We start from the raw sequence: 112004 nt of genomic DNA, 5'->3' as shown, positions 1-112004 counted from the left end.
AGGTGGCGTCGGGCAGCATTTTCGCCCTCCTCGGCTCCAACGGAGCAGGCAAAACCACCATGGTGAAGATCTTGTCCACCCTGCTCAAAGCGGATGCCGGCACTGCCGCCGTCGAGGGTTTTGATGTTGCTACCGCGTCGCTCCAGGTACGGCAGTCCATCAGCCTGACCGGGCAGTTCGCGGCAGTGGACGAGGTGCTGTCCGGCAAGGAGAACCTGATTCTGGTGGCGAAACTGCGTCACCTAAAAAACGCGGCTCAGATCGCAGATGAGTTGCTGGCTCAGTTCAGCCTCACCGAAGCGGGGTCCCGCAAGGTGGCGACGTACTCCGGCGGCATGCGTCGCCGCCTGGATATCGCCATGAGCCTGATCGGGCAGCCGAAGGTGATCTTCCTGGACGAACCCACCACAGGCCTGGACCCCGAAGCCCGCCTCGAGGTCTGGCAGACCGTCAAGGATCTCGCCCGGAACGGCACAACAGTGCTGCTCACCACCCAATACCTCGACGAGGCCGAGCATCTCGCCGACCGGATCGCGATCCTGCACAAGGGCACGATCATCCAGAACGGCACGCTCGACGAGCTCAAGCGGCTGCTGCCGGCGGCCGAGGTCGAGTACGTCGAGAAGCAGCCCTCGCTCGAAGACGTCTTCCTGGCGCTCGTCGGCGAAACGGCTGAAGAGCAGAAAGAACAGGAGGCATCCCGATGAGCACCCACGTCCTTAGCGATACCAGCGTCCTCACCGGCCGCTCGCTGCGCCACATCCTGCGCAGCCCCGATACGATCATCACCACCGCGGTCACGCCGATCGCGCTGATGCTGTTGTTCGTTTATGTGCTTGGCGGTGCGATCAATACCGGATCCGACGAGTCGTACATCAACTACATGCTCCCCGGGATCCTGCTGATCACGATTGCCTCCGGCATCGCCTACACCGCCTACCGCCTGTTCCTGGACATGCAGGGCGGCATCTTCGAGCGCTTCCAGTCCATGCCGATCGCACGGTCGAGCGTGCTCTGGGCGCACGTGCTCACCTCGCTGGTGGCCAACCTCGTCTCGGTCGCGATCGTCGTCGGAGTGGCCCTCCTTATGGGCTTCCGCACCGGAGCATCCGTGGGCACCTGGCTTGCAATCGCCGGCATCCTGGTCCTGTTCACACTCGCCCTGACCTGGCTGGCCGTGATCGCAGGGCTCTCCGCGAAAACCGTCGACGGCGCCAGCGCGTTCAGCTACCCGCTGATCTTCCTGCCGTTCATCAGTTCGGCCTTCGTGCCGACTGCGACGATGCCGGGCCCTGTGGCCTGGTTCGCCGAGAACCAGCCAGTGACCTCGATCGTGAACTCCATTCGGGCGCTGTTCGCGCAACAGCCGGTGGGCAGCGACATTTGGATTGCGCTGGCCTGGTGCTTCGGCATCTTGGTTCTGGCGTTCGCCTTCGCAATGGTGGCTTACCGGCGGAAGATCGCCTAATCCCCCCGGCCTAAGCTCCCCTTTTCCACAGGGGAGCTTTCGCCGTGAGAGCCGATTAGCCATTAGTCAGACATTAGCTATAGCTTTATCGAAACAGATTTGTAACGGCCGTCACCATTTTGGTGGGCTCTTCGAAGGGTTCTTGAACTAATGTCCGACCAGACAACACAAGCGCAACTCCGCGCGTCCAGCAGGGACAGCGAGCCCCACCTGTCACGCTCGCTCAGCAACCGCCACATCCAGCTCCTGGCAATCGGCGGCGCCATCGGAACCGGACTCTTCATGGGCTCGGGCAAAACCATCTCAGTCGCCGGACCCTCCGTGATTTTCGTGTACATGATCATCGGCTTCATGCTGTTCTTCGTCATGCGCGCCATGGGCCAGCTCCTGTTGTCCAACCTGAACTACAAGTCCTTCAGCGACTTCGCCGGCGATCTCCTCGGCCCCTGGGCAGGCTTCTTCACCGGGTGGACCTACTGGTTCTGCTGGGTGGTCACAGGCGTGGCCGACGTCATCGCCATCGCCGGCTATGCCAATGAGCTGTGGCCAGGCGTTCAACTGTGGGTCCCGGGAATTGCGACCATCATCATCCTGCTTCTCCTGAACCTCCCCACCGTGAAGGCATTCGGCGAGACCGAGTTCTGGTTCGCGCTCATCAAGATCGTGGCCATTGTGGCGCTGATCGTCGTTGGCCTGGTCATGATCTTCACCGGCTTCCAGTCCAACGCCGGAACCGCAAGCTTCACCAACCTGTGGAGCCATGGCGGGTTCTTCCCCAAGGAATTCATGGGCTTCGTCGCCGGCTTCCAGATCGCTGTCTTCGCGTTTGTGGGCATCGAACTCGTGGGCACGGCAGCAGCCGAGACCAAAAACCCTGAGCACAACCTTCCCCGCGCCATCAACGCGATCCCCCTGCGCGTCATGCTGTTCTACGTAGGTGCGCTCATCATCCTCATGTCCGTCACCCCGTGGACCGAGTTCAAGGCAGGACACAGCCCGTTCATCGCCATGTTCTCCCTGGCAGGCCTCGGCATGGCGGCAACCGTGGTCAATCTCGTGGTGCTCTCCTCTGCCATGTCTTCAGCCAACTCGGGCATCTACTCGACGTCGCGCATGGTGTTCGGCCTGGCCAACGACGGCGACGCACCCAAGGTCTTCGGCCGGCTCTCCAGCCGCAAAGTACCCCGGAACGCACTGTTCCTGTCCTGCGTTCTGCTGCTGGCCGGCGTCGTACTTCTGTATGCGGGCAAGGACGTTGGCGCCGCGTTCGACATGGTGACCACCGTGTCCGCCGTCTGCTTCATGTTCGTCTGGTCGATCATCCTGGCCAGCTACCTCGTCTACCGCAAGCGCCGCCCGGAGCAGCACGCGGCGTCAACGTTCAAGATGCCTGGCGGCATCCCGATGGTGTGGGTTGTTTTCGCGTTCTTCGCGTTCCTGGTCTGGGCTCTCACCACGCAGCCGGACACTCTCACGGCCCTGCTGGTGACGCCTATCTGGTTCGCGATCCTCGGCATCGCCTATGCGGTCGTGCGTAAGTCGCCGCTGCACCAAGCCCGCGTGGCCGAATGGAAGGCGATGGCTGAAGCGGAAACCGCGGCAGCGACAAAGTAGCAGCGGCGCTCTGAGAGCGTCTATGGGGCTGTGCCCGCTTCGCGATGCCCACCACGCCGCAGCCCCATAGACGCTCTCTCGCTTGGCGATCAGTCTCACCCGCCTTCGCCGTCAACCATTTGTGCGAGAGGAACTAGGCTTCGGCTTTGCGGTCCTCTATCAGCTTCTGGATCGCGGGGAACAGCGGGTGTGACGGCGGAAGTTCGGTGATGCGCTCGACGGCGGCAGCTGCGTCCAGCTCGGAGAGCATGTTTGCGAGTTCCACGGCTTCGTCGTCGGATCCGTCGTCGAAACGAAGGGCAGCCGACATCGCCTCCAGCAACGCGACCGGTGTGACACCACGCTCGGCGAGCTCAGCCGCCGGGCCAACAAACCGCTCGTGCCGGCCAAGCTTCCGCAGCGGTGCCCGGCCGACGCGGACCACGGTATCGGGCAGGTACGGGTTGGTGAAGCGGGACAGGATCTTCTGCACGTACGCTTCCTGCTCGGCCTCCACGAATCCGTGTTTGGCCACCAGCAGTTCCTTTGTCTCTTCAAGAACAGCCCTGACCTTCGCCGCCACGGACGGATCGGCCATGGCATCGGAGATCTTCTCCAGGCCCGCCGCGTAGCCGAAATACGCAGCAGATGCATGCCCGGTGTTCACTGTGAACAGCTTCCGCTCGATGTACGGGCCAAGTTCGTCCACGAACGTCGCTCCAGGAATCGCGGGGACGTGGTCACCAAACGGTGTGCGGTCGATGACCCACTCGTAGAACGTCTCCACTGTGACATCCAGGCCTTGGCCCGGCGCCTGGTTCGGGACAATACGGTCCACTGCGGTGTTGGCGAACACAGCCACTGAGTCCAAATCGCCTGCGGAATCGTCCCAGGCCGCCCGGACTTCCACTTGCAGGAGGTGCGTGGCGTTGATGGCGTTCTCGCACGCCATCACCTGCAGGGGCGGCAACGATGGTTCCCGGGCTGCGAGTCCGCGCGCGATCACGGGTGCCACGAACTTCAGGATGTGTGGCCCCACCGCGGTGGTGACCACATCCGCCTTCGAGATTTCCTCAACAACGGCGGCTTCCTGCGTGCTCGAGTTCAGCGCACGGAACCCGTCTACGGTTTTGACCGCGGGGTTCTCGCCCACTTCATGGACCTCGTAGCTGCTCGCGGAGGCCAGCTGGCTGATCAGCGCGTCCGCAACATCGGCGAACACCACCTCATAGCCGGCTTCGTGCAGCAACAGCCCCACAAAGCCGCGTCCGATGTTGCCTGCACCAAAATGGACTGCCTTCACTATGCGTTGACCTTTCCGAACAGCTCCAGCACTTCCTCAACGGTGGTCGCTTCCTCCAACTGGGCCACCTGGGCCTTGTTGGTGAAGATCTTGGCGATCGAGGACAGGATGTGGAGGTGTTCATTGTTGAGTCCAGCGACGCCGACCACGAACTTCACTTGCTTGCCACCCCAGTCGATACCCTCGGGGTACCGAACGATGGAAACTGCGGAGTGCCGGATGTGCTCCTTGGCATCATTGGTGCCGTGCGGGATCGCCAGGAAGCTGCCCATGTACGTGGACACGGATTCCTCGCGTTCGTGCATGGCATGGACGTAGCTGACATCCACGGCACCCCGGTCAAGCAGGAGCTGCCCGGCTTCGTCGATCGCAGCATCACGGTCGTGCGCCGTTCCGTTCAGCACAACGCTTTCGGGGAGCAGGACTTCTTTACCCCCGACGGCGGCAGCGGGCTCAGCGGCATGCGCGCCGTGGGTGGCGGCTGCTGCTGCTTCTGCTGCGCCGGCTGGATGGGCAGCGGCCGGACCTTCGGTGTTGCTCGTCTTGACCAACTCCACGATTTCGTCGTACTTGGGACTGTTCATGAAGTTATCCACGGAATAGTGCACCGCGCTGGATGTCCTCGGCTGGGCGCGTTCCGTGAGGTCCTGGTGCGTGATCACAACATCGTACGTATCGCTCAGGTTGGCGATTGCGGAGTTGGTGACCTTGACGTCCGGGAAGCCGGCTGCCTTGATCTTGTTGCGCAGCACCGAGGCGCCCATCGCGCTGGAGCCCATGCCGGCGTCGCAGGCGAACACGATGTTCTGGACCGGCCGGGTGAGCACGGCTACATCTCCCCGCCCGCTCTCACCAACGAGCGCGGAGGAAACGGAGCTCTTCTTGCCCTTCATGGCTTCCATGCGGGACGTTGCGGCGGAGAGGTCATCCTCGCCCTTGTTCCTGGAGGTGCGAAGGATCAGTGAAGCAATCAGGAAGGAAACGGTTGTCGCCAGGAGTACGGCCAGAATCACGCCAACGTAGCTGTCACGCGACGTCTGGGCAATGACGGCGATGATGGAACCTGGCGCAGCGGGAGCTACGAGGCCGGAGTTGGTGATGGCCAGGGTTGCGATGCCGGTCATGCCGCCACCGATGGCAGCGAGGATCAGGATCGGCTTCATCAGTACGTACGGGAAGTAGATCTCGTGGATGCCACCGAAGAAGTGGATGATCGCTGCGCCCGGTGCCGAAGCTTTTGCTGCGCCGCGGCCGAAGAACATGTAGGCCAGCAGGATTCCCATGCCCGGGCCGGGGTTGGCTTCAAGCAGGAACAGGATGGACTTGCCCTGGTCCAGGGATTGCTGGATGCCCAAGGGGGTCAGGACACCATGGTTGATCGCATTGTTGAGGAAGAGAACCTTGGCGGGCTCAATGAAGATGCTGGTCAGCGGAAGCAGGCCATTGTTGACCAGGAACTGGACCACCTGACCGGCGCCATCGGTGAAAATCTTGACGAGCCACGAAAGTCCGTAGAAGCCACCCAAGGCCAGTGCTGCGCCCCAGATACCGGCGGAAAAGTTGTTCACCAACATCTCGAAGCCGGGACGGATCTTGCCATCCCAGAGGCGGTCGAGCTGCTTGATGGTCCAGCCGCCCAGCGGGCCCATAATCATGGCGCCAATGAACATCGGAGAGCTGGTACCCGCGATGACACCCATCGTGGCAATGGCACCCACTACGCCGCCGCGGACGTCGTAGACCATCCGGCCGCCGGTGTAGGCAATCAGCAGTGGCAACAGGTACTTGACCATGGGGCCAACGAGTCCGGGGTTGGTTACTCCCTCAGCGTTGGTCCCGAAACCGCCAAGTTCCGCGACTGGAATCCAGCCTTCTTTGATGAACAGGGCCGTGATGAGGCCCCAGGCGATGAAGGCGCCAATATTGGGCATGATCATGCCGGACAGGAATGTTCCGAACTTTTGGACGCCAACGCGCAGGCTGGTGCGGGGCTTCGCAACGGTCTCTGTTGCCATGTGAATTCCTAACGTGTGTCCCGCGGCGTCGCGGGGTCAGTCGATATAGATCGAGAGAGAACAGCCTTAGGAGCTGCTGGAAATGCGGTGAAGCCACTCAAGGAAGAGCTTCAATTCAGAGCTGGAAAGTTGGTCCGAATGCGAGGCCTGCAGTGCCGCATTCAGGGCGATTGCCGCAACAACCACGGAGGACTTACCGGAGTCCTCCGGTGCGGCGCCACGGGCGGTATCCGTGGAGACGGCGAAAATCATGGAATCCCGGGTCATCGTTGAGAGCTCGAGGTTCCTTTCTTCCACCGGTTCGGCGATGAGCATGAGCGTTACACCCACGTTGGCCGCGAGGATGCTTCGTGCCGCTTCGCGGGGCGGCACGTTGATCTGACCGGCGATGGCGGCCTTGTTCAGCATTTCTTCCAGAAGCGCTTCAGCATCGGCCACGATTGCTGGGCGGCTTTCCGGCCTGATATTGCCGAACATCACCAAATACAGGTGGGGTTGGCTCAGCCCGAACTGGACGTGGTTGTCCCACATCCGCCGGACATCTTCCAAGGGCTCCCCGGAAGGAGCAAAGTCCCTCTCCCCTGCCACGTACTCTTCAAAGCCGGCGGAAACGACGGCGTCGAACAGTCCTTCTTTGTCTCCAAAGTGGTGGTAGAGCGTTGGGGCCGTAACCCCGGCCAACGCTGTGATCTGGCGCGTAGAGACCGCTGACCCCTCCGAATTTGCCAACAATTCAGCAGCTGCACGGAGCAACCGAATTTTTGGCGGAAGCTGGTCATCGAAACTCATAACCGCTACCCTAGCACCTATAGCGTTGCTATATGAAGTGGCTCACAACAGAATTTTGTAGGCTAATTTCGCAGGCTCGTGGTGCCGTCGCCGGTGGGTCTGAACCAACACGCAGGAACAGAGGATTCAGTGCAGAATTTCCAAGGAGTAGGGGTAAGCCCTGGCCGCATCATTGGTTCCGTCCGCCAGATGCCCAAACCGGTGAGTGAACCGCCGTCGGGCGAGCGGCTGGCCGCAGACGTCAGTCCGGAGGACGCCGTCGCGGGCTTGAAAGCCGCAGCGCAAGCCGTCCACGACCAGCTCAAGGGGCGCGCGGATTCCGCCTCCGGCGACGGCAAGGCCGTCCTCGAGGCCACCGCGCTCATGGCCAAGGACACCATGCTCCTGAAGTCCGCGGCCAAGCTCATCAATGCGGGCTCGTCCGCGGAACGGGCCATCTGGGAAGCCGGTGCCTCCGTTTCGGAAATGCTGCACAACCTGGGCGGGTACATGGCCGAGCGCGCCACAGACGTGCTGGATGTGCGCGCCCGCATCGTCGCCGAACTGCGCGGCGTTCCCGCCCCAGGCATCCCTTCTTCGGAGACGCCCTTCATTTTGCTGGCCGAGGACCTCGCACCGGCGGATACGGCCACGCTGGATCCTTCCAAAGTGCTGGCACTGGTGACCTCTGGTGGCGGACCGCAGTCACACACCGCGATCATTGCGCGCTCGCTCGGACTGCCCGCCGTTGTTGCGGCCCACGGCGTTGATTCCATTGCTGATGGCACAGAGGTCTACGTGGACGGGGCAGCCGGCCTTGTGGCTGCCCCGCCGTCGGAAGAGCAGCGCGCTGCGGCGACCGCCTGGGCGGAAACCTCCGCAACGCTCGCCGCCTTTGACGGAAACGGCACGACGGCGGACGGCCACCTGATCCCGCTCCTCGCCAACGTGGGTGGAGCCAAGGATGCCGTGGCAGCAGCTGGCCTCGGCGCCCAGGGTGTTGGCCTGTTCCGCACCGAGTTCTGCTTCCTCGAGCGCGATACCGAGCCCTCCGTCGACGAACAAGCCGCCGCGTACAAGGCTGTGTTTGACGCGTTCCCCGGCAAGAAAGTAGTGCTGCGAACCCTCGACGCCGGCGCCGACAAGCCCCTCCCCTTCCTCACCGACGCCACCGAACCCAACCCCGCCCTTGGTGTTCGCGGCTACCGGACAGACTTCACCACGCCCGGTGTTTTGGAACGCCAACTGCAAGCCATTGCCCGGGCAGCTTCTGAATCCGAGGCCGACGTCTGGGTCATGGCCCCCATGATCTCCACGGCCGCCGAAGCCGGACGCTTCGCCTCATTGTGTGCTGCTGCCGGCATCCAAACGCCAGGTGTCATGGTCGAAGTTCCCTCGGCTGCTTTGACCGCCGCCTCCGTGCTTCGGGAGGTTGGCTTCGCTTCACTGGGCACCAACGACCTCACACAGTACGCCATGGCCGCCGACCGCCAACTCGGACCCCTGGCGGAACTGAACACTCCATGGCAGCCAGCTGTCCTGAGGCTGGTGCAGCTCACAGTGGAAGGTGCAGAGCAGGAAGCATCCGGCCGGGAAGGCAGCAGCAAACCCGTGGGCGTCTGCGGCGAGGCAGCCGCGGACCCTGCCCTCGCCGTCGTACTTACCGGACTCGGCGTCAGCACGCTGTCCATGACCGCGCGCTCGCTGGCCGCCGTCGGGACTGTCCTGAAGACCGTCACCCTGGAGCAGTCGCAGGAACTCGCCCGCCTGGCTCTCACTGCGCCCAGCGCCACCGAGGCCCGCGAGTGGGTCCGGGCCAAGCTCCCCGTACTCGAAGAGCTCGGCCTCTAACCCGTTTTTCGTCCACCCATAAAGGAGAAAACCATGCCAGAACGCACAGCCACCATCGCCAGCCGCTCCGGCCTGCACGCCCGGCCGGCCGCCCTGTTCGCCGAAGCGGCAGGTGAGCAGCCGGTGGAGGTCACCATTGCCATGCAAGGCGAACCCGCGGATGAAGCCCTCGACGCCGCCAGCATCCTCTCGCTCATGACGCTCGGCGCTGCTAAGGGCGACGTCGTCGTGCTGCGGGCGGAGGGCGACGGCGCCGACGCTGCCTTGGACGCGCTCGTGGCCTTGTTGGAGACGGATTTGGACGCGGAGTAGCCTTCGGTGCCCTGCGCCCGGCGCCCAATTCGATGGCTTGCTGCGTACAAGACGGTAGGAGTCGTCTGGTCTGCAGCGAGCCATCGAATCGGGCTCGACTAGCTACGGCAGCGCTGTCACCACCACGTCCTGGTAGGCGGCGCGGCCGTCGAACACGTTGACGCCAACCCTGCCGGAGGCCAGCGCAGAATCCATGACGTCGATCAGCTGGGCCCCCTCCACGGACACCGTGATCCGGTTGCCATTCACTGCGGCATCCAGTGAGTAGCTCACTCCATGGCTCAGGGCTGCGGGCGTGCTCGCAATGACGGTGAATACGCCACTGACCAGCTTGAACACACGCACCTCTCGCAGGTTCGGGTCCAGGTTCACGTAATAGGCACTGGATCCGTCGGCAGAGGATCTCAGCAACACCGAGCCTGCACCGCCGTACCCTTTCTCCGGCGCCAGGTCCCGGTTGAGGAGTTCGCCGTTGAACGGTTCGCCGCCGAACCGCACCGTTGCCTGCACCCTCACGTTGGTGAACGCGGCTGCGCTCATGGCCGTCGAATCTTTGTCGAACGTACCTGTCAGGCCTGCGCCTGTGCTCTCCCATTTGCCGCCCGGGACCACGACATACGCGCCCAGGTTGTGGCGTGCTGTCCCGCTGGTGGGAAGCAGAACGTCCGACGGCGGCGCGGTAGTCACGCGGGCCGTGTCGCTGAGTTGGTGTACTTTGACGGACACCAGCCGGGCGTTCCCTCCGATAGCGGTGAAGGACAGGCCTGTGGAGGAAGGGTCCGGGAAGATCAGGGACGTGATGGCAGCCGTGCCGTCACCGCCGAAGACTTCCACAGAGGACGCATCCACCAGCATCCGGAGCTTCACTCGACGCTCGGACCCCACCAGAGTGGAGCTCCATGGCGCCGAGGAATTGTCCGCCGGAGACCCGGCGAAGTACCTCGTGAAGTCCTCCCGTCCGGAGGTGCCACGGTCCACCGTCAAGGTTCCCGGGCCGGCGTCGTACTTCACCGTTGTTACTTGCGCGGATGTCTCTTGCGCGCCAGAGGTGCCGGCCCCTTTCCTCAGCCCGAACGCGAAGGAGCTGGCCCCGCCGATGGTGGGAATCCCGACCTCCGCCTCGAGCTCAAAGGACCTGCCGGACGTTCCCGCGAGCGCGTTCGCCGAGCTCGGCGTCACAGTGACATCGGAGGCCTGCCAGGTTGATGTCCGTAGAGACTCTCCCTCCTCAACGGGAGCCTGCGTCAGGCGGAGTCCGGCGCCGGCAACATCAACAAGCTTGAGCTCGCGCGGGATGCTGAGCTGGCCGTTCCAGCGGCCCGTTGGCGGGCTGAACGCGTAGTCCCAATTGCTCATCCACCCGATCATGATGCGCCTGCCATCGGGCGCGCCGAAGAAGCTCATCGCTGCGTAGTAGTCCCTGCCATGGTCAGCCTGCAAGACCTGGGAAGCGGGAGTGTCCGGCGTAAATGCGGTACCGTTCCACGTGCCCGTCACATATTGCGCGGCCGAACCGTTCGTGGCTCGGACCGCCCCAGTACTCCACCACAGCACCCAACGCTTCACCCCGGACTGTCCCTCCACAGGCATCTCGAAGAAGTCCGGGCATTCCCACACGCCCCCGCGGATCCAGTCGCCGTAGCCGAAGGTGCTCGCGAAGGTCCAGTGGATGAGGTCTGTGGAGGAGTAGAAGCGGATGTGGTCTCCGGCGGCCACCACCATGACCCATTTGCTGGACCCTGCATCCCAGGTGACCTTGGGGTCGCGGAAGTCCCAGCCGCCGTCGGGGCCGCCCGGGTTCTCCACAACCGGATCTGCCTGGACCGTCTGCCAGGTGCGGCCTTGGTCCTTGCTGTAGGCCGCACGGACGGACTGGTTTCCGTTCCAGGCGTCGTGATTGAAGCTGGTGTAGTAGGCAATGAGGCCGGAGCCGCCGTCGAAAAGACCACTCGAGTCAGAGGCATCCACCACGGCCGATCCGGACCACGACTCCCCCGCAGCCATGTGCGGGAGGGCGATGGGCAACTGCTTCCAGTGCATCAGATCCGAGCTGACGGCGTGCGCCCAGCGTCCGCGGTCCTGGTGGAACAGGTGGTACTCGCCCTCGAAGTACACCAGGCCATTGGGGTCCGAACTGCTGCCCGAATTCTGGCTGTAGTGGTAGCCCGGCTGGTAGAGCCCGTTCATGTACTGATCCACGCTGTCCGCGCGGACACTCTGGAACCAGGCCGTTCCGGTGGTCAACAGGGCGAACCCGTTGCCAGATGCCGCTGGCACAGAGCCACTTAGCACAGCTGTGCCATTAATCAGCACAGACGCTTCGCTGCCCTGGACAGTGAGCTGGACACGGTTGAGTTGGCCGTCTTGAAAACTTGTGGAGGGAAGGTTGCCGGAGTGCAGCAACGCCGAGGTGGTCCGGTTGTAGAGCTTCGCAGTTCCCGCCCCGGGGTCGATCCTCAGTTCCACGCCGCCGGTGCCGTCGGTACCGCTGCGGACCACCACTGAGGCGGTGGCGGGTGAGGTGACGGTCAGGTCCAAGGAGGCAACGACGTCGGACGTCACCGCCGGGACGTACCTCAGCGCGGTGCCACCCGCCGCGGAAGCCCGGAGGCCCTTGGCATCGGGCTCCCAGGAGCCTGCAGCCGAGCGCCAACCCTGCAACGAAGTCTCTAGTCCTCGAAGCGTCATGCTCTGGAACACCGCGGTGCCGTTGTAGGAGCCCAGCCCGACATGGCCGGAAGCATGGGCGGCATCCGTGGCCGTGATGGCCGGCATGGCGCCGTTCGGGTCCAGGAAATCGGTCTGCCAATAGACGGCCAGCTGGTTGCCGAGCGCCGTGACCCGCAGGCGGTACACCTTGTTGACGGTGATGGCTGTGCTGAACGTGCCGAGCGTGGCGTTGTCCGAGACCCGGTACAGTCGCAAGCGGCCTGCGTTGGGGTCGACCTCCGCGGCGTAACCGGACGTTCCGGACGCATTGGTTCGAAACAGTGCTGTGCCCACGCCGTATTGCGACGTGACCTGAACATCTGTGGAAAAGTCGACGTCTGTGGGCAACTGACCGGTGGCCACGGCTCGGATATTGGTGTTCGCAGGGGCAACACCGCGGAAACCTGTGGCCGAGGCCTGCCAGCCGTTCGCGGTGACTGCCCAGCCGCTGATGCTGGCGTCGATAGTCCGCACACCGGGCGTACCGAAAGACACCGATCCGTTGAACGCATGCAGGCCCACGCGGCCTGATTCGTAGCGATAGTCCGTGGCGTCAATCCTCTTGATGCCATCGATCGCAACATAGATCCGTGGTCCGTCCACATGGACATCCACCGTGTAGGCCTGCCCCGAATTCAGTGGCAGGGACACAGGCGTAACCACGTCCTGTCCGGTCGCGAGGTCGAACAACCTCACCCGGTCCAGGTTGGGGTCGATCGTAGCGGCGTAACCCGCGCCGGCGTCGGGAGTCGCTCGGAAGACGAGCGCCCCAACACCGTAGGGACTCCCGGCGTCGACCGTCACCGAAGCCGTGTAGCGGGCGGTTCCCGCCACGACCTGCTCGCTGACAGCCGCCGCATTTTGCCCGGAAGGCGCGACGGCGGCGTACCCGCCCTGCGCTGTCCGGGTCCACGAACCATTGACTCCGACGACGTCCGGAACGGGGCTCGTAGTGCTGTTGAGGGTGACGGGCGCGGGGTCGAGGGCCACCGCCGGAGCAGTGACCCCCGTCCCAGCCAGGCCAACACCAAGGACCGCGGCCGTGAGGCCGGCAACTATTCTCCGATGCATTCAGATCGCCTTTGATCTCAGGGGTGAGAGAGCGTTCGCCAAAACCGCCCATGATGTGAGAGAAGATCGGCGAAAAGCGCTCGGGATGTGAGAGAGGGATGGTTTGGGCGGCGGTGCTAGGGGAAGAGCGGGCGCGGACCTCCCCAGATGTCGGCCATGGTCCAGGCGTCGAAGGTCAGGACGCGGACGGTTCCCCCAGCCGCCGAGAGGGTCACGCGCTCCCCGCCAAGGGTTGGGTAAACCCTGGCCGTGAGCGGCTTGCCATTCGCGAAAATCTCGACGGCGGACCTGTCCACCAGGACACGAAGGCGCACGCGTCCGTCGGGCATCGGAACGGGGCCGGACTTGTCCTCCACATCCAGGGCCAGGCCAGCATCGGCTCGAGCCAGGCTGCTGCGGGTGCGGTCCAGTTTGAGCGTGCCGTTTTCGCCCTCAAGATCGCGGCTTAGTTGGACTACCGTCTCCTCAGCGCCATCCTCCGACCCCAACACGCCCAGCCGCAGCACCGCACCCGGTGCCAGCTGAACGTCCAACTCAAGGTCCAGCTGGTTCCCGGAAACTCCCGTCTCCAGGGGCTTGCCGGAGCCCACCAGGACTTGTCCCGGCACGCTGACGTGATCCCGGCGGAGCTTCTCCACTTCAGGGACAGGCGCAAAAGCCAGGGTTCCGTCGTTGGCCAGGGTGGTGACGCGCGGCAGGCTCATCACGCCAGACCATCCGGCCTCCACCATCGCGGCGTCGCTTCGTCCTTCCTGCATCCAGCCGAACATGATGCGCCGCCCGGACCCGTCCTCGAACGACTGCGGAGCGTAGAAGAACCGTCCGCCGTAGTCGAGCCGGTGCAGGGCTGCAGGCTGGAAGGAATCTCCCGAATAGCGACCGGTCCAATACAACGGGTGACGGGTCTCGCCGTCGTCCCACGCGGAGAAAACCAGCACATCAGGATCGGCGTCAGCAAAAAGCCCGGTGGTCGAACCCAACGAACCCCCACCCGCCCTGAACAGGTCCACGCATTCCCACATGGTTCCGGTCCAGTCAGTATCGGCTGGGTCTCCTTGGGATGCATCTCCAATGAACAGGGGCCCGATGTAGTCCCACGAACGCAGATCCGAGGACTCGTACAGGAACGCCGTGCCGCCGCGCCCACGAATGCCCGAGCCCACCAGTTGCCGCCACGTGGTTCCCTCGCGCCACACGCAGTGGTCCCTGTAAGCGGTGATGTCCACTCCCGCCGGAGGGGCCGCGATGACCGGGTTCTCGGGCACCTTGCTCCAACTCAGGAGATCGGCAGATCCCACGGCAACGCAGGGCAGTTCGCGCTCGCCGAGCCGGCCCGAATAGACCAAGGTGGGCGTACCGCCGTCGTTCACCAACACTCCTGACCAGCAGCCGTCGGCGTCCGGACCCGCCGACGGCTCCAAGGCCACCGGCTGGTCCGTCCAGGTGACGAGGTCCGTGCTGGTGGCATGGCCCCACTGGATGCGGTGGTGGAAGGCGCCCTCCGGGTTGTACTGGTAGAAGAGGTGGTAGGTGCCGTTCCACTGGCTCACGCCGTTGGGATCGTTGAGCCAGCCCGCTGGGGAAACGAAGTGGAAGCGGGGTCGGAGGGGGTCGGACTCGGCGCGGGCAACCAGCTCGTCCCGGGGCACGGTGGCGAGCGGGTGGGTCAGTTCAGTCATGCGGAAGCCTTCTTGTCAGTCTTTTCGGTCGCCACGGGTTCGGTAGCCACGGGTTCAGTCGCCAGCGCGTGTCCGCCGGCTCCAGCCCGCGGCCGGTAGAGGTGGCAGCGCACCCAGTGGCGGTTCGCGGGATCGCCCACTTGATGGCGCACAGGTTCGGTGGCGGAGCAGGCCTGGTGGGGATCGCCGTCGAAAGCGCAGCCCGTGGAGGCCATGACGGCCTGCCGCAGTTCAGCGCGGCGGACGGGATCGTAGGAGCCTGCGCGGGCCGGGTCCGGAACGGCAGAAACCAACAGTTGTGTGTAGGGGTGGGCGGGGTTTGCCAGCAGGTCAAGGGACTCCCCTTCCTCCACGAGCTCACCGGCAAACATCACCGCTGTCCGGTCTGCCAGGTAGCGTGCCGAGGCGAGGTCGTGGGTGATGTAGAGCATGGAGATGCCTTGCTCGTCGCGGAGTTTGCGCATCAGATTCAGCACGCCGATCCGCACTGACACATCCAACATGGAGGTGGGTTCATCAGCCAGGATGACCTGTGGCTCCACGGCGAGGGCACGGGCGATCGCGACGCGCTGCCGCTGCCCGCCGGAAAGTTCATGCGGGTAGGAGTTGAGCATGTCCGCCTGCAGGCCCACGGTGGTCATGAGTTCCTCAAGGCGGCGCTGGGTCTGGGACTCCGAACCGCCCTTCCCGTGGATGGCCAACGACCTCCGCAGGAAATGCTCAATCCTGTGGGCCGGATTCAGCGAGCCGAACGGATCCTGGAAGACCATCTGCAGCTGTGATCGGAAGGCACGGGACGCTTGGAACCGGTCGCGTTTAAGGACGTCGACGCCGTCAACCAGGATGGCGCCGGAGCTCGGCTTTTCGAGCCGGGCAACACAGCGGGCCAGGGTGCTCTTGCCAGAGCCGGACTCCCCCACGAGTGCCACGATTTCGCCGCGGCCAATGGTGAGGTCCACGCCGTGCAGGGCCCGGACGGATTGGCGGGAGAACAGGCCGCCGATGGGGAATGATTTGCCCAGACCGCGGACTTCGAGGGCAGGTGTTTCGGAAGCAGCGACTTGGCGGGCCGAACCTTCGATCGCAGGGGACAGTGCAGAGTGGCTCATGGTGCGACTCCTTCCAGAACAAGTGCTTCAGTGTCGGCACCAAACGGTGCCACGAGGTGCCCGGGCGCCACTTCGGTGAGGTCCGGGATGTTCCGGAACTTCACGCCGTCGGGCAGTCCCGTGAGCGGAACGCGGGGACCAGTGAGCGGCGGGAACGCACCCATGAGCGCCTGCGTATAGGGGTGACGCGGGTTGGCGTAGACGTCCTGCGCCTTGGCGGTTTCGACGATCCGGCCGCCGTACATGACGGCCATGCGGTGCGAGAGCTCCACCATGAGGGACATGTCGTGGGTAATGAAGAGGACGGAGAACCCCAGTTCGCGCTGGAGTTCCTTGATCTGCGCCATGATTTCCTGCTGCACCACCACATCCAGTGCAGTAGTTGGTTCGTCCAGGATCAGCAGCGACGGCTTCAGTGCTACGGCCATGGCAATCACTGCGCGCTGCCGCATGCCACCCGAGAGCTGGTGGGGGTAGGACTTCAGTCGCGCGGGGTCGATCCTCACGAGCTCCAGCAACTCGCCCGCACGGCGGAGCGATTCCTTGCGCGAGTAGCCGGCGTGCGTGGTGAAGATGTCCACGATCTGCTCGCCGATGGTCAGCACCGGATTCAGCGAGTTCATGGCCGACTGAAACACCATGGCCACGTCCTGCCAACGGAAGCGCCGCAGTTCCTCCGGGCTCATGGCCAGGACGTCCTTGCCGCCGAAGCGGATGCTGCCGCCGGCGATCTTGGCCGGGTCCTTCAGGAGCCGCATGATCGAGTTGGCAATCGTCGACTTCCCACAACCCGATTCACCAGCCAGCCCGAACACCTCACCGGTGCCGATACTGAAGGAAACGTGGTCGACGGCGGTGGTTGAGCGGGTATCGCCCACGTACTTTACGGTGAGGTTCCTGACGTCCAGGACGGGCTCGTGGGAGCCGAAGGAGACTTGGGAGACAGTCACTTGGCGGCGCTCCTTTCGGTGGTTGCAGGTGTCTTGATTTTCCGCAGCCGCGGATTGGTAACCTCGTCCACGGCGTAATTGATGAGTGCCAGCGCGAAGGCGACCAAAGCGATGCAGACACCGGAGGGCACGAACACCCACCAGCTACCGGTCAGCAGGGCGCCTTCATTGCCGGCCCAGAAGAGGTTGTTGCCCCACGAGACCGTACTGACGTCGCCCAGGCCCAGGAACTCCAGGCCAGCCTGGGCTCCGATGCCATAAATGACGCAAGCCAGCAGCGTGCCCATGACGATCGAGGCCATGTTCGGCAGGATCTCGCGGAACATGATCCGGCCCGCCCGTTCACCGGACACCACGGCAGCGGCCACGAAGTCCTTGGAACGGATGGACAGGGCCTGCGAGCGCAGCACACGTGCCGAACCGGCCCACCCCGTGACCACGAGGACCAGGATCACTGTGCCAAGGCCCGGTGGCAGGAACGCGGCCAGGATGACCAGGAGCGGCAGGCCGGGAAGGAGCAGGAAGACGTTGGTCGCCAAGGAGAGGGCTTCGTCGATGAACTTGCCGAAGTACGCCGAGGCCAGGCCCACGAGGATGCCAACGAATGTGGACGCGAAGCCTACGGTCAGCCCTACGAACAAGGAACTCCTCGAGCCGTGGACGGTCAGCGCGAGCACGTCCTGTCCCTTGGCGGTGGTGCCCAGCCAATGCTCGGGAGAGGGTTCCAGCGAGGCCATCCCGGTGATGCGCGACGGGTCGCCGGGGAACAGCACGGGCGCCAGCAGCGCGAGGGCGATGAACACGAACATCACGGCCATGCCCAGCATGGCTTTCTTATTGGTGAGGAGCCCGTGGACGAAGCTGCGGTTTGGCTTGCGGACAGCCGGGGTTGGAGTTGGCTGCTTCAGGAGTGCGGTTGTCATGATCAGTCCTCTAGTTGCTGCGCACGCGCGGGTCGAGGCGGACGTAGAGGATGTCCACCAGGAAGTTCGCCAGCAGCACGGCGGCGGTAATGGTCAGGAACAGGCCCTGCATGAGGGGGTAGTCCAGGCCTTGGACGGCGTTGAGGAGTTGGTATCCGACGCCGGGGTACGCGAACACCACCTCGGTGAGCAACGCACCGCCCACCACGAAACCCAGTCCCATGCCGAAGCTCGTGACCGAGGGCAGCATCGCGTTCCGGGCTGCGTAGCGGAGCATGATGCGGCCCGGCTTAAGACCCTTGGCCTCGGCCATGGTGATGTAGTCCTCGGAGTTCGTGGCGATCATGGTGTTCCGCATGCCCAACATCCAGCCACCAATGGAAACCAGCACGATCGTCAGCGCCGGCAGCACCAGGTGCGCACCGACGTCGCCGATGAACTCCCACGTAAACCCGGGCTCCAAACCATCCGTGAACGCGTGGCGGATCGGGAACCAACCCAGCACCACGCCAAACAGGTACAGCGCACCCATCGCAAGCCAGAAGTACGGGAACGAGCCGATGAACACGAGCACCGGCGGCAGTGCCGAGTCGATCGCGCCACCCCGCCGCCAAGCGGCCAGGATGCCCAGCAGGTTACCCACGACGGCGGCAATCACCAGGGCGGTTCCGCCCAGCAGGAGGGTCCAGCCGATCTGCGAGGAGATAACCTCAGTGACCGGTGTTGGGAAACGGGAGATGGAAACGCCCATCTGGCCCGTGAATATGTTGTGCATGTAGTCGACGTATTGCTCCCAAATGGGCCGATCGTCCACGCCAAGAAGCTTGCGCAGGGCCTCGATCTGTTCGGGCTGCATTCTGTCCTGGGAGCGGGCAAACATGCGGGAGACGGGGTCGCCGGGCATGAAGCGCGGGAGCAGGAAATTCAGGGTGATGGATGCCCAGAAGGCGATCAGGTAGAAACCCAGGCGGCGCAGGATAAAGCGCACGGTTTCCCTCCATTCGGGAATTACGGAAAGTTTGGGGCACGCCCGGCGGCCGGTCCGTGGGACGGCGGCCGCCGGACGGCGGTGGGGACTACTTACGCGGTTCCAGCGTGGTCAGCACCAGGACTGTGGTGGGTGACCGTACCGAGAGGGTTGCGTACGGGTTGCCCTCGGTGGGCCAGCCGGTGAAGCGGGTGTCATTGAAGGCACCCCATTCCGGGCCGGAGAACAGCGGCACCAGCGGTGCGACGTCGTTGTACTCTTGCTGGAGCTTGTTGGCGATGTCCTTCTGCTTGGACTCGTCGGACTCTGCTGCAAATTCAGCCAGCAGGGCATCAGCCTTGGTGTCACCGAAGCGGTGGTAGTTGTCGAACGTCTTGGTTCCTACCGGCTTCACTGTTGCCGTGCCCATGGAGGTGTTGAAGTACTTGTACGGGCTGGGGTCGTTGGCGCTCCACACGATGCCGGAATCGAAGTCGCCCGTCTCGTAACCCGCAACCACTGCCGCCCAGTCCGGGGAGTCAACCTTTGCCGTGACGCCAACCTCGGCGAGGTTCTGCGAGATCACGTTGGCCACGGACAGCCAGTCGGAGGACGAGGCGCCCACGGAGATCTTGAACTCGAACGGCGAACCGTCCTTCAGTTTGCGCTTGCCATCAGCACCCTTGGCGTACCCGGCCTTGTCCAGCAGCTCGTTGGCTTTCTGCACATCCAGCTTGGTCCAGGTGCAGTTGTCCTTGACCTCGGAGTTCTTCCACTTTTCGTAGTTGCCGGAGAGGCCAGTGCAGTCGGCCGGCTTGGCGTAGCCGCTCATACCGATCTTGGTGACTTGCTCGCGGTCAACGGCCATGCTCAGGGCCTTGCGGACGTCAACATCATTGAAGGGAGCCTTGGCGGTGTTGAGCTGCCAGTTGATCATGGCGCCGGTTGCCGGGAACCAGTACTGGCGGTGTTCCTTGTCCTTGGAAACAAACGTCTTTTCGATGTTCGGGATGTACTGCGGGGCCCAGTCCACGTCCCCGTTCGCAGCGGCGAGGTTGGCGCCGTCGTTCCCTGCAAAAGCGAGCATCTTGATGCCGGCGATCTTCTGCTTTTCCGGCTGCCAGTAGTTGGGGTTCTTCTTCAGTACGAAGGACTGGGCCTGGAAGCTGTCCACCTCGGTGTACGGTCCGGTGCCCACGGGCTTGGCGTTGGGGTCCTTCTCCGGGTCGGCCAGCGCGGACCAAATGTGCTTGGGCAGGATGCTGAGCTGTCCGACGTCGTAAAGGGCGGGCGACCATGGCTTGTTGAAGTTGAACGTGACCTTGTTGGTTCCCTCGGCTGTCACGGTGTCCAGGTACTCGTAGCCACCCTTGATCTTCTTCTGAAGGCCGAACGTGTAAGCGACGTCGTCAGCGACGAAGGGCTGGCCGTCGGACCACTTCACGCCGTCACGCAGCGTGAAGGTGATCGATTTGCCGTCGTCGGCTGCCTTCCACTCTGTCGCGAGCCACGGCACCGTGTCTCCCTTGGCCGGGTTGAAGATCAGCAAGGACTCGTAGATGGATTGCTGGACCATCGGGTTGACGGTGGGCGCGAACGGGTTGAAGTTCTGCACGAACGTGCCCATGTCCTCACGCGGGATGGTGAGGAACGCGCTCGCGTTTGCTGCGGCGTCTGTGCCGGCGGTCTTGTTGACGGTGGCGGCACAGCCGGTCAGCAGCATCGCGCCCACCGCCAGTCCGGCCGCCGTGATGCGGGCAGACCTCAGGAATCGGGGTTGTGTCATGATGGTTATCTCTTTCCTATCTTCATCGTCCAAGGTGAAGGGGTGGGTAAGGGGTTTGCTCTTCGAGGTTGATTTCGCGGTCAGACCGAAGAGCGTTCTAGCAGCGGACAGTCGACCAATTGCTGGTCGGCAATGATCGGCTGTCCTGCTGTAAGAGCGGCGAGCGTCTGGACTCCCAGGGCTCCCATTTTTTGGAACGGCAAGGCAACGGTGGTCAGCTTTGGCCTCAGGTAGGCCGCAATGAGCTCCTGGTTGTCGAAGCCGATCACAGCGATGTCTCCGGGGATGGTCAGGCCCCGTTCTTTGATGGCGTCGTAGGCGCCCATCGCCATGCGGTCGTTGAGGCAGAACAGCGCGGTTGGCCTGTCCTTTTCCGGATAGCGGTCCAGGATTTGGCAGGCGGCGTCGTAGCCGCCGTCGGCCGTTGCGTATCCGGACACCACCAGTTCCGGGTCCAGCTCAAGTCCTGCGACGGCCAGTGCTTCGCGGGCACCTTCCAATCGCCCAACTGCTGCGGGAATGACCGGGTCAAGGTTGATGATTCCGATCCGGGTGTGGCCGGCTTGAAGCAAGCGCTCGACGGCTACCCTGCCACCCGCACGCTCGTCAGGAACGATCGAGGGCAGCTTTCCGTCCGCGTCGAAGCAGTTGATCAGCACGGTTGGTACTTCATTGGCACTCTGCGGAACGTGCACGCCCCGGTGAAAAGTGGCTGCGTAGAGAAGTCCTTCCACTCGTTGCTCCAGCAGCTTTTCAATGGCGGCATCTTCCAAGCCCTGGTTGGGTCCTACGGCATCGGCCTGGTCGGAGGGCGCGATGAGCAGGAACCGGCGATCAATCCATGCCTGGTCCTGGGCTCCTTTGATGATGTCGACGGCGAACGGTGCCGTCACGATCTCGGTGACGATCCCGTACCAATCACTGCGCTGGGATGCCAGCGCACGTGCTCCGGCGTTCGGGCGGTAGCCCAGTGCCTGCACGGCATCGTTGATACGGGTGCGGGTTTCCTCGGAGATGCTGGCATTTTCGCGGTTGCTCAGCACGAACGAGACTGCGGTCCGGGAGACGCCGGCATGCTTGGCGACGTCATTCATGGTGACTCCCCGCTGCCGCACAGCCGCGGCTTTGTTGGGGGTGGTGCTTTTCGCCATTGAATGCTCCGGGTCCTGGTTCTGATGCCTGTTGGAAATACGGATATTGGTAACGCGCGTTACTTGGAACGTGTGATTTAGGTTACGCGCGTTACTTGCTTCCTGTCAACGGATTTCTTTTTGCGCCACCTCCGCCCGATTCGACGACTCGCTGCGCAGAAGACGACTCCTACCGTCTTGCACGCAGCGAAGCATCGAATCGGGCCAGCTCCCTCGTCCAGCGCAGCCACCAGCCTGTCCCGCGCATTCACAAAGCCGGCACCGCGCTAGGCTTCTGCCATGGCATTGATAGCTCCCCGCGTTACAGCTGGCCTCCCGGCCGACGACGCCCGGAACCTGGCACGCTCCCTCCAGGACAGCAACGACATCACCGTGTTCGTCGATGGCACGGTCCACCGCCTCCCCGACCAGGCGAGGGACGCCGTCGTCGATCTTCTTGCGAGGCTGGGCCGCGGCGAAACCGTCACGGTCAGCAGCGTGGAGGAAATGCTCACGACGTCCCAGGCCGCGGAGCTGGCAGGCATCTCACACACTTACCTGCGCAATATGACCGACCGCGGTGAAATCCCCGTTGAGTACCGCGGCACGCACCGGCGAATCCGCCAGGCTGCGATCATGGAGTGGCTTGAAACCCAGAAGCGCAAGCAGGCCGAGACCTCCGTGGGAGATAAAGGCGAAGACAACGGCCGGGATGACGCCGGAAATGACGCACGCAGCGACTAAAAGCGTCGGAGTGATAAGGATCAAGCAACGATCCCAGCCAACGGGCCAGCACCTGATTACCCCGGGGTTACGCTTGTTTGGTGGGCAATTTCAAAGGGTGGCATATCGTGGCCGGGGTGGCCGCAATGGCCCTTGCCGCACCCTTGGGATCGGCCATGGGATTGAACTTCGTAGCCACCTTCATGTTTGCGTGCGTCGCGTTTGTCGCGGTCGCCATGTGGACAGAATCCAAGATCGCCCGACGCCGGGACGCGGCTGACGCTGCCGCCGCCCCCGACGCTTCGCGCGCCGCCGGCGACCCCGCCGAATCGGACGACGCCACACGGGATTAGCATGCGGGCGGGTCGAACAGCCCCAAACCCGAACCAGGGCTGTTTCAATAGCGGTATGGCTTCGACTTCCCGCTCCGTCGTTTGGCCCGCCGTGCACGATGAACGTCGTGCGCTGATCCACGATCTGGAACCGCTCCCCGAGCCACTCTGGGAGACGCCTTCACTTTGCCCGGGCTGGGACATCCATGACGTACTGGCGCACGTTGTGGACAGCGCAAAGACCACCCGTTTGGGCTTCCTCAAGCGAATGATTGAAGCCCGCTTCGACTTCGACCGCGACAACGCCGTGGGGGTGGAACGCGAAAAGGCCAAGGATCCCGGCGGCACACTGACGGCGCTACGCGCTGTAGTGTCCCGGACATCGGGACCACCGGCGGGGATTGCCACACGATTGGTGGAAGCGTTCGTCCATGGCGAAGACATCCGGCGCCCCCTTGGAATGACGCGCAACTATCCGGCCGGGCCGGTCGCGTTGGCTCTTGCCTACCAGGTCAAGACAACAACAAGGATCGGCGGCGGCAAGGAGATAGCCGCGGGCTGGCGACTGGTTGCCACGGACACCGACTTCCAGCACGGCGACGGCCCGGAGGTTCAAGGACCGGCCATTTCCCTGCTTCTCGCTGTTTCCGGACGGCCAGTGTCTGAGGACGAGCTAACCGGCCCCGGGGCTCCGGTATTCCTGGAACAGGCCCGGCCTTGACGGGGCGCCGAGGCAACAGGAGCACGTTACTGTCTGCCGACGTCGAGGCTTGCGGTCTAGGTGGTCGGATTCTCTGGACGGAGGGATCGCCTCCTCCGGGGACGCACGGGAGCGCGCAGCCCGCTTACATCCTTATCCACGGCATCGGCGTCTCACACCGCTACCTTGCGCGCCTTCACGGCGTCCTGGCAGGGGGCGCGCCCACCTACTCGCTGGACCTTCCCGGTTTTGCGGGTACTCCCAAGCCCGGGCGGCAACTATCCGTGGAAGATTACGGCGCGTTCATCGCAGAAGCACTGAAGGCCTGCGGCATCGAGTCGTACATCCTGGTAGGACACTCGATGGGCGTGCAGTTCGCCATTGAAGCGGCCCTCCATGCGCCTGAACGCGCCTTGCATCTTGTCCTCATGGGTCCCGTGGTTGACTCACGCCACAAGAACGTGGGGCGGCAGTCGCTGGCCCTGTTCCTGGATGGCCTTCTCCGCGAAAGCCCATCGTCCAACTGGATCGTGATCACTGACTATCTGCAATGCGGGCCCCGCTGGTACCTCACGGAGCTGCCCGTAATGATGAAGTACCCGACCGAAAAGCAGTTGGCTAAAATCCGGACTCCGGTGCTGGTGCTTCGAGGGAGCCGCGATCATGTGGCCGGGCCGGAGTGGGCGCTTAAGCTCTCCCGCGCGGTGCCCCAAGGGCGCCTCGTTGAAATCCCCGGAGTTGGACACGTCGCCCAGCACATGCGGCCGAAAGCTGTTGCGGACGCCATCATGAGCTTCGTCGCTGCCACCTCCCGCCAGAGTTAGGCACTGATGCAAGCACTCATGCACGACGGCGTAACCCGGCGTGGGTGCCCCTTGTTGGGTTTGCGACCTGGAGACTAGGCTGGCCGGGCAAGCACAAAAGTAAGTTTGCTTAGGAAGGGTGACCATGACCAGCTATGACCCTGAGGACGATCCCCGGACCTTCGGAGTTTCCGGCGACGCCGAGCCAGCCGACACGACAGGCGACACCGCTGGCGTCACTGCCGGCGACACCGACGATGTCCACACGGATCCCGACATGCGCCAGGACGAGGACGACGATCCCGCAGCTTCCGCCAACCCCGATCCCCTGGACGGCAACGTCACGGGACTCGAGCCTGGAGGCGGCGTACCTCCGGGCGAAACCCCACCCGCGGAGGGCAGCATGAGCAGCGACCAGGGACACGAAGAGTAGCTCGTCCCCAAGCCGCTGTCCTGTCGCTGCCCAGCAACGTATTAGCGGCCCAGCAACGTACTAGCGGCCCAGCAACGTATTAGCGGGGGCAACTCCGGTTACGGCAGCCTCAGTATCTCCCCGAGGTCATAATCAGCTGGCTCCTCCAGCTGGGAATACGTACAGCTCTCCGGAGTCCGGTCCGGCCGCCATCGACGAAACTGGGTGGTGTGCCGGAACCGGTCGCCTTCCATGTAGTCATACGCAACCTCGATGACGAGCTCGGGCCGAAGGGGAACAAAGGAGAAGTCCTTGCCGCCGCTCCACCGGCTTTGCGCGCCCGGCATCCGGGAACCAGTAGCGGCGGCATCTCCTTGGTCGGCCCACTGACCCCAAGGATGTTCGCTGAACTCCGTCTGGTATGGCTCAAGTTCAGCCACCAGGCTTTCGCGCTTGGCCATGGGAAATGAAGCCACCACCCCAACGTGCTGCAGCTGGCCGGCGTCGTTATACAGCCCAAGCAGCATCGACCCGACAACCTTTCCCGTTTTATGCCAGCGGAATCCGGCCACCACGCAGTCCGCGGTCCGTTCATGCTTGGTTTTGAACATGACGCGCTTATTCGGTTGGTATGTCTCCTCGAGCGGTTTGGAAAGTATGCCGTCAAGCCCGGCGCCTTCGAGCTGCACGAACCACTCCTGTGCTTGGTCAAGTTCCGTCACCGCCGGTGTTACGTAAACGGGCGCCTCAGCCTTGGACAGTGCCCGCTCCAAAGCTGCTCGACGCTCGGAAAACGGCTTGTCCATGAGGTTCTCGTCTCCCAGCGCGAGGATGTCGAATCCGATGAAGGAGGACGGGGTGCTCCCGGCCAGCATCCGCACACGGCTGTCGGCGGGATGGATGCGCTGCTGAAGGCCCTCGAAGTCGAGCCTGTTCCCAGCTATGAGGACAATCTCGCCGTCGATCACGCATTTGTCCGGGAGATTCTTCCGAAGGGCTTCCACCAGCTCAGGGAAATACCGTGTCATAGGACGTTCGTTTCGGCTACCCAGGATGATCTCATCACCATCTTTGAAAACGATGGTCCTGAACCCGTCCCACTTTGGCTCAAAATGACCCACATCAGGGATCGAAGGAACAGACTTGGCAAGCATGGGCGAAATGGGCGGCATCACTGGGAGGTCCATACGACTATGTTCTACCTGCCGCCCGCGGCGGAAGCTAGTCTTGGGCCATGGATATCTTGGCCGTACTAGTGGCAGTGCTGGCAGCACCTGCCCTCATTGCGGCCCTTTGGTTCTGGGTCTTGCGCCAGAACAGCAAGGGTAAAGTCCGGCGCGGCGCCACGGGTGGGATGCTTGGTGTGGCCGACGAAATTTTCCGACCCGAGACCCATTACGCACACCAAGTCCAAAGGATCCAGTACGAGCTGCCAGCCCCGGCTCCGGCCCCGGAGCCTAAGTCCTAACGGGCCTTCGAGCCGGAAGGCGTCCCGCCCGTTACATTAATGTGACTTTGCTATGCCGCTCATGTACCGTCGAAGAGCGACCCTCATCTCCGCTGGGCCGCTTCCGGGTTGACGCCGAGCTCTGCCGCAAACCGGAATCCGCCAGACCCGCGGCAGAGACGGGGGACCCAGAGTTCCCGGGCCTGATTTTCCCTAGGCCCTTGGGGTGAAGCCGCCATGTGCGGCCGGACGGCCTCGTCCGAACCCGACAGCTAACCTCGCAGGCGTTGAGAGGCAACCACCATGTCCCCAACCATGGATCAGCCGCGCCGCGCCCAAATAGCGCGCGAGCGTACCCAGCCAACCGGACGCCGTCGGGCCCAACCCAGCGGATCCTCCACCAGCACGCCGGAAGCAGAAGCAGGTTTAGCAGGCACGACGCCGGAACCCGCCACTGCTTCTATTCCCGCCTCTGCTTCCAATCCCCAAACTGCGGCACCCATTACGCGCGCGGCCGCTCGGGCGGCAGAGCGTGAACGGGCAGCCCAGGCAGCTATTTCTGCTGAGACAGTCCCCACTGAAACTGCTCCAGCAGAAACAGCACCAGCGGATTCTGCAACAGCGGACTCTGCTCCGGCGGACCCTGTTCCCCTGGAGCCGGCAACTGCTGCGATTCCAGCTGTTCAGGCGGCCGAACCGGTCGCGCCCGAACCCGCAGCGAATCCCGAACCTGCCACCGCTGCCATCCCGATCGTTCAGGCGGCCGAACCGGTCGCGCCCGAACCGGTCGCAGCGAATCCCGAACCTGCCACCGCTGCCATCCCGATCGTTCCGGCTAAGAGCCCCGCACAGCTTGCCGCAGCCGCGACCGCCGCCTCTGGTCTCGCAAGCCGGAAAGCCCTTCGCGCCCAGGAATCGGGGAGCGGTACGGCCCGTAAGGCGGCAACTGCTGGCGAAACCCCGGCTGGCGGCGCCCCTGCCTTCGGAGCTTCATCACTGGGAGCTTCATCCCTGGGCGGGTCATCCTTCAGCCCCGAACCGCACGCCGTGCTCACCAAGGCCGCCTCGGTCAAAACAATGGGCCAGCGCATGGCAGTCGTCGCTGGGGCCTTGGGCTTGGTATTGACCGTTGGCACCATGAGCCAGGCCTTCGAGCTTCCCTTCTTCGGGCAGGAAACGCCGGCCCAGGAAGCAAGCGGCGCAAAGACGGGTAGCGACAGCAGGCAGTCAACTTCGGCTACCCCTGCACCCAGCTCGTCCTCCGCCAGCGCCTCCGCGTCGTCGGCCACCAGCGAGGCCGGAAAGCCGGCAACCGTAGCAACGCAGTCGTCAGGAGAGGCACCCGACCAGGCGCCGTCGTCGTCCCTTCCGACTCCGCAAGTGTCACTCGCGGATCCTGTTTGGGTGCCTTCGGCAGTCCCGTCGGCTGTTGTTCCCGTCCCGGGCGTGACAACTCCTGTTCCAACCCAGCCGGCCCCGAGCCCGGTTCCGTCGGACACGGTCACCACCCCACCTGCCACGACGACGCCGACCCCCACCGGCACTCCGGCACCAACTCCAACACAGGCTCCGGCGCCAAAGCCAAAGCCGACCGGCAGTCCCAGCACCACCACACCGTCCAGCGATTCACCCCTGGACCTGGACGGCATACTTGACGGCGCCACAGGGATCTTGAAATGAGCACGCGGCTTCCCAGGACCAGCGCGCACGTCGGATGGCATGGCCGGTACTGCAGCAGCAGCCGCACTGCCACCTTCCGCAATCGGATGGGCCGCTGGAGCTGCCAACGGTTGCGCCGGGCCTAAGGAATCACAGCAACCAGAATCAAGACAACAAGACGAGGCGGGCACCCGACCCTGAACTGCTCCACCCGGGTGCCTGCCTCTTTTGTTTCGTGTGTCGCTTTTTCCCGGCCTCGATCGCTTCTATCCAAGCAGCCACGCAACCATAACCAACGCCCCGATGCACAGGACCGTTGTACAGAGGATGACATCCCGGGCCATTGTCATCCCGCGTCCGTAGGGAGAAGCGAAAAGGAAGACGTTCTGTGCGGTTGGCAGTGCGGCCATGATGACGCTGGCCAAGAGGTGCTGACCCTCCAAGCCGAACACGAAGCGCCCCAGCGCCCAGACCACCACTGGCATGCCAGCCACCTTCAACGTGGTAGCAACTACGGTCTCCACGCGGCCATCGCCCTTTTGGAGAGGCGCCTTGCCAGCCAGCGACATGCCAAAAGCCAGCAGAACCATGGGGACGGCCGCGCCGGCCAGCATATCGATGGGTCTCTGAACGAGCTCCGGAGCCTCCCACCCCGTCAGGGCCATCACCACCCCCAGGCCCGAGGCGATAATCATGGGATTGGAGAAAGGCTGCAACAGCATCCGTTTCCACGAGATTCTCGTGCCGCCTGCCACGCCCAGGACGCTGAGGTAGAAGGGCGCCATGATCAGGAGTTGAACCAGAAGGACTGGAGCAACGTGCTGCGCCGTGCCCACTGCATACAACGAAACAGGAATGCCGATGTTGTTCGCGTTGGCATAACTGCTTGCCATGGCACCAACCGCCGTTTCCGCGACCGGCCGCCGGAAGAACAGGAAGCTCAGCAAACAATAGAGAAGGCCTACGACGGTTGCCGACAGGAGCGCAAGAGGGGCGTCGACGCCGAGGGCGGCACGAATGTCACTTCCACCTACCACCGTGAACAGCAGTGCAGGATTGGTGATGTAGAAAGCCGTCCGGGTCAGTGCGCTTTGTACATCCGGGGCCAGCACTTTGTAGCGGGCGGCGAAGTAACCCACCGCGATGACCGAGGCGACGATGAGGATCCCCGACACAACGCCGCCCACAGTGCTCCTAAGAATTGGTCAGAAACCGTTTTCTCAGCGTAAGCGACGCCTGAATGACTGTCCAATTCCGGCCGTTCCGCAGCACACGTTCTACAACACTCGGCGGCCCGAAACACTTGGCGGCCCGAAACACTTGGCGGCCCGAAACCCCTGATATTCGCTAGATCCGGGGCCGCGAAGCCCAGCGCTGTGCCTTCAGTGCAGCGTGCAACTCGAGCCTGATGGCCCCGCTCAACGGATCAGCTCCGATGAGTTGGCGGATCCGGCCAAGGCGGTTGTAGATGCTGCTCCTGTGCAGATGAAGTTTCGCTGCGACGTCCTGCACTGAGCTGTCGTTGTCATAGAGCAGTTCCAGCACGGGCAGGAGTTCGCCGTTCTTGTCCTGGTCCTCCAACGTCCGGAAATGAACGGAGCCTGTGTCATCCCAACCACCCGGCGCCTGAAGACGATCGAAGAGTTGATACACGCCCACCGCCCGGCTCTCCACCAGTTCCCCCAGGGGCGGATCCACGGCTGCGGCCTGGGCTGCCACTTTCGATTGCCTGTAGGCGCCAGCCAGTTGCCGGATAACCTGGAACGGCTCACTGATGCCCAGGATCACCCGGTCCACTTTGCGGCCAGCCCGCTTTGCAAGCTCCAATTGATAGTGCACCAGAACCTGGGCGTGATCAGCCCGGCCACCGGATTCGCGGAACAGGACAACGGAATGGGTCTCCGTCCCGGCGCTGAACAGCGCGGCGTTGACACCAATGGTGGACTGCAACGCTGCTGTTCGGTGCGTTAGCGTTGCGGCAATGGGGTCGACGTCGGTTCCGCCGCCATCCGCGTCCAGGATGGTCACCAGTTGCCAAGGACCGCGGCCTTGGATCTCCTTCCAACCGGCCACCGCTGCCACCGCATTCGATTCGCCAGTGCAGGCCGCCAGAAACTCCTGCTCCCGCCTCCTTCTGAACTCCGATTCCGCGGTGTTTGAGTCCAGCAACAAAGCAGCCAACAGGTCCAGTTCGTCACGTACGCCGGGCAGTTCGGCGAGTATCGCCGTCGCGGTTTGCTCCTCAAGGTCCTGCTGCACCCACAAGTAGCCCACCCGGAAACCGCGCACCAGCAGCGGGACGCAAACGCGGCCGAGCATGCCCAGCTCGTCGTTCGCCGGAACAACAACCGGTCGCACCGCCGTCGCGATGCCGTGGGAGAGCTGCCAGGCACTGACATCGCTTGGCACACGTTTGCTCAGGAGGAAGTTCACCCTCACGCGGTCGGCGTGCGATTGGTTGGAACTGTAGGCGAGGAGGACGCCGTCGAGGTCCTCCAGGGACAGGCCCCTGCCAAGTTTGAGCGCCACGCGTTCAACGATCTCCTCGACGTCCTGCTGCATCCAGAAAGCGTACCAACATCAGGCGACACCTGACGCCCCAGACCTCGACAAATGTCGAAGCGCATAGCAAAAGTTCCTTGAATTTCCGCGGTTTCCATTCAGGCGGGCTCCAAGATCCATGTCGCCTGCCTCACAGCCGGATTTATTCTGGAATCACAGCCCACAGCAAATATCCGGCCGAAAAAGCCGCAAACGATGGAGCCAGCAAATGATCATCGGCGTCCCCAAAGAAATCAAGAACAACGAGTTCCGCGTAGCCATCACGGCCGCAGGTGTCCACGAGTTCCGCACTCACGGACACACCGTTCTGGTTGAGCGGGGTGCGGGCCTGGGCTCTGGCATCACGGACGAGGAATACTCGATCGCGGGCGCTGAAATCGTTGCCGACGCGGACGACGTCTGGGGCCGTGCCGACATGGTCATGAAGGTCAAGGAACCCATCAAGGCCGAGTACCACCGCTTCCGCAAGGGCCTCATCCTCTTCACCTACCTGCACCTCGCCGCCGAGCCCGAACTCACTGCCGAGCTCATCAACTCCGGCGTCACGGCCATCGCCTACGAAACGGTGCAGGAAGGCCGCACCCTTCCGCTGCTCGCCCCGATGTCCGAGGTCGCAGGCCGCCTGTCCGTGGTGGTCGGCGCTTCCTCGCTGATGGCACCGGCGGGCGGCAAGGGAATCCTCCTTGGCGGCGTACCGGGCGTCCGTCCGGCCAAAGTTGTTGTCCTCGGTGCCGGTGTTGCCGGAACCAACGCTGCCGCCATGGCTCTGGGCCTCGGTGCTGATGTCACCATCATGGACATCAACATCAACCGCCTGCGGGAACTCGATGCTCTTTACCAGGGCCGCTTGAAGACCGTGGCATCCAACGCCTACGAGATCGAGAAGTCAGTTGTCGACGCAGATCTCGTGATCGGCTCCGTCCTGATCCCGGGCGCCAAGGCTCCCAAGCTGGTCACCAACGAACTCGTGTCCCGGATGAAGCCGGGCTCGGTGCTGGTGGACATCGCCGTGGACCAGGGCGGTTGCTTCGAGGACACACACCCCACCACCCACCAGGAACCGACGTACAAGGTCCACAACTCGATCTTCTACTGCGTTGCCAACATGCCTGGCGCTGTTCCGAACACGTCCACGTACGCACTGACCAACGTCACCCTGCGCTACGCCGTGGCACTGGCCAACCTGGGCGTCAAGGCCGCATTCGACCGCGACCCCGCCCTGGCCGCCGGCCTCAACATCGCCGCAGGCCACGTGGCACACCACTCGGTTTCCGAGGCGCACAACCTGCCCCTCGTTGCCGACTGGCACAGCGTGGTTACCGCCTAGGCTTTGCCCTTGCGGCGGTGACAAGTCGCCGGCCCGCTGTTCCGTTGCTGTCCAGCAACGGAATAGCGGGCTTTGCACGTGCTGGGCAGCAAACCCGTGCTGGGCAGCAAATTGCCGGGCAGCAAACCCGTGCTCTAGCCGTTGCCGGGGGCGACTGGTTCCTCAGGGACCACGTGAGTGGGAACCGGCACAGGGATATCCGATTGCCGAAGGGTCGGCGGGGTTACGTTGGGGGCCTCGATGCCCGGCGGCGTGATGGGTGCTGCGGGAGTCGGGATGCTGATGTTGCCGGGCTGACCATTCCCGGGGAGCCTGGGTACTTCGGGCGTTCCCCCGTTGGGAGCCTTGGGTGAATTGGAATGTCCGGACGCGCCATTGGTGCCCCCTTGAGGCTCCTGGCCCGGGTTGGCGCCATTTCCCGAGGTGCCATTGCCCCCGGGGTTGCTGCCGGATCGGTATGGGGTTGCCGGAGTCACGGTGCGGCCACGCTCCTGCTCGGAGGGGGAACCAGGATTATGCCCCGATCCATTGCCTGATCCCGGCGTGAGCTGCGAAACTACTGAGCCGATCGTCGAGCCCAGATGTTGGAAAGCACCCGGGATGCCACCCTCGGAAGCAGCCGCGGCCGTAGCGCCGCCTGCCAATGACACTGCCACAGCGAGCCCGGCGATCGCAGTGCGCCGCTTACGACGACGGCGGGCCGCGAGTTCGTCAACGGAAGTTAAGTCAGTGGATCCTTCGACGGACGCAAGTACCGCCGTCGATGCACCCGCCGTGGCGGAGGCGACCTCCGCCGTCGTGCTTGTGCCGCTGGCCGCCCGGCCGCCGATCATCAACGCGCGGACGGCCGCAGAGGGCGGCGGAGCGGTGCTGGCGAGGGAGCGCAGTTCAAGAAGTTCGGCACGGATGTCGCGGGCGTCGTCGAATCCGGAATCGGCCAACAGACGGTCAATGGCCCGCTCGCCTGTATAACCGTCGGCGCCACCGGTCCGTCGTCCGGCCGGGGTGATGTGTTCACTCATGGTGTGCCATTCCTTCGTAGTGCACTTTTCCTCAGTGCACTCAATGCCCTGCGCTGCAGTTGTTTTATTGCCCCTTGGGATTTGCCCATAATGGCCGCCGTTTCTTCCACGGAGAGGTCAGCCACCACCCTCAACGCCAGGACTTCGCGATGATCTGCGGCGAGGTCCTCCAGAAGTTCCGTGACGCCCAGGCTGCCGCGGCCAAATGCCTGGTCCTCTGCCGAGGGCGCCTGCCGCGCATCGAGCTCAGCCTCATACGGAGCTGAATCCGGGGTCCGTTCACGCTTGCGGTAATGGTCCACCATGCGCGCGTGGGCGATCGAGAACAGCAGGGTCCTGGCCCCTTGGAGGCCACCCTGCAGATCCGGCAGCTTCGGATACAGGGCGAGGAAGACGTCCTGCGTCACGGCCTCGGGATCGTCCACACCGCGGGCCCGGAGGTAGCCGAAAACCGGGCCGGAGAACTGGTTGTAGGCATCGGTGAAGAGCAGAGCGGGATCGTCATTGTCCGTCTGCACATATTCATCAGCTAATGGGTTTAGCACCCGTGGATGCCTCCATCCCGCGCAGCGCAGCGGCCTCTCTGGAGCACCCTCCCCGGTTCTTTTCCGGGGTCAGGACATCCGTTGCCACTGCCGTCTGTTACGTACTCCACCGTCCGTAAAGTGGTGGGGCTCCCCGTACCAGACGAAGGAGCCCCACCCTTAAACCGTAACCGCTGAGCGCTTAGCGGACCGAATCGAGGCCTGCACCGGGAGCGGCAGGAACCTCGGTGGGCACCTGCGTCGGCAGCGCCGGAGCGGCCGGTGTTGCAGGGACAGCGGGGACAGCCGGGGCACCGTCCGTTCCCGGAACAGCCGGGACAGCAGGAACTGCCGGCACCTTGGCTGCAACGGAAGCGTCAGCGTTTGCGGATCCGTCAGCCTTCAGACCGGCAGCCTTGCCGGCGTCGACTACTGCCTGGCAGTGGGCTTCAACGTTGGCTTCGCCGCCTGCGGCAACAACCAGGGACTTGAAACCGGGGACCTTGGTGTCAGCCTTGAGGCCACCGTTGATGAAGGCAGTGCAGAGACCGAAAGCTTCAGGTGTTGCGGCGACGGCGTCTTCGGCCTTGGACTTCGCAGCGTCAACAGCGTCCGTTGCCTTGTCTTCGCCAGTCTTGGCGGCGTCGGTAGCCTTTGCCTGGGCGGTCTCGACGGCGTCAGTCGCCTTGGCCTGGCCGGCTTCGGCCGCGTCTGCCGCCTTCGTGGCGAGCGGTGCAGGTGCGCCGACGAGGTCGTGGGCGCTCTGCTGGATTTCGGTGGGAAGCGCGCCATTGAAGGCAGCGACACCGGTTCCGCCGGCAGCTACGGCTCCGGCAGCCAGGACGCCGGCGGCGACTTTGCTGGTGGCAAGGACAGTGAACAAGGACATAAAAGCCTCCGACAAACGATGTGGGGATTGCCCCGGCAGCGTTTGGGTCGCTGCCGGATGATCAGCGTGCGGACGTGGCCCGCACACCCTCTACATCGTTCCGGGCACCGCTGAGGTTACGCCTTCCTCGAAAAAATGTTTTCCGGGCAGGACCTGCCTGAACAAATCCACACTTAGGAAGCCAATGCCCTGGCCTGTTCGATCAGCTTCAGCACCGCCACTGAGTCGGCCGGATCCACAGGTGAGGGAAGCGCGGAGGCCGCACCGTCGTCGTCGATCTTTTCGGCGAGGAGGCGATAGAACTCCTGGTAGGCCCCGCGCTCGGTGGCGACGGTTCGGCGCTGGCCGTCCAACTCAAGGGTCCCGTAGTTTTCGGCAGGTTCGACGCCGTACTCCGCGGCCGTCGGCAGTCCACCGCCCAGAATAAAGGGTTCCTGCGGATCGGTGCCGAACTTAACAAATCCGCCCTTCGTGCCCAGCACGCGGAAGCGGGGGCCGTGGAGGTGGCTGTTGAGGTTCAGGGTCACGTGGCTGACGACGCCGGATTGGTGTTGAAGCGCGATGAAGACGTCGTCGTCGGCCTTCTCCTGCGGACGTCGTGCCATGATCTCCGCATAGGTGACGTGCGCGGGTCCGAAGAATTGGAGGGCCAGGTCCAGCACGTGTGCACCGAGGTCGAACAGGACCCCACCGCCGTCCCCGGCAGTAGCGCTTGCCTTCCACGCTTTGGCGATCTCCGGCGCCCAGCGCTCCATCCCCGCTTCAAACCTGGTCACCGCACCCAGCGTCCCGGCGTCGAGCAGTTTCTTCAGGGTGAGCGCGTCTCCGTCCCAGCGGCGGTTCTGGTAGACAGTGAGGACACGGCCCGCTTGCGCGGCGAGTTGGATCAGCTCCTCACCTTGGGCACTGTGGACGACAAACGGCTTATCGACGACGACGTCGAGCCCGGCTTCCAGCGCGGCTTTCGCCAGCGGATAGTGCGTTGCGGGCGGTGTGCCAAGGACGACGAGATCCAGTTCGCCGGCTAGCGCCAGGATGTCCTGCGGCGTGCTGACGACCTTTGCCTGCGGGTATCGTTCAGTGGCTCTGGCCTGTCTTTGGGCGTCGGATGTGGCAATGACGGCAAGCTCATACGAACTGTTGCAAGCAATGAAGGGCGCATGGAACACGCTGCCGGATAACCCAAAACCTGCGATGGCGGTGCGAATCGGCCTGGAAGTCATGCCCCAAGGCTAATTCAGCAAACCTCCCGGCGGTGCGCGCTGCGGAAGGTCAGGACGTGAGAGAACGATCGGGAAAAGGCCGCAGGACGTGAGAGAACGATCGGGAAAAGGCGGCAGGATGTGAGAGAGGGACCAGGAAAAGGCCGGGAGCGGCCCTGAACCGCTGAACAGTTCAGGGAAGCTCCCGGCCTCGTTGTGTTTAGGTCCTAGGGCAAAGCGTTACTTCTTGGCGCCCTTTTCCCAGCCGAGAGTGGTCCAGTCCGGAACGTTGGACAGGCTCTTGAACAGGGACGGTCCGTAGTTGGCCAGGCCCGTACGTACAAACTGGATCTCCGGGCCGTTGAGGACTGTGCCCATGGAGAAGTACTTCTCCATGTGCTTCTTCTCTACGTCCATGGCCGCCTTGTTGCGTTCCTTGTCATCCGCGATGGTTGCCAGGCGCTTGATCTCGGCATCCAGCTCAGCGTCGCCGAGGCCGTTCTCGTTGGTGGTGGAGTCGTAGAACTGCTTGACGGCGTCGGTTGCGTCTGCACCCACGGTGTAACCGGAGATGGTTACGTCGAACTCGCGGCCGCCAATGACCTTGCCGAAGTCGGCGTCTCCGCGCTGATCGATGGAAACATCCATGCCCGCTGCCTTGAGCTGGTTCTGCAGGGTCTGCGACGTTGCCGCCGTGGTGGGGTCGTCTCCGAAGTTGGTGATCTTGAAGGAAACAGGAACACCGTCCTTCGCCATGATGCCCTTGTCATTCGGGGCGTAGCCGGCATCGGTCAGGACCTTCTTGGCCTGCTCAGGGCCGGTTTCCTTCACGGGGTAGTTGTCCTGGTAGTACTCGGAGAAAGGCATGAGCATCATGGAACCCGAGCTTTCCTCGGACCAGTTCAAGCCGTTGAAGCGGACATCGCGGATGGCCTTGCGGTCCACTGCGGTGAAGATTGCCTTGCGTACGGCCACATCGGTAAGGGCCGGGCGCTTGGCGTTCAGGTTGAGGCCACCTGCGAACAGGCGCTGGCCACGGCGGATATCGGAATCCTTGGTACCTTCGAGCTGCTTGTAGCGGCCCAGGGTACGGCCGTTGGCTGCGTCGATTTCACCGTTCTTGAACGCGGCAATCGTGGCGCTTGGCTCCATCTGGCGCCAAACCACCTTGTCAAGGACCGGCTTCTGGCCCCACCACTTGTCGTTCGGAACCATGGTCACCGTTTTTGCGGTGGTGTCGTAGTTTTCAATCTTGAACGGGCCAGCCATCCACTCGGGGTGCATGTTGCCTGCGAAGCCCGTGTTGAAAATTTCAGGCGTGTTGATTGCCGGGTGGATCAGGCCGAAGAAGAGACCTTCCAAAGGGAAGACGGGCTGGGTGGTGGTGACAATGACTTCTTTGTCGTTGGCGCCGGCCTTGACCGAGTCCACGAAAGCGTAAGCGCCCGCCGAAACGATGTCGATCGACTTATCGTCGCCCTTGAGCATCTTCCACGTGTTCTCAAAGGTCTTGACGTCGATCGGCGTTCCGTCGTTCCAGTTCGCCTTGTCATTGACCTTGATGGTGATGGTCTGCTTCCCATCCTTGACTTCGCTCTTGACGTCTTCGCAGAAGTCCTTGTTGGGCTCTGCTTTGCCGTCGAAGTCCAGCTTCCAGCAGCCGCCGATGCCGCCGCTGTTGATGGAGGCCGTATTAACCGGAGTCATCAGCGCAGAGTTGTCTGCGCTGTTGCCCACATTGGAGAAGCCGTTAAAGTCAGGGCCAATGCTGCCTATGGCAAGGGTGACAGTGCCGCCCTGCTCCAGGTCCTTGGCTTCCTTGGCATTAACGCTAATGAGCTTGCTGATGTCACCGCCAGCTTCTTCGGCCTTCTGGGAGGCCGGACCCGACGGCGTTCCCCCGCCGCAAGCGGTCAGCATCAGTGCAGCTGCAACTGCTACGCCGCCGATCGTCGTGTACTTCTTCATGGTTTGCCCTTCATGTTTACGACTGGAAATCTTTACGAATTGAATACAGGGTTCAATCAATGAGTCATTTGTCGTCAGGCATGCACCACCAGCATGTCGGCATCTATTTCCCCGTCCGGGAAGAAGCATGCAAACTCCTGTTGACCTTCTGAAGCAAGTGGCGGCTCCAGAGTAAGGCACTTCTCCTGCTTGGCGGCAGGTAGTGCGGCGAATACCGGGCAACGCGTTGCGAAATTGCAACCCTTTGGCGCATCAAGCGGGCTGGGAAGGTCGCCCTGCAGGATGATGCGTTCACGCGTGCGTTCCAGATTGGGATCGGGTACCGGGATCGCAGAGAGCAGGGCCCTCGTGTAGGGATGCCGCGGATTGTCGAACACTTCGTCCACGTCGCCGGTTTCCACGATCTTGCCCAGGTACATCACGGCCACGCGATCCGAGATATGGCGGACCACGGAGAGATCGTGGGCAACCATCAGGTAGCTCAGGCCCAGTTCGGCACGTAGCTGGTCCAGGAGATTGATAACGCCGGCCTGGACGGAGACATCCAAAGCAGAGACAGGTTCGTCCAGCACCACAAGTTTCGGGTTCACTGCGAGCGCCCGCGCAATGCCGATGCGCTGGCGCTGGCCTCCGGAGAACTGGTTGGGGAAACGGTTGACGTGGTCCGCCTGCAGGCCCACGAGCCGCATGAGTTCCATAATGCGCTTCCGGACGGCGGCCTTGGGCATGCCCAGGTTTTCCAGCGGTTCGGCCAGGACTTCGTACACCGTGAAGCGTGGATCCAGTGCACCCGTGGGGTCCTGGAACACCATCTGCATTTCCTTGCGCATGGCCATCTTCGTCCTGGCGTCGGTGGCAACCTTATTGCTGACGCCGCCGATGACCACTTCACCCACTTGGTCCGGGTGGAATTCCATGATTTCCAGGAGCGTGGTGGTCTTGCCGCAGCCGGATTCGCCGACGATCGAGAGGCATTCGCCTTCGCGGATGTCGAAACTCAGCCCGTCAACGGCCTTGACTGTGCCGATCCTGCGCTTGATCAGCGCGCCCTTGAGGAGTGGGAAGTGTTTCTTCACGTCCTTGAGCTCAAGGACCTTGTCCCGCTCAACGCGAGCCACGCCGTCGAACTTTGAAACGGGCTTGGGCGGCGCCTGGAAAATCTCGTGGGCGTCCGCGTCGCCCGATAGCTGGTCCGTTTTGATGCAGGCTGCCCTGTGGCCTTCGGAACCCGGCACCGAAAAGAGTTCGGGCTCGCCGTGCAGGCAGGCATCGCTGGCCAGCGGGCAACGCGGCGCGAACGAGCAGCCGGTTACGGGAAGCGTCAGGTTGGGCGGCGTGCCTTCGATCGGAACCAGTGACTGTTTGTTGGCGGTGTCAACGCGGGGCACGGCGCCGAGGAGACCCATGGAGTACGGCATCCGTGGGTTGTAGTAGATGTCCTCCACAGTCCCGGTTTCCACCGGCTTCCCTGCGTACATCACCATGATGTCGTCGGCCATGCCCGCCACGACGCCGAGGTCGTGCGTGATCATGACGACGGCGGCGCCGGTCTCCTCTTGCGCGGTGTGCAGGACTTCCAGCACCTGCGCCTGGATGGTGACGTCCAACGCCGTCGTCGGTTCATCGGCGATGAGCACACGTGGATCGTTGGCGATCGCGATGGCGATCATCACGCGCTGGCGCATCCCGCCGGAGAATTCGTGCGGGAAGGCTTTCAGCCGGTCCTTGGGACTGGGGATGCCAACCATCCGCAAAAGTTCGACGGCGCGGGCTTCTTTGGCCTGCTTGCTCATGGTGGGGTTGTGGACGGTCAGGGCCTCGATGATCTGGTTCCCGACGGTGTAAACGGGGGTCAGCGACGATAGCGGATCCTGGAACACCATGGCGATGTCGCTGCCGCGGTGCTTGCACATGGCTTTGTCGCTGAGGCCCAGGAGTTCCTTGCCCTTGTAGCGCACCGAACCGGAGATGTCCGCAGTCTCGGGGAGGAGTCCCATGATGGCCATGGACGTCACGGACTTTCCCGATCCCGATTCGCCCACGATGCCCAGGGTCTTGCCGGGCATGAGGTCGAAGTCCACGCCGCGCACTGCGTGGACAACACCGTTCTCGGAATTGAAGCGGACGTTGAGGTCCCGGACGCTCAGGACGGCGTCGCCGGGGGCGTAGAGTCCAGCGTCGCGAAGCCGCTCTGCGGGGGTGTGGGAGATGTTGGTACTCATTTGCGGGTCTTCTTTACTGTTCGTGCTGTGGTCCGCTTCGCGCGGCCGATCGAACTGGAGCTGGGGTCGAAGGCGTCGCGGAGGCCATCGTTCATCATCGCGAGCGAACCGGTCAGGAGGAACATAACGGTCAGCGGAACCCAGAACATCCACGGGAACGAGGACACCTGGCCGGTGGCCTGGCCGATGAGGACACCCAGGCTGACATCGGGGAGCTTGATGCCGATGCCGATGAAGGAGAACGCCACTTCGGCCAGCACGGCACCGGTGATACCGCGGGTGAAATCGAGGACCAACAGCGAGCCGATGTTCGGGACGAGGTGGCGCCACACGATCTTGCGGGACGGGACACCCATGTACTTGGCGGCTTTGACGTAGTCCCGCTGCATGAGGGACATCGACAATGAGCGCACCAGGCGGGCCGTGCCCATCCAACTGAAGAACAGCAGCACGATGATCAGCAGGAGCCAGCTGGGAAGGTCCTTGAGTCCGCCGCCTCCACTGGTGGCCACGGCGACCACAAGGATGGCCGGCATCATGATGAGGGCTTCAAGGATGAACAACATCACGGCGTCCACTTTGCCGCCGAAGAACGCCATGGTGCAGCCATAGACGGCGGAAATCAGGACAGATACGCCTCCCACGATCAGGCCGATGAAGATCGAGATCCGAGTGCCTTCAACGATGAGCGCCATGAGGTCGATCCCTGCTTGGGACGTGCCCAGGAAGTGATCCGGTGATGGTCCCATTCCGATGTTGAGGGGATCAATCGTCTCCTTATTCCAGGGCGTCAGGAACCCGCCGAACAAGGAGAAGAGGAACAGCGCCAGGAAGATGAACAAACCGGCGACGGCGGTACGGTTGCGCATGAAGCGACGGAAGATAATGCGGGTCTTGCCGATAACGACGTCCTGGTCGGCAACCCTGGATTCGTCGATTTCCGCGATGGGGTCAATGATGTTCGTCATTACTGGACCCTCACTCGTGGGTCGACCAGCGTCGTCGCGAAATCGGCAAGGATGGCACCGATTGCGAAGATCACTGAGCCGTAGGCCAGCGTAGCCGTGGCGACGTTGACGTCCTGAAGCCCGATTGCCTGGATACTCCACAGGCCGATGCCTGGCCAGGCGAAGATCGCCTCGGCAAAGAAGCCACCGGTAAAGATCGCGGGGATGGTGAAGGCGATGCTTTGCGCCACGGGAATGAAGGAGACCCGCAGGGCATGCCGTCTGATGGCCTGGTTGCGGGTGAGGCCTTTTGCCCTGGCCGTGCGGACAAAGTCGGCATTCACGTTGTCCAGGAGATACTGCCGCTGGGCTATCTGGTAACCGGCCCAGCCGAAGATGGTCATCGCAAAGGTGGGCACGGCGTAGTGGGCCACGAGGTCAACGAAAGCCGGCCAACCCGGCTCGATCCCCGGCGTCGAAATGCCGGTGACGAAAAAGATGCGCTGGCCTACGGTTTCGTTGACGCTGATGGCCCCCAACTGCACCAGGAAGTAGGCGATCGGCGCGGGAAGGATGTGCACCAGGTAGCTGTAGGACGTGATGACGCGGTCCTGGTACTTGTACTGCCGCGCTGCTGAATAAACGCCGAGCGCGACGCCGATGATCAGCGTCAGGATGATGGAGGCGATAAACAGCCTTGTGGAAACAAGTACCCGGTCAGCGAATTCGGCGTTGACGAATGCCCCGTTTGGGCTGCGGCCCCAGTCCCAGCGGGTAATGATGCCGCCGAGCCAGCCAATATAGCGTTCCCAGGGACTGGCGTCAGGGTCCAGTCCAAGGCCACGGAAGGAGGCTGCCACCTGTTCCGGGGTTGGCCGCGGGATCTTCTCCTGTTCCAGGACCGCCGGTTTGAGCGTTGATACTGCCAGGAAATAGCCCGCGCTCGTGGTCAGGAAGATCATGATCAGGTAGATGCCCGACCGCTTCGTCAGATATTTCAGCATGTCGGGCGGCTGCCCTGGATCGTGGCAAAGCTCAATGCTCGTCCTTCCGCGGTTCCCGGCTGTGGCCGGCGTCAGCTACGAATTGGCATGAAGGGTGATGGCCCCCCAGACCCCTCCACGTGAACACCGCCCTTTTATGGCATGGGTCACATTCAAGAGGAAACTACCACAATAACTGCTTCACGTTTCGCTCAAAGAGGCCCCGTTTCAAGCCTGCAGCCAGATTGTTATCTGTATTCGCGTCACGATCCCAACGTCCGCGGCACTGTGGCGCTTACGGCCTACTCTCGTAGGTGGGCTAGGAAGATCGCATGAGGCGCGTGACGAGTTCGCGCCAGGAGTCCGTGAGCCTCTTCGGCGAGATGCCGTGAACCCTCACGTCGTTGACGATTCGTTCCGGATCCAGCGCGGAAAGCAGCGACATTGCCATGACCCACGGATCCGTGATGCCGGCCTCCCGCAGCAGGACCTCTACATGTCGGTGGGCAAGGACGGTGGCCGGCACGTCAAAGCGATTGCGGGCATTGGTTGCGGCCGCTTTGAGGAGCTCCCCGTTTTCCAGGACGAAGTAGATACGGCCCTCACCGAAGGCCACCAGGCGCTCGCTCGGCGTCGCGCCCGGGCCCAGTGGTGGCGGACCAAACATGAAGCCGCGCTGGAATTCAGATTCAGAGTCACTCAGAAGGGTCATCATCAGGCCGGCCCGGCTACCAAAGCGGCGGAACACGGTCCCCTTGCCTACTTTGGCCTTGCAGGCGAGCGCGTCCATGGTGAGCGCTTCTACTCCGAACTCGTCAACCAGCTCGCGGGCAGCGCAGAGCAACCGCTCGCGATTCCGGGCGGCATCGCTGCGCTCATGCGGCGGACCAAGGGGCACGTCCGGCTGGATTGGGATCGAGCTCACAAGAAACATTCTAGACCCGGGAATAGAAACCGGACCGCAGTCCGTTTAGTATCAGTGAAGGTCCCAACACTTACAAAGGAGACACCATGTCAAAGAGCACCGTTCTTACCCTCGTCGGCAGCCTCCGCGCTGATTCCCACAACAAGAAGCTCGCCGAAGCCATCCAGCTGAACGCACCGGAGAACGTCGAAGTCCAGATCCACGATTCCCTGGGCACCATCCCGTTCTACAACGAGGACATCGACGTCGAAGGCCAGGTTCCCGCCGAAGCTGCGGCCCTGCGCGCCGCTGCAGCAAACGCCGACACCCTTCTCCTCGTCACCCCCGAGCACAACGGCACCATGCCCGCATCGCTGAAGAACGCCATTGACTGGCTGTCCCGCCCCTACGGCGCCGGCGCACTCAGCGGCAAGCCGACCGCCGTCGTCGGAACCGCTTTCGGCCAGTTCGGCGGAGTCTGGGCACAGGACGAGGCCCGCAAGGCTGTCGGGATCGCCGGCGCCAAGGTCCTTGACGACGTCAAGCTGGCCGTCCCGGGTTCCATGATCCGCTTCGCTGAACTCCACCCGAAGGACGACGCCGAGGTTGTCGAGCAGATCAAGGCTATCTTCGAGCCCCTGACTGCCGTTCAGGAAGAAGAAGCCGCAGCCTAGCCTTACCGCTTTCCTTGCCCCCGCTCCGTGCCTGCGAATTTGCAGGACGGAGCGGGGGCATTTGCGTTTCCCGTGTCTACGGGACGCAGCGTGATCAACTCTTGTCCGAACCGTCACCGTAGCGGCATTTTGCTCCAAGTCACACGGGCCTAACGTTGAACTACAGGTGGACGGACAGGAGCGTGGGGCTGTCATGCGTGCCGGGCGGAGGCCAACAAGTACGACGGCGATCCCGGCTGCCTGCCTCGTGCTGGGTCTGCTGCTGGCCGGCTGCACTTCGGACCCGGGTCGTTTGCCATCGCCCGAGGCTGGTTCGCCTGTTCCCGTGGCGGGCCCCTCGAGTCCGGCGCGTGATGGCAATGCTGCCGCGGATGGGGCCTCCGGCGCTCCGTCTCTGCCGTCCACGACGACCGGGGGCACTGCGGACCGTGATTCGACAGCCGAACCTTCCAGCACTTCGGGCCCTGGGGGCGGGGGCAGTTCCGGCAGTTCCGGCAATTCCGGCACGGGTACCCCTGGCATTGGGGCGACCGAAACGCCCAAGCAAGGTGACGCCGTCGAGCCTGTACCCGTCGCTACGCCGAGCCCTTCACCGACGGCTGTTGCTCCCGTCGCCCGGGCTGCGACCGTACCCCAGGACCTGAATTTGGGGCCGGCTGTCTACTACGTTGCCGTTGACGACGGGGGCTCAAGAGGTGTCCGCTTCGGATGCAACGACAGTCTGGTGCCTGTCCGGGGCGCCCTGGCGCCCGGCGACCCTTTGACGCTGGCCCTGAGCCGCCTGCTGGAAGCCGGCATGCCCCTGGACACTGGGGCGGGCCTCTACGATTCGCTGGCTAATTCCTCCTTGCACTTCGCGTCGGGATACGTCAGCGGAGCAACCGTGGTGGTGAATTTGAGTGGAACGTTGCGCCCCGGAGGAGTCTGCGACATCCCGCGCATTGAAGCCCAGTTGACCCACACCATCGTCTCCGCCAGCGGAGCATCCCGGGCCGAAATCTACATCAATGGCAAGACTTTGGCTGAGGCGCTGAGCCTGCGTTAGTGCGGTTACTGCAGTCAGTGGGGTTAGTGCGCTTTGTGCGCGCGGACCGTCCGGATTTGTTAAGGCCTGGGGCCGCAGCCTCTCAAGCCGTTGCGATGGCCAGCACCCGCCGGAGCGCCCACGCCACGCGGAGCAGCGCAAGCACGGACGCGAAGGCGAGAACGAAGACAACCGCCTCCGGGATCCAGAGGCCCCTGGGCCCATCGCCCTCCAGCACCACGGTGACGAGGGCAGCCACCACCAGCAGGCCAAGCCCCGGGATGGCGAACAGGAACACTTCTCCGATTTGGCGACGATGCAAGGCGGTGAGCTTCTCCAGGGGAAGCTCACGCTGCCCGGGCGCCGCCTTTTTGCCGAGCACGTTGATCAGCATGGAGACGCTGGTGAGCGTGAGGCCAGCGGTAGCACCAGCCAACGTAGCGAGGGTTTGGAACAGGGTTCGACGGGCACCTGGATCGACGCCCTCCAGCATCAAGGGCTGCTCCAAAAGCCGGGCCAAGCCAAGCCCCATCAGCACAGCCACTACCGCCCACGCAAAGTCTGCCGGCGGATGGAGCAGAAACCACCTCCACACCGTCCGGCGGCGCCCGGCGTGCTCTACGTCAACCTCGTACAAGCTCATGATCCGCGCTGCCTTCTGATCCCCCCGCTGGTTTAACATCCCCGGGCTTTGCCTTGGCGGCTTCCTCCTTTGTGGACGCTGCCAGAGCTTCCCGCACTGCCGCCATTCCACCTGCGACGATGTCCGGCACAGGGACCGAGTCTGCTGAGCCTCTGATTTCCGGCAGCGTGAGGGCGAAGAATGCTTCGTTATCCCTGGCCTGTTTGTTCAGGATTGCGACTGCCTCGGCAGCGGACTTCCGGGGATCGTTGAACACATCGGGGTCCACTTCGACGTGGGAGATGAAACGCTCTTTCAGCAGGTCAACCACCTCGCGGTCACCGGTCAGGGAGTCCTTGCCCTCGGCCACGACGTAGTCGAAGTGCTCTACGGATCCCGCCCTGCGGAAGAGGTCAATGAGCTGCTGGATGCGTTCCCGGATCCGTTGCTTGTCCCCGGCCCCTCCCGAACGGCCCACAGTGAGGGAAATCCGGAAGGTTCCCTCAGTCATCAGGCGCGAGGCACTCTCCAGAACGTCAGCCCATTCACCCTCCATCAACTTTCCGGAGAGGCGTTCAGCAGGAAGCGCGAACTCGAAGCGACTCACCTCAAGCCTGGTAAGGATCTCCTCAATATCCTCACGGACCACCGGGACCAGTCCGGGTTCAAGCCCCAGCATGCCTTCGAGGTACTCCCCCATCCTGGAAGCCCGGGGGCCGTTGCCACTGGTCAACACGGCGATGACGTTCCGCTTCAGGAAGGCAAAGTAGGTGGTTTCCAGAAGATGGTCACCCGGCTCCAAGGGGAGGGGCTTGCGGCGTCCAAGCGCATCCCCAACGCTGGGCAGGTTCGTATCGCGGACCCGATCCAGGAGGATTACCGGATGCGGTGAGAAAGATGCGGTCTGGGCAACCAACACCGTGCCGTCCATGCCGATGAAATGCCGGTCCGTCCCAGCTTCCTGGGCCTTCTTGAGTACCTCCGCAACGCGGCGCGCCGGAAACGGAGCGCGCAGATCCTCGCCATTCAGTTGGTCAATGCGCCAGAACTGCACACTGCGTCTTGCCATCCGCCCTCCCCTGCCTGCGGTCTTTGCTACTGATTCCAAGCTAATGGCGGGGTCAGACATTAAAGCCGGGTTCCGACGTCGTGCGCTTTCATCTGCCCAAACCGCGCTGCTTACGGCCTGTATTTGGGCCCTTGGGCGAAGAGCGCATCCATCTCGTCGTGGCTGCGGGTGCCTGCCAATCCTGCCCAGTTACCGTCGCCCAGAATTTCCTTCGCCACCCGTGCGACTTTTGCGTAGGCAGCTTTAGCCGTATTGCCGCCGATGCTGACGCGCCGTATGCCGGCGTCGTGAAGTTCGAGTGGCGAAGGCGCACCTACTCCCGCAAGGGCATTAAGGGGCGCGGGGATCTTGCTGGAGAGTTCGTGCAGGACGTGAAGGTCCACGACCCCGGGAACGAAGATGCCGTCCGCACCCGCCGTGAGGTAGGACTCAGCACGGCGCAAGGTCTCGTCATAAGCGTTCTCCGAATATTGTCCGGAGAGGTATGTGTCGGTTCGGGCATTGATGAACAAAGGGATTCCACGCTCGTCCGCCACGGCACGGATCAAGGCGATACGCCGCGATTGTTCGTTGATGTCCGTCAGTGGCTCCGCAGCCGAATCCTCAATGTTGATGCCGATCGCGCCTGCATCCAGCACTCCGTGCACGGTGGCCCGAAGTTCATCGTCCGTGCGCCCGTATCCAGTTTCGATGTCGGCAGTTACCGGCAGTTTGGTTGCCCCTACCACCCGCCCAAGCGCCGCCATCGCCAGTCCCCAAGGCACGTGGTCCCCGTCCCGGAAGCCCAGGCTCCAGGAAACTGCCGAGCTTGAGGTAGCTATCGCCGTCGCACCAGCCTCCTGCACCACGCGGGCGGAAGCCGCGTCCCAAACGTTCACCAGGACCAGCGGCGTGGGTCCGGCGTCGTGAAGCTTGTGGAAGAGTTCGGCTTTGGTCACGGATCCCCGGTGCAGTGTCATAGCTACATTCCAGCCCCTACCGTTCCCGGCGTAAAGGAAACCACGCAAACCGGCGCGTTCTTGAAAACATATGTTGCCTAATTAGCAACCTTCAGGAGTATCCTGTCACTGTGACCCACGAAACATTGGATGCCGGCACCAAGCTGCCCGCTGAAGCCATCGACGCCATTGAGCGGGCCGCCACGGCCGCCGCCCACCCGCACGAGGAACTGTTCTCCGCGCGGGCCGCCAACATCAAGCAGTCCGCTGTCCGCGACGTCTTCGATATCTCCATGCGGCCCGGCCTTGTCTCGCTCGCAGGCGGCAACCCGTACCTGCAGTCGCTGCCGCTGGAAAAGCTTGGCCAGACCGCCGCCAGGATCATCGCCGAAGACGGGATGACCGCCCTGCAATACGGCGGGGGCCAAGGGACCGCTGAACTGCGCCAGCAAGTCTGCGCGATCATGGGCGCAGAAGGCATCATGGACGCCCAGCCTGAAAACATCGTGATTACTGCTGGTTCCCAGTCAGCGCAGGATGTGGCCACCAAGGTCTTCTGCAATCCCGGCGACGTTGTCCTCGTCGAAAACCCCACTTACGTCGGGGCCCTGAATACGTTCGAGGCCTACCAGGTGCAGGTGGAGCCAATCGAAATGGACGACGACGGGTTGGTACCTGAGCTGCTTGAGGCCAGGATCGCCGCGCTCCAGGCAGAAGGCAAGAGCATCAAGTTCCTCTATACGATCCCCAACTTCAACAATCCCTCGGGCATCACCCTGGCAGAGTCGCGCAGGCAGAGGATCGTAGATATATGCCGCAAGGCGAATATCATCGTGCTGGAGGACAACCCCTACGGCCTGCTGCGGTTTGACGGCCACCCGATCGCACCGATGCGGGCTGCAAATCCCGATGACGTCATCTATCTGGGGTCCTTCTCCAAGATCTTCGCGCCGGGTCTCCGCATTGGCTGGGCCTTGGTGCCCGCACACCTGCAGCGTCGGTTCTACCTGGCCTCCGAAGCAGTCACGCTTTGCCCGCCGCCCCTGAACCAAATGCTTGTCTCCGCATATTTGCGTGACTACGACTGGCGGGGGCAAATCGAAACCTACCGCGGCCTGTACGCGGAACGCTGCAAAGCCCTTCTCAGCGCCCTGGACGAATACATGCCAGCGGGGCTCTCGTGGACACGCCCCGACGGTGGATTCTTCGTCTGGGTCACGTTGCCCCAAAACGTGGACACCTACCCTTTATTGAAGAAGGCCATCGATGCGGGGGTTGTCTTCATACCCGGCGCAGCGTTCTCGCCGGCAGATGGCCCGTCCAACAAGCTCCGTCTGGCGTTCAGTGCTGTACCGCCGGATACGATTGCCGAAGGCGTACGTCGTCTGGCCCCTGTTCTCGCAGAGGCCATCAAAGCCACCACTGAAGGAGCAGCACTATGACCGGGGTTGTCATTGTAGGAGTAGACGGTAGCGAGACGGCGATGAGGGCGGCCAAGGCTGCCCAGCAACTGGCCATCGGGATTGGCGCCAGTCTTCGCGTGGTGAGCGCATTTGATAGCAACAAGACCGAGGTAGTTGAGATCGGGACCGATAAATGGATCGTGTCAGACGCTGCCGAAGCCGAAGCCGTCGCCCGCACGGTGGCGGAGCGCCTGGCTGATGAGCGCCTCGAGGTAACGTACTCGGCTGCCCGCGGCAAGCCCGGTGAAGCCTTGGTCAAAGAAGCAGAAATGCTCGAAGCGCGGTTGATTGTGGTGGGCAACCGGCGCATGCAAGGCCTTGGTCGTGTCCTTGGCAGCGTAGCCAACACGGTGGCCCACAATGCCCCCTGCGATGTCTACATCGCCAAGACCGACCAGCCGTAAGCGACCTGAATCACGCCGCCGGGTGGGGAGCCTCACCCGGCTTTTGGCGTGATTTTGGCCTGTCCCCCGAAGTCATCGTTATAAAATTGAGATGCCCCCAATGGCGTGAGCCATCCTCCATCAACTGACTTCAGGGGACTTCACTTGCTTACTTTGCAGCCGCGCCAGCGCGTTGGACACGACATCCTGCTTGCCCGCCATGGCAACAGCATCAGCACGATGCGTTTTGACCGCGCGAATGACCGCATCATCGCGATGCTCGACGACGGCTCCTGGGACAGCGCCCCCAACATGATTTCCCCCAGCCTGAACATGCCGGAAACTCTCACCAGCATCATGCGCAAGGACTGGCGGTTCCTCTCCCTTGCCTGCGTCGCAATGATCACCTTCGCAGCCATGGCTATGGGCATCAGCGTGGAGATGGCAAACCATATGTCCACCACGGAACTTCAGGCATTGCTGGTCAACTACCCCGCGTTCTGAAGCGGGGCCGCCTTTACGGCAGGTGTCCCCCACAGCAGGTGCCCCTTACAGCAGGTGCTGGCCTGGCCTCAGAGCATCCACTCCCTCAGCAGCCACCACAAACCCGCGATGACGGTACCGCCGAACAAAGACCCGGCGACGACTTGACCGAGCGTATGGGCGCGAAGCACCACCCGCGACCACCCCACGGCCGGAACAATCACCAACACGGGCAGCCAAGCAGGCCCAAACATCAAAACGGTAATGACGGCAGCGGCTGCGATGGCCGAAGTGTGTCCACTCATCTTCCAAAAAGCACTCACCACCGCAAGAACAGCAATGCCTCCGAGCAGCGCAATGATCATCAGTGAAACGCTCGTCGGACCCCCGACCAGCTGGAGCACCCCCACGCCCGCCAGCACGGAAATCAAGGCAAGCAACAGCAACGGCGGCCGCTGCCGGCGGTCGCTGACATGATGATCGGTGATTCTGCCCAGCCTGACCATCACCAGCACGTACGCCAACGGCAGGACACAGACGAAGAGAGCTCCCAGCAGCCCAAAACCCATGGTCCCGGGAAAGCCGGGTTCGATAGCCGGACTGATCAACAGGAGAGCCGTCACCACGATGGGCGGCTGGAAGGCTTCCGTCAGGACCCGGGCAACAACGCGCCAGGGTCCTGACAGCAACCGGACAGGCACATGACCAGAGTTGCCAGAAGCCACAGCGGTGTTCGACCCTGAAGCCGCCGTGTTGGCGGCCGGGCGATCAGTCAAAGCAACCCCGATCAGTCAAGCAACCCCGATCAGTCAAGCAATAGGGCCGGTTCTTCAAGGATGGCAGCCACATCGGCCATGAAGCGGGCCGAGAGGTCGCCGTCCACCACCCGGTGGTCAAAGGAGCCACCCAGCGTGGTGATCCACCGCGGAATCACTTCCCCGTCCAAAACCCACGGCTTCTGCTTGATGGTTCCAAACGCAATGATGGCAACCTCGCCCGGGTTGATGATGGGCGTACCCGTATCAATGCCAAGCGCACCGATGTTGGTGATGGTCAGGCTGCCGCCCTGCATCTCGGCGGGCTGCGTCTTGCCCGCCCGGGCCTTGGTGGCGAGATCGTTCAGGGCGAGGGCCAGCTCCTTGAGGGAGAGGTCCTGTGCGTCTTTGATATTGGGCACCATCAAGCCACGCGGTGTTGCAGCTGCAATGCCCAGGTTCATGAAGTGCTTGATCTGGATCTCCGCACCGCCGTTGCCATCAGCGTTCTCCACCCACGTGGCGTTGACACTGGGGTTCCGCGCGGCCGCCCAAATGACTGCCTTGGCCAAAATAAGCAGCGGGGATACCTTGATTCCCTCGAAGTCCCTCGAAACCTTGAGCCGTTTGACGAACTCCATGGTCCGGCTCGCATCGACGTCAACAAAGATGCTGACGTGCGGTGCCGTGAACGCGGACTCCACCATGGCCTTGGCGGTCGCCTTACGCACACCCTTAACGGGTACGCGCTCGATCCTCTGGTCCTGCGGCTTCTTGGAAGCACCCCAGAAAGACTCCGCCTGATCCAGCTCAGCGTCACGCTGCGCCTGATAGCTGACCAGGTCCTCGCGGGTCACCTCGCCGCGCTGCCCCGTGGCTACGACGTCGGCAAGGTCAATGCCGAGATCACGGGCGAACTTGCGCACCGGCGGCTTCGCCAGGACTTTGTTGACGAGCCCGCTGATGGTGCCGCTGATGGCGGCACCGCGTGATGCGGCGGTCTGGGCCGTAGACACTCCCGGCGCCGTGCCTTCTGGCGTCGTGACTTCCGGCGCTTGGGTGACCGGCGCTTGGGTTGCGGCCGCTTGGGTGACCGGCGCATGGGTGACCTGCGCGACGGCGGCACGTGTCGACGTCGGGCGATGAGGCACCGGCGCCTGGGCTGCTTGGGCAGCCAGAACCGCTTGGTGGTCCTGGACTGTACCTTCGGCGTTTTCGGCGACCGTAGTTGCCTCGCCAGTACCCGCTGGACGCTTGCGCGCACGGCGCTTCACGGCGTCGGCTTTGGGGCCGGAACCCACCAGCGGTCCGCCTGCCGGGCCGTTTTCGCCGTTGTCGGTATCAGCGGGAAGCTTGCCGTAGAGAGGGGCATCGACCGTGGGAGCCGACGCCGGAGCCTGGGTCACCGGTCCTGCGTCCCCGGGCTGGTTGTCCGAAACGGCGATGATTGCCGTGCCGACCTCCACCGTGATGCCTTCCTCGACCAACAGCTCGGTGACCGTTCCGGCGAAGGGCGAAGGGAGCTCAACGAGCGATTTCGCTGTCTCGATCTCGCACAGGACGTCGTTGATGGCAACGGTGTCGCCCGGCTTGACCTTCCAAGCCACTACCTCGGCCTCGGTCAGGCCTTCGCCGACGTCCGGCAGGTTGAATTTCTTTACAGTCACGGTGGTCCTCGATTTCCGTCTGCCCGGCTGTGGAGCCGGACTGGATCAGGGCGGTTTAGTAAGCCAGGGAGCGGTCGAGCGCTTCGAGGATCTTGTCGATATCCGGCAAGTAGTCCTCTTCAACCTTGGCCACGGGATACGGCATGTGGAAACCGCCAACGCGGATCACAGGGGCTTCAAGGTGCAGGAACGCCCGTTCGCTGATCCGGGCGGCGATTTCTCCGCCGATGCCACCGAACGTGGGTGCTTCGTGGGCGACGATCAGCCGGCCGGTCTTCTTGACCGACGCCTCAACGGTGTCGAAATCCACAGGCGAGATGGAACGGAGGTCGATGACCTCGATGCTGCGTCCATCCTCAATTGCGGCGTTTGCTGCAGCAAGGGCAACCGGAACCAACGGCCCGTAAGCCACAATCGTGGCGTCCGTCCCTTCACGGACCACGTGTGCTTTGAACGGGTCTTCTGAGAGACCGGCATTCTCAACATCCACCTCGCCTTTGAGCCAGTAGCGGCGCTTGGGCTCGAAGAAGATCACGGGGTCCTGGCACTCAATAGCCTTCTGAATCATCCAATAAGCATCGTGCGCATTGGACGGCGAAATGATACGGAGGCCAGCTGTGTGGGCGAACAACGCTTCCGGGGATTCGGAGTGATGCTCGATGGAACCGATGCCGCCACCGTACGGGATCCGAATAACCACAGGAACAGTCAGACGGCCATGGCTGCGGGCATGGATCTTGGCCAACTGCGTGGTGATCTGGTTGAAAGCCGGATAGACGAAGCCATCAAACTGGATCTCGCACACCGGAAAGTAGCCACGCAAAGCGAGCCCAATAGCGGTACCAACAATGCCGGACTCAGCCAGCGGGCTATCGACGACCCGGTCCGCCCCGAATTCCTTGATCAGGCCGTCCGTCACCCGGTAAACACCACCGAGGTGCCCGATGTCCTCGCCCATCAAGAGGGACTTGGGGTTGCTATTCAGCGATGCGCGGAGACCTTCGTTGATGGCCTTTGCAATGGTCATTGTTGCCATCAGTTAGCTGCCTCCTGGTCGGCTTCGAAGCCTGCCGAATATTCTTCGAACCACGCCTGTTCCTCCGCAATCAGCGGGTGTGCTTCGGCGTAGACGTTGGCGAAGGAATCCCGGATGTCCGGCACCTCAAGGCCATGCGTAGTGCTGCGGACATACTTGGCCAGCTCATCGCCGTCGGCCTGCACCTGTTCGAAGAAGGCCTCATCGGCGAGCCCCTCAGTCCGCAGGTATTTCTCCAAACGCTCCAGCGGATCCTTCTCACGCCACGCGGCTTCTTCGGCCAGTTCGCGGTACTTGGTGGGGTCGTCCGCTGTGGTGTGTGCGCCAACCCGGTAGGTGTAAGCCTCGATGAGCACCGGGCCCCTGCCTTCACGGGCATGCTCAAGGGCCCATTCAGTGACGGCGTGGACGGCAATGACGTCGTTTCCGTCCACACGGATTCCCGGGAAACCGTAGCCCTTGGCGCGGTTGGCCAACGGGACCTTGGTCTGGACTTCGGTAGGCACGGAGATGGCCCAGTGATTGTTCTGGCAGAAGAAGACAACCGGGGCATCGTAGGAGGCTGCGAAAACCATCGATTCGTGGACGTCGCCTTCGGAGCTGGCGCCGTCACCGAAGTAGGCAATCACCGCAGCCTTGGGATCATTGGAATCACCGGCAACCGCGAGCTTCTGGTCCCGCTGGATGCCCATGGCGTAGCCCACGGCGTGAAGCGTTTGGGCGGCCAGGACCAGGGTGTAGAGGTGGAAGTTGTTCCCCCGCGGGTCCCAGCCTCCGTTGGAGACTCCGCGGAATTGTTTCAACAATTCAGCCAGGTCCACGTTTCGCACCAGTGCGACACCGTGTTCACGATAAGTGGGGAAAATGTAGTCCTGCGGCTGGCTGGCGTGGGCCGAGCCTATCTGGGCGGCCTCCTGACCGGTCAGGGGCACCCACAGTGCGAGTTCGCCTTGGCGCTGCAGAGCAGTGGCTTCCTGGTCAAACCGGCGGATTCTGGCCATGTCGGCATAAAAGACGCGGAGCTTTTCGGGGTCTATCCGCTTGGCATAGTCAGAGAAGACGGGATCGGTGCCTAGCTTTCCGTCAGGGCCGAGCAACTGGACCATCTCTACGGGTTCACCCGAGGCAGCTACAGCCGCTGAGGTTGCCGCCAGAGTTTCATCGGTCCCGGGGGGCAGTTGTGTCGAGCCCATTCCGTCTCCTTGCTTGCCGCAGCTAGTGCCGGGCAATGTCTGTCGCTGGGATATATGCCCATTCCGGAATGCATTCCGGAATGGGCATATATTTTGGCTTTCGTCCTTACTTTATCGGCAGTAAGTAGCGTAGGCGCATTTGTTAACCGCTAGGAACTGTGCGGAGCCTTTGTATAACCTGCACAGAGTTTCAGGAACCGCGTATTGGCTTCCACTTCGCCGATGCTGACCCGCACTCCCTCGTTTCCGAAGGCCCGGACAGACAAGGCCTGCTCGGCTGCCAACGCCGCAAACTCGCCACTGTTCGCACCCAGGTTCAACCAAACGAAGTTCCCTTGGGCTTCCGGCACGAACCATCCGAGATCGCGAAGACCCGAAGTGACGCGGTCTCTCTCGTCCACCAGGCTTTGTACCCTTTCGACAACCTGGTCGAAATTCTCAAGGGATGTAATCGCGGCGCGCTCTGCAATTTGCGAAACGGCGAAAGGTGTAGCCGTGACGCGAAGGTGCTGGGTGAGCTGCGGGCCGGAAACGCTGTAGCCAACGCGCAGTCCCGCCAGCCCGTGGGCTTTGGAGAAAGTCCTCAGCACAACGACATTGGGGTATTTCCGGTAGAGCTTGATCCCGTCCACAGCAGCCTGGTCGCGGACGAATTCCTGGTACGCCTCATCGATGACCACCACCACGTTGGGTGGCACCGACTGGATGAAACGCTCCGTTTCCTCAGCCGTGAGGATGGGTCCCGTGGGGTTGTTCGGGGTGCAGAGCAAGATCACCTTGGTGCGCACCGTCACCGCTGCGGCCATGGTTTCGAGATCGTGACGGCCATCCGGAAGCAACGGGATCTGCACGCTGGCCGCCCCGGCAAGGCCCACACAAATGGGGTAAGCCTCGAAGGAGCGCCAGGCGTAGATCACCTCGTCCGACTTGCCGTCATCATTCTGGCCCGCAAAAGTGGCAAGAATCTGGTTGAGTGCGCCGAGGCTTCCTGCACCGGTGACGACGTCGTCAGCGGGGACGTCCAGGAAGCCAGCCAAAGCATTGCGCAATTTGGTTGCCAGGGGGTCTGGGTATCGGTTGATGTCAGTCTGGTCTGCGATGGCCTGCAACACTGCAGGGATCGGAGGCAGCGGGTTTTCATTGGACGACAATTTGTAGCTGGTGAGGCCCTCAATCGCAGCGGGGGGTTTACCAGCCGCGTACTTGGGGAGCCTGTCCACGACCGGTCGAGGGAGTACGCCCTCCGGTGCGTTGTCAGTAGTAGTCATGGATTCAAGCCTACTTGTACCCCTGCGGCGTTTGGGTGTTCTCCCGCCAACCTTCGTCCTTCCCAAGTTCCCTCTCCTAGTGATGTCCCAGCGGAGCCACAGACGAGTGTGAAAGCATGGGCGCATGGGTTCATTCATAGTTCGCGTCCTGATCAATGGCCTGGCCCTGTGGGTCGCCAGCTGGCTGTTGGAGGGACTGGAGATATCCTCCTCCGCCACTGAAAAGGCGGCAGCCAACGCGGGGATCACTGAAGGCGCGGATGCAGCAGGCATCGTCTTGGCTTACCTCTTTATCGGCCTGATTTTTGGAGTGGTCAACGCGTTCGTGCGCCCGCTGGTGAAGATTCTGTCCCTCCCTGTGACGATCCTGACCCTGGGCCTGTTTACGATCATCATCAATGCGGCAATGCTGTACCTGACAGCGTGGCTGAGCAGCTTTACGCCTGTGCACCTCACCATTGACTCGTTCTTCTGGACAGCCATCCTTGCCTCAATCATCATCAGCATCATCAGCCTGGTTGCCGGACTCATCCCAGGCGCCCGCAAACGCTAGAAGCAGTTCCCGTCGCTCGCGCTCCCGGCACCGTTTGGGCTGCACCCACCATCGCGCTGGACTTACCGCGCCCCGGCCACGGATCGTGTCTCTGGAAGATTGGGATTACGAAGGGCCGGCCTCTTGTCCGGCAAGGGTTCCCGTTCCAGTTTGAAATGCGTTACCTTCGCCGCCCCGCCCACACCAACAACACCAGCGAACGCCGCGGTCGAAGCTACAAGCGAGGCATCCCGACTCGCCATGATCAATTCGGCACCTGCCGCGTAGTTCTCCAGGCGGTGACCGGGCCCCAGGCCTGGGTCCTCCCCCTCGGGTGTTTTGACGTCATTGTTCAGCGTGACCGTGACCCTGTCCTTGGTATCCGGGTTCACGCGGCCATCCGAACCCGGGACCCAGTCCTGGACGTGCTCCAGGTGCAACGCAGCAATTCCCGGTTCCGAGCTAATGCCGCCAGCAGGGGCTCCAGCCGTGAGGACATACCTGAGGTCGAATTCGCTGAGGAATGCCTTGTTCCGGCTGAGGTTCATGGCGTGTGCCCCTCCTTGGCTATGCCCGACTGCTACCACCTGCTCGCCGGCTTCAGCTCCGGCTTCCCTCAACGCCTGACCAATAGCAGGCACCACTTCTTCCGAGTCATAACCGAGGGCTTCACCAACGCCGGGAATATCGAAAGGATTGGTATCTGGTGCTTCGGGTTGTGTTCCCGGAATCAACACCATCCACGAGGACGAGCCATCGTGGTCGAGCTGGATGATCTCAATCTCTCCATCGCCCCGGGCATGGAGTTGCTCGAGTCGCCGGATGCTTTGCGCCATGGATGGATCCACTTGCTCGATCGACTCGTCGATCTTCTCGATGCTCACCGGGCGCGGCCTCAGTCCGGGGACGACGGGTGACTGCAGAAGCCCACGCATGACGTCCCCCGCATCCATGCCCGGTGGAATGATGCTTGTGACCACGTTTTGCGTGATGTCCGGGCCAGGTACCCAGGGAGCACCTGACATCTTCATCTCATCAAGCCTCAACATCCGCGGGAACAGATTCTTGACCTCTGTTTGCACGTAATCGTGATGGCTGGACCGCACACTCGAGCTGACACCAACCAATTCCTGCCGTACTCTGCCTACCTCTTGACCACTTATGGCCACCGCATCGATCGCGGCGCACCCCGAGGCGTACGAGTCGAAGAGGTAGGACCCCAAATCTGCCTTCACCCGGCGGGCTTCCGCTTCCACACCAACTAACTGTTGGACCAACTCGTCAAGCAGTGCCGCTCCACGCAGGAGCTCTTCCAACTGGCAGGATATTCCGCCCACTCCGCCACGAATGCCAAGGATCCCATCGGGGGCGGGCGCCGAAGGTTGGGGGGCTGAACCCGCACCAACAGGAGCAACATCAGCCATCAGTTGCCCCTCCCACCGGAGACAGCTACGTTCTGGGAATGACGGAGAATGGAGGCAGCAGCGACGTCCAATGATTCCCGTGCACGCATTAACGCCGACGCGTGAAGGGCAATAGTTGTCCTGTATGCACTTCCGGCGGGAGACTGCCACTCCTCCAACTGGGTCCGCCGCAAGGATGCCAGCACTGCATCCGTCTGGTCCACGCACGACTTCATACGCCAAGCGAGCCTCTGGACCTCGTGGCTGCGCGAGGCACACTCCAGGGGATCGAAGGTGGGTGGGGTGGCTGCAGGCATCAGGCCGACGCTCATGTCCGTGTACTCCATTGATTGTTCTGCTGATCGGTAGGTACGACGCTACGGAGCCCGGGAACCGGGCGGAAGTGCCGCCGTCGGCTATGTGGATAACGCGCACGGCTGTCCACATAGCGCAGTCATCAACTCGGGCGCCTCCAAGGAACATGAAAGAATAGGCACCATGGCTGAATCCCCTCGCGTGTCCCTCGCTTCCGAACCCCTCGCTCTTGGCGCCCTCGATGGCCGGTACCGTGCCGCCGTCGCGCCCCTCGTTGACTACTTGTCCGAGGCCGCATTGAACCGCGATCGCGTTCACGTTGAGGTTGAGTGGCTGATCCACCTGACCAGCCAGTCTGTGCTGCCTGGCGCGGGTCCCCTGACGGACGAGCAGGTTTCGCAGCTCCGTGCCATCGTCACCGAATTCAACGCCGCATCGGTCGACGAACTCGCCGAGATCGAGGCCGTCACCGTCCACGACGTCAAGGCAGTGGAGTACTACATCGGCCGCCGGCTGCCTGCGATTGGCATCGAAAACCTGACAGCCATGGTCCACTTCGGCTGCACGTCGGAGGACATCAACAACCTCTCTTACGCCGTTGGTATCAAGGGCGCCGTAGAAAATGTCTGGCTCCCCAACGCCACCGCACTGGTCCAGCAAATCGAGGCCATGGCCGAAGCCAACCGCTCCGTGCCCATGCTGTCCCGCACACATGGCCAGCCCGCCACGCCCACCACACTCGGCAAGGAACTGGCTGTCATCGCGCACCGCCTGAACCGCCAGCTGGCACGGATCGCCAAGACCGAATACCTCGGCAAGATCAACGGTGCCACTGGCACATACGCCGCACACGTTGCTTCCGTCCCGAGTGCCGACTGGGAAGCTGTTGCCAGGACCTTCGTCGAAGGACTGGGGCTCACCTGGAACCCGCTCACCACGCAGATCGAAAGCCACGATTGGCAGGCGGAGCTCTACGCCGATATTGCCCGCTTCAACCGCATCCTGCACAACGTCTGCACGGACATCTGGAGCTACATCTCCATCGGATACTTCCGGCAGATTCCTGTAGCTGGTGCCACCGGGTCCTCCACGATGCCGCACAAGGTCAATCCGATCCGCTTCGAAAACGCCGAGGCCAACCTGGAGATCTCCAACGGCCTGCTGGACACTCTGGGCGCAACCTTGGTTACTTCCCGCTGGCAGCGCGACCTCACGGACTCCTCGTCACAGCGCAACATCGGCGTCGCCTTTGGTCACTCCCTGCTGGCAATCTCCAATGTCGCCAAGGGTCTCAAGGCCCTGGACGTCGCCGAGGAAGTCCTTGCGGGTGACCTCGACACCAACTGGGAGGTCCTGGGCGAAGCCATCCAAATGGTCATGCGTGCAGAGGCCATTGCCGGTGTGGAAGGCATGGAAAACCCCTACGAGCGCCTGAAGGATCTCACCCGGGGGCAGCGCGTGGACGGCGCCAGGATGCAGGAGTTCGTGCAGGGGCTCGGCCTGTCCGCCGACGCCGAAGCCCGCCTGCTCGCCCTCACCCCGGGCAAGTACACCGGCATCGCTGACAAATTGGTGGACCACCTGAAGTAGCAACAAAGGCTGAAATAGCAACAAACGCTGGACGACGGCGGGCCGGGGCTGGATGCCCAGGCCCGCCGTCGGCGTTTAACCAGGCCCGCCGTCGGCGTTTAAACTAGTGGGCACCCGGCGCGTTCCCGCCCGCTTTGTCACCGGGGCATGCCCTTCCATGTGCGGAGAAACGGCGTGTCGGGGCGTTCGCTTGCGTTAGCCGCTGATTGGCTGGAAGCAACTGGGCAGGAACGCACCGGGCAGGAACGCACTGGGCAGGAACGCATGGCCAAGACAGCAACGACGTAAGGAGCGGAGCACCCATGAAGCTCCTACTGATCAGGCACGGACAGACCCCCGGCAACGTGGCGGGCCAACTGGATACTGCCTTTCCCGGCCCGGGATTGACGGAACTCGGCGAGCGGCAAGCGGCCGCGCTCCCGGAGGCTCTGGCGGACGAGTCCATTCAGGCCCTCTACACTTCCACCCTGCTCCGGACCCAGCGGACGGTGATACCGCTCGCCGCCGCCACGGGACTGGAACCGGAAATCCTGGACGGCGTCCATGAGATTGAGGCAGGAGCCTTGGAGAAGAAGACGGATCATGAATCGCATATGCGGTACATGAGCACGGTGTTCGCTTGGTCTGACGGCGACCTCGACGTTCGCATGCCGGGCGCTTTCAACGGCCATGACTTCTTTGCCCGCTTCGATGCCTCCGTGGAAAAGGTTGCGGCCGCAGGACATTCGACCGCCGCCATCGTCAGTCACGGTGCCGCCATACGCTGTTGGGCGGGCCGCAGGGCAGAGGATATCGACACCCTCTTCGCTGAGACCCATCAATTGCCCAATACCGGAATCGTGGCACTCGAAGGTGACCCGGAATCAGGGTGGCGGGTCCTGCATTGGGACCAGATTCCAGTGGGTGGCCTGGCATTGGCAGACCAGACGGCCGAGGACCCAACAGGCGAGGCGCTCTAAGCATGTTGTGAGGCCTGTTCTGCGCGCCAAATTCCCACGGGAAGGCGCAGAGCGGGCCCCGCAACTCAGGAAATTCAGCAATTCTCCCGAAGCTTACGCGCAGGAAACACGGCGGTAACCACAGCTTCCTAGGCTTAAGACGCATAAACACCTCAGCGAAACCAAGCGAAATGAGGCATCGATGCAGACCAACCCCCGGCTCAATATCCGGCAGGTCACCTGGGCGAACCCGGTAGGCGCTGACCTCCGCGCCGCGCAACAGGCCGAACTGGACGCCCGGTTCGGAACCACGGATCACGAGCCCGGTCCCCCGCCCTCGGAAGCTGACACGGCCGTTTTTGTTGTGGCTTACGAGAAATGCTCCGGACAGCCGCTCGGATGCGGCGGCCTGAGGATGTTGGACGAGAAGACAGCTGAAATCAAGCGACTGTACGTGGTGCCCTACGCACGCGGATCAGGAGTTGCAAGCTCCATTCTGGCCGCACTCGAAGCACAGGCCCACTCACACGGCTTCAGCGTCATCGCAGCTGAGGCTGGATCAGCGCAGTCTGATGGACGAAGCTTCTATGTAAGCGCCGGATTCGCCGAAGTTCCCAATTTTGGACCGTACATCGGCGTAAATGGGTCTTACTGCTACTCCAAGCGGATCAACTCCCACAGCGCCTCCCACACGGCGATGGCGTAAACACCTGAGCCCCGGCAGCAACCAAGCGTCGCGCAACATCAAGCACACGCTGCGGTAGTCGGATAATCTCGGAAAATGGAAAAAGCAGACATCACCTTCCGCACGCGTAAATGGGTGCGGCCCGAGGACCTCAATGCCAACGGCACACTCTTCGGTGGAAGCCTGCTGAAGTGGATCGATGAAGAGGCAGCGATCTACGCCATCCTCCAGTTGGGCAATGGCCGCGCGGTCACCAAGTACATCTCCGAAATCAACTTCGTGAGCTCAGCCGTTCAGGGCGACCTCATCGAAATGGGCCTGACGGCCAAACGCTTCGGGCGCACGTCCTTGACCATGCGCGCCGAGGTCCGGAACATGATCACCCGGCAGAGCATCCTGACCATCGAGGAAATCGTGTTCGTGAACATGGGCGCTGATGGCCGCCCGCAGCCGCACGGCTACACGGAAATCACGTATGATCGCGACCGCATCCCCACGCACCACCTCACGGAGACCCTGCACGAGGACTGAACCACCCGGCGTCGTACGCGCACCGAGCCAGGGCTCCCGCCCAGTTACCTCCCCCGGAGCCCTGAATGCCACCTGTCCAGGCCTAAGTTCGCCCTGGAATCCCGCGGAACCCCGTTAGGTCTGCGGGATGGAGTACGCAGTAAGTGGGCAGGAACGTCGGATCGTCCGCGTTAACGGGTGCTGGCGGCCGCGGGAACGCGGCCGCCAGCCTATGTTTTCCGGTGACGGGAGTGAGTGTCACCGGAACCTATGGGGCGCCTGATTCAGAAAATCAGCGCCGATCGAACGTCAGCCCGCCGGGCACCTGGAACGTCGGCATGAGCTCAAGCATGCCCACGTTGACGTGGCGCGGCGTTTCGATCGCGTAATCCAGGGCATTGACGATGTCGTCGGTGGTCAGCGACTCATAGCCCTCGTAGTAGGTCTTCCAGGCTTCTTCCATGGCCTCGGGCGTACCGCCCATGTTGCGCCCGAAGATCTCGGTTTCCACCCGTCCCGGGCAGATCTCGGTAACGCGGATCCGCTTACCCACGGTGTCGTTTCGGAGTTGGCGGGAGATTTGGTGCACGGCCGCCTTCGTGGCGTGATAGACGGTGTGGCCGTAGAAGTTGTAGACGCCGGCAATCGAGCTGATGTTGATGACGTGCCCAAGATCGCGCTCCACCATACCGGGCAGGACCAGGCGCGTGAGCTGCAGCAGGCCGCGGAGGTTCACGTCCACGAGCTCGTCGATGTCCTCCTCGGACGAGTCCAGGATGTTGCCCGGCCGGGACACTCCGGCGCAGTTCACCAGGACGTCCACCTTGAGTCCGCTCACGACGGCGGCCAGCGCGGTGGTGTCGGTCAGGTCCACCACATGCGGGACTGCTCCGGTGCGGTCGGCCAGTTCCGCAAGGCGTTCCTCGTTGCGGGCCACGGCGTGGACGGTCAGGCCGCGCTTGGCGAGGCGTTCAGCGATGGCTGCACCCATACCGGTCGAAGCTCCGGTGACGAGGGCGGTGGTGTAGTCGGAAAAAGACATTGGTCCTCCAAAAGGTGGGGATTGGTAGGGGCTCTTACGTCCAGCCATGTGGCCGGACGTAAGAGCCGGAGGTCAGTGATGGCTAGGCGTCGCGCAGCGGTTCGTGGGCGCGGTCCTTGACGGTGCTGACGGCGATCAGCGTGCCCAAGGCCGTGATCACTGCGTAGAAGGCCGGCATGTAGATGTTCCCCGTGGATGAAATCAACCAGGTCATGAGCAATGGAGCCGTGCCGCCGAACAGCGCAGAGGAGATGTTGTAGCCAAGGCCGTAAGCGGAGTAGCGGACCCGGGTGGGGAACAGTTCAACGATGAGGATGTGGATGACGGCGGTGTGGCCGGCGAAAACGACTGCCATGATGCAGGCGCCGAGGATTGCGAGGCCCATTTCACCGGTTGCAATGAGGGCGTAAGAGGGGATGCCGAGGACAGCCATGGCGATTGCGGATCCGGCGATGACCTTCTTGCGTCCAACACGGTCCGAGAGGGCACCCATGAAGGGGATGGCGATGCAGATGACCACCAGGCTGCAGGCAGTGACCAGAAGGGCTTGGCCGATAGTGAAGTTCAGCTGCTTGCCCTTGAGGAACGTGGGCATGTAGGAGAAGAGGACGTAGTAGCCGGAGCCGTTCATGAGCGGAATGAAGAGGGCCAGGAGCATGGCACGGCGGTGCTCGGCGGATTTGAAGGCTTCCTTCAGCGGGTTCTTGGAGAGTCCGCCCTCTTCCTTGAGCTTTACGAAGTTGGGGGTATCGGCGATGGCTTTGCGGATGTACCAGCCGATGATGCCCATGGGGATGGCAACGAGGAAGGGGATGCGCCATGCGAAGGAACCGAAGCCACCGCCGTCGATCGCTGCCTGGGTGAGCCACGGCGACATGGAGAACGCCACAAGGGTACCGGTGAGCAGTGCTGCGAAGGAGGCGATCTGGGCGTATGACGTGATGACACCGCGCTTGCCTTCAGGGGCGTGCTCGGCAAGGAAGGTCATGGCGCCGGCAGCTTCGCCACCAACGGAGAAGCCCTGCAGCATGCGCAGGAGCACCAGCAGGATCGGCGCGGCAATGCCAATGGCCGCATATGGCGGCAAGAGCCCGATGCCTGCCGTGGCAACACTGATCAGGAGGATCACAAAGACCAGTAGCTTTTGCCTACCGATCCGGTCTCCGAGGTAGCCACAAACAACAGCGCCGAGGGGTCGAACGAAGAACGAGACCGCGTAACCGGCAAACACGAAGAGCAGTGCATTGTCCGGGTTGCCGGGGGCCAGGAAGACCAGGGCCAGCGTTCCCGCCATGAAGGCGAAAATGCCGTTGTCGTAGAGTTCCACGAAGATGCCAACACAACCTGCGGTGACAACCTTGCGGGTTTGGCGGCCCGTGAGCCGCTCATGCTGCGCTGGCGCAGCGTTGGTGCTTGCGGTCATGACTTTTCCTTACTGAGATGAGCGTAGCAACGCCTACTGGTATGACGACAGGGTTTTTAGCTGCATGCCGCAACTGGTAGGTCCTGCCACTGGGGTCGGCATCCGATACCGAGAAGTCCGAAGACGGTGTTGACGGATTCGCGGAGGGTTTCCAGTTGGGCCCGCGAGCGCCTGTGAGCGGCAGTTGCTTCTGCCACTGTGGTTTTCCGAAAACGGACTTTGTCCCCTGGCCTTGCTTGGGCCAGGACATCCAGTCCGGTGCTGGTTGCTACTGCAAGTACGGGATACCCGGCGGTGACGCCTCGTCCCCGGTGCAGTACCAGCAACTCTTCCCGTGAGGGAACCTCGACGGCGCCCACTGGCACTCCGCGGGACAGCACCTCACCGCTGGAAGTTCTTTCGGGAAGTTCTCCGCCGAGCCGCAGGCCGATGTGGTTGCTCCGGCCACTGACGGCGTATTCCGAGGTGAAGAGCAGTTCACCGGATTCGCCAAATTCGGCGACATCCGGCCCATCGGTCACATCGACCAACAGATCTGTTCCCATGCTTGGCCGTTCAAGGCCCAGCCTGAAGAGTGGAAGGTCAAAGTACGGCTGGCGTACCGGGCCAACGCTCCTACGGGTGGGGAGCGTGGTTCCTTCCCGAAGCTGAAGTCCGAATCCCACCACGGTGTCCGGTGCGCAGCTGCCTAGCAGAGTTTCGGCTTCCAGCGAGCCGTGGATAGCCAGGTAGGCGCGGAGCCCGCGGTGGATTCCGCGGATGGACACTGTTTCTCCGGCACGCACCGAGACCGGTTCCCACTGACTGCACGGTCGTCCACCGACCGTGAGCGTGAGCGGGGCACCGGTGACGGCGATCAGGATGTCGGCGTCGGCCTTCATCCGAAAATCAAGGGCCGTGATCTCCACCAGGGGATCATTGTCCGGATTGCCGGCCAGGATATTGGCGGCGCGGGCCGAGTACTGGTCCAGGGCGCCGTTGACCGGAAGCCCGAAACGCGGTCCGCGGGTCCTGCCGAGGTCGGTGACCACGGAGTTGCCCGGCTGCTGGATCAGGATTGCCCCGCTCATGGCTGCACCTCCAACTCCAGTGGCTCCAATTCCACCCCAGCGAAGGTGTGGAAGTCCTCCGCGCGGATCTGGCGGAACCTGAGGATGTCGCCTGGCTTGTACGGGACCAGCGGTTCGCGCCGGATATTCAGTACGGACAACGGGGTCTGGCCGATGACGCACCAGCCGCCCGGGGCAACAGCAGGCGCGATAACTGCCTGGCGCCCGGCCACCGCCACGGCGCCCGCAGGCACGCTGAGCCGGGGATCCTTCAAACGCGGGACGGGCTTGGGGAACACGGGCCCGTCCATCATGGGCGAGCCCGCAGGCGCACCCAGGCAGCGGACTGTGTAGGTCTTTTCGGTGTGGAGGCGGATGACCTCGTCCACTGGGATGCCCTGGTGCTCAGCAACACGCACCAAATCCGGGCCGTATTCGCCGCCGTAAACCACGGGGACATCGAACTCCCGGGGCGCCCTCTGCGACCCGCCCGCGTGGGCGATCTCCAGGAGCCCGAGCTTGACGAACGCGCGAACCTGGCGGGCGGAAACCAGGATGGGATCGAACTCAACCAGCACGGAGTCGTACGTAGGAACCGCACCGTGAAGGCCCTCGGCGCCGCAGCTTTCCAGCCAGTCGGCCAAGCTGTGGACGGTCAGCCAGTTGTCTTCGCTGGCCTCCGAGATCGCCACGACGCGCAGCGCTGAGTCTCCTGACTCGTAGATCTCGGTCGGAGCCGTTGAGAGCACGGACATGTCAGGCCGCCTTCCTCATGGCGTCCATGACCTCGGCCAGCGGGGCGACGCGCACGCCGGCAGAGACGAGCTCCGAGCGGATCAGACGGGCAAGTTCCACCGCACCGGGGTTATCCCCGTGGAGGAGGACGGTGTCGACATCGATATCCATGTCCACGCCGTTGGCGCAGCGGATCTTGCCTTCGACAACCATGCGCAGGGTCCGCTCCACGATCTCTGCCGGTTCGTGCAAGACGGCGCCCGGCTGGCTCCGGGGAACCAACGTGCCGTCTTCCTGATAGCCACGGTCCACGATGCCAACGATTGCCACGTCCAGTCCCGCGTTGCGCGCTGCCCTGGCCAGTTCGCCTTGTTGCGCCACCACGATGAGCTCGTTGTCCACAGAGGCAGCGGCTTCCGCCACGGCCTGTGCATAGTCGGCGCGGACGGCCACGAGGTTGCCCAGCCGGCCGTGAGGAGCAATGTGGGTGACCTTGGTGCCTTGGAAGGCGGCAAAGCCGTTCAGGGCGCCGAGCTGGTAGAGCACATCGTTCTGTACTTCCTGAGCACTCAGGCCCATGTCACGGCGACCAAAGCCACGCAGGTCCGGGAAGCTCGGGTGGGCGCCGATGCCTACGCCGCGGCGAACGCATTCAGCAACAGTGGAGGCCATGATGTCGGGATCACCGGCGTGGAACCCGCATGCGATATTGGCACTTGTGACGATCTCCAGGAGCTCGGAATCGTCGCCAATGGTGTAGGCGCCGAATCCCTCCCCAAGATCCGCTACAAGATCAATTGTCGGGTTCACGTGGTTCTCTTTCCGTGGTTTTGCATTCAAGTCCGGGAAGGGCATAAATAATCCGCACGAGGATTAGTTGAATTCCCGGTAAATGTCTGACGCTTATGGATTCCAAAGCGTTGCCTGAAGTTCTTTCCAAAAGTCTCGCACCGGTCAACTATGTTGCACAAAGACCTAATAGCTATCCCGTGATAGCTCTCCGTTATGACCTGCACCACCCTGTACTGTGGCAGGGGTCCCAGTGCTGCCCCGGATAGAATTTCCTTATGGCATGCCACCCGGGGACGTGGCTCTCTAGGAAGGCAGATCATGGACACACGAAAGCTTTCATACTTCGTGCAGATCGTTGATTCGGGAAGCATTACCAAGGCCGCCGCCGCCCTGCACGTTGCCCAGCCTGCTCTCAGCCAGCAAGTATCCGCACTGGAGAACGACCTCAAACAGCGGCTCCTGATCCGGAGCAAGCAAGGTGTTGAGCCGACCGCAGCCGGGCATACGCTATACCGCCATGCCCAGTCGATCCTGCGCCTGGTTGAGCAGGCCCGGCAGGACGTTGCCACCTCCGGAGCTGCACCCTCCGGCAGGGTCTCCATCGCGATCGCGCCCTACAGCATGGCTTCCAGCCTGACGCCCCAGATCATCAGGGAAGTGGGACGGCGTTACCCGGATATCGTGGTCCACCTGACAGAGATTTTTGGCGGCGTGTTGAGCGAAGCCATCAAGAACGGCCGCCTCGACATGGCCCTCATCTACGAGCCCGGGAAGATCCGAGGGGTTCAGTTCACCACCATGATTGTTGAGGACCTGCACCTGGTGGTGCACCCGGACGTGGACCTCGCCCTCGGCAAAGACGGCAAGGACACCATCACGCTCGCGGAAGCGAGCACGGTGGGACTCTTCCTTCCGGAGAAGAACCACACCCTGCGGCAGCTCATTGAGAAAGGCCTGGCCGACCAGGACCTGCCGCTCCGCCTGGTGGGGGAAGTGGAGTCTGTCCCTTCGCTGATCCGGCTTATCCGAGCGAACCTGGGCGGCACTGTCCTACCCAAATCCGCTGCCGATGCCCTCTTCCCGGACCAGGATTTCAAGGTGTTGCGCATCATCGAGCCTGGCTTGCAGAGCAAGATCGCCCTTTGCACTCCGGACCACGAGCCGCTCTCCGAGGCTGCCTCCGCTGTGCTGCTGGTGGTCAAGGAGATGCTGCACCAACAACTGATCAACAAGTACGGAACCGACCCCGTGCAGCTACCGGCCCATCCATAACAAAGCCTTATCTGGACAGTCAGCTTTGGTCTTATTCAATGCCGTTTTAATTTCCTACTATCGAATTAGCAAGAAATTCGAAAGCAGCTCACGGATTCCGCGGGCAAGTTCAAAGGAATAAACGGTGAAAAAGATCAGCACGGCCGGATGGGTTTCCAATCCAACCCGCGGAACGATGAGCGCACGAACCGGATTTCACTGCCCACGGAATGGTTTTTGGCGTCCGATCGGTGGCATTGGTGAACCATTGTTCGTCTTCGAAGGAAGCCTGATGCCCGCCCACGCCGGCAGCAGCATCGAATGGCACCTCGTGGACACCCGCCCCGGACACTCCGGACTTGACTGACCCATCCGTCCCAGGCTTCCCGCGAAACCCGGCCAGCCGCCGTCGTACATCAACAAAAGCCGTAGCACCTTAAGGCGCCCTGCCACTGGCAAGGCGCCTTTATCATGCCCAAAAGAGTGCACACCAAAGGGCCGGCCGCAACGCCTTCCAAGACGCGCGACCGGCCCTGTGCGGACGGTTAGTCTTCGACCAGGAGGCCCTTCTCCTTGAGCTTCTCTGTCAGGCCGCAGAGCTCGATGGTGTTGCCGCCGTCGTGGTACAGCTTGATGAGTTCGCGCTCGTGGTCGTCGCGGGCCTGGGACAGTGCAATGACTTCCTCGGCCTCCTCACGACGGATAACCACCACGCCGTCGGCGTCACCGCGGAGGATGTCGCCGGGGTAGATGATTTCGTCGCCGAAGACGATGGGGTGGTTGATCGGGCCGAGGGTTTCCTTGACTGTGCCCTTGATGCTGACGCTGCCGGAGAACACGGGCAGGCCGAGTTCGATCAGGTCCTGGGTGTCGCGCACGCCGGAATCGGTGACCATCGCGGCGATGCCCTTTGCCTTCATGGCGTTGCCCAGGACGTCGCCGAACGTGCCGGCCTCGGTCATTTCCTGCGCCCCCACCAGGACGACGTCGCCTGCCTGGGCGTAGTGGATGGCGACCTGAAGCATGAGGTTGTCCTGCGGCGCACAAGCGACAGTAACGGCCGGGCCGCAGAAAGACATGGAACGGTCGATCGGTTTGATCCTGGAACTCAACGCGCCGCGGCGGCCCTGTGCTTCATGGATGGTCGCTGAGGAAAAGGCAGCGAGGCGGCTGACGACGTCGGCATCAGGGCGCTCGAACTTGGTCTTAACGTGGATCATTTGAGGGATCTTTCTGTGGGGCCTAGGACAGGGCGTTGACGGCGTCGCGGATTGAGTCCACGCCGGCGTTGATGGTCTCCAGCGAGGTGGCGAAGGAGATCCGGAAGTAAGGGCCCAAGCCGTAGGCCGAGCCCTGGATGACGGCCACGCGGGCCGCGTCCAGCAGGTAGAGCGTGAAGTCCTGGTCGTTCTCGATGACCTTGCCATCGGGTGCGGTTTTGCCGATAACGCCGCTGCAGTTCACGTACGCGTAGAAGGCGCCTTCGGCTGGAGCGACGGACAGTCCGTTGATGGCGTTGAGACCTTCGACGGCGGCGTCCCGGCGCTTGCGATACACCTCCACGCTGTCGCGGACGAAGGACTGGTCGCCGTTCAGCGCCGCTGTTGCTGCGGCCTGGCTGATGGACGAGGGGCACGAGGATGTCTGCGATTGCAGCTTGTTCATTGCCGCGATCAAGGGCGCCGGACCCACACCGTAGCCGAGCCGCCAGCCAGTCATGGCGTAAGCCTTCGAGACGCCGTTGACCAAGAGGATGCGCTCCTTGAGCGCCGGTGCGGCGGTGACCAGGCTGGTGACGCGGCCATCGCCGAAGTGGATTTCGTCGTAGATCTCGTCGGTGAGAATGAAGACATGCGGGTGCTCCTCAAGGACCGCCCCCAGTGCCCGCAGTTCCTCGCGTGAGTAGACGGCGCCGGTCGGGTTGGATGGCGCGTTGAGGATGAGCCATTTGGTCTTGGGGGTGATGGCCTGTTCCAGGGCAGCCGGCGTCAGCTTGAAGTCTTTGTCTTCGCCGCAAGGGACGATCACAGGCGTGCCGTCGTTGGCGAGGACCATATCCGGGTAGGACACCCAGTACGGCGCGGGGACGATCACTTCGTCGCCTTCGTTGAGCGAGGCCATTAGGGCAACGTAGAGGACCTGCTTGGCACCGCCGCCGATGGTCAGCTGATTGGGCTCATAGTGATGCCCGGTGTGGTTCTCGATCTTGCGGAGGATCGCGGTCTGCAGCTCGGGCGTACCGGTCACCGAGGTGTACTTGGTCTCGCCGGCGTTGATCGCTTCGATGGCGGCAGCCTTGATGTGCTCCGGGGTGTCGAAGTCCGGCTCGCCGACGGTCAGGTCGATGATCGGGATGCCTTCAGCTTTCAGTTCGCGGACGCGGGCGGCGGCGGCGACGCTCGCTGAGGACTTGATGCGGGTGACCCTCGACGCCGGCACGTAGTCGGACATGTCTCCTCCAGAAATGTGGAACTCAGGACGCGCGGATTCGCGTATCCCCTTTTTCGAGACTAGGGATCCGCGGGCGCTGTGGATAAGACCTAATGTGCGTGGATCAATAAGGGACTCTTATGACGCGCTTACATGCACTTTGCTTATGGGTTCACGCGGTATTGGTATTTCCTCCGGCGGCTGAAGGATGCCTAGATTCATAGCTCAGAAGTGTTCACCACTCGTCGGAAAGGAGCCCATGCGAGCCGCAACCGTTTCCGTTCAAGGCCGGTCAGCCACCGGCCGCTACACCTACCGGGCCAAGGCGTCACGGTCAGAAGCCCCGTCTCATGCAGCGGCCAAAGGTGAGCGCGCCAGGCTCGCCCATGCACTTGCAGCGCATCGCCAGCTCCTGTCCCATGCTTCCAGCGCCATCAGGACCCTGACCGCGGCGCGGAACGACATGATCGCCCAAGCCTTGGAAGACGGGCTGCCCTTGACCACAGTTGCCGCAGTCACCGGGGAGAACCTGCGGACTGTCCGGACCATCGGTTTGGCTTATGACGACCTCCACGCGAGCGGCGTCCCCCGCGATGCGCACGTGGCTAGGTTGAAGGCCAAGAGTGACGAATTGAAAGCAGCTGGACTACATCGTGACCGGATCACGGAGGCACGCGAGGCCCTGATCGTCATGGCTCTCCGCACCCGGGTTTTCGATGACCTCGGACTCGCCACGTTGACCGGGCTCACTCCTGACCACATCCGACGGGCATCCCGGGGCCTTGCCCGGTCGGCGTAGCGCGACGCTCCGTCGGAGTCCCACTGCCGGCCCGCTAACTGGGAAGGAACGTAAGCGCCCACCGTTGAACCCACGAGTCGTGGAGGGTAGAACGGAGGCATGACCGACGTGAACTCCTGGATGAGCCAATATATCCGCGCGTGGACCTCGAATGAGCCCGATGACATCCGGGCATTGTTCACTGAGGACGCCATCTACTACGACAGGCCGAACACTGAATCACCGTGGAACGGCCATGAAGAAATCGTGAAAGCATGGTTGGACGCCGGCGACACGCCCGATGATTGGACCTTCGAGTGGACGCTCCTTGGCCAGGATGGTGACACGGCTTTCGTCCAGGCCGTGACCACCTACCTCAACGGCGAGCCTACCTACGACAACCTTTGGGTCATCCGCTTTGCCCAGGATGGACGTGCGCGCGAATTCACCGAGTGGTACATGGCCAGGAAGGAATCAACGCCCGACACCGAGCCCGACAGTACAACCGGGGAAGTGGCTCAGTAGCTGTCGCGCTCCGCCGTTTCGGACACAGGAATGAACGTCGAGGCGAACCCTTCCGAGGCGCGGGCCAGAACAGCAACATCGGCGCCCACCAGCACAAAGGAGGCACCGGCGTCGAGATAGGCGCGGGCGGTGGACTCATTGAAGGCATTGACGCCGGCTGGTTTGCCGGCCGCCTTGGCGGCTTCAAGGCAATGCTCGACGACGGCCCTCACCAAGGGATTCTCCTGCTGTCCCAGCAAACCCATGGAAGCTGCGAGGTCCGAGGGGCCAAGGAAGATGCCGTCCACGCCGTCGACAGACAGGATTTCCTCCACTGCCGAAGCCGCTGCCTCGGATTCAATCTGAACTGTGAGGCTGATCGATTCTGAAGCAGCAGCCAGATAGTCAGGAACACGGTTCCAGCGTGACGCCCTGGCCAAAGCAGAACCCACTCCACGTACACCCAGCGGCGGATAGCGGACGGCTGCCACTGCGGAAGCGGCTTCGAACGCAGAATTCACCATGGGAATCAGGAGATTCTGCACTCCGAGGTCAAGGTATTGCTTGATCACCACCGTGTCGTTGACCGGCGGCCGGACCATGGCCTGCACGGGGTAGCCACTCACGGCATGGAGTTGCGCAAGAATCGATTCGAGGCCATTGGGACTGTGCTCGGCGTCGATCAACAGCCAGTCCAGCCCGGATCCCGCACACACCTCAGCCACCAATGGGCTACCGGAACAAACCCACATGCCAGCCAACGGACGGCCAGCCTCTGAGAGGGCCGAATAGAAGGTGGGGCTCAGTCGAAATTGCATGTCACGACTCCCAAAGGTCCGTAGTCCGCGTGTACGGTATCACCTTTGTACACCCACAAGGGCCGGGTAAACGAGCCCGCAAGAATAATATCTCCGGCCTTCATTGAGTCCCCGTGCGCGGCGATTTTGTTGGCCAGCCAGTGCACCCCGTTTGCCGGATGATCCAGCACTCCCGCGGCTACTCCGGTCTCTTCCACGGTCTGGTTTTTGTAGAGAATCGCAGAGACCCAGCGGAGATCGACGGCGTCGGGACGCACTGGTCGGCCACCGATCACCATGGCCCCCATAGCTGCATTGTCCGAGATGGTGTCCACGATGGTCCGGCCCTCCATTTCGATCCTGGAGTCCAGGATTTCGAGGGCCGGAACCACGTAGTCGGTGGCATTGAGGACATCGAAAATCGTGCAACCAGGCCCTTTGAGTGCGTCCTTCAGCACGAAGGCGAGCTCCACCTCAACGCGGGGGTGCGTGTACTGGTCCCATTGCACGGAGCACCCGGTTTCCAGCACCATGTCATCGAAGATCGCCCCGTAGTCCGGTTCGGTGATGCCCGTGGCGGCCTGCATGGCTTTGGACGTGAGGCCGATCTTCCGCCCCACCAACGTGCGACCGGCTTCCTCGTTCCGTCGACGCCACAGCTGCTGGACGGCGTAGGAATCCTCGACCGTCATGTCAGGGTAGCGGGCGGTGAGGCGCGGGACCGGCTTGCGGTTCCGGCCGGCTTCGAGCAGTTCGTCGGCAATTGCTTCGATCGTCTTCGCATCCATCATGGTTTAGACCTGCGCCCCCAACTTGAAGCCTTCAGCGGCCTCACCCGCGGCGCCTTCCGGACGGGTGTAGGAGAATCCGTCGGCGCCGACCGTGACGGCCATTTCGGATTTCTCTTCGCGTTCGATGACGGGCTGGGGGTTGCCGTCCAGGTCCAGGACCAGCGAGGCTTCGGTGTACCAGGACGGGACGACGGGGTTGCCCCACCAGTCGCGGCGCTGGTTGTCGTGGACGTCCCAGGTGACGGTGGGGTTGTCCGGATCGCCGGTGTAGTAGTCCTGGGTGTAGATCTCCACGCGGTGGCCGTCCGGGTCCAGGATGTAGAGGTAGAACGCGTTGGACACACCGTGGCGTCCGGGTCCACGTTCGATGCGGTCGGAGATGCGCAGGGCGCCCATCTTGTCGCAGATCTGGATGATGTTGTGCTTCTCGTGCGTGGAGAAGGCGATGTGGTGAAGGCGGGGTCCGTTGCCGCCCGTCAACGCGGTATCGTGCACGGTCTGCTTCCGGTGCATCCACGCGGCGTAAGTGACGCCGTCGGAGTCCTTGATGTCTTCCGAGACGCGGAAGCCGAGGTCTTCCAGGTACTTGCGTCCGCGCGGGACGTCCGGGGTCACCTGGTTGAAGTGGTCCAGGCGGACCAGCTCGCCGGCGGAGTAGAGGTCATAGCGCTGGGTGAGGCGCTCCACGTGCTCAACGTCGTAGAAGAACTCGTACGGGAAGCCCAGCGGGTCCTCCACGCGGACGGAATCTCCAACGCCCTTGGTGAAACCTTCCTTGCGGCGCTCCACCCGGCAACCGAGTTCGCGATAGTACGCTTCAGCGGCGTCAACCTCGGCCGGGGACTTCACGCGGTACGCGAAGGCGGCTGCTGCGGCGACCGGGCCCTTGCGGAGGACCAGGTTGTGGTGGATGAACTCCTCGAAGGAGCGCAGGTAGATGGTGTTCTCGTCTTCCTCGGTGACGTGCAGGCCGAGCAGGTCGACGTAGAACGCGCGGGACTTGGCGAGGTCCGTGACCACGAGTTCAAGGTAGGCGCAGCGGACGATGTCCGGAGCCGGGACCGTGGGTGTGGGGATGGGGCCGGTGAAGGGGTTGCTCATGGTGGTCTCTCTTCGTTGAAAGGGTTCTTGTGGGGACCCAACTGAGTCGCAGTTGTGCACGTTATGAGCGTTCAAAACGCGCACTATTGCGACCTAGTTGGGTACTAGGCGCCGAACTTGGGCGTATGAACGGAGCCGAGCGTGATGTGCACAGCCTGCTGGTCGGTGTAGAAATCGATGGAACGGTAGCCGCCCTCGTGGCCCAGTCCCGAAGCTTTGACGCCACCGAACGGGGTACGCAGATCACGGACGTTGTGGCTGTTCAGCCACACCATGCCGGCTTCCACGTTCTGGGAGAAGTTGTGGGCCCGGGTCAGGTTCTGCGTCCAGATGTAGGCCGCCAGGCCGTACTTCGTGTTGTTCGCCAAGGCGAGGGCTTCGTCGTCGTTCTCGAACGGCGTGATGGCCACGACGGGACCGAAGATTTCCTCCTGGAAGATCCGCGCATCAGGCGCGACGTCGGCAAACACCGTGGGTGCGATGTAGTTGCCTTCGGGCAGGTGGTCGGGTCGGCCGCCGCCGGCCAGGAGCCGACCTTCGGACTTGCCGATCTCCACGTAGGAGGCCACCTTTTCGTAGTGCTCCGGGTGAACCAGCGCGCCGACCTGGGTCTTGGGATCGTGCGGGTCACCCACCACGATGTTCTTGGCCCGGGCGGCGTACTTTTCGCAGAATTCGTCGTAGATAGCGCGCTCGACGAGGATGCGGGAGCCAGCAGTGCAGCGTTCGCCGTTGAGGGAGAACACACCGAATAGGGCGGAGTCGATCGCGGCATCAAGATCGGCGTCAGCAAAGACGACGCACGGGGATTTGCCGCCGAGCTCCATGGACAGGCCCTTGAGATTGGCTGCTGCGTTGCGGAAGATCGTCTGTCCCGTGGTGGTCTCGCCAGTGAAGGAGATCAGCGGCACGTCCGGGTGCTTCACCAGGGCGTCACCGGCTTCCTCGCCCAGGCCGTTGACCAGGTTGAACACGCCGTCGGGCAGGCCCGCGTCCTTGAAAATGGTTGCCCACAGAGACGCGGACAAAGGCGTGAACTCGGCAGGCTTCAACACGACGGTGTTGCCGGTGGCCAGGGCCGGGGCGAGTTTCCAGGACTCGAGCATAAAAGGAGTGTTCCACGGCGTGATCAAGCCCGCGACGCCGATCGGCTTGCGGTTCACATAGTTGATCTGCGAGCCGGGGACCTTCATGGCGTCGTCGAACTGTGCCACGATCAGGTCCGCGAAGAAGCGGAAGTTCTCGGCTGAACGCAACGCCTGGCCCTTCGCCTGCGTGATCGGCAGACCCGTATCAAAGGTCTCCAGCTCCGCGAGGCGCTCTTCCTGGGCCTCCACGGCGTCGGCGATCCTGTTCAGCACACGGGCACGTTCGCGCGGCTTCATCTTCGGCCACGGTCCGTTGACGAACGCTTCGCGCGCGGCGGCGACGGCGAGGTCGATGTCTTCCTTCTGACCAGCCGCGGCCGTGGCGTAGTTCTGGTTGGACACCGGGTCCAGGACATCGAAGGTCTTGCCCGACACCGAGTCAACGAACTCACCGTTGATGAAGTGCTGGATGTGCGTGGGCAGGTTCTCGGGTACGTAATGCTTTGCTGTTGTTTCTACAGGGGTCGTCATCGTTGTCTTCCTCTTTCATCCAACGCGGGGTCACTTATGGCCCATGTGCGGTGCGTTTATGGGCCGTAAGTGACCCCGGGTTGCTTTTAGTTGGTGGTGGCCAGGTATGCGTCGAGGGTGGCGGCGCGGTGTCGTCGGGCTGCTTTTTCGATCGTGTCTGCGTCCGCTCCTGTTTCGATGAGCTGGAGCAGCGCCTCGTGTTCGCGCACCGATTCCTGGGCGCGGCCGGGAACGAAGCGGAACGTGGAGGACCTCAGGGAGGCCAGCCGGTTCCATCCACGATGTACCAGGTCCAGGATGTGCGGATTGGGGCAATGCTCAAACAAGACACTGTGGAAGTCCTGGTTCAAAGCAGTGAAACGAACCGGATCGAAGTGCTCCAGACATTCCCGCATTTCCTCGTTCACGGCGCGGGCCCGGGCGATCGCAACGGAATCAATCAACGGTGCGGACAACGCGGTAGCCGCACCCTCCACGATGCTTAGGGTCTGCATGGTGTACAGGTACTCGGTGGGATCAATTCCGGAGACGGTGGCGCCAACGTTCCGCTCGAACTTCACCAGGCCTTCGGCTTCCAAACGGCGGATCGCTTCCCGCACGGGGACCACACTGAAGCCCAGGTCCTCGGCAATCTTCGCGAGCACCAGCCGGTAACCCGGCGTGTAGACGCCTTCCACGATCCTGGCCTTGACGGCGTCATACGCCTGTTGCGACTTGCTTTGGGCAGCGGCGCTTTCGACGGCGGTTTCAGTCACCTTGGGCTCCTTCCGGGACTTGCCGGCTCTGCCAGTCAACCCATTTCTCGTAGCGTGCCTGCCATTCCTTGTTCATCGGGTAAAGCCCATCCACGCTGTTCCCTTCCTTGACCATCTGGAAGATGAAAGCCTCTTCCTTTTCCTGCTCGATGCAGTCATCCACCAGTTCCTCGGCGATGGCTGGCGGGATCACCAGGATGCCGTCCGAATCGGCAACGATGATGTCGCCGGGCTGCACCGTGGCTCCGCCGCAGGCAATGGTGATGTCCGTATCCCAGGGAATGTGCCGGCGACCCAGGACTGCCGGATGCGGGTTCGCGAAATACGTTGGCATCTCCAGCTCGGCCACTGCTGAGTAGTCGCGGACCCCACCGTCGGTGATGATCGCAGCGGCCCCCCGCACCTGGGCACGCAGCGCCAGGATGTCGCCAACCGTGCCGGTGCCCTTCTCCCCGCGGGCCTCCATCACGAGGATTTCGCCTTCGTTCACGGAATCAATCGCGCGTTTCTGTGCATTGAATCCGCCGCCGTGGGTCTTGAACAGATCCTCGCGGTTGGGCACATAGCGGAGGGTCCGGGCGAGGCCCACCACTTTGCGGTCCGGGCGCGTAGCCTGCAGGCCGTCGATGCTCACGTTGTTCAGTCCGCGTTTGCGGAGCTGCGAAGAAAGCGTAGCCGTTGCGACGCTTTCCAGCTTCGCCCTCAGCTCGGGCGTCAGGACGGAGACATAAGTAGGGAGCCCCGCAGCTTCACGGGATCCGTATGCCTCTTCCCGCTGGGTGTCATCAGTCTTGGGCTTGGCACCAAAGTCCGCGAACGGCGTCGTGCCTTCCGTTACTTTGGTGGTCAGGCGGCCGCTGGTGAAGCGACCGCCACTGACCTCAACCTCGACGACGTCACCCGGCTTGGCAACCGACGCGCCGGCAGGGGTGCCGGTCAGGATGATGTCGCCCTCTTCGAGCGTGAGCAGCTGGGAGAGGTCCGCGACGAGCTGCGCGAACGGGAAGAGCAGGTCTTCGGTGGTATCGTCCTGGACGAGGTCGCCGTTGTGCCAGGTGCGGATCCGCAGGGCCGCGGGATCGACCGCGTCGGCGGGGATCAGCGCGGGACCCACGGGCGTGAACCCGTCGCCGCCCTTGGAGCGGACGTTGGAGCCCTTGTCCGCATAACGGAGGTCGTAGACTCCCAGATCGTTGGAAGCGGTCACCCACTCGACGTGGCTCCAGGCATCCTCGAGGCCAATGCGGCGGGCGGACTTGCCGATCACCAACGCAATCTCGCCCTCGTATCCAAGCAGTTCGCAGCCGACCGGACGTTCAACAGTGCCGGGAGCATCAGCGGAGCCGAGCGCCAGGGACGTGGACGGCTTCAGGAAGTACGACGGCTGCCCGGGAGTACGCCCGCGCTGCGCTGCACGGCTGGGGTAGTTGATGTGGACCGCAATGACTTTGCGCGTACGGGCCAGCATGTCCTGGCTGACTTCCCCGGTCCGAAACTCCAGTGTCACGGCGCCTCCTCTTGTAAATATCTGATCGAACATCCATCAAGTACGAAATCGTATACGATAACTATTGCCCTTGAAGCGCAAGTCGTCAACCCCCTTTCCCAAACGCATTCATCCGGACATAGTGGTTGTTTTGATCCCCAAAGCAGGGAAGGAAGTACGTGCCGGAAAAGAACGACCTCCAGTTGCTCAGGTTCGCCAACGGTTCCGAATGGGAGTCCTGGCTCGCCGCGAACTACGAACAAAGGGCCGAAGCCTGGCTCGTGATCGGCAAGAAGAACGCCGGTGCCCAACTACTCAGCATTGGGGAGGCCCTGGACGGCGCCCTGTGTTTCGGTTGGATCGACGGGCAGCGCCAAGGCAACGACGACTCGACTTTCCTGCAGCGATATTCGCGGCGCCGGCCGCGAAGCTCATGGTCACAAGTGAACGTCGGCAAGGCGGAGGCGTTGATCGAATCCGGTCGCATGCATCCTGCGGGATTGGCTGAAATCGACGCCGCAAAGGCTGATGGCCGCTGGGAAGCTGCCTACGTTTCCCAGGCCAACGCGGAGGTTCCGGAAGACCTCGCGGCCGCCTTGGCCAGCAACCCAGCAGCCCGCGAAGCATTCGAAAGCCTCGGGAAGACGCAGCGTTACCTCATCATCCTGCAGTTGCTCAAGGCCCGCACGGCGGACTCACGAGCCAAGGCAATGGCACGTTGCCTTGGGAAGCTGATGGGGGAAGCGTAATTTCTGCTGGATCGGCGCGCATATGACGAGGCGGCCTGCCAAATCATCCATCAAGAAATGCGTGCATCCCCTGCATGGACTCCCGTAGGGTACCCGCATGGACATCATCCTGGTACCCGGTTTCTGGTTGGACGCGTCATCATGGGCGGAGGTGACGCCGCCCCTTGTCGCAGCCGGGCACTCGGTTCACCCCCTGACACTTCCCGGGCTGGAGTCCGTTGACACGCCACGCGCCGGGATTGGCCTTCGCACACATATCGACGCCGTGGTGGACAAGGTGGATTCCCTCGGCGGCGATGTGGTCCTGGTGGGCCATTCCGGCGGGGGCGCAATCATCCACGGCGTTATCGACGCCCGTCCGGATCGCGTGGATCGGGCCATCTATGTGGACAGCGGGCCACTGGGTGAGGGCGGCGTGATCAACGACGAACTGCCCGACGACGGCGACGAAATCCCCCTCCCGCCCTGGGAAGGTTTTGAAGATGCGGATCTCATCGACCTGACTGACGACCTCAAGGAAGGTTTCCGTTCACGGGCCATCCCCGAACCGAAGGGCGTTGCCTTCGACCAACAACACCTTCACGATGTCCGGCGCTATGACGTCCCGGCCACCATCATCGCCTGCCAGTTCCCATCATCACTGCTTCAGGAATGGATGGATGCCGGGCACCCGTTCACGGAGGAACTCGCGCGGATCCGGGACGTTGATTTCATCGACCTACCCACCGGACACTGGCCACAGTTCACCAAGCCACGTGAACTGGGTGAAGCCATCCTGTCGGCCGTCGAGCGCGCGAAATAGCGCTCGACGGCGGGATAAGCCTTTCGGGGCAGAGCCACCCCTGAAACGCCGAGATTCTGAGGCGTGCCCGTAATGCGTCAGGGCTTGGCGGGCGTGTTGGTCGCGGGCCCTTCCGGCGCTGCACCGCCTTCGTCCGTCCAATCGCTTCCTGTCTGATCGTCGAGTGCAGGATCGGATACTACGTCCGACCTGACCGGTGGCGTTGAGGTGGAAGCCGGAGCGGAAGCAGAAGCAGAAGAACCCGTGCTGGAGTTGCCTTGGTGCCCGGACTTTGTCTCCAGGATGCCCGGAAACATGGTCTCCGCCTTCTCCAGGAGCTTCTTGCCCGCGGCGTACAGATTGTCCAGGATGTCCGGGACTGATTCCTGGACGGTTTCCGTGGCGTGATGGACGTTCTCTTGAACCTCCGGGTTCTTCCAGACCTTTTGGGCGCCTCCGCGAACGCGCCGATACACCTCCGGCCAAGACTTGGACCCCCACACATAGCCAACAGCGATGCCGGCGGCGAACAATGCTTTCCCTTTCACAGGACCCACTCCTTTCGAGGTGCTATTCCTACGACACTAGTCCGGCCTTCACCCACTGTCACGTGTGCTTTCAAGGGCGGGCGGTTAATGGACATTTGCTGAATTGAGAAAGAGGACTAAACTTTAATGCCAACCAGCGGAAATCCCGCAGGCTACAACCACATGGCAACCCGAGGAGTGAAAACCATGGGACTGGATGACAAGATCAAGAATGCCACGGAAGAAGCAACGGGCAAGGTCAAGGAAAAGACCGGCGAAGCCACTGGCGACCGGGACCTCCAGGCCGAGGGCATGGGCGACCAGGCGTCGGCCAATGTGAAGCAGGCTGGCGAGAAGGTCAAGGACGCCGCGAAGGACGCCTTCGGCGATAAGTAGCCGGATTTCACGGCCATACAACCCCGTCCAGGGGGCAAGGGGCCCGACCGGCAAAAATAGCAAGGTTACTTGCTGTTGTTCCCGGGACCAGCTAGCGTTGCTGTTGTAGTACTACGGTCCGGCCCCTTGGACAGGAGTGCTTTTGGCTGCATTTAATAATTCATCGACGTTTGCAAAATAATGTCCCGCCCCATATTCCACTGGGCCTCTTGTGGCCCTGTTACAGCGCTTAGCCGCTGGAACTGACAACCGATGAACGGAACCGCTTCACCGAGTTCATGGAATTTCCATCAACAAGAAAGTAGGAGCAAAAATGGGTTTCTTTGGTTTTCTTTTGCTCGGCCTTTTGGCTGGGGCTATCGCAAAGCTTATTCTTCCGGGACGCCAGGGAGGCGGCTGGTTGGTCACCTTGCTGCTGGGCGTCGTCGGCGCCCTGTTGGGCGGCTGGATCGGCGGCCTGATCTTCGGCGAGGGCCTGACAGAATTCTTCGCCATTCGAACGTGGCTCCTGGCCATCGGCGGATCCATCATCGTTCTGCTGATCTACGGGCTGGCCACAGGAGGACGCCGGGCCCACCATGGCTGACGAAACCACGCCCAACACCAACCAGGACGACCTTGAGGGTCAATACGCAGAAGGTGATTACGGCGCTGCCGGAGCATCGCCTGAAGCCCTGAAAGAGGACGCCGGCGGGGACTACACCGCAGGTGACTACGCCGAGAAAACGGTCCCGTCTGCGGATGCGGAGCTCGACGAGCACAATACGGAGGACACGCCCGAGGACAGGCCGTTCTCGTCCGAGCCGGATGACGAAGCTTCCGGCTCGGGCCACCCTTAGGGCGCCTTCAAGAGTTTCAGCACCTCGTCAAGCGGCAAGACCCTCTGACGATATTCACGGGTAAGAACCCGGAGGACTGCTTCGGCAGCCTCCGGGTTCTCTGTTGCCACGGCTTCGGCCGCATAGATCACCCGAGTGTTATGGGCGAAAGCGTCAGCGGCAGTCTGGGCAATGCAGTTGTGGGCCGAGACGCCGGCCAGAACTACAGTTTCGACACCCCAGTTCCTGAGGCGCATCCCCAAGTCCGTACCGAAAAACGCGCTGTCGCGGGTTTTGACCATCTGCGGGAAGTCGGCCGTCACCAGGCCTGGAACGAAGTTGGCCTGCTCGCTTCCCCTGAAGATGAAGCCTTGGTTATCGTCCAGCATGTTCAGGCTCCACGTGGACTTGTCGCGCTCGTGCTGGGTAGCAACCAGGAGCACGTTTGCCCCTGCAGCGCGCGCTGCACTGGTCAATGAGTTGCACGCAGCAACAACTTCTTCCTGACGCCGTTTCAGGGCCGGTTCCTCAAAAAAGGCGTTCTGCATATCGATTACCAGCACAGCAATCATGCGGGCATACCCTTTCCAATCCTGGGTCAGAGACCCTTGCCGCCTGTCACCGGAAGCACAGCGCCTGAGATGTAGGATCCTTCGTCGGATGCGAGGAGCACATAGGCCGGTGCCAGCTCAGCAGGTTGTCCGGCACGGCCCAGCGGCGTGTCCTGGCCGAAGGTGGGAAGCTTGTCCGGCCACTCGGTGGCGGGGATCAACGGCGTCCAAATAGGGCCCGGGGCCACTGCGTTGACACGGATTCCCTTAGGCCCGAGTTCCTCTGCCATGGCTTTGGTGAATGCCACCTGGGCGGCCTTGGTCATGGCGTAGTCCACCAGCTGGGCGGAAGGATTAAAAGCCTGGATAGACGCCGTGACGATGATCGACGCCCCCGGGCGCAGGTGCGGAATCGCAGCCTGTGCTGTCCAGATCAAGGAGTACAGGTTGGTTTTGAAGACCCGATCGAATTCCTCGGTAGGAATCGTCTCCAAACCCTCGCGGTTCTTTTGGTACGCGGCGTTCAGGACCACAACGTTGAGGCCGCCGAGCTCCTGCACCGTTCGCTCCACAATCTCAGAAGCAAACTTTTCGTCGCGCGCGTCGCCGGGCAGCAACAGTGCCTGCGCCCCGCACTCACGGATCCATTCCGCCGTCGACTTCGCGTCTTCTTCCTCCTCCGGAAGGTAGCTGATGGCCACATCCGCACCTTCACGGGCATACGCGATCGCTACTGCGGCTCCGATGCCTGAATCACCGCCGGTGATCAGGGCTTTCTTGCCCTGCAGGCGCCCGTGCCCCACATAGCTGGACTCGCCATGATCGGGCTGGGGGTTCAAGGGCTTGGTCAGGCCAGGCTGTTCTTGCTCCTGTTGGGGAAATTCGTCGGAGTGATATCCGCTGCGGGGATCCTTCGGGGCCGAGGTGAGGCGATGATCCCCGCTTCCTTGCTGTCCACTGTGGCTTGGGTCGGCTTGAGTCATGGTTCTGGCCTTTCTCAGATGTCTGATTCCCGGCTTGCGAGGCTACCGTTGGCTGTACCCAGGCTCATTGGACTCTAAACGCACGCAAAGGGCTAGGTCCGCAGCGTTTTGGCCTTCACCATGAGGAATATTCCGTAGGCGATCAGGCCCACGGCAACGGCGGCCAGAAGGTACGGACCATACGGTTGCTCCCTCAAAGCCCGCAGGCTTCCATCAAGTCCTGTGGATTGTTCTGGCTGAACACGGACCGCGGCAATGACCACCAGCAGGCCTACGAGCAACAGGGCAATGCCTTTGGCGATGTAGCCCACCACTCCAACACCCGATTGGAACTTGCGGGTCGGCTCCTTTACCGAGAGCGCGAGGTCCTTTTCGAAGGTCCTCATAAAGCCGCGGACCGCGAACACAACGCCGGTGATCATGATGCCGGCGCCAATTGCGACAAGCAGGACTATCCCGAACGGCGCCTTCATGAGCGTCACGGTTACATCGCTGGCAGACTCCCGGCTGTTCTTTCCCTGCCCCATAGTGAAAGACAGGATGGTGGCCGCCAGGCCTGCAAACACGATTGCCTGGGCCACAGCGGAAAGCCGCTTGGATGGTTTGTTGTCCGATGCCTTGCGGTAGCCGAGGGTGGCGTTGCCCAATTGCCACAAGGCCAAGGCAGCGCAGGCGCCGAAGCACGCCCAGAGCAGGATGGGACCCACCGGTTGGGCGGCCAGTTGGGCAACAGCGCCACTGACGTCGGCTTCACCACCGCGCCCAAAGGCGAGCTGAAACGCAATAACCCCGATGAGTAAGTGCAGGAGTCCGCTGACGGCGTATCCAGCCCTCGCTACAACAACCAGGGCACGTGAGTTTGAGGCTTCCTCGGCCACATCAGCGGCCTTCTTCATCTCCTCTTTGATGACAAGCCTCCTTATTATTTTGTGACTTGTCACCATGGTGCCACTCGAACGAGCACAAGACCACGGGGCGCAGGTGGCTTGCTAGAAGCCACACACCGACTGCGGCCAGATGCTCCGAAGTCCCACACCCAAAGGGTTGAACTGCTCGCGGACGCTGGTGACGGCACGGGCCTGGCCTGGGACTTCGCCTCCACGTCCGTCAGCTTCCCCGGTACCCGCAAGGGGGTCGGACTTCACGTGGGCAGCTCCGGTATTCAGGGACGTGGCTGCGATCTGGTCAGGCATTTCGGTGGTCCTTCCTGAGAGTTCCCATCAACTCCATTGGCTGATAGTTCAACCATGGGACGGGGCCCTCAAGAAGGACGCCGGGTCATCTCAAGATTCCCTCAAGAATCCGCCGTGCTTCGAAGGCAGGTTCAGAAGGCGAAAAGGACCTCCAGTTGTTGCCCCGTCGACAGGGTAACGTGCGCCCTTACATGCGTGCCGTCGTCGTTAATCACGACGTCGGCAGGAACCGCTGCTGGTGCCTCGCCTCCCAGGTAGACCAGCGAGGCGAAGATGCTGCGACCGCCTGCCAAACGGCCTTCCAGGTATCCGCACGCAGCGTGCCCACCCAACGGCGAGACGCCCTCGGCCCGGAAGGTGCCGTTGTCGAAGTATCCGTGCAACGGCCATATGCCTGTGTGGAGTCCGCCGATTCCAAGAACGTGGTCATCCAGCTCAGGCGGCCGGGTATCTGCGAGCGCATATCCGGCGTCGCGCACGCGCAGCCCGGACGGCGCCTGCGCTGGGTTGTTCTCGTCCACATTGGGGGCCTCAACCACGTGGACCCTGAGCTCATATCCGCTGGCAGCAGTTGTCGCTGTTGCCACCCGCCAGCGGGAATTGGCGGGATCCTCCTCGTCGCTCCAGACTGGCGCATGCCAGCTTGCGGCCTGGAGATGCCAGGCTTGGTGATGCCCGGCTTGAAGATGCCCGGCTTTGAGCCGGTGAATCCTCGCGCGACGGCTGGGTGTTCCGGTGGCATCGAGGACGGCGAAGTGGTTGTCCACAGGGTCCTTGGTGAAGAGCGGTGCGGTGTGGCTCGAATATGCGAGGCGGCGGTAGTTGGGGGCGTCCGGTCCGGGGGCGTAGTACTTGTCGCTGCCGTGGTTGAGCACGCGGGCGATACCGTCCACGGCAGTGGAGTGGAGCAGGTAATTAGGGCCTTCTACATGCTTAACGGCGTCAATGCCCTCCAGGGGCGAGGGCTGTTCGACGGCGGTCCACACTGGATGGTCGGAGGGGAGGAGAAGTCCCACGAAAGCCTTGGAGGTCCAGTACGGCGACGCTGGACCGGAGTATTCCTGGGTCATCGGCTCAAAGGCGCCGAGCCAACCGAGCGACGGCAGCCCGTCGTCGTAAGCGCCGCCATCGAGGAAGTATTTTGCTGCGCCGCTGGCGATGCGTCGGGTCTGTCCGGGGTTGAGTGGTGTCGCGCCGATGGCCTCCCCGAGGAACAAGGGAGCCACGGCGGCATAGCGGTAGATCAGTGAGCGGCCCTGGAAAACCGGCGCGCCGTTCCCGCCGAAAAAACTCACGTGATCGGCCAGGAACCTGACGAGCCTGGCCCTGTAGATTTCGGACCTGGCTTGGGCTTCCGGGTGCCGGTTGGCCGCAAACCCGGCCCACAACACCGGATAAAGATGAAGGGCCCAGCCGCAGTAGTAGTCGAAGAAATCGCCCGTGCCGTCGTTATCCCCGTCCCGGTACCAGCCGCCGCCGACGTACCAGTCTTCGAGCCGCTTCAGTCCATGTTCGATCTGCGCCGCGTTGTGCTCGAATCCGGCGCCAGCCAGGAACTCGGCGATCAGGACCTGGAAGAGCACCCAGTTGTTGTCCACGCAGGTACTCCGCGAGGAACCCTGCAGCCACTCGGCCACCTGGGCCCGCTCGTCCCCGGACAGTGTGTCCCATAGCCAGGGTTTGGTCAGTTGCAGGCCCAGTGCAATGGAGGCGGCTTCCACCATCGGCTGCGAGCGGTCACAAATGGGCAGCCACGCTTCAGGACCACCTGGCCGCGTACCCTCAAGGAGGCCCGTCCTGTACAGGTCAAGATGGCCGTGCGGGTCGTTGCCCTGCTCTCCCGCCACCCGGAAGGCGGCCAGCATAAAGGTGCGCGCGAACCCCTCCATGCCGTCGGACAAAACACCCGACGACGACGGTCGGCCGCTCAGCCGGATCAATGCCTTCTGCGCGGAGAAGCAGGGGCGCACCGCGAGGAGTTGCTGATCCGCGAAAGCGACCCAGTGCTCCCGCGTCCATCCAGTGATGGGGCTGAGCTCGTAATCCGGTGCTGGCATGGTGAAGCCGGTGGCCATGGGTCTCCTGCGGGGGTGCGGACACGGTGAGCCCTAACCTTAGGCTCCTCATCCGCCTCATGGCGCGAGTTGAACAAAACTGAACGTGCACCTCTCGTCCCCGACCGAATGTTGCGTGATAGTTCATAATGAACAAACTGAACACAAGTGAACTTGAAGGCGGAAACCTGCATGCTGTCGGAGGATCGTCAACAGCTCATCCTGAGGGAATTGGCCCTTCACGGATCCCTGAACGCTGCCGAGTTCGCGGCCAAGCTTGGAACGTCCGGCATGACAGTGCGCCGGGACCTCGCGCTACTTGCCGGGCAGGGGTTGCTCGAGCGGGTCCATGGTGGAGCTGTTCCCATCGGCGGCCGTGCTTCCGGAAGTAGTGCGACACCACAGCAATCAACGTCCTGGCGACCGGGCGGGAGGCGACCCTTGGCGACGATCGGCATGATCGTTCCCTCGGCGTCGTACTACTTCCCGGGGGTGATCCGCGGCGCCGAGGCGGCTGCCCAGGAAGCGGGTGTGCGGTTGGTGCTGGGCGTGACCAACTACTCAAGCGAGGAGGAACGCCGCCAGCTCCGCCGCCTTTATGAACACGGCGTGGACGGGATCCTGATCACGCCGAGCGAGCAATCCTTGGCTGGCACAGAGACGATGGACCTGTTGGCTGAAGCTGTGGTGCCGGTAGTCGTCGTCGAGCGTTCCATTGACAACGCGCTGGACCACGGCCGCCTCGAAGCCGTGCGAAGTGATCACGTGCGCGGCGCGGAAATCGCCGTCAACCATCTCCTGGGCCTTGGCCACCGCAAGATCGCCATGTGCCTTCGCGAGAACAGCCCGACTGCGCCGCAGCTTATCGATGGCTACCACCTGGCCATGCAGCGTGCCGGGCATCGCGACGTGGATTCGATGGTTCGTTCGATGTCCCGGGCCCAGAATGATCCCGAGGCCCACCGACTGGTGGTGGGCGGCATCCTCGATTGGTGTACAAAAACCGACGTCACAGCCGCGATTGTCCACACTGATGAGGACGCACTCCAGTTCGCCAGCGCGTGCCAGGAACGGCAGCTTCGCATTCCGGAGGACTTTGCGATCATTGCGTACGACGACGAAATCGCCGCTTTGGGGGCCGTTCCCCTGACCGCGGTTGCACCACCGAAGTACGACGTCGGGCATCAGGCCCTGGTGATGTGCCTGAACCGGATCGGCGCACGTCGTGGAAGCACGTCCGCGCTGCAGCGCGTGAACCTCTCGCCGGAGTTGGTGGTTCGCGACTCAACACAGGTGTAAGCCCGCCTCATCATTTGTTTACTTCTGTTCACTTCGTTGTGTGTGTTCACTTTTGTGGCTTTCATTGTGCCTAGTCCAAGGTGCCCCGCGCACACCACGACTTCGCATCGTGAACTTCAAAGGAGAACAGAATGAAGCGTCGCCAGCTTCTGCTTGGAGCAGTCAGCATCATGGCAAGTGCTGCCCTCATCACCGGCTGTGGCAGCACCCCGGCAGCCACGCCAACGCCCACTGAAGACCCGTCCGGGACCATCACTTTCTGGTCGTCGATGGCCGGGATGGACAAGGTGGCCGCAGCCTTCAACGCGAGCCAGGGCAAAATCAAGGTCAACTTCGAAACCGTCCCCAACGGAGCGAGCGGCGGCTACGCCAAGTTGTCCACTGCAATCACCGCCGGCAACGGCCCGGACGTTGCCACCATCGAATACCCGCAGCTTCCCCAGTTCGTGAGCAACGGCCAGCTCCAGCCACTGGACGGGCTGATCAACAAGGCCGAAACAGTGGACGAGCTAACGGACGGGACCAAAGCCCTGGTTCAATTCGGCGAAGAGACGTACGCACTCCCCTACGACGCCGCGCCGATGATCATGTGGTACCGCAAGGACATGCTGGACAAGGCCGGCGTCGGCGTCCCCAAAACCTGGGACGAATTCGAAGAGGCCGGCAGGAAGCTGAAGGCAGTAGCCCCGGAAGCACACCTGGCCAGCTTCAACCCCAACGAAGCCGCACTTACTGCCGCCTTGTCCTGGCAAGCCGGAGCCAAATGGTTCGGTACCGAAGGCGACAGCTGGAAGGTTGGCGTGAACGATGAGCCCACCCAAAAAGTCGCCGCGTTCTGGCAGAAGCTGATCGACCAAAAGATCGTCAAGGTCCAACAGTCCTTCAGCGACGAATGGTCGGCAGATTTGGCGAGCGGCGCCGTCGTCGGTGTTCTGGGCGCCAACTGGAGTGCCACCGGCATCCAGAAGCGTACCGAAGCAAGCGGCCAGAAAGGACAGTGGATCGCAGCGGAGGTGCCCAACTGGGGAACTCCGGCAGATGCGTTCTATGGCGGCTCGAGCTTCAACATCACCAAGAGCAGCAAGAACCCGGCGGCTGCGGCCAAGTTCATCGAGTTCCTCGCAACCAACGCGGACGCCATCAAAGCACGCGGCAACACCGGTTCGGCTTTCCTCGCCTTCCCGGGACTGACACCGGTTGCGCAGCAGGCATTCGATGCCAGCTACTTCGGCAACGACATCTACGAGGTCTTCGACAATGCATACTCCACCATTACCCCGGGGTGGCAATGGGGTCCCAATTGGGACATCACCAACACGGCTCTCAAGGACGCCTACGGAAAGTTGACCACCGGCGGCAAGGTCGCGGACGCCGTTGATACCGCCCAGACCGCAACCGTAGCCGGACTCAAGCAGAACGGCCTCTCCGTCAAGGAGTAGGCCCGCACGGTGGGGCGGTCCCTTCATAGGGGCGCCCCACCAGCGAGGAGAATCATCATGGCCAACCAGGCACCTGCTACCTCCCGGAGGAAACCCCGCACGATGTCCGGAACCGGCGGCCGCACAGCCGCCCTCTTTCTGACCCCGTTCTTCGCGGTGTTTACCCTGGCGATGGTGGCACCCGTCATCTACTCGATCGTGCTCAGCTTCTTCGCCCAGCAGAAGTCCGGACTCGGCTTCGGCCAGGCCAAGACCTCGTTCGTGGGACTTGAGAACTATCTGCAGGTCCTGCAATCGGAAAGTTTTGTGGGCGGCATAGGTCGCCTCATCATGTACTGCCTGCTGTACATCCCGTGCATGGTGGGCGGCGCCTTGGCCTTCGCACTGCTGCTTGATGCTGCCGCAGCGCGTGCCCGGAAGCTGTTCCAGCTCCTCGTCTTCCTCCCCCACGCGGTGCCGGGCGTCATCGCTGCATTGATCTGGGCCTACCTCTACACCCCCGGTGTCAGCCCGATCGTTTCGGTCCTGGAATCCGGCGGCATTTCCCTGGACTTCCTGGACAACCACATGATCCTGCCGTCCATCGTGAACATCGCGGTGTGGGAGTGGACGGGCTACAACGTCATTGTGCTGTTCACCGCGCTTCAGGCGGTTCCGCGGGAAACCCTGGAAGCCGCCCGGGTGGACGGCGCAGGCGAAATCCGTGCTGCCATCAGCATCAAGCTGCCGCTGATCCTGCCTGCACTTGGCGTCATCATGCTCTTTACAGTGATCGGAACCCTGCAGTTGTTCACGGAGCCGTCCATCATTTCCAAAGCAACGGCCTCCGTAACCAGCACCTGGGTTCCCAACATGTGGGCTTACGATGCCGCCTTCAACCGGCACAACCTCAACCAGGCCGCCGCGGCCTCCATCATCATCGCGCTCATGGCAGCGGTGCTGTCCTGGGCCGTCACCCGCTTCAGCTCAAGGATGAACAAAGCATGAGCACCTCAACGTTGTCCCGTCCAGGGGTTACCGGTCCGGTTGCGCCGTCGAGGAAACGCCGCCGGAGTCGTGGCACCCGCGGCGGCCTGGCAAGTGCGTTCACCGTGAACGCGCTGCTGATACTGGGTTGCGCCTACATGGTGCTGCCTGTCCTGTGGTTGTTCTTTGCCTCCACCAAGAACGCCGCCGATCTCTATTCCACCGGTGCTTATGCTTTCGGGCAACCTTCCTTTGTGGAGAACGTTGGCGCCGTTCTTGGGCAGGATGGTGGCGTGTTCCTCCGCTGGATGGCCAACTCCATGTTCTATGCCGCGTTCGGGGCCATCTTTGGTGGACTGGTCTCTGTCATGGCTGGCTACGCCTTCGATAAATTCCAGTTCCGCGGCAAGGACTCATTCTTCGGCCTGGTCCTTGTGGGCGTGCTGATTCCCAACACAGCCACAGTCCTTCCGATGTATCTGCTGGCCTCCGTATTTGGCATCACCAACACCATCTGGGCCATCCTCATCCCCGTGCTCTGCAACCCGTTCGGCGTGTACTTGGCCCGCGTGTATTCGGCGGCGTACGTTCCGGGCGAAACGTTGGAGGCAGCGCGCGTGGACGGAGCCGGACCGATCCGCTCCTTCTTTTCCCTGGGGTTGCCCATGATGATGCCGGGTTACATCACCATCGCGTTGTTCCAGTTTGTTGGCGTGTGGAACAACTTCATGCTCCCGCTGGTGATGCTCCAGGACCAGCAGCTGCTGCCTGTCAGCGTCGGGATTTCGATCTGGCAGGGATACTCACTCCCCCAGCCCGAGTTCACGCCGATGGTCATCACAGGATCACTTTTGTCCATCATTCCGTTGCTGCTCGCGTTCATCATGCTCCAGCGCTTCTGGAAATCCGGTCTCACGGCAGGGAGCGTCAAATGAGCCTGAACGTTGCCTTGGCCATGCCTGTCCACACTGCCCGGGCCGTGTTCCCGTCCCGAAGCCTGGATCCGCTGGAGCCTGCTTTGAACCTCCTCAGCCGGAATCCGATCGAGGACTTTGGTTCAGTATCCGGCCGGGCACTCCTGGCTGAAGCGGACATCCTCATCACTGGTTGGGGTTGTCCAATGATCGACGACGACGTGCTGGACGCTGCCCCACGGTTGCGTTACGTCCTGCACGCCGCCGGAAGCGTCAAGCACCACATCAGTGGCCCGTGCTGGGAGCGGGGCTTGTTGGTGAGTTCCGCCGCGGACGCCAACGCCATTCCCGTGGCCGAATACACCGTGGCCATGATCGTCCTGGCCAACAAACGGGTCCTGCAAATAGCCCGCGCCCTGCACAGCACCCGGATGGAGGTCCTCCCTGAACAGCTCTTCCCCGACATGGGCAACTACCGCAAGCGCGTCGGAATTATCGGGGCGTCAAAGATCGGCCGTCACGTCATCCGGCTGCTTACCGCTTACGAGCTGGACATCGTGGTGGCCGACCCGTACCTGTCCGCCGCTGAGGCGGGCGCTCTCGGCGTCGAGCTTGTAAGCCTGGATGAACTGGTGGCGGGCTGCGACATCGTCAGCCTCCACGCGCCGTCGTTACCGTCCACAAAGAACCTGATCGACGCCGGTCGCATCGATCGGATGCGTCCGGGGGCTACTTTTATCAACACCTCGCGCGGCGAGTTGGTGGACCAGGACGCCCTCTTGGCCCGGCTTGAGCGCGGCGATCTATATGCTGTGCTGGACGTGACGACGCCGTGGGTACTGCCTTCCGATTCCCGGTTCTACACGCATCCCAACGTGTTGCTGACACCCCATCTGGCAGGGTCGCTGGGTAACGAGCTGGAGCGGATGGCGGCGAGCGCAGTAGGCGAAGCTTTGCGGTTGTCCAGGGGGGAAGCGCTGCAATTTCCAGTGGAGGCGGAAGACCTGGCGTTCATGGCATAGCGCATTCCCGACGGGCTCTCATGGTGCCGCGCCGACGGACCGTAATGTTGCGCAGATCACATTTGCTGCCTACGCTGGGGTGGCTGCAGCGTGGCAGCGAACGGATGAAAGGCAGCATATTGACCAGCGAGAAGCTCTCTGTAGTTGTTCGAGTCGACCTTGACGGAGCACAGATCCAGATCGCAGCAACAGGTCATGTGACCACCTCCAATCTCCACGCGCTGTATCCAATCGTTCAACGCACCAACAGCCTGGCCGACGGCAGGGACGTCGAGATGGACCTTACTGGTGCCTTGATCGAACCGGATGCGCTTGAACAACTGCAGGGTTACGCGATGCTTCACGAGTTGCCTGTTCGGGTTGATGCTGTTCCGGCGTTGGCGGGGGCCGGGCTGGCGGCGTGAGCTACGTCAGCCCTCAAGCCGAGGACTAACCTGACTGACATGGCTCAGTCAGCGCGCGCATGGATCGGGACCATCGTCTTCCTGTTCCTCGCGCCTGGCATCGTGGCGGGTCTCATCCCCTGGCTCATCTCCGGATGGCGGCTTTACGACTGGGACGGCGGCACGTGGCTGGTGGTGCCGGTCGCCTGGATCGCGATCACCCTGGGGGTAGCTTTCCTGCTTCACGCCTTCGCGCTGTTCGCCCTTCACCAGGGAACGCCCGCGCCGGTTGCGCCCACCCGAAGGCTGGTTGTCACCGGGGTTTATCGATTCGTGCGCAATCCCATGTACCTTGCGGTGCTCACAATCATCCTCGGCCAGGCGCTGCTCTTCGGCAGTTGGTGGCTCGTGATCTATGCTGCGATAGCCCTCATCGCCGTCGTCACTTTCGTGAAGGGTTACGAGGAACCGACCCTCACTGACACGTACGGTGAGCAGTACCTCGAGTACCGGCGCAACGTTCCGGGGTGGTGGCCGCGGCTGACGCCTTGGCGGGGATAACGGACCGGGGATGAAGCCTAAGCGTCCGCCGGGACCGCTCTAGCACATGTGATCGAGGGCGTGATTCAGCCGTTGATCAGGCCTGCGATCTATGAAAGTATGACCCTATGACAGCAGTCGCAGGAGCCCGTGGAGGGCTGAAAGCGCATCAAGATTCCGTCAGGCTGCCTGAGGCCGAGTTGGTCCGCGACCTCAGGGACATCCTCGGCGCTAAACTCGTTGCCTACATCGGATCGGTGAAGGAAACCCGCGCCGTACGCCAGTGGGCCGACGGCGACCGGAAGCCATCCGCCGAGGTCATGACCCGGCTGCGGCATGCCTATCACGTGGCAGCACTGTTGGCCGAACGGGATTCCAGGGTCGTGGTGCAGGCCTGGTTCCAAGGCATGAACCCCCAACTGGATGACGTCCCTCCTGCACGGCTGCTTCGTGAAGGCCACGTGGACGAGGCTGCACAAGCGGTCCTTGCCGCTGCCCGGGCGTTCGCGGCAGCGGGCTGACGGTGACCCAGGACGAACTGACCCTACTCCCTGCAGCAGGAACAGTGTGGCGTATTGGATTCCATCCGGAGCCCTGGGCATGGAGTGGGTGGGAATGGGCCACGGACGGCAGGTTTCCCGGGCGGTGGGATGATCTGCACGGCAACTTCCGCACTGTCTATGCCGGCTCCAGTCTGAAGGCATGCCTCCTCGAAGTGCTGGCGGGCTTCCGCGCGGACGCCCGGCTCACTGCGGAACTGGACGAGATCGAGGAAGACGACGAAGATAACATCCTTCATCCCTCAGTCCGCCCTGGCGAAGTGCCGCGCGAATGGCTCGACAGCCGGGCGGCAGCACGTGCCGAGCTGTCCGGCAAATACTGCGCCGTCACGGCATCAAAGAGTGTTAGCGCGCTGTATCCGCACTTCATCGGCATGGCACTGAGCCTTGGCTTGGCTGATTTCGACGCAGCGGCGCTGAAAGACGCGCGCCCCAGACAGCTGACCCAGGCAATAGCAGCGTGGCTTTACGAATCCACGGCAGTGGACGGTGTCACCTTCAGTTCCCGCCACGGCGACGACCTTCAACTATGGGCGATGTTCGAACGGCCAGATAATGGGGCAGTCAGCCCGAAACTCACCGGCGCCCAAAACGTTCAGCTGCCTCACGAGTCTGCGGCCATCCAGGAAGCTTTCGAAATCCTCCGGCTCAAATGGCGGGACGAGTAGCGGTCTTGGCTGCTGTCGGATCGAAAAGTTGACAACCCGCAATACAGCCGCCTCAACCAGCTCCCTGGCTCAGCCGAACGGCCGCCTCCTGCTGGACGCGGGCAGCCTTGCTTGAATAGTCGGCGATGATCCGGAGTTCGTCGTCGCTGTAGCCTTCCAGCAGCGCGGCCATCCCGGCCATGAAATCGGTGAAATAGGGCGCCGCGGCAGCAACCTGGTCACCTACGAGCTCGATCAGGACCTTCCGCTTGTCCTCGCCATGCTTGACCCGCCGGGCCACGCCTTTGCTTTCGAGTCGCTGCATGAGTCCCGTGACCGATGCAGGGGCGAGCCCTGAATGTTCCCCGAACTCACCCGCGGTCATTGGTCCGTGGCGCAGCAGGATATCGATGGCCTTGCCCTCCGTCGCCGAAAGGCCGCGCAGTTCAGACAGCGCGGTGTGGAACATGATCGCGGCAGTGGACAGCTCCCGGCCCGACTCATAAACAGCTTCCAACAGAGCTTCGCGTTGCCCCTGATTCGTCATGCTCCGAGGCTAGCAAAGTCTTTCGCTTGTCCGAAACGATTGACCGGGCAGGGCTAGCCCATTATATTTCTTTTAACCGAACGAAATAAATCCAAAGAAGGAGCTCCCGTGCTGAACTGTGTTGTCATCGGATCGGGTGTAGCCGGCCTTTCTACGGCCCTCTCACTCCAGAAAGCCGGCCACTCCGCCACCGTTTTTGAAGCGCACAATGGACCTTCTGACGGAGTCGGCGCCTTCCTCACCCTCGCCGTCAACGGTTTCGATGCCTTGGGCACACTGGGTCTGAAGGAGCAAGCCGCGCAACTGGGCTTCAGCACCCCACTCATGTCCATGTACCTGGGCAGCACGGGTCGCCACCTGATCGATTTCGATTTCGGCGGCACGCTCCCGGATGGCACCACGGCCCGGACCATGACCCGCTCGGAGCTGTACACCCTCTTGCGGGAGGAAGCACTCCGCCGTGGGATCCGGATCGAGCACGGCAGGCGCTTGGCAGCCGTCGAGGAACGGCCCGACGGTGTCACGGCCGTTTTCGACGACGGCACCTCCGCCAACGGCGACCTGCTGGTTGGGGCCGACGGGCTGCGCTCGGCGGTGCGGCCCCTGATCGACCCCGGCTCGCCCGCACCGCGCACCATCCCGCTGCTCAACACGGGCGGCATCATTCCTGCCGACACCGCCACTTTGGCGCTCAAGGAGGAGGACCTGGGCGTGTCCCCGGGGCGCATGAAGATGGTGTTCGGCAAGCGCTGCTTCTACTGCTTCATGCCCAGCCCCGACGGCAGGATCTGGTGGTTCGCAAATCCTTTGCAGCGTTCCAGTGCTGATCCATCTTTGCTCGGCCAGGAGGATCTCCGGGCTTGGTTAACAAGCTTGGTAAAGGCAGACCGGACACCGATGGCCGCCCTGATTCGTGCCACGGAAGACATCATCAAGCCGTATTCCACGTTCGATTTTCCCAGCGTCCCCCGCTGGCACCGCGGCAGGATGGTCCTGGTGGGCGATGCCGCCCATGCTGCGTCCCCTTCCTCCGGGCAGGGCGCATCGATGGCGATCGAGGACGCCGTCACGCTGGGCCGCGCCCTTCGGGGGGCCACGGGCGACGACAAAGAAGCCAGCCTCACTGCCCGGTTTGCGGCCTACGAGGCGGTGCGCCGCCCCCGTGCGGAGACAGTGGTTGCCTGGGGCCGCCGGAATTCCGAACCCAAGGTCAGGAACCAGTTCACCCGCGTACTCCAGGACCTGGCCATGCGTGCCATCTTCCGGGGACTTGCCCGGAAGGCGGCGGACAACTTCGAGTGGCTGTACGGCCATCACATCGACTGGGATGCGGTCCCCGGGTTTGCCGACAGATGACCACCTCACTCACCCGGAAGGAGTTGTGCCAGCTCCCCCGGCCGCTGCCTTCTCCATATAGGACGCCGAGACCCTCCGGTAAACGGGCGTCAGGAATGCGATCAGTGCCGCGACAATGAGAATGAATCCGGCAATCAGGAACACGAGGGCGATCCCGCGGGACGTGCCCTGACCCAATAGTGGTTCGAGCTGGGCGGCACCCTCTGCGGAGCGGGCGTACGGAATGATCCAGAACTGGGCAAGCGGGGCAATGAGGAAAGCGGTGATGGGCGCTGCGGCGGACTCGAACGCCATGGCGAATCCGAATACCCTGCCTTGCCGGTTCAGGGGAACCACCTGCTGGATAACCGTCTGCTCGGCCGCTTCCACGATGGGAACCAAGGTCAAATACAGCCAGATGCCAGCCACGTACAGCCATGCCCATTCACGCAGGGTGAACACTGCACCAAGGAATCCCATGACGGCGACAACGATCAGCATGGTTCGCAAGGGGTTGGAGCCGAGCCCAAACTTTCCTACCAGCGCGCCACCCACGAGGAAGCCGGTGGAACCCACGGCGAAGAACGTTCCCCACATCTCAACGGAGAACATTTCCAATCCGTACGGATCCATCAACGCCATGTAAACGCCGCCCACGAAGTTGTTGAACGTGGAGAACACGATCAGTGCGAACAACCCGGAGATAGCCAGCACAGCGGCAAGCGAGCCGCGGAAGTCGAAACCGCCATGTGCGTCAGTGGCTGCCGCTTGCACCTCTTCGGGCATGCGCAACGTGAGCAGGTGCGCGAACGCCAGCGCGGTAAAAACCAGGGAGGCCACAATGGTCCAGCCCATGCCCAACAAGCCCACCGACAGTCCGGAGAGGACGGAGGTGACAATGAACATGAGACCCTGCACCATCCCCACCATTCCATTTGCATTGGCCCGGCGATCAGGCTCAATGAGGATGGTGACGGTGGTGGAGAGGGCAATGTTGCGCAAGTTCTCCACGACGGCACCCACGAGGATAATCAGCGTGAAAATCCAGAACCATGGCTGTGCCAAGTCCAGCAGAAGGCTTGTGGGGGTGAGGAGAAACAGCACTCCTGACAGCACGAACATCACCAGGGTGAACCCGGCAGCGAAGCGCATCACGGCAAGCTTCCGATACCTGTCCACGAACGTGCCGAAGCTGATGCTGGAGAGTGCAATCAGCAGCATGTAGGCACCCCCGACGACCCCCGTCGCAATCACGTTGCGGGTTTCGAGATAAACCCAGAATGTCAGGGCGAACCAGAGATAGCTTGTGGTGATATTTGCCAGGGCGGTGTTCACGAGGATCCCCATGAAGGTCCGGGATCGCTGTGCCGGAGTGCGCAGGGAGAGGTCGATAACTTCAGTAACCCCAGCCGGTTCCTGCTCGGTCATGCGTTCCAGTGTACTGACAGCAATTGCCGCAGATAAGGGCTGGCGCCAACGCAAACCTTGTGACAATCCAACCCGGCCAACCTCCGGGTAGGATCGGCAGGGAATCCTAAAGAAGCCTGGGGGAAATTCTTGATGAAAGGTGCAAAAGGCCAGCTCGCCTTCACCGACGACGTTAGCCGGGATCTGGAGTTGCGGGAGTACGGACTGGACCCCGGAGAAGATTCCACCCTGCTTCCCAACGCCGCCGTGATGAGTGCCCTCCAGAACCTCGTGCGCCTTGCCACTGAGCTTTGCGGCGCCCCTTTCGGGGTAGTCAACATCATTAGCGCCGAATACCAATACCAAGTTGGCGCCTGGGGTGTGGAACCGGGCATGTGCTCTCGCGAAGATTCCATGTGTGCCAAGGTGTTCCTCTCCCGCGAGATCACCGTTATCCCTGACGCTTCGCTGGATCCGCGGTCCGCTGACAACCCGTTCGTGACCGGTGAATTGGGCCGGGTGCGGTTCTACGCTTCGGTTCCGTTGCAAACCGAGTCAGGATTCGTTCCAGGCACCTTGTGCGTCTTTTCTGACAAGCCCAAAGAGATCCGGCCCGAGCAAGTCGGCATGCTGGAAGTCCTGGCCAAGCAAGTGGTGGAGCTGTTGGAGCTGCAGCACCGCACAATCCAACTGGACCGCACGTATGCAGAGTTGAGGGAGAGCAACGCAAAGCTGGCTGGTTTCGCGGGCCGCGTCAGCCACGACCTCCGGATTCCGCTCACCACAATCCTGGGTTACGTGGAGTTGGTGGAGGACGATCCGGACGTCCAAACGGACAGCGCGGCAGCCAAATACCTGAGCCGCATCGGGGCAAGTGGCCGCCGGATGCTGGGGATGCTGGAAGACGTCCTGAGCTACTCCAGGGTGGGCGGCGGCATCCAGCCGCAACAGGTCTCACTTAAAGAGGCAGCGGGCGAGGTGGCCAGGGACCTCGGCATCGAGGACGACATCCTTGAAGTGCAGGACCTGAACCTCCAGGCAGACAAGGGCCAACTGCGCACTTTGCTGCAGAACCTGCTGTCCAACGCCATGAACTACCGCAGCCCCGAAAGGGACCTGCGTGTCCGGATCAGCGGAGTCTCCAATTACCACGGCGCCACCATTTTCGTGGCCGACAACGGTAAGGGCATCAACGCGGAGGATCGGGCCAAAGTCCTGGAACCGTTGGTGCGCCTGCGCCGCCAAGGCGACGGGCCTGGCTCCGGCCTGGGACTGGCCACCTGCAGCAGCATCGCCAAGGCCCATGGCGGTGAACTCACCCTCTCGGAAACTGCCGGCGGCGGAACCACGGTGGCAGTGAGCTTTCCGGCCTGACCATAGCGGCACGCAAGGCAAGAAAACGCTCGACGTCGACCTGCCGCCGTCGTGCGTTTCCGGCCTCAGGCATTAGCCGCGGCCGTTCCCCTTACCTTTTTCAGGCTTGGTCTCGCTCTTTCCGCCGCTCTTGGCGTCCGCGAGATCCTGGGGATCGGTGGCTGTTCCATCCTGGGCGGGCACGGTGGCTTGAACGGCGGGCGCCGGAACGGGCTGCTGATCCTGCACATCCACCACCTCGACTGCAGGCGCCACCGCTGGCGCCGTTTCCAGGGGAGTCGCCGGCCCGCTGGGTTCGGACTCAATGACGGAGACACCGGGATCGGTCTGCCGCGTCGGTTCGGCTGAAGGTGCCGATGAAAAGACGCCATTGAAGAGCAACGCCATAGCGACCGGAACGGCGAGGGCAGCCGCAAGCAGCCCGGCGAGCACCTTGGCCTTCTTGCCAAAAGCCCTCGGACCCGTAGCGGAAACACGCCTTCCCGCGGCTGAAGCAGCGGGCCCGGGGCTTGAGGTAACCACCTGCGGCGGCCGCGACGGCAAAGCCGGCTTCGCTGGAATGGCAGGCGCCGCTGGAACTACCGGCAGGGTTGCCGTTGCCACAGGCGGCAGCTTTCGACGTCGGCCGGCCAGGACTTCTTCAACGTCGCCCGCCGTAGGGCGTCGTCCGGGATCCATGTCGGTCATTGCCTGAAGGAGTCCGCGCAGTCCATTGGGTAGGTCTTCCGGGATCTCAGGTGCCCGGTGAAGGCGTGCCGAGGCCGTCTCTACCGGCGTTCCAGGGTATTCGGTCTTGCCAGTGAGGCACTCCAGGAGGACCAAGCCCAAAGAGTAGATGTCGCTGGCAGGCGTCAGGTGCAACCCTTGTGCCTGCTCCGGGCTGAGGTATTGGGCGGTGCCGACGGTGAAGCCCGTTGCGGTGAGGCGGTTATCGTCCATGACCAGGGCGACTCCGAAATCTGCCAGCTTCACAGATTCGGCTCCATCTGCCCCCTCGGAGACGACGATATTCGCCGGCTTGATGTCGCGGTGAATGACGCCCTGGGCATGCACCTGGGCAAGGGCGCCAGCCAGTCGCACGCCGATGCGGGTTGTTTCGGCATGCGTCAGAGGCCCATCGGACAATACGGCTTTCAGGTCACGACCCTCTGCGAGTTCCATGACAAGGTAGGCGCGTTCTTCCTCGTTCCGGGTATCCACGCCCGCATCGAAGGCTGCCACCAAGCCTGGATGGTCAAAGGCAGCAAGCAGCCGCATCTCGGTTTCCTGGCGGGCCCTGAACGAGTCGTCGCCGGAGCCAGGAAGGAAGATCTTGATTGCCACGTCCCGGCCAAGGAGCAAATCCGTGGCCCGGTACACCGTGGACATGGCTCCCCGGCCCAAAACAGGTCCCAGCAGATAGCGGCCATCGATAGCAGTCGCACTGGAATCGGTCACGTGGAACTCCACGGCCTCGTCTTTGTTGCCCACGAATTGTCACGCCCTTCAGGCCCACCTGCGTGCATCGGACCCTAACAGTGTCCGCTGCTACCAGGCAACGCCGCCGATCAAACTTTCACGAGAGCCGCGCGGCCGCCCTGTTCGGCGAAACCGCTACGGCTTGAGCAGTCCTGCGTCAAACAGCATCATCCGGAATTCACCAGATAAGTCATCAGGATACTTAGTATTGACCCGGAAGGGAAACGCGACCTCGCGTCGGACGTTTTCCTTACGTGACGCACGGAACTGCGGCCCGGGCGGCCGGAAGGCACAATGGAAGGCATGACCCTTACTACCTTCGCCCTCGTCCGCCATGGCCAGACCGACTGGAACGCGGAGCGCCGGTTGCAGGGGGCCACCGACATTCCACTGAACGACGTCGGCCGCGAACAGGCACGTGAAGCCGTCGCCACTTTGTCCAATTACCAGTGGGACGCGATCGTTTCCTCGCCCTTGAGCCGTGCCGCAGAAACCGCTGATCTGATCGCCGAGGGCCTGGGCCTTACTGTCGCCCGGCGGGTTCCGGAGCTTATTGAGCGAAGCTTTGGACCGGCCGAAGGCCTGCAAGCCGGCCCGGAGCTCGAAGCACTTCGGGTCCCTGGCGGTTTCCGCGGCGGCGAGAGTGATGACGATGCAGCCAGCCGTGGCATTGACGCCCTGGAACAGCTGGCACAGGAATTCTCAGGACAGCGCGTCCTGGTGGTAACCCACGGCACCCTGATCCGGCTGACGCTCAGCCGGGCGATTGGACGCACGCTTGAGAGCGTCCACAATGCCGTGCTGAACCTCGCCCATCACCATGCCTCGGATGGCTGGAAGCTGGAGTACTTCAACGGCGAGCTGCTGACGGCTGACGTGGACAGCTGACACAACCGCGAAATTCACCGAATCTTATTGACATTGCGCATGCCAGTTTCTGTATGCTCAAGAGGGTCAAGCAGTTGGCGCCATTAGCTCCGGTTCCCTGGAGGTCAGCTTGGCTCTCACACTTGTTGGCTCCCGACTCGTGACCACTGAAGCTTGCCGGGCCAACGCAATCACGCTGACGGCAAGGGTAACTCTGGCCACCGACGGCTGGTTTGAACTTCGCGTCATTCAAATACCGGGGCTGGTGCTCCACGTTTCCCGACTGGAAGAGGCGGCACAAACTGTGCTCGACGCCGCAACTGCCTCAAGCGGCCGGAAGCCGGAAGATTTTGACGTCCAGTTCCAATGCTGAGCACACCGGCGCCGGGTTGGGTCAACGGGCCTCAAGCCGGCTTCGCAGTTGCTGTACGAAGTCGGGGTAGGCCGCGGCAATCTCTTCCAGATCCACCGTTTGGGGAAAGTCGATCACGGGTTGGTGCCCGGCCAGAAAGTTGGCCGTCTCTTCAGTGATAATCTGCCCATCCTGGCCGTCCAGCCCGGCCTCGGTCAGGAACTCAGGGGTGATCCGGAAGACGGACTCCCCGGCCTGCCCTTCGGATTCCCAGCGCACCAAGTATTCATCCTGATTTACGAGTTCCACATCGAATGACTTCTCCATGCCAGCAGCCTACGTGGTGTTCAGCCGTGACCGCTGTTTGTTCACTAGGATGACTGCATGGCAGCCATCGAATCTCTAGTTATCGAGGTCGCTCCCACCACACAGCAGGTGGAGGCCTTCTACGCTGACGTTTTCAGCATGGGCGGCAGGGTTCATGTGCGTCCATCCGAGGCGCCGACCACGGGCTTTCGTGGATTTACGATGTCGCTTGTGCTCTCCCAGCCGGCCAGCGTAAACAGCCTTATGGACAACGCCCGCGACGCCGGCGCGATGGTCATCAAGCCGGCCGCCAAATCGCTGTGGGGGTACGGCGGAGTCCTCCAGGCTCCGGACGGCACCATCTGGACAGTCGCCTCCTCGTCCAAGAAGGACAGCGGTCCGGCCAATATGCACATTGATGCGATGGTGCTCCAACTCGGAGTCGCGGATGTGGCTGCCAGCAAGCAGTTCTATCTCGAGCGGGGCCTCACCTTGGCCAAGAGTTTCGGAAACCGGTACGTCGAGTTTGATACCGGCACCATCAAGCTGACGCTCAATAAACGCAGCGCGCTGGCTAAGACCGCCGGGGTATCACCTGACGGCACCGGGTCACATCGCCTCCTCATCAGCGGCGATGCAGGCACCTTCACCGACCCGGACGGCTTCACCTGGAAATCACCGCTGGGCTGAGGAGTACGAGCTTTTCGCCCGGATTGCAGGCAAGAAAACGCACGACGGCGACCACCCGCCGTCGTGCGTTTTTGCCTGCCTTGGAAGGAGCTAAACCTCGGGTCGCGGACGCCTGTCGATGATGGTTTCGGGAGCATCGCGACGCTCCACGATATGGTCCGTACGCCGGGTGCGGCTTGCCATGATGATGGAAATGATCAGGCCCAATACGCCTACAGCCATCAGGATGTAGCCGATCAGGACCTGGTCCACGAAGGGGATGAGTCCGGGGGCAAGCGCAAAGGCCAGAATCGCTCCAATGGCGATCAGTGCTATGGAAGAACCTATTCTCATGTCGTGCTCCTCTCACTTCCGACCGGCCCGCAAACGGGTGATCACGGAACTGCGTCGATATCGTAAGCATACTTCGCAATTTGCGGCATGCGATAGATTGTGCCCGCCATTGTTCCCCTCCCGGCCGCCCCGACGTGGGCTGCGGATCAGTGCCCGAAACCTGCAGCACACCGGGCGACGGCGTCCTCCGGAGTGGGCGGCGGACCAAAAACTTCGGCTTGCCGGCTCGTGTTGGCCACATATCGGCCCGTCTCGAACCAGGCGGACATGCTGGCCATGTCGCTTATCAGCGGTACAAAGCGTTCAGTGACTTTGCCCAGGCCCTTGAGCACAGGCGTTGGAACGGCCATGATTTTGACGTCCTTGCCGTCGGGCCCGCCGTGCCTGGACAGGAGATCCACCGCCTCGGACATGCTGACGGGCCGGGTCCAGCCGATGTCGATGCGTTCGCCATCGGTTATCTCCGCATCCACGGCATCGGCAAGGTATCCAGCGAGGTCGCTGGTGAGGACGAAGGTCAGTGGGGTGTCCTTGGAACCGATCCACATGACGCGGCCTTTCGCCAGAGGGTCGCCGCCCATCCCGGCGGCCTGGTCAAAGAAGGCGCCCGGACGCAGCGCAACGAACGGCACGCCCAGCTGTTCGAACGTATCCTCGGCTTGTTTCTTGTGCCAAAAGTGCGGCACCTGGGGTGTCAGATCACAGGTGAGGATGCTGATGAGGACAAACCTCGGGACACCTGTTTGTTTGGCCGCCACCGCCAGGTTGCTCTGGCCAAAGGTGTCGATCGCATTTGCGTTCTTGTCGTTCCGTGTATACCCGGCAGCAGTGGAAATAACTCCGGCCACACCAGTCATTGCATGGATCAACGACGCCACGTCAAGCATGTCGCCACGGACTACCTCGACACCTTTGGCTTCGAGCTTGCCGGCGTCGGATTTTGCCCGGACCAGCGCCCTGACGCTTTTGCCGCGCTTGAGAAGTGCATCAACTACCTGACTGCCAAGGTAGCCGGTGGCACCGACCACGAGGACAGGCTTTTCTTCAGCCATGATTTGCTCCTTGGACTCGCCGGGTTCGCTCCCAGGAACAGTCGTAGCATGCCTCGCGGCGCTGATTCCAGACTTCACGCAAACGCACGACGGCGACCTGCCGCCGTCGTGCGTTTGACCCCTCCCCGATCAAGCCCTTTGGTGACCATCCGGTCAAATGGTGATGGCGATCTTCCCGCGTGTTTTGCCGGCGTCGAAGTAACGCATGGCTTCCGGAACGTGGTCAAGGGGATAGCTCAGGTCGATAGCCGGGACGATGGTTCCGGCTTGGAGGAGACCGGCGAGGTGCTCAAGGTCTTCCGAACGCTCAGTACCAACGATCATGGTCAGCTTTTGGCTGATGAAGGGGGACAGTGCCAGTGCGCGGAACTGCCTGTCCATGCCACCCGTTAGCGGCCCACCTTCTTCACCTCCAGTAAGGACCGCCGTCCCGCTGTGGGTGAGCGCCCGGCGAAGACGCTTCAGGTTGGGGTTTCCGGCGAGATCGATGATGACGTCATAGTGCTCAGAGCCGTCCGCGAAATCCTGTTTGATGTAATCGATGACGCGGTCGGCGCCGAGGGACAACACGTGGTCCGCCTTGCCGCCGCTGCAGACCGCGGTAACTTCAGCTCCTGCGGCTTTGGCAAGTTGCACTGCGTAGCCGCCAACCCCGCCAGAGGCGCCAGTGATCAGCACTTTGAGCCCCTTCGAGGTTTGCCCTGCCGGCGTCCCGACATCCATCCCACCTGCACGTAGAGCCTGAAGCGCGGTGCAGGCTGAAACGGGGACCACTGCGGCTTGCTCGAAGCTGATGTTTGCCGGCTTGAGGGCGAGGTGACCCTCCCCCGCGACGGCATACTCAGCGAAGGAGCCCTTCCCCACGCCGAAAACGTGATCCCCGACCGCGAAACGGGTTACCCCAGGCCCCACGGCTTCAATGATCCCGGCGAGGTCGAGCCCGGGTACGGGATTCTTGGGGCGCCGGAACCCAAAGGCCAGACGCAGGGCGTAAGGCTTCCCTGTCATGATGTGCCAGGTCCCGCGGTCCAGCCCTGAAGCGTGGACCCGGACCAGCACCTCATTGTCCGCTATCTCCGGCCTGGGGATTCGGGCCAAGCGAAGGACGTCGGCGGAGCCGTAGGCATCCTGGACGACCGCCCGCATGGTGACTTCCGTGGTGGGCGCCACATTGGACGCAGACGCTTCCTTGGTTTGCTGACCAGCGGTCATGGCCGTTCCTTTCAGGAGTTCAGCTACTTTTCGTACGCTGTACTAAAGACGCTACCGTACAATGTACTAAAACGGAACACCCAAAGGAGATCCAGTGTCCGCCGCACGGCCTGAGCGCCTTCCCCTTAGCCGCGAAAGGGTCCTCACATGCGCTGTGGAACTCGCGGACGAGTCGGGCATATCGTCGCTGACCATCCGCTCCCTGGCGCAAAGCATGGGCACCAAGCCGATGTCCCTCTACTACTACGTGGCCAACAAGGACGAAATCCTGGACGGCATCGTGGACATGGTGTTCAGTGAAGTTCCGTTGCCCTTGCCTTCCGGTAACTGGCGGGAGGAAATGAACGATCGGGCACACGCGATGCGCGCAGCCCTCACCCGGCATCCATGGGCGGTTGGATTGCTGGAAAGCCGCTCCGCCCCTGGGCCCGCAACGCTCCGACACCATGAGGCGACGCTGGCCACCTTGCGGGCAGCAGGATTTTCGGTCCAACTGACGGCCCACGCATACGCGGCGCTGGACAGTTACATCTACGGTTTCGCCCTACAGGAGGCGGCGTTGCCCTTTGAAGGTAGGGATACCGCAGCCGAAATCACCACCCCCATCATGGAGCGGTTCTCAACCGGGGAGTACCCGCGCATGGTGGAGATCGCCGTCGAGCATGTCCTCAAACCCGGCTACGACTTCGGCGACGAATTCGACTTCGGATTGAACCTGATTCTTGACGGCCTGGACCGGCTGATGGACGATGCCGGCGCAGCAGCCGAATAACCGCCGCATCCGTTGAGGTGCGTGAGGCAAAAGGGTACGGTCAGGGCATACTCGACGCCGTCTGATTTTAAGGATCTGATGCCATGGCCAGAATTGAGGACTATGCGATCATCGGGGACTTGAATACAGCCGCCCTGGTGGCACGCGACGGATCCATCGACTGGATGTGCCTGCCCCGCTTCGACTCCCCCGCCTGCTTCGCCGCCTTACTGCATACCCCTGAAGCTGGCCGATGGATCCTCGCGCCCACAGAGGCAGGGGCGCGGAACGACGGAAACTGTACGCGGCGGCGCTACCGTCCGGACACCCTGATCCTGGAAACGGAATGGGAAGTGGACGGCGGTGCGGTCCGTGTCACCGACTTCATGCCCGTCCGCGATGACGCTGTAGACCTCGTACGGATCGTGGAAGGCCTGTCCGGCGAGGTAGCCATGCGTGGGGAGCTGATTCTCCGTTTCGACTACGGTCGCGTGGTGCCGTGGGTGCGCCACAACAAGCACGGAATCAGCGCCGTGGCGGGGCCCGATTCCGCCTACCTCACGACGCCCGCTCCACTCAAGGGCGTGGACAGGCGCACGATCAGTGAGTTCACAGTCCGCGCCGGGGAACGTATCCCCTTCGTGCTTCGCTGGGCACCAAGCCATGAACCGGAGCCCCGGCGAATCGATGCAGCCAAAGCATTTCACGCCACGGAATCCTTCTGGCGCGAGTGGATTGACCAAAGCGAGATGGAGGGCAAGTACAAGGAACCGGTGGAGCGATCCCTCATCACCCTCAAAGCCCTGACGTATGCCCCAACGGGAGGCATCGTTGCAGCTGCCACAACGTCCCTTCCCGAGCAGCTGGGCGGTTCCCGCAATTGGGACTACCGCTACTGCTGGCTGCGCGATGCAACACTGACCCTGCAGTCGTTGCTTGCCGCCGGATATACGGAAGAAGCAGCAGCCTGGCGGGAATGGCTGCTCCGCGCTGTCGCGGGTGATCCGTCAGAGCTGCAGATCGTTTACGGCCTGGACGGCGCCCGCAGACTGCCGGAGGCTGAGATCCCGTGGCTTTCGGGCTACGAAAATTCCCAGCCAGTCCGAACCGGGAACGCCGCGGCCCCCCAGCTGCAATTGGACGTTTGGGGCGAGGTCTTGGATGGGCTCTCGCTGACCAGGGCAGCTTCCCCGCCGGGCACCGTGGACACGTCGTGGGACATTCAAGTGGCGTTGATGGAGTACCTGGAAGGGGCTTGGGACCAACCGGACAACGGGCTGTGGGAGATGCGCGGCCCCCGCAGGCATTTCACCCATTCCAAAGTCATGGCATGGGTAGCTGCTGATCGCATGGTCAAGGCCGTAAAAACCTCAGGATTACCCGGCCCCGGAGACCGTTGGGCGGCGCTGCGCACGCATATCCATTCAGAGGTAATGACGAAAGGATTCGATGAAGGGCTCAACAGCTTTGTGCAGTCCTACGGAAGCAAGGAACTGGACGCCAGCCTGCTCTTGATCCCCCGCCTTGGCTTCCTGGGGCACCGCCACCCCCGCGTTGCGGGAACGGTGAAAGCCATTCAGGAAGGCCTCACCGAAGATGGACTGGTGCTGCGCTACCGAACCGAGTCCGGCCACGACGGCCTTCCCGGCGACGAGGGAGTGTTCCTTGCATGCTCGTTCTGGCTGGTGGATGCGCTACTGGGCCTTGGCCATGCCGGCCAGGCAACCGCATTGTTCGAGAGGCTGTTGACGCTCCGAAACGATGTTGGGCTGCTGAGCGAGGAATGGGATCCCAGAACCGAGCGGCAACTCGGAAACACGCCACAAGCGTTCAGCCACTTTCCACTGATCCACTGCGCCCTGCAACTCCATCACGGCGAAGCCCACGGCAGTGACACGCCGCTGCGTAGGCCGAAACACCCGGAGCAAGGTACCGACCAGCTCCCGCAACAGGCCATCTCCGAAAGCGGCCCGGGCACCGACCATCCGGCACCAAAAAAGCGCCCCGAAACCAGCCGCTGAAAAGCGCTGCAGTTACGATTCCGTTTTTTGATCGTCCGGATCCGGGGCTTCAGCCTTGTGCTTGGCTTCCTCCAGGTGTTGATCGAGCTTGCGCTCGGCCTCCCGCCGACGCTGGCCGATAGTCCTCATCTGCTGTGTGGTCGGAGATCCGGCATCGGTATCCTGCCACTGATCGCGTTCCTCTGACCCAGTGCCTGAGGGCACGCCCGGGCCCTTCTTCTCTTCATCGCCCATAAGGAAATCGTCCCATCGCCTGGGCTTCTGCGGTAGGACCGGCTGTCTGGACAAAGACCAGGTGGCAGTACAGGGCCCGACGGCGGCCTCCCGCCGTCGGGCGTTTTCACCACTTAGTGGCGCGGCATCTGCCGCAGTTTTCAGCGGCTGGTATCGCGCGTGCCTTCAGTTTCGATGTTCTCCTTGCGGACTTCCTCATTCACGGGGACTTCATCCGTGACGGTGTCCTTTTCCAAGCGCACGCGCTCGACCGGGACGGTTTCCTTGTCCACAACCGGCCGTTCTTCGTGAAGGGTGACCTCATGCTCGCTTTCTGTGAGGTCAGGACCGGACATGGCGGCTCCCTTGTTGGCGTCCGTGATCGGCTCACGCTCAAGGCGGACTTCCTCACGCTCGACCGGCACGGTGGTAGTCACGTTTTCGGTGGTGATGTACTTGCGAAGGCGCGCCCGTCCGGCCGCTGCCCTTTCAGTCCCGACGTTGAGCCGCTCTTCAGAACGGGTCATGGCATCCTCGCCCGCGGGTGCCGTGCCAGTCGTGTCAACGTCCATGCCGCCGACGGCGTCCACTCCGGCCCTTGTGCCCATTCCGGCGTCTGTTTCCATTCCGGCGCTGGGGTCCGGGTAGTCACGCCGGCCCTCGAAGGCACCCCGGTCCTGGATGCTGTAGTGGTTGTAGAGCCGCTCTTCTTCACTGGGATCGAGGTGCCCATCTTCGGCCACGCGGGGTGCGTCCTTGATGTGATCCTTGCTGTAGGGAACAACGACGTCGTCGCCCTCAAGGGTGGCCCCCTCCAAGGGAATGAATGATTCAGAAGTACCGAAAAGACCGGTTTTGACTGTTACCCATGTTGGCTCCCCCGTGTCGTCATCGGTGTAGAACGTTCCGATTGACCCAACCTTGTCCCCCTCCGTGGTCCGAACGTTTCCGTTGAGGCCCATCAGACGGTCAATGTTCTCCCTGGCGAGCATGATGTCTCCTTGGAATGTGATTGTGTTGCCTTTAGTGCCCGGCGGCCTGCATCACCAGGCGTAGATTCCGGAATCAGGACGGGGAATTGATTCAACCCGCTGACTTCACGGAACAGAAATACATAAGCATGCTTACTATTTTCTTGGCAAGACCCAATCGAAGATTCGAAGCCCTTGAGCGCAGATTTTTCCGGTTGCCGAAGAGAGTCCCTCCGGGAACCCCCATCAACCGGGACTCCCTCAGGCTGAATGCCCATGATGGTCTGGAACCATGACCACTGATACTTTGCGGGCACCAACAGCCCGTCGCCTGCCGCTTGTTACCTATGTGCTCGCCGCGGGCGTGTTCCTTATGGGCACCACAGAATTCGTGGTGGCCGGGATCCTCCCGGAGATCGCCCAGGACCTGGGTATCACGGTAGGAAATGCCGCGTTGATGATTACCGTCTTCGCGGTCGGCATGATCGTTGGAACGCCCACGATGTCGATTCTCACCCTCAGGATGCCGCGACGCGTCACCCTCAGCCTCGCGTTGGCGGTTTTCGCCGTTGGCCACGTCATCGTCGCCCTCACCACCGACTTCGCGCTGATACTCGGAGCCCGGTTCCTGACCGCTCTGGCCACTGGAGCCTTCTGGGCCGTCGCCGCCGTCGTGGGGGCGAAGGCGGCCGGCGCCGCTTCAGCGTCCCGGGCTTTAGGCGTGGTTTTGGGCGGCGGCATGCTGGCCAACGTGATCGGTGTTCCGTTGGGGGCGTTTGCCGGCCAGTCGATCGGTTGGCGAGGCCCGTTCTGGATCCTCAGTGCCCTGGCACTCATGGCGGCGTTGGTCGTTTACCGTTTGGTCGGCGTCGAACCTGCCTCGGGCCGCGTCCCCTCAGTTCGGGCCGAGATCGCCAGCATGCGTGACGCCCGGGTGTGGCTTGTTCTTTTGGGTTGCGCAATCGTGTGTGGATCATCCCTGGCGGCCTACAGCTTCATCTCACCGCTCCTCACACAGAACACAGGGATGGGGGCAGCGGCAATTCCGCTGGTGTTGGTGGGCTATGGCGTTGGAGCGTTCATCGGTTCCAACCTCGGTGGCCATTTTGGCGCACACCGCCCCTTCACGGCACTGTTCGTCTCGGCAGCAATGACGTTCCTGGTGCTCGGGGCTCTCTGCCTGCTCTCACGCAACGCCGTGCTGACCGTGATCCTCATCTTCTTGCTGGGCCTGTTCGGCATGGCAACCAACCCCATCCTCATAGGCAAAGCAGTCGGTTATGCCCACCATGCACCCACGCTCGCCTCGGCCCTCAGCACGTCTTCGTTCAACCTCGGCACAGCAGTGGGTTCGTGGATCGCAGGCTTCGCACTCGAGTCAGCTCTCGGGGCCACTGGCCCCGTGCTGGTGGGTACCTGCATCGCGGCACTGTATTTTCTCCCGCTCACCATCTTGTGGCGGAAAGAACGGTCACCTCAGCCGTCCGAGGCAGCCCTCTCCGGCTCAGCCTGAGCTGCCGTGCCATATTCGCTGGCAGCCCACGAGGCGAGGAGCTGCAGGCGCTCCGCCGAAGGCGACCCCGGTTCCGCACTGTAGATCGTGAGGGTCAAGCCCGGCTCAGCGGCCATTTCCAAGCCCTCGTAGGCGAGCGTCAACTCACCCACAACGGGGTGATTGAACGTTTTGAAACCCGTCCCGTGGTGGCGGACGTTATGAGCGCCCCAGCGTTTCCGGAACTCATCGCTGCGGGTCCCCAACTCACCGATGAGGTCATGAAGTTCCTTGTTGTGCGGATCGCGACCGGCTTCGGTCCGCAGGATGGACACAGTCACCTCGGCGAACGCATCCCAATCCGGATAAAAATCATGGGCGCGTTCATCCAAAAACGTGTAGCGCGCGATGTTCGGCGGCTGGCCGGGCATGTCGTAGCAATCCTTGTAGAACGCCCGTGCCAAGGGATTAACCGCCAACAGATCCATCCGGCCGTTGCGAACGAACGCCGGGCCGGCAGTGACAGCATCCAGCGCCCATTGCAGGCTTTGATGCGGAACGTAGGACTTGGAGTTGCGCCGCCTGGGCGGACGGGCCACCGGACTGGCCGCGTGGGCGAGGTCGAACAGATGGGCGCGCTCGGCGTCGTCCAAGCACAACGCCCTGGCGATGCTCTCAAGAACTTGAGGGGAGGCTCCGCTGATCGCGCCACGCTCAAGGCGGGTGTAATACTCCACGCTCAACCCGGCAAGCGTGGCCACTTCACTACGCCGCAGGCCTTTCACCCGCCGATTGGTCCCGGCGGGCAGTCCAACCCGCTCAGGGGCAACATGGGCACGGCGTGAGATCAGGAATTCGCGGACCTCGGCTCGATTATCCATAGCCTCAACGCTAGGCCAAGCAGGTATCAGGAGGGAGTCCCTCCCGATACCTGCTTCGTTAACGCACGACGGCGACCTCCCGCCGTCGTGCGTTTTCCACACCCAATTCCGCGCCCAACATGGCCGTGTCAGTGTGGAACGTTAGGGTTGGTCCAAGACATCTGACGAGGAGAGCAATTGCCGTACATCGTTGACTTCAAGAACGTTTCTACCGAGGGCCTGGAGTCTTCTCCGGTTGCCGCGGCCCTCGCAGGACTGCGCGCGAACGAGGCCCGCTATTACAAGAACAAATACGACCATGACTTCACCGTGAGTCCCGCAAGTGAGGTGCCGGAAGTCGTGGATCGGGTGAGCCGGATCCTGAAGGAAGAGCGCGACATCGTCATCGAATCCCGCCCCCTTGAGGCGACGGCCTTCGAAGTGGACGGCCTACGGATGGATTACGTGTTCTACGAGTCCGGGCTTTCCATCAACGTCATGTACAGCATCGAGGAAGGCGGGAAGCGGGCGGTCGGTTTCAAGCTCGCCGAGGGCATGGATGTTCCCGAAGAACTGGAACCGCGCTTCAAATTCGCCCGTCAGAAGTCCAAGCTGGCAGGTGTAATCCGGGGATCGTACTTCGTGATCAAGGGTCAATACTGACCGCTGCCTCCGACTACATGCCCTATCCCAAACGCGCCGGGACCCTCTATTCTCTTGACATGGGCGTTTGGGGAGCGTTGTACCGCACCAAACCCGGTTGCAAGAGCATCGGGCACGGGTGACACGTGGATCCCCATAACATGGTTCCTTCCCCGGACAATTACGCCGCATTCCTCGCAAGGTTGGACGCGGCAACCACAAGCCTGACCACCCGGGCGAGGGCCCTTGACAAGGCATTGTCGGCGATCTCGCTGCTCTTGCGACGGTATCAACGGGCCCTTCGAGGCTGGGAACGGAGACTGGTCCGCGTCGATGAGGAACTAGCCCGGCACTCCGGCGAGCCCCAGACGTCGGCTGCCCTTCATGAGCTCCAACGAACTGCCGTTCAGATGAGAGGTCAATGCACAGTGAACAGGTCCTGCGGCTCACGGAGAAACTGTCGCTCAAGCAAGGACAACGAGACGCCGTAGGCCGCTCTCTCCTCGAACTTGAAGTCATCAGGGCCAAACTGGAAACGTCCCGGAGGTTGTCACGGGACCGCGAAAACCTGGGCAGGGCCCTCTACGAGCTTGCGGGTACCGGCAGTGGCGCCGCGAAGATCCCCGATGTGGGATTTGCGGAACGACCTTAGGGAAGCACGCGAGGCAGTAATTCTGGCCGAAGCACTCCTCGAAGTGAAGGGATCCTGACCATGGAAAACGCGCCGGATGCTGTTGAAATCGTGCGCTGGATGAGGAAACCCGGCGACAAACCCATTATCAAATTCGTCACTTTCAGCATCCTTGCCGTGATCCTGTGGCTGATCCTGATGATCTTCATGCCTGCCCTGAGAAACGCTGTCCCGGCGTCGATCTTCATTGCCGTGTTCGCCGCGATACTTACTATTCCCACCGTCGTCGCCCAGAGGAACCTGGTGC

The 112004-nt window shown here is 62.5% G+C and carries 114 protein-coding genes and 1 riboswitch (2 of these 115 cut by a window edge); of the genes, 52 read left to right on the top strand and 62 right to left on the bottom strand.

Going from position 1 to position 112004, the window contains the following annotated elements; translation table 11 throughout:
• The 3 genes from AC6I97_RS04080 to cycA all read left to right on the top strand — a co-directional run.
• A protein-coding gene (locus AC6I97_RS04080; RefSeq protein WP_224093325.1) for an ABC transporter ATP-binding protein crosses the window boundary here: on the top strand, positions 1-707 show its 3' portion. Its footprint begins 79 nt before the window's first position; 707 of the gene's 786 nt are visible here — the last part of the coding sequence; its start codon lies off the left edge, out of view; it ends in the stop codon at positions 705-707.
• Entirely contained in the window at positions 704-1468 is a 765-nt protein-coding gene (locus AC6I97_RS04075) for an ABC transporter permease (RefSeq protein WP_497944142.1), read from the top strand. Before AC6I97_RS04080 ends, AC6I97_RS04075 begins: the two co-directional genes overlap by 4 nt.
• Before the next feature lie 150 nt (positions 1469-1618).
• Entirely contained in the window at positions 1619-3082 is a 1464-nt protein-coding gene (cycA, locus tag AC6I97_RS04070) for a D-serine/D-alanine/glycine transporter (RefSeq protein ID WP_497944141.1), read from the top strand.
• A gap of 133 nt (positions 3083-3215) precedes the next feature.
• Here cycA and AC6I97_RS04065 read toward each other — a convergent pair whose 3' ends face one another.
• The 3 genes from AC6I97_RS04065 to AC6I97_RS04055 form a co-directional block, all read right to left on the bottom strand.
• Entirely contained in the window at positions 3216-4364 is a 1149-nt protein-coding gene (locus tag AC6I97_RS04065) for a mannitol-1-phosphate 5-dehydrogenase (protein ID WP_497944140.1), read from the bottom strand.
• Positions 4364-6379 (bottom strand): PTS mannitol transporter subunit IICBA, encoded by a 2016-nt coding sequence (locus AC6I97_RS04060; RefSeq protein WP_309928146.1) that lies wholly within the window; start codon positions 6377-6379, stop codon positions 4364-4366. Before AC6I97_RS04060 ends, AC6I97_RS04065 begins: the two co-directional genes overlap by 1 nt.
• A 66-nt stretch (positions 6380-6445) precedes the next feature.
• Positions 6446-7168, bottom strand: a complete 723-nt coding sequence (locus AC6I97_RS04055) for a TetR/AcrR family transcriptional regulator (RefSeq protein WP_224093309.1) — start codon at positions 7166-7168, stop codon at positions 6446-6448.
• A 129-nt stretch (positions 7169-7297) separates the two neighbouring features.
• Between AC6I97_RS04055 and ptsP the strand changes: the two genes are divergently transcribed.
• Together ptsP and AC6I97_RS04045 are read left to right on the top strand one after the other, a co-directional pair.
• Positions 7298-8998 (top strand): phosphoenolpyruvate--protein phosphotransferase, encoded by a 1701-nt coding sequence (gene ptsP, locus AC6I97_RS04050; RefSeq protein ID WP_497944139.1) that lies wholly within the window; start codon positions 7298-7300, stop codon positions 8996-8998.
• Positions 8999-9031: 33 nt separating this feature from the next.
• Positions 9032-9310, top strand: a complete 279-nt coding sequence (locus AC6I97_RS04045) for an HPr family phosphocarrier protein (RefSeq protein WP_224093305.1) — start codon at positions 9032-9034, stop codon at positions 9308-9310.
• Between the two features lie 102 nt (positions 9311-9412).
• Here AC6I97_RS04045 and AC6I97_RS04040 read toward each other — a convergent pair whose 3' ends face one another.
• From AC6I97_RS04040 to AC6I97_RS04005, 8 genes are all read right to left on the bottom strand, one after another.
• Positions 9413-13090: a glycoside hydrolase family 32 protein gene (locus tag AC6I97_RS04040; protein ID WP_497944138.1), complete on the bottom strand. Its 3678-nt coding sequence runs from the start codon at positions 13088-13090 to the stop codon at positions 9413-9415.
• 116 nt (positions 13091-13206) lie between these two features.
• Entirely contained in the window at positions 13207-14769 is a 1563-nt protein-coding gene (locus AC6I97_RS04035) for a glycoside hydrolase family 32 protein (protein ID WP_497944137.1), read from the bottom strand.
• Positions 14766-15878, bottom strand: coding sequence for an oligopeptide/dipeptide ABC transporter ATP-binding protein (locus AC6I97_RS04030; RefSeq protein ID WP_497944136.1), 1113 nt, complete (start codon positions 15876-15878; stop codon positions 14766-14768). Before AC6I97_RS04030 ends, AC6I97_RS04035 begins: the two co-directional genes overlap by 4 nt.
• The gene (locus AC6I97_RS04025) at positions 15875-16828 is read right to left on the bottom strand and encodes an ABC transporter ATP-binding protein (RefSeq protein WP_497944135.1); all 954 of its coding nucleotides are present in this window, start codon (positions 16826-16828) and stop codon (positions 15875-15877) included. The genes AC6I97_RS04030 and AC6I97_RS04025 overlap by 4 nt, the downstream gene beginning before the upstream one ends.
• Positions 16825-17751: an ABC transporter permease gene (locus AC6I97_RS04020; RefSeq protein WP_497944134.1), complete on the bottom strand. Its 927-nt coding sequence runs from the start codon at positions 17749-17751 to the stop codon at positions 16825-16827. The genes AC6I97_RS04025 and AC6I97_RS04020 overlap by 4 nt, the downstream gene beginning before the upstream one ends.
• 10 nt (positions 17752-17761) lie before the next feature.
• Positions 17762-18739, bottom strand: coding sequence for an ABC transporter permease (locus tag AC6I97_RS04015; RefSeq protein WP_497944133.1), 978 nt, complete (start codon positions 18737-18739; stop codon positions 17762-17764).
• 88 nt (positions 18740-18827) lie between these two features.
• Positions 18828-20504 carry an ABC transporter substrate-binding protein gene (locus tag AC6I97_RS04010; protein WP_497944132.1) on the bottom strand — a complete coding sequence of 559 codons (1677 nt, stop codon included), beginning with the start codon at positions 20502-20504 and terminating at the stop codon, positions 18828-18830.
• Positions 20505-20584: 80 nt separating this feature from the next.
• Positions 20585-21655, bottom strand: coding sequence for a LacI family DNA-binding transcriptional regulator (locus AC6I97_RS04005; protein WP_497944131.1), 1071 nt, complete (start codon positions 21653-21655; stop codon positions 20585-20587).
• 279 nt (positions 21656-21934) lie between these two features.
• Here AC6I97_RS04005 and AC6I97_RS04000 point away from each other — a divergent pair, with 279 nt between their 5' ends.
• From AC6I97_RS04000 to AC6I97_RS03980, 5 genes are all read left to right on the top strand, one after another.
• Positions 21935-22378 (top strand): helix-turn-helix domain-containing protein, encoded by a 444-nt coding sequence (locus AC6I97_RS04000; RefSeq protein WP_309928158.1) that lies wholly within the window; start codon positions 21935-21937, stop codon positions 22376-22378.
• Between the two features lie 80 nt (positions 22379-22458).
• A complete protein-coding gene (locus AC6I97_RS03995) occupies positions 22459-22710 on the top strand; it encodes a hypothetical protein (RefSeq protein WP_224165694.1) in 252 nt (83 codons plus the stop codon).
• A gap of 55 nt (positions 22711-22765) precedes the next feature.
• Entirely contained in the window at positions 22766-23410 is a 645-nt protein-coding gene (locus AC6I97_RS03990; protein ID WP_497944130.1) for a maleylpyruvate isomerase family mycothiol-dependent enzyme, read from the top strand.
• Complete coding sequence (locus tag AC6I97_RS03985) at positions 23407-24213, top strand: alpha/beta fold hydrolase (RefSeq protein ID WP_497944129.1); 807 nt, start codon at positions 23407-23409, stop codon at positions 24211-24213. Before AC6I97_RS03990 ends, AC6I97_RS03985 begins: the two co-directional genes overlap by 4 nt.
• A gap of 124 nt (positions 24214-24337) precedes the next feature.
• Positions 24338-24625, top strand: a complete 288-nt coding sequence (locus AC6I97_RS03980) for a DUF6480 family protein (RefSeq protein WP_224165697.1) — start codon at positions 24338-24340, stop codon at positions 24623-24625.
• A gap of 98 nt (positions 24626-24723) precedes the next feature.
• Here the strand turns inward: AC6I97_RS03980 and AC6I97_RS03975 are convergent, their stop codons facing one another.
• On the bottom strand, positions 24724-25791 hold the full coding sequence (locus AC6I97_RS03975; protein ID WP_497944128.1) for an ATP-dependent DNA ligase: 1068 nt from the start codon (positions 25789-25791) through the stop codon (positions 24724-24726).
• A 47-nt stretch (positions 25792-25838) separates the two neighbouring features.
• Here AC6I97_RS03975 and AC6I97_RS03970 point away from each other — a divergent pair, with 47 nt between their 5' ends.
• The gene (locus AC6I97_RS03970) at positions 25839-26072 is read left to right on the top strand and encodes a hypothetical protein (RefSeq protein ID WP_224165699.1); all 234 of its coding nucleotides are present in this window, start codon (positions 25839-25841) and stop codon (positions 26070-26072) included.
• A gap of 129 nt (positions 26073-26201) precedes the next feature.
• Positions 26202-26352: riboswitch (cyclic di-AMP (ydaO/yuaA leader) on the top strand.
• A 2-nt stretch (positions 26353-26354) separates the two neighbouring features.
• Entirely contained in the window at positions 26355-27731 is a 1377-nt protein-coding gene (locus tag AC6I97_RS03965; protein WP_497944127.1) for a hypothetical protein, read from the top strand.
• Between the two features lie 245 nt (positions 27732-27976).
• Here AC6I97_RS03965 and AC6I97_RS03960 read toward each other — a convergent pair whose 3' ends face one another.
• A complete protein-coding gene (locus AC6I97_RS03960) occupies positions 27977-28897 on the bottom strand; it encodes an AEC family transporter (RefSeq protein WP_497944126.1) in 921 nt (306 codons plus the stop codon).
• 160 nt (positions 28898-29057) lie between these two features.
• Positions 29058-30272 carry a PucR family transcriptional regulator gene (locus AC6I97_RS03955; RefSeq protein WP_224165702.1) on the bottom strand — a complete coding sequence of 405 codons (1215 nt, stop codon included), beginning with the start codon at positions 30270-30272 and terminating at the stop codon, positions 29058-29060.
• Positions 30273-30480: 208 nt separating this feature from the next.
• Between AC6I97_RS03955 and ald the strand changes: the two genes are divergently transcribed.
• Positions 30481-31599, top strand: a complete 1119-nt coding sequence (gene ald / locus AC6I97_RS03950; protein ID WP_216926266.1) for an alanine dehydrogenase — start codon at positions 30481-30483, stop codon at positions 31597-31599.
• A 134-nt stretch (positions 31600-31733) separates the two neighbouring features.
• Here the strand turns inward: ald and AC6I97_RS03945 are convergent, their stop codons facing one another.
• The 9 genes from AC6I97_RS03945 to AC6I97_RS03905 form a co-directional block, all read right to left on the bottom strand.
• On the bottom strand, positions 31734-32621 hold the full coding sequence (locus AC6I97_RS03945; RefSeq protein WP_497944125.1) for a hypothetical protein: 888 nt from the start codon (positions 32619-32621) through the stop codon (positions 31734-31736).
• Positions 32618-33166: an RNA polymerase sigma factor gene (locus AC6I97_RS03940; RefSeq protein WP_497944124.1), complete on the bottom strand. Its 549-nt coding sequence runs from the start codon at positions 33164-33166 to the stop codon at positions 32618-32620. The genes AC6I97_RS03945 and AC6I97_RS03940 overlap by 4 nt, the downstream gene beginning before the upstream one ends.
• 181 nt (positions 33167-33347) lie before the next feature.
• Positions 33348-34034 carry a hypothetical protein gene (locus tag AC6I97_RS03935; RefSeq protein WP_497944123.1) on the bottom strand — a complete coding sequence of 229 codons (687 nt, stop codon included), beginning with the start codon at positions 34032-34034 and terminating at the stop codon, positions 33348-33350.
• A 173-nt stretch (positions 34035-34207) separates the two neighbouring features.
• Positions 34208-35257, bottom strand: coding sequence for a Gfo/Idh/MocA family protein (locus AC6I97_RS03930; protein WP_497944122.1), 1050 nt, complete (start codon positions 35255-35257; stop codon positions 34208-34210).
• A gap of 219 nt (positions 35258-35476) precedes the next feature.
• Positions 35477-37204 carry an ABC transporter family substrate-binding protein gene (locus tag AC6I97_RS03925; RefSeq protein WP_497944121.1) on the bottom strand — a complete coding sequence of 576 codons (1728 nt, stop codon included), beginning with the start codon at positions 37202-37204 and terminating at the stop codon, positions 35477-35479.
• Positions 37205-37278: 74 nt separating this feature from the next.
• Entirely contained in the window at positions 37279-39426 is a 2148-nt protein-coding gene (locus AC6I97_RS03920; RefSeq protein ID WP_497944120.1) for a dipeptide ABC transporter ATP-binding protein, read from the bottom strand.
• On the bottom strand, positions 39423-40394 hold the full coding sequence (locus AC6I97_RS03915) for an ABC transporter permease (RefSeq protein WP_497944119.1): 972 nt from the start codon (positions 40392-40394) through the stop codon (positions 39423-39425). Before AC6I97_RS03915 ends, AC6I97_RS03920 begins: the two co-directional genes overlap by 4 nt.
• Complete coding sequence (locus AC6I97_RS03910) at positions 40394-41377, bottom strand: ABC transporter permease (RefSeq protein ID WP_224093251.1); 984 nt, start codon at positions 41375-41377, stop codon at positions 40394-40396. Before AC6I97_RS03910 ends, AC6I97_RS03915 begins: the two co-directional genes overlap by 1 nt.
• A gap of 298 nt (positions 41378-41675) precedes the next feature.
• Entirely contained in the window at positions 41676-42281 is a 606-nt protein-coding gene (locus tag AC6I97_RS03905) for a TetR/AcrR family transcriptional regulator (protein WP_224093248.1), read from the bottom strand.
• Positions 42282-42367: 86 nt separating this feature from the next.
• Between AC6I97_RS03905 and AC6I97_RS03900 the strand changes: the two genes are divergently transcribed.
• Complete coding sequence (locus tag AC6I97_RS03900; protein WP_224093246.1) at positions 42368-42934, top strand: NAD(P)H-dependent oxidoreductase; 567 nt, start codon at positions 42368-42370, stop codon at positions 42932-42934.
• Positions 42935-43100: 166 nt separating this feature from the next.
• On the top strand, positions 43101-43979 hold the full coding sequence (locus AC6I97_RS03895) for a GerMN domain-containing protein (RefSeq protein ID WP_309928178.1): 879 nt from the start codon (positions 43101-43103) through the stop codon (positions 43977-43979).
• An 82-nt stretch (positions 43980-44061) separates the two neighbouring features.
• Here the strand turns inward: AC6I97_RS03895 and AC6I97_RS03890 are convergent, their stop codons facing one another.
• The 3 genes from AC6I97_RS03890 to AC6I97_RS03880 form a co-directional block, all read right to left on the bottom strand.
• On the bottom strand, positions 44062-44601 hold the full coding sequence (locus AC6I97_RS03890) for a hypothetical protein (RefSeq protein ID WP_497944118.1): 540 nt from the start codon (positions 44599-44601) through the stop codon (positions 44062-44064).
• Positions 44582-45649 carry a hypothetical protein gene (locus tag AC6I97_RS03885; RefSeq protein WP_224093234.1) on the bottom strand — a complete coding sequence of 356 codons (1068 nt, stop codon included), beginning with the start codon at positions 45647-45649 and terminating at the stop codon, positions 44582-44584. Before AC6I97_RS03885 ends, AC6I97_RS03890 begins: the two co-directional genes overlap by 20 nt.
• A 110-nt stretch (positions 45650-45759) precedes the next feature.
• On the bottom strand, positions 45760-46608 hold the full coding sequence (locus AC6I97_RS03880; protein ID WP_497944117.1) for an isocitrate lyase/PEP mutase family protein: 849 nt from the start codon (positions 46606-46608) through the stop codon (positions 45760-45762).
• A 110-nt stretch (positions 46609-46718) separates the two neighbouring features.
• Here AC6I97_RS03880 and AC6I97_RS03875 point away from each other — a divergent pair, with 110 nt between their 5' ends.
• From AC6I97_RS03875 to AC6I97_RS03865, 3 genes are all read left to right on the top strand, one after another.
• The gene (locus AC6I97_RS03875; protein WP_497944116.1) at positions 46719-48029 is read left to right on the top strand and encodes an aminotransferase-like domain-containing protein; all 1311 of its coding nucleotides are present in this window, start codon (positions 46719-46721) and stop codon (positions 48027-48029) included.
• Positions 48026-48454, top strand: a complete 429-nt coding sequence (locus tag AC6I97_RS03870) for a universal stress protein (RefSeq protein WP_224165715.1) — start codon at positions 48026-48028, stop codon at positions 48452-48454. Before AC6I97_RS03875 ends, AC6I97_RS03870 begins: the two co-directional genes overlap by 4 nt.
• A gap of 144 nt (positions 48455-48598) precedes the next feature.
• Positions 48599-48937 (top strand): hypothetical protein, encoded by a 339-nt coding sequence (locus AC6I97_RS03865; protein WP_224093208.1) that lies wholly within the window; start codon positions 48599-48601, stop codon positions 48935-48937.
• 68 nt (positions 48938-49005) lie between these two features.
• Here AC6I97_RS03865 and AC6I97_RS03860 read toward each other — a convergent pair whose 3' ends face one another.
• From AC6I97_RS03860 to AC6I97_RS03840, 5 genes are all read right to left on the bottom strand, one after another.
• Positions 49006-49617 (bottom strand): phosphatase PAP2 family protein, encoded by a 612-nt coding sequence (locus AC6I97_RS03860; RefSeq protein WP_497944115.1) that lies wholly within the window; start codon positions 49615-49617, stop codon positions 49006-49008.
• A gap of 104 nt (positions 49618-49721) precedes the next feature.
• Positions 49722-51338 (bottom strand): dihydrolipoamide acetyltransferase family protein, encoded by a 1617-nt coding sequence (locus AC6I97_RS03855; protein ID WP_497944114.1) that lies wholly within the window; start codon positions 51336-51338, stop codon positions 49722-49724.
• 55 nt (positions 51339-51393) lie between these two features.
• Positions 51394-52374 (bottom strand): alpha-ketoacid dehydrogenase subunit beta, encoded by a 981-nt coding sequence (locus AC6I97_RS03850; protein ID WP_309928193.1) that lies wholly within the window; start codon positions 52372-52374, stop codon positions 51394-51396.
• Positions 52374-53567, bottom strand: a complete 1194-nt coding sequence (pdhA, locus tag AC6I97_RS03845) for a pyruvate dehydrogenase (acetyl-transferring) E1 component subunit alpha (protein WP_224093203.1) — start codon at positions 53565-53567, stop codon at positions 52374-52376. Before pdhA ends, AC6I97_RS03850 begins: the two co-directional genes overlap by 1 nt.
• A gap of 149 nt (positions 53568-53716) precedes the next feature.
• On the bottom strand, positions 53717-54835 hold the full coding sequence (locus tag AC6I97_RS03840) for a histidinol-phosphate transaminase (protein ID WP_224165719.1): 1119 nt from the start codon (positions 54833-54835) through the stop codon (positions 53717-53719).
• A 124-nt stretch (positions 54836-54959) separates the two neighbouring features.
• On the opposite strand from AC6I97_RS03840, the gene AC6I97_RS03835 reads away from it, so the two are divergent.
• Complete coding sequence (locus AC6I97_RS03835) at positions 54960-55388, top strand: phage holin family protein (RefSeq protein ID WP_224093193.1); 429 nt, start codon at positions 54960-54962, stop codon at positions 55386-55388.
• Positions 55389-55450: 62 nt separating this feature from the next.
• Here AC6I97_RS03835 and AC6I97_RS03830 read toward each other — a convergent pair whose 3' ends face one another.
• The gene (locus AC6I97_RS03830; RefSeq protein ID WP_497944113.1) at positions 55451-56791 is read right to left on the bottom strand and encodes a hypothetical protein; all 1341 of its coding nucleotides are present in this window, start codon (positions 56789-56791) and stop codon (positions 55451-55453) included.
• Positions 56791-57102: a hypothetical protein gene (locus AC6I97_RS03825; RefSeq protein ID WP_497944112.1), complete on the bottom strand. Its 312-nt coding sequence runs from the start codon at positions 57100-57102 to the stop codon at positions 56791-56793. Before AC6I97_RS03825 ends, AC6I97_RS03830 begins: the two co-directional genes overlap by 1 nt.
• A 166-nt stretch (positions 57103-57268) precedes the next feature.
• Here AC6I97_RS03825 and purB point away from each other — a divergent pair, with 166 nt between their 5' ends.
• The 4 genes from purB to AC6I97_RS03805 all read left to right on the top strand — a co-directional run bounded on the left by purB (position 57269) and on the right by AC6I97_RS03805 (position 60829).
• Positions 57269-58675, top strand: coding sequence for an adenylosuccinate lyase (gene purB / locus AC6I97_RS03820; protein ID WP_224165722.1), 1407 nt, complete (start codon positions 57269-57271; stop codon positions 58673-58675).
• Between the two features lie 302 nt (positions 58676-58977).
• Positions 58978-59634: a histidine phosphatase family protein gene (locus AC6I97_RS03815; protein WP_497944111.1), complete on the top strand. Its 657-nt coding sequence runs from the start codon at positions 58978-58980 to the stop codon at positions 59632-59634.
• Positions 59635-59815: 181 nt separating this feature from the next.
• A complete protein-coding gene (locus tag AC6I97_RS03810) occupies positions 59816-60319 on the top strand; it encodes a GNAT family N-acetyltransferase (protein WP_224093183.1) in 504 nt (167 codons plus the stop codon).
• Positions 60320-60394: 75 nt separating this feature from the next.
• Complete coding sequence (locus AC6I97_RS03805) at positions 60395-60829, top strand: acyl-CoA thioesterase (RefSeq protein WP_224093181.1); 435 nt, start codon at positions 60395-60397, stop codon at positions 60827-60829.
• A 271-nt stretch (positions 60830-61100) separates the two neighbouring features.
• Here the strand turns inward: AC6I97_RS03805 and AC6I97_RS03800 are convergent, their stop codons facing one another.
• From AC6I97_RS03800 to AC6I97_RS03780, 5 genes are all read right to left on the bottom strand, one after another.
• Entirely contained in the window at positions 61101-61850 is a 750-nt protein-coding gene (locus AC6I97_RS03800) for an SDR family oxidoreductase (protein ID WP_224093172.1), read from the bottom strand.
• A gap of 82 nt (positions 61851-61932) precedes the next feature.
• On the bottom strand, positions 61933-63273 hold the full coding sequence (locus AC6I97_RS03795) for an MFS transporter (protein ID WP_223934937.1): 1341 nt from the start codon (positions 63271-63273) through the stop codon (positions 61933-61935).
• Between the two features lie 56 nt (positions 63274-63329).
• Positions 63330-64343 (bottom strand): 5-oxoprolinase subunit C family protein, encoded by a 1014-nt coding sequence (locus AC6I97_RS03790; RefSeq protein WP_309928202.1) that lies wholly within the window; start codon positions 64341-64343, stop codon positions 63330-63332.
• The gene (locus AC6I97_RS03785) at positions 64340-65077 is read right to left on the bottom strand and encodes a 5-oxoprolinase subunit B family protein (RefSeq protein WP_497944110.1); all 738 of its coding nucleotides are present in this window, start codon (positions 65075-65077) and stop codon (positions 64340-64342) included. Before AC6I97_RS03785 ends, AC6I97_RS03790 begins: the two co-directional genes overlap by 4 nt.
• A gap of 1 nt (position 65078) precedes the next feature.
• Positions 65079-65867: a LamB/YcsF family protein gene (locus AC6I97_RS03780; RefSeq protein ID WP_497944109.1), complete on the bottom strand. Its 789-nt coding sequence runs from the start codon at positions 65865-65867 to the stop codon at positions 65079-65081.
• A 300-nt stretch (positions 65868-66167) separates the two neighbouring features.
• Between AC6I97_RS03780 and AC6I97_RS03775 the strand changes: the two genes are divergently transcribed.
• Complete coding sequence (locus AC6I97_RS03775; protein WP_224165727.1) at positions 66168-67121, top strand: LysR substrate-binding domain-containing protein; 954 nt, start codon at positions 66168-66170, stop codon at positions 67119-67121.
• A gap of 124 nt (positions 67122-67245) precedes the next feature.
• Positions 67246-67467 (top strand): hypothetical protein, encoded by a 222-nt coding sequence (locus AC6I97_RS03770; RefSeq protein ID WP_224165728.1) that lies wholly within the window; start codon positions 67246-67248, stop codon positions 67465-67467.
• 178 nt (positions 67468-67645) lie between these two features.
• On the opposite strand, the gene AC6I97_RS03765 is transcribed toward AC6I97_RS03770, so the two are convergent.
• Positions 67646-68320 carry a 4-carboxy-4-hydroxy-2-oxoadipate aldolase/oxaloacetate decarboxylase gene (locus tag AC6I97_RS03765; RefSeq protein ID WP_224165729.1) on the bottom strand — a complete coding sequence of 225 codons (675 nt, stop codon included), beginning with the start codon at positions 68318-68320 and terminating at the stop codon, positions 67646-67648.
• 22 nt (positions 68321-68342) lie between these two features.
• The gene (locus AC6I97_RS03760) at positions 68343-69551 is read right to left on the bottom strand and encodes an aspartate transaminase (RefSeq protein WP_497944108.1); all 1209 of its coding nucleotides are present in this window, start codon (positions 69549-69551) and stop codon (positions 68343-68345) included.
• 238 nt (positions 69552-69789) lie between these two features.
• On the opposite strand from AC6I97_RS03760, the gene AC6I97_RS03755 reads away from it, so the two are divergent.
• Positions 69790-70329 (top strand): hypothetical protein, encoded by a 540-nt coding sequence (locus AC6I97_RS03755; RefSeq protein ID WP_497944107.1) that lies wholly within the window; start codon positions 69790-69792, stop codon positions 70327-70329.
• A gap of 99 nt (positions 70330-70428) precedes the next feature.
• Entirely contained in the window at positions 70429-70833 is a 405-nt protein-coding gene (locus AC6I97_RS03750) for a nuclear transport factor 2 family protein (RefSeq protein WP_497944106.1), read from the top strand.
• On the opposite strand, the gene AC6I97_RS03745 is transcribed toward AC6I97_RS03750, so the two are convergent.
• The 6 genes from AC6I97_RS03745 to AC6I97_RS03720 form a co-directional block, all read right to left on the bottom strand.
• Entirely contained in the window at positions 70827-71630 is an 804-nt protein-coding gene (locus tag AC6I97_RS03745) for an aldolase/citrate lyase family protein (protein ID WP_224165730.1), read from the bottom strand. The two genes, AC6I97_RS03750 and AC6I97_RS03745, sit on opposite strands and share 7 nt — an antisense overlap.
• A complete protein-coding gene (hpaH, locus tag AC6I97_RS03740) occupies positions 71615-72400 on the bottom strand; it encodes a 2-oxo-hept-4-ene-1,7-dioate hydratase (protein ID WP_477515422.1) in 786 nt (261 codons plus the stop codon). Before hpaH ends, AC6I97_RS03745 begins: the two co-directional genes overlap by 16 nt.
• A 3-nt stretch (positions 72401-72403) precedes the next feature.
• Positions 72404-73501, bottom strand: coding sequence for a 3,4-dihydroxyphenylacetate 2,3-dioxygenase (hpaD, locus tag AC6I97_RS03735; protein WP_309928212.1), 1098 nt, complete (start codon positions 73499-73501; stop codon positions 72404-72406).
• 104 nt (positions 73502-73605) lie between these two features.
• Positions 73606-75120 (bottom strand): 5-carboxymethyl-2-hydroxymuconate semialdehyde dehydrogenase, encoded by a 1515-nt coding sequence (gene hpaE, locus AC6I97_RS03730; RefSeq protein WP_497944105.1) that lies wholly within the window; start codon positions 75118-75120, stop codon positions 73606-73608.
• 86 nt (positions 75121-75206) lie between these two features.
• Positions 75207-75875, bottom strand: coding sequence for a GntR family transcriptional regulator (locus tag AC6I97_RS03725; protein ID WP_309928213.1), 669 nt, complete (start codon positions 75873-75875; stop codon positions 75207-75209).
• The gene (locus AC6I97_RS03720) at positions 75868-77382 is read right to left on the bottom strand and encodes a fumarylacetoacetate hydrolase family protein (RefSeq protein WP_497944104.1); all 1515 of its coding nucleotides are present in this window, start codon (positions 77380-77382) and stop codon (positions 75868-75870) included. Before AC6I97_RS03720 ends, AC6I97_RS03725 begins: the two co-directional genes overlap by 8 nt.
• A 158-nt stretch (positions 77383-77540) precedes the next feature.
• Between AC6I97_RS03720 and AC6I97_RS03715 the strand changes: the two genes are divergently transcribed.
• Positions 77541-78110 (top strand): YdeI/OmpD-associated family protein, encoded by a 570-nt coding sequence (locus tag AC6I97_RS03715; protein WP_224165733.1) that lies wholly within the window; start codon positions 77541-77543, stop codon positions 78108-78110.
• Positions 78111-78207: 97 nt separating this feature from the next.
• Positions 78208-78912, top strand: coding sequence for an alpha/beta fold hydrolase (locus AC6I97_RS03710; protein ID WP_224165734.1), 705 nt, complete (start codon positions 78208-78210; stop codon positions 78910-78912).
• Between the two features lie 77 nt (positions 78913-78989).
• Here AC6I97_RS03710 and AC6I97_RS03705 read toward each other — a convergent pair whose 3' ends face one another.
• Entirely contained in the window at positions 78990-79439 is a 450-nt protein-coding gene (locus AC6I97_RS03705) for a hypothetical protein (protein ID WP_224165735.1), read from the bottom strand.
• A 186-nt stretch (positions 79440-79625) separates the two neighbouring features.
• Here AC6I97_RS03705 and AC6I97_RS03700 point away from each other — a divergent pair, with 186 nt between their 5' ends.
• The 3 genes from AC6I97_RS03700 to AC6I97_RS03690 all read left to right on the top strand — a co-directional run bounded on the left by AC6I97_RS03700 (position 79626) and on the right by AC6I97_RS03690 (position 80653).
• Complete coding sequence (locus tag AC6I97_RS03700) at positions 79626-79814, top strand: CsbD family protein (protein ID WP_224093815.1); 189 nt, start codon at positions 79626-79628, stop codon at positions 79812-79814.
• Positions 79815-80127: 313 nt separating this feature from the next.
• The gene (locus AC6I97_RS03695) at positions 80128-80400 is read left to right on the top strand and encodes a GlsB/YeaQ/YmgE family stress response membrane protein (RefSeq protein ID WP_224093148.1); all 273 of its coding nucleotides are present in this window, start codon (positions 80128-80130) and stop codon (positions 80398-80400) included.
• Entirely contained in the window at positions 80393-80653 is a 261-nt protein-coding gene (locus AC6I97_RS03690) for a hypothetical protein (protein ID WP_224093138.1), read from the top strand. The genes AC6I97_RS03695 and AC6I97_RS03690 overlap by 8 nt, the downstream gene beginning before the upstream one ends.
• Here AC6I97_RS03690 and AC6I97_RS03685 read toward each other — a convergent pair.
• The 5 genes from AC6I97_RS03685 to AC6I97_RS03665 all read right to left on the bottom strand — a co-directional run bounded on the left by AC6I97_RS03685 (position 80650) and on the right by AC6I97_RS03665 (position 85434).
• Complete coding sequence (locus tag AC6I97_RS03685) at positions 80650-81204, bottom strand: cysteine hydrolase family protein (RefSeq protein WP_497944103.1); 555 nt, start codon at positions 81202-81204, stop codon at positions 80650-80652. The two genes, AC6I97_RS03690 and AC6I97_RS03685, sit on opposite strands and share 4 nt — an antisense overlap.
• A 26-nt stretch (positions 81205-81230) precedes the next feature.
• Positions 81231-82166, bottom strand: a complete 936-nt coding sequence (locus AC6I97_RS03680) for an SDR family oxidoreductase (RefSeq protein WP_497944102.1) — start codon at positions 82164-82166, stop codon at positions 81231-81233.
• A gap of 92 nt (positions 82167-82258) precedes the next feature.
• Positions 82259-83062, bottom strand: coding sequence for a DUF1206 domain-containing protein (locus AC6I97_RS03675; RefSeq protein WP_497944101.1), 804 nt, complete (start codon positions 83060-83062; stop codon positions 82259-82261).
• 93 nt (positions 83063-83155) lie between these two features.
• Complete coding sequence (locus tag AC6I97_RS03670; protein ID WP_224093121.1) at positions 83156-83359, bottom strand: hypothetical protein; 204 nt, start codon at positions 83357-83359, stop codon at positions 83156-83158.
• A gap of 131 nt (positions 83360-83490) precedes the next feature.
• Complete coding sequence (locus tag AC6I97_RS03665; RefSeq protein ID WP_497944100.1) at positions 83491-85434, bottom strand: DUF2264 domain-containing protein; 1944 nt, start codon at positions 85432-85434, stop codon at positions 83491-83493.
• Positions 85435-85605: 171 nt separating this feature from the next.
• Here AC6I97_RS03665 and AC6I97_RS03660 point away from each other — a divergent pair, with 171 nt between their 5' ends.
• From AC6I97_RS03660 to AC6I97_RS03620, 9 genes are all read left to right on the top strand, one after another.
• Positions 85606-86712, top strand: a complete 1107-nt coding sequence (locus AC6I97_RS03660; protein ID WP_497944099.1) for a substrate-binding domain-containing protein — start codon at positions 85606-85608, stop codon at positions 86710-86712.
• A gap of 131 nt (positions 86713-86843) precedes the next feature.
• Entirely contained in the window at positions 86844-88151 is a 1308-nt protein-coding gene (locus tag AC6I97_RS03655; protein WP_497944098.1) for an ABC transporter substrate-binding protein, read from the top strand.
• Positions 88152-88208: 57 nt separating this feature from the next.
• On the top strand, positions 88209-89138 hold the full coding sequence (locus AC6I97_RS03650; RefSeq protein ID WP_497944097.1) for a carbohydrate ABC transporter permease: 930 nt from the start codon (positions 88209-88211) through the stop codon (positions 89136-89138).
• Entirely contained in the window at positions 89135-90052 is a 918-nt protein-coding gene (locus tag AC6I97_RS03645; protein ID WP_224165742.1) for a carbohydrate ABC transporter permease, read from the top strand. The genes AC6I97_RS03650 and AC6I97_RS03645 overlap by 4 nt, the downstream gene beginning before the upstream one ends.
• Entirely contained in the window at positions 90049-91053 is a 1005-nt protein-coding gene (locus AC6I97_RS03640; protein ID WP_497944096.1) for a hydroxyacid dehydrogenase, read from the top strand. The genes AC6I97_RS03645 and AC6I97_RS03640 overlap by 4 nt, the downstream gene beginning before the upstream one ends.
• A 119-nt stretch (positions 91054-91172) precedes the next feature.
• Positions 91173-91457: a hypothetical protein gene (locus AC6I97_RS03635; RefSeq protein WP_224093099.1), complete on the top strand. Its 285-nt coding sequence runs from the start codon at positions 91173-91175 to the stop codon at positions 91455-91457.
• 39 nt (positions 91458-91496) lie between these two features.
• Positions 91497-91997, top strand: a complete 501-nt coding sequence (locus AC6I97_RS03630; RefSeq protein WP_224093098.1) for a methyltransferase family protein — start codon at positions 91497-91499, stop codon at positions 91995-91997.
• A gap of 107 nt (positions 91998-92104) precedes the next feature.
• Positions 92105-92497 (top strand): hypothetical protein, encoded by a 393-nt coding sequence (locus AC6I97_RS03625; RefSeq protein WP_497944095.1) that lies wholly within the window; start codon positions 92105-92107, stop codon positions 92495-92497.
• A gap of 2 nt (positions 92498-92499) precedes the next feature.
• Positions 92500-93204 carry an RES domain-containing protein gene (locus tag AC6I97_RS03620; RefSeq protein ID WP_497944094.1) on the top strand — a complete coding sequence of 235 codons (705 nt, stop codon included), beginning with the start codon at positions 92500-92502 and terminating at the stop codon, positions 93202-93204.
• Between the two features lie 52 nt (positions 93205-93256).
• Here AC6I97_RS03620 and AC6I97_RS03615 read toward each other — a convergent pair whose 3' ends face one another.
• Entirely contained in the window at positions 93257-93730 is a 474-nt protein-coding gene (locus tag AC6I97_RS03615; RefSeq protein ID WP_497944093.1) for a MarR family transcriptional regulator, read from the bottom strand.
• A gap of 108 nt (positions 93731-93838) precedes the next feature.
• Here AC6I97_RS03615 and AC6I97_RS03610 point away from each other — a divergent pair, with 108 nt between their 5' ends.
• Positions 93839-95086, top strand: coding sequence for an FAD-dependent oxidoreductase (locus tag AC6I97_RS03610; protein WP_497944092.1), 1248 nt, complete (start codon positions 93839-93841; stop codon positions 95084-95086).
• A 9-nt stretch (positions 95087-95095) separates the two neighbouring features.
• On the opposite strand, the gene AC6I97_RS03605 is transcribed toward AC6I97_RS03610, so the two are convergent.
• Complete coding sequence (locus AC6I97_RS03605; protein ID WP_497944091.1) at positions 95096-96493, bottom strand: MFS transporter; 1398 nt, start codon at positions 96491-96493, stop codon at positions 95096-95098.
• A 132-nt stretch (positions 96494-96625) separates the two neighbouring features.
• On the opposite strand from AC6I97_RS03605, the gene AC6I97_RS03600 reads away from it, so the two are divergent.
• Entirely contained in the window at positions 96626-97846 is a 1221-nt protein-coding gene (locus AC6I97_RS03600; RefSeq protein WP_497944090.1) for a GAF domain-containing sensor histidine kinase, read from the top strand.
• A 72-nt stretch (positions 97847-97918) separates the two neighbouring features.
• Here the strand turns inward: AC6I97_RS03600 and AC6I97_RS03595 are convergent, their stop codons facing one another.
• The gene (locus tag AC6I97_RS03595; protein WP_497944089.1) at positions 97919-99283 is read right to left on the bottom strand and encodes a serine/threonine-protein kinase; all 1365 of its coding nucleotides are present in this window, start codon (positions 99281-99283) and stop codon (positions 97919-97921) included.
• 315 nt (positions 99284-99598) lie between these two features.
• On the opposite strand from AC6I97_RS03595, the gene AC6I97_RS03590 reads away from it, so the two are divergent.
• Both AC6I97_RS03590 and AC6I97_RS03585 read left to right on the top strand, forming a co-directional pair.
• Positions 99599-100192 carry a histidine phosphatase family protein gene (locus AC6I97_RS03590; protein WP_497944088.1) on the top strand — a complete coding sequence of 198 codons (594 nt, stop codon included), beginning with the start codon at positions 99599-99601 and terminating at the stop codon, positions 100190-100192.
• A 109-nt stretch (positions 100193-100301) separates the two neighbouring features.
• The gene (locus AC6I97_RS03585; RefSeq protein ID WP_497944087.1) at positions 100302-100544 is read left to right on the top strand and encodes a hypothetical protein; all 243 of its coding nucleotides are present in this window, start codon (positions 100302-100304) and stop codon (positions 100542-100544) included.
• Between the two features lie 21 nt (positions 100545-100565).
• Here the strand turns inward: AC6I97_RS03585 and AC6I97_RS03580 are convergent, their stop codons facing one another.
• Entirely contained in the window at positions 100566-100850 is a 285-nt protein-coding gene (locus AC6I97_RS03580) for a hypothetical protein (protein ID WP_497944086.1), read from the bottom strand.
• A 57-nt stretch (positions 100851-100907) separates the two neighbouring features.
• Between AC6I97_RS03580 and AC6I97_RS03575 the strand changes: the two genes are divergently transcribed.
• Complete coding sequence (locus AC6I97_RS03575; RefSeq protein ID WP_497944085.1) at positions 100908-101519, top strand: VOC family protein; 612 nt, start codon at positions 100908-100910, stop codon at positions 101517-101519.
• A 90-nt stretch (positions 101520-101609) separates the two neighbouring features.
• Here AC6I97_RS03575 and AC6I97_RS03570 read toward each other — a convergent pair whose 3' ends face one another.
• From AC6I97_RS03570 to AC6I97_RS03560, 3 genes are all read right to left on the bottom strand, one after another.
• On the bottom strand, positions 101610-101852 hold the full coding sequence (locus AC6I97_RS03570; protein WP_224093076.1) for a DUF6458 family protein: 243 nt from the start codon (positions 101850-101852) through the stop codon (positions 101610-101612).
• Between the two features lie 146 nt (positions 101853-101998).
• Positions 101999-102904, bottom strand: coding sequence for an SDR family oxidoreductase (locus tag AC6I97_RS03565; RefSeq protein WP_497944084.1), 906 nt, complete (start codon positions 102902-102904; stop codon positions 101999-102001).
• A gap of 153 nt (positions 102905-103057) precedes the next feature.
• The gene (locus tag AC6I97_RS03560) at positions 103058-104116 is read right to left on the bottom strand and encodes an NAD(P)-dependent alcohol dehydrogenase (protein WP_497944083.1); all 1059 of its coding nucleotides are present in this window, start codon (positions 104114-104116) and stop codon (positions 103058-103060) included.
• 94 nt (positions 104117-104210) lie between these two features.
• On the opposite strand from AC6I97_RS03560, the gene AC6I97_RS03555 reads away from it, so the two are divergent.
• The gene (locus tag AC6I97_RS03555) at positions 104211-104888 is read left to right on the top strand and encodes a TetR/AcrR family transcriptional regulator (RefSeq protein WP_497944082.1); all 678 of its coding nucleotides are present in this window, start codon (positions 104211-104213) and stop codon (positions 104886-104888) included.
• Between the two features lie 83 nt (positions 104889-104971).
• Positions 104972-106888, top strand: coding sequence for a glycoside hydrolase family 15 protein (locus tag AC6I97_RS03550; RefSeq protein ID WP_497944081.1), 1917 nt, complete (start codon positions 104972-104974; stop codon positions 106886-106888).
• Between the two features lie 12 nt (positions 106889-106900).
• Here AC6I97_RS03550 and AC6I97_RS03545 read toward each other — a convergent pair whose 3' ends face one another.
• Positions 106901-107122, bottom strand: coding sequence for a hypothetical protein (locus AC6I97_RS03545; RefSeq protein ID WP_224093068.1), 222 nt, complete (start codon positions 107120-107122; stop codon positions 106901-106903).
• Between the two features lie 140 nt (positions 107123-107262).
• Positions 107263-108093 (bottom strand): DUF2382 domain-containing protein, encoded by an 831-nt coding sequence (locus tag AC6I97_RS03540; RefSeq protein WP_497944080.1) that lies wholly within the window; start codon positions 108091-108093, stop codon positions 107263-107265.
• Between the two features lie 271 nt (positions 108094-108364).
• Between AC6I97_RS03540 and AC6I97_RS03535 the strand changes: the two genes are divergently transcribed.
• Positions 108365-109585, top strand: a complete 1221-nt coding sequence (locus AC6I97_RS03535) for an MFS transporter (protein ID WP_497944079.1) — start codon at positions 108365-108367, stop codon at positions 109583-109585.
• On the opposite strand, the gene AC6I97_RS03530 is transcribed toward AC6I97_RS03535, so the two are convergent.
• Positions 109549-110445, bottom strand: a complete 897-nt coding sequence (locus tag AC6I97_RS03530; RefSeq protein WP_497944078.1) for a helix-turn-helix transcriptional regulator — start codon at positions 110443-110445, stop codon at positions 109549-109551. The genes AC6I97_RS03535 and AC6I97_RS03530 overlap by 37 nt on opposite strands.
• A gap of 177 nt (positions 110446-110622) precedes the next feature.
• On the opposite strand from AC6I97_RS03530, the gene AC6I97_RS03525 reads away from it, so the two are divergent.
• The 3 genes from AC6I97_RS03525 to AC6I97_RS03515 all read left to right on the top strand — a co-directional run.
• Positions 110623-111087, top strand: a complete 465-nt coding sequence (locus tag AC6I97_RS03525) for a DUF8821 family protein (RefSeq protein ID WP_224093064.1) — start codon at positions 110623-110625, stop codon at positions 111085-111087.
• Positions 111088-111487: 400 nt separating this feature from the next.
• Complete coding sequence (locus AC6I97_RS03520; protein WP_497944077.1) at positions 111488-111718, top strand: hypothetical protein; 231 nt, start codon at positions 111488-111490, stop codon at positions 111716-111718.
• Positions 111719-111778: 60 nt separating this feature from the next.
• A protein-coding gene (locus AC6I97_RS03515) for a hypothetical protein (RefSeq protein WP_309928243.1) crosses the window boundary here: on the top strand, positions 111779-112004 show its 5' end (the start). Its footprint extends 275 nt past the window's final position; only the first 226 of its 501 coding nucleotides appear in the window; its start codon is at positions 111779-111781; the stop codon falls past the right edge of the window.

This window comes from Arthrobacter sp. TmtSoilC48 (genome assembly GCF_059739425.1).
This window is presented reverse-complemented; position numbering and strand designations above follow the sequence as displayed.

Bases quoted from the DNA above. Each gene is read 5' to 3' on its own strand.
- AC6I97_RS03890 (WP_497944118.1), bottom strand. From the start codon at position 44,601: ATGAGCTTGTACGAGGTTGACGTAGAGCACGCCGGGCGCCGCCGGACG.
- AC6I97_RS03790 (WP_309928202.1), bottom strand. From the start codon at position 64,343: ATGAGCGGGGCAATCCTGATCCAGCAGCCGGGCAACTCCGTGGTCACC.
- AC6I97_RS03690 (WP_224093138.1), top strand. From the start codon at position 80,393: ATGGCTGACGAAACCACGCCCAACACCAACCAGGACGACCTTGAGGGT.
- AC6I97_RS03750 (WP_497944106.1), top strand. From the start codon at position 70,429: ATGACCGACGTGAACTCCTGGATGAGCCAATATATCCGCGCGTGGACC.
- AC6I97_RS03675 (WP_497944101.1), bottom strand. From the start codon at position 83,062: ATGAAGAAGGCCGCTGATGTGGCCGAGGAAGCCTCAAACTCACGTGCC.
- AC6I97_RS03640 (WP_497944096.1), top strand. From the start codon at position 90,049: ATGAGCCTGAACGTTGCCTTGGCCATGCCTGTCCACACTGCCCGGGCC.
- AC6I97_RS03785 (WP_497944110.1), bottom strand. From the start codon at position 65,077: ATGTCCGTGCTCTCAACGGCTCCGACCGAGATCTACGAGTCAGGAGAC.
- AC6I97_RS03630 (WP_224093098.1), top strand. From the start codon at position 91,497: ATGGCTCAGTCAGCGCGCGCATGGATCGGGACCATCGTCTTCCTGTTC.
- AC6I97_RS03965 (WP_497944127.1), top strand. From the start codon at position 26,355: ATGTCCCCAACCATGGATCAGCCGCGCCGCGCCCAAATAGCGCGCGAG.
- AC6I97_RS03915 (WP_497944119.1), bottom strand. From the start codon at position 40,394: ATGACGAACATCATTGACCCCATCGCGGAAATCGACGAATCCAGGGTT.
- AC6I97_RS03565 (WP_497944084.1), bottom strand. From the start codon at position 102,904: ATGGCTGAAGAAAAGCCTGTCCTCGTGGTCGGTGCCACCGGCTACCTT.
- AC6I97_RS03600 (WP_497944090.1), top strand. From the start codon at position 96,626: ATGAAAGGTGCAAAAGGCCAGCTCGCCTTCACCGACGACGTTAGCCGG.
- AC6I97_RS04005 (WP_497944131.1), bottom strand. From the start codon at position 21,655: ATGGCGAAAAGCACCACCCCCAACAAAGCCGCGGCTGTGCGGCAGCGG.
- AC6I97_RS03980 (WP_224165697.1), top strand. From the start codon at position 24,338: ATGACCAGCTATGACCCTGAGGACGATCCCCGGACCTTCGGAGTTTCC.
- AC6I97_RS04055 (WP_224093309.1), bottom strand. From the start codon at position 7,168: ATGAGTTTCGATGACCAGCTTCCGCCAAAAATTCGGTTGCTCCGTGCA.
- AC6I97_RS03760 (WP_497944108.1), bottom strand. From the start codon at position 69,551: ATGTCCGACTACGTGCCGGCGTCGAGGGTCACCCGCATCAAGTCCTCA.
- AC6I97_RS04020 (WP_497944134.1), bottom strand. From the start codon at position 17,751: ATGACAACCGCACTCCTGAAGCAGCCAACTCCAACCCCGGCTGTCCGC.
- AC6I97_RS04030 (WP_497944136.1), bottom strand. From the start codon at position 15,878: ATGAGCCACTCTGCACTGTCCCCTGCGATCGAAGGTTCGGCCCGCCAA.
- AC6I97_RS03700 (WP_224093815.1), top strand. From the start codon at position 79,626: ATGGGACTGGATGACAAGATCAAGAATGCCACGGAAGAAGCAACGGGC.
- AC6I97_RS03670 (WP_224093121.1), bottom strand. From the start codon at position 83,359: ATGCCTGACCAGATCGCAGCCACGTCCCTGAATACCGGAGCTGCCCAC.
- AC6I97_RS03590 (WP_497944088.1), top strand. From the start codon at position 99,599: ATGGAAGGCATGACCCTTACTACCTTCGCCCTCGTCCGCCATGGCCAG.
- AC6I97_RS03800 (WP_224093172.1), bottom strand. From the start codon at position 61,850: ATGTCTTTTTCCGACTACACCACCGCCCTCGTCACCGGAGCTTCGACC.
- AC6I97_RS03795 (WP_223934937.1), bottom strand. From the start codon at position 63,273: ATGACCGCAAGCACCAACGCTGCGCCAGCGCAGCATGAGCGGCTCACG.
- AC6I97_RS03660 (WP_497944099.1), top strand. From the start codon at position 85,606: ATGCTGTCGGAGGATCGTCAACAGCTCATCCTGAGGGAATTGGCCCTT.
- AC6I97_RS03775 (WP_224165727.1), top strand. From the start codon at position 66,168: ATGGACACACGAAAGCTTTCATACTTCGTGCAGATCGTTGATTCGGGA.
- AC6I97_RS03850 (WP_309928193.1), bottom strand. From the start codon at position 52,374: ATGGCAACAATGACCATTGCAAAGGCCATCAACGAAGGTCTCCGCGCA.
- AC6I97_RS04040 (WP_497944138.1), bottom strand. From the start codon at position 13,090: ATGCATCGGAGAATAGTTGCCGGCCTCACGGCCGCGGTCCTTGGTGTT.
- hpaH (WP_477515422.1), bottom strand. From the start codon at position 72,400: ATGATGGATGCGAAGACGATCGAAGCAATTGCCGACGAACTGCTCGAA.
- AC6I97_RS04075 (WP_497944142.1), top strand. From the start codon at position 704: ATGAGCACCCACGTCCTTAGCGATACCAGCGTCCTCACCGGCCGCTCG.
- AC6I97_RS03580 (WP_497944086.1), bottom strand. From the start codon at position 100,850: ATGGAGAAGTCATTCGATGTGGAACTCGTAAATCAGGATGAATACTTG.
- AC6I97_RS03805 (WP_224093181.1), top strand. From the start codon at position 60,395: ATGGAAAAAGCAGACATCACCTTCCGCACGCGTAAATGGGTGCGGCCC.
- AC6I97_RS03945 (WP_497944125.1), bottom strand. From the start codon at position 32,621: ATGAGTGAACACATCACCCCGGCCGGACGACGGACCGGTGGCGCCGAC.
- AC6I97_RS03710 (WP_224165734.1), top strand. From the start codon at position 78,208: ATGGACATCATCCTGGTACCCGGTTTCTGGTTGGACGCGTCATCATGG.
- AC6I97_RS04060 (WP_309928146.1), bottom strand. From the start codon at position 6,379: ATGGCAACAGAGACCGTTGCGAAGCCCCGCACCAGCCTGCGCGTTGGC.
- AC6I97_RS04045 (WP_224093305.1), top strand. From the start codon at position 9,032: ATGCCAGAACGCACAGCCACCATCGCCAGCCGCTCCGGCCTGCACGCC.
- AC6I97_RS03615 (WP_497944093.1), bottom strand. From the start codon at position 93,730: ATGACGAATCAGGGGCAACGCGAAGCTCTGTTGGAAGCTGTTTATGAG.
- AC6I97_RS03685 (WP_497944103.1), bottom strand. From the start codon at position 81,204: ATGATTGCTGTGCTGGTAATCGATATGCAGAACGCCTTTTTTGAGGAA.
- AC6I97_RS04035 (WP_497944137.1), bottom strand. From the start codon at position 14,769: ATGACTGAACTGACCCACCCGCTCGCCACCGTGCCCCGGGACGAGCTG.
- AC6I97_RS03560 (WP_497944083.1), bottom strand. From the start codon at position 104,116: ATGACCGCTGGTCAGCAAACCAAGGAAGCGTCTGCGTCCAATGTGGCG.
- AC6I97_RS03935 (WP_497944123.1), bottom strand. From the start codon at position 34,034: ATGTCCTTGTTCACTGTCCTTGCCACCAGCAAAGTCGCCGCCGGCGTC.
- hpaE (WP_497944105.1), bottom strand. From the start codon at position 75,120: ATGACGACCCCTGTAGAAACAACAGCAAAGCATTACGTACCCGAGAAC.
- AC6I97_RS03520 (WP_497944077.1), top strand. From the start codon at position 111,488: ATGCACAGTGAACAGGTCCTGCGGCTCACGGAGAAACTGTCGCTCAAG.
- AC6I97_RS03870 (WP_224165715.1), top strand. From the start codon at position 48,026: ATGACCGGGGTTGTCATTGTAGGAGTAGACGGTAGCGAGACGGCGATG.
- AC6I97_RS03550 (WP_497944081.1), top strand. From the start codon at position 104,972: ATGGCCAGAATTGAGGACTATGCGATCATCGGGGACTTGAATACAGCC.
- AC6I97_RS03540 (WP_497944080.1), bottom strand. From the start codon at position 108,093: ATGCTCGCCAGGGAGAACATTGACCGTCTGATGGGCCTCAACGGAAAC.
- AC6I97_RS03925 (WP_497944121.1), bottom strand. From the start codon at position 37,204: ATGAAGAAGTACACGACGATCGGCGGCGTAGCAGTTGCAGCTGCACTG.
- AC6I97_RS03570 (WP_224093076.1), bottom strand. From the start codon at position 101,852: ATGAGAATAGGTTCTTCCATAGCACTGATCGCCATTGGAGCGATTCTG.
- AC6I97_RS03745 (WP_224165730.1), bottom strand. From the start codon at position 71,630: ATGCAATTTCGACTGAGCCCCACCTTCTATTCGGCCCTCTCAGAGGCT.
- AC6I97_RS03900 (WP_224093246.1), top strand. From the start codon at position 42,368: ATGTCAAAGAGCACCGTTCTTACCCTCGTCGGCAGCCTCCGCGCTGAT.
- AC6I97_RS03665 (WP_497944100.1), bottom strand. From the start codon at position 85,434: ATGGCCACCGGCTTCACCATGCCAGCACCGGATTACGAGCTCAGCCCC.
- AC6I97_RS03545 (WP_224093068.1), bottom strand. From the start codon at position 107,122: ATGGGCGATGAAGAGAAGAAGGGCCCGGGCGTGCCCTCAGGCACTGGG.
- AC6I97_RS03625 (WP_497944095.1), top strand. From the start codon at position 92,105: ATGACAGCAGTCGCAGGAGCCCGTGGAGGGCTGAAAGCGCATCAAGAT.
- AC6I97_RS03605 (WP_497944091.1), bottom strand. From the start codon at position 96,493: ATGACCGAGCAGGAACCGGCTGGGGTTACTGAAGTTATCGACCTCTCC.
- AC6I97_RS04000 (WP_309928158.1), top strand. From the start codon at position 21,935: ATGGCATTGATAGCTCCCCGCGTTACAGCTGGCCTCCCGGCCGACGAC.
- AC6I97_RS03885 (WP_224093234.1), bottom strand. From the start codon at position 45,649: ATGGCAAGACGCAGTGTGCAGTTCTGGCGCATTGACCAACTGAATGGC.
- AC6I97_RS03880 (WP_497944117.1), bottom strand. From the start codon at position 46,608: ATGACACTGCACCGGGGATCCGTGACCAAAGCCGAACTCTTCCACAAG.
- AC6I97_RS03990 (WP_497944130.1), top strand. From the start codon at position 22,766: ATGGCTTCGACTTCCCGCTCCGTCGTTTGGCCCGCCGTGCACGATGAA.
- AC6I97_RS03920 (WP_497944120.1), bottom strand. From the start codon at position 39,426: ATGAGTACCAACATCTCCCACACCCCCGCAGAGCGGCTTCGCGACGCT.
- pdhA (WP_224093203.1), bottom strand. From the start codon at position 53,567: ATGGGCTCGACACAACTGCCCCCCGGGACCGATGAAACTCTGGCGGCA.
- purB (WP_224165722.1), top strand. From the start codon at position 57,269: ATGGCTGAATCCCCTCGCGTGTCCCTCGCTTCCGAACCCCTCGCTCTT.
- cycA (WP_497944141.1), top strand. From the start codon at position 1,619: ATGTCCGACCAGACAACACAAGCGCAACTCCGCGCGTCCAGCAGGGAC.
- AC6I97_RS03645 (WP_224165742.1), top strand. From the start codon at position 89,135: ATGAGCACCTCAACGTTGTCCCGTCCAGGGGTTACCGGTCCGGTTGCG.
- AC6I97_RS03840 (WP_224165719.1), bottom strand. From the start codon at position 54,835: ATGACTACTACTGACAACGCACCGGAGGGCGTACTCCCTCGACCGGTC.
- AC6I97_RS03970 (WP_224165699.1), top strand. From the start codon at position 25,839: ATGGATATCTTGGCCGTACTAGTGGCAGTGCTGGCAGCACCTGCCCTC.
- AC6I97_RS03975 (WP_497944128.1), bottom strand. From the start codon at position 25,791: ATGGACCTCCCAGTGATGCCGCCCATTTCGCCCATGCTTGCCAAGTCT.
- AC6I97_RS04010 (WP_497944132.1), bottom strand. From the start codon at position 20,504: ATGACACAACCCCGATTCCTGAGGTCTGCCCGCATCACGGCGGCCGGA.
- AC6I97_RS03655 (WP_497944098.1), top strand. From the start codon at position 86,844: ATGAAGCGTCGCCAGCTTCTGCTTGGAGCAGTCAGCATCATGGCAAGT.
- AC6I97_RS03910 (WP_224093251.1), bottom strand. From the start codon at position 41,377: ATGCTGAAATATCTGACGAAGCGGTCGGGCATCTACCTGATCATGATC.
- AC6I97_RS03575 (WP_497944085.1), top strand. From the start codon at position 100,908: ATGGCAGCCATCGAATCTCTAGTTATCGAGGTCGCTCCCACCACACAG.
- AC6I97_RS03680 (WP_497944102.1), bottom strand. From the start codon at position 82,166: ATGACTCAAGCCGACCCAAGCCACAGTGGACAGCAAGGAAGCGGGGAT.
- AC6I97_RS03765 (WP_224165729.1), bottom strand. From the start codon at position 68,320: ATGATCCACGTTAAGACCAAGTTCGAGCGCCCTGATGCCGACGTCGTC.
- AC6I97_RS03650 (WP_497944097.1), top strand. From the start codon at position 88,209: ATGGCCAACCAGGCACCTGCTACCTCCCGGAGGAAACCCCGCACGATG.
- AC6I97_RS03830 (WP_497944113.1), bottom strand. From the start codon at position 56,791: ATGGCTGATGTTGCTCCTGTTGGTGCGGGTTCAGCCCCCCAACCTTCG.
- AC6I97_RS03810 (WP_224093183.1), top strand. From the start codon at position 59,816: ATGCAGACCAACCCCCGGCTCAATATCCGGCAGGTCACCTGGGCGAAC.
- AC6I97_RS03825 (WP_497944112.1), bottom strand. From the start codon at position 57,102: ATGAGCGTCGGCCTGATGCCTGCAGCCACCCCACCCACCTTCGATCCC.
- AC6I97_RS03955 (WP_224165702.1), bottom strand. From the start codon at position 30,272: ATGCAGCAGGACGTCGAGGAGATCGTTGAACGCGTGGCGCTCAAACTT.
- AC6I97_RS03535 (WP_497944079.1), top strand. From the start codon at position 108,365: ATGACCACTGATACTTTGCGGGCACCAACAGCCCGTCGCCTGCCGCTT.
- AC6I97_RS03835 (WP_224093193.1), top strand. From the start codon at position 54,960: ATGGGTTCATTCATAGTTCGCGTCCTGATCAATGGCCTGGCCCTGTGG.
- hpaD (WP_309928212.1), bottom strand. From the start codon at position 73,501: ATGAGCAACCCCTTCACCGGCCCCATCCCCACACCCACGGTCCCGGCT.
- ald (WP_216926266.1), top strand. From the start codon at position 30,481: ATGATCATCGGCGTCCCCAAAGAAATCAAGAACAACGAGTTCCGCGTA.
- AC6I97_RS03755 (WP_497944107.1), top strand. From the start codon at position 69,790: ATGCGAGCCGCAACCGTTTCCGTTCAAGGCCGGTCAGCCACCGGCCGC.
- AC6I97_RS03530 (WP_497944078.1), bottom strand. From the start codon at position 110,445: ATGGATAATCGAGCCGAGGTCCGCGAATTCCTGATCTCACGCCGTGCC.
- AC6I97_RS03815 (WP_497944111.1), top strand. From the start codon at position 58,978: ATGAAGCTCCTACTGATCAGGCACGGACAGACCCCCGGCAACGTGGCG.
- AC6I97_RS03695 (WP_224093148.1), top strand. From the start codon at position 80,128: ATGGGTTTCTTTGGTTTTCTTTTGCTCGGCCTTTTGGCTGGGGCTATC.
- AC6I97_RS03930 (WP_497944122.1), bottom strand. From the start codon at position 35,257: ATGACTTCCAGGCCGATTCGCACCGCCATCGCAGGTTTTGGGTTATCC.